A 114238-nucleotide genomic window follows, 5' to 3' on the forward strand; every position below is an offset into this window, starting at 1 on the left:
TGCGCACGTCGAGCAGCTTCGCCCTGGCGTGCGGCATGAGGCTGAAGCGGATGCGCGTCTTGCCTCGGGGCGAGTAGGTGAGCAGCTCGCGGTTGACCAGCTTGGTGGCGAACGAGCCCATGGCGTTGGGCAGCGTGGTGAAGAGCCGCACCATGTCGCGCACGTTGTCACTCAGGGCCGCGTCGGCCGAGCAGTCGCTGTTGCAGCCGATGTCATAGACCCAGTAGCGCGGATCCACGGTGTTGGGCTGCGTCTTGGGCCCGAGCCTGCCCGCGTGGCGGCGGATGGCGGCCGAAATCTGCTCGATGTTGACGAAGACGGTGACGGGGTTGGCGTAGCCCTTGTGGCGCGGCACGTAGCAGTAGGCGCAGCTCATGACGCAGCCGTTGGCGGCCGAGGGCGGGAGGAAGTCGGCGCTGCGGCCGTTCTCCTCGAAGGACATGGCCTTCTTCACGCCCAGCACGAGCGTGCTGCCCTTGATGCGGTTCCACGCCTCGGCGTTGCCCTCGTTGCCGAAGAGGCCGGGGATGTTCCAGTGGGAGCGCACCTCGATGCGCTCGGCGTCGGGGAAGCGCGCGAGGATGTCCCGGCCCCGGGTGAAGCGCTCGATGTCGGGCTCCAGATAGATGCGGGAGACCTTCAGCAGGTGGGCGAGCGGACCGGGTGGGAGCGGCTCCGGGGGAAACAGGTCCAGGTTCGTCACGGTCCAGGTGGGATGCGTCAGGGCGCACCGGGTTCCGTTGCGCGGTGCGGCGAGGAGGCGGGCAGGCGGTACCCTGCTCGGGGGACATCGGTTAGAATGGGCGCATGCCCCCCGATGAGCCAGGACTGGCCCCTGTCATCCGGCTCCCCGTCAAACCTCGACCCTCTCTGTCCGCCGTCCCCGTGGTGGATGCTCGCCGGGAGCCCCTCCATGTCGTCCGGGCGCGTCGGATGAAGTGGGGGGTGCTGCTGACCGGCGTGTTCCTGGTGGGCGTCATGGGGTCGCTGCTGATGATGGCGATCGACTCGGTGGACGAGGCGGGAGGACCTCTGCGTTCGACCCGGGAGGACGCGTCCTCCGACTCCGAGGACACGTCCCCCTTCCTGCCATCATCGGTGGAGAAGCCGGGCCTCGCCGGACCCGCGTGGTTCTCGACCACGGGGTCGGGTCAGGGCAGCTCCTCCAAGTAGCCTAGTACCGCTCATTGTCCGACTTCGGCGCCCAGGGCAGCGGGGGCGCGGAGACGCCGTTCACGGTGAGCCCGCCGTGCATGAAGGTGGGCGAGCCCTGGAGGAAGGCGGCGGGGAAGTTGAGCGTCGGCTGGGAGACCTCGTCGAGCGCGGCCACCTGGGCGGGGGTGAGCTTCACGTCCAGCGCGCCCAGGTTGTCCTCGAGCTGCGCCAGCGTGCGTGCGCCGATGATGGTGGAGGTGACGCCGGGGCGGTTCTGCACCCAGGCGAGCGCCACGTGGGCCGGCGTGTTGCCCTGCTCCTTCGCGACGCGTTGCAGCACGTCGATGATGGTGTAGGCGCGCTCGTTGAGGTTGCTCTCCACCCACGCGCCGCGGCCGGCCTTCACCTTGCCGGCGTTCTCCCGGGTGTACTTGCCGCTGAGCACGCCGCTCTTCAGGGGGGACCAGGGCGTCACGCCCAGCCCCAGCTCCTGGGCCATGGGGATGAGCTCGCCCTCCACGGTGCGCTCCAGCAGCGAGTACTCGATCTGCAGCGCCACCAGGGGCGTCCAGCCGCGGAACTGGGCGATGAGCTGGGCCTGGGCCGTCTTCCACGCCGGGGTGTCGGAGAAGCCGATGTAGCGGACCTTGCCGGCGCGCACGAGGTCATCCAGGGCGCGCATCGTCTCCTCGATGGGAGTGTGGCGGTCCCACGCGTGCATCCACAGCAGGTCGATGTAGTCCGTCTGCAGGCGGCGCAGGGACTCGTGGGTGGAGGCGACGAGGGCCTTGGTGCCAGCGCCGCCGCCGTTGGGGTCCTCGGGGAAGAGGTTGCCGAAGAATTTGGTGGCGATGACGACGCGGTCGCGGCGCGAGGGCGTGCGGCCGATGTGGTCGCCGATGATTTTTTCCGAGTGGCCGCGGGTGTAGGCGTTGGCGGTGTCGATGAAGTTGCCGCCCAGGGCGAGGAAGCGGTCGATGATGGCGTTGGAGTCCTGGATGCTGGAGCCCCAGCCGAGGTCATCGCCGAAGGTCATGGCGCCGAGGCACAGGGGGCTGACGCGCAGGCCGGAGCGGCCGAGGGTGACGTAGTGGTTGAGAGGCATGGTGTGGAGTCTCTCCGGGTGGGAGGGGAGCGCAGTGCTAACGCGCCGGGTGGAGGCACGCCACGGGTGCGCACCCGTCCTCCTTTCGTTGTGCCAGCCACGGAACGTTGGGGGCCCGCGAGGCGTCCTCGGGGGCATGACACGACTGCTTTTCGTGGTGGGACTGCTGGCGGCGCTGACGGCGGGGGCGAGGGACCGGGTGGAGGAGGCGCGGCGGGCGAAGGCGCGCGCCGTGGCCGAGGCCTTCGCGGCGGCGGGAGTCTCCTGGCCGCCGGACGAGCTGTACGTCCGGGCCTTCAAGCAGGAGCGGGAGCTGGAGGTCTGGGCGGGGGCGCGGGGCAAGCCGTTGCGCCGGGTGAAGACGTTCCCCTTCTGCGCGGCCTCGGGGGACGTGGGGCCCAAGCGCCGCGAGGGCGACGCGCAGGTGCCGGAGGGCTTCTACACGCTGGACCAGTTCAACCCGCGCAGCCAGTTCCACCTGTCCATGCGGGTGAGCTACCCGAATGACGCGGACCGTGTCCGGGGCGAGCGTCCCCTGGGAGGCAACATCTATATCCACGGCAACTGCGCGAGCATCGGGTGCATCGCCATCGAGGATGGCCCCATCGAGGAGCTGTACCTGATGGTGCTGGAGGCGCGGGCGAGGATGAAGCGGGACGTGCCCATCCACATCTTCCCGCGCCGGCTGGACGCGGCGGGCCTGGCGGCGCTGGAGAAGCACCCGAGGGCCACGCCGGCGCGGGTGGCCTTCTGGCGCGACCTGGAGCCAGGCTGGAGGCTCTTCGAGGAGACGCGGCGTCCGCCCCGGGTGACGGTGGACGCCCGGACGGGGGCCTACAGCGTGCGGCCCGGGAGGTAGGAGGCCGGGAGGAGCGATGGGGGGCTCGGGGGTTGGCCCACCAGGAAGCGAGTGTGGGCCAGGGAACGGGATGGGGCGGACGGGAGTGCCGGAGGGGTCGGGGCCTGCGAGCCTGGGTGAAGGAGGAGGCACATGGAGAAGCGCGTCTTCGGCCCCACGGGTGTGTCCATACCGGTGCTGGGGCAGGGCACCTGGCAGATGGAGGGGGATGACCGGGAGGAGGCCATCCGCGCGCTCCGGGTGGGGCTGGACCTGGGCCTGACGCACGTGGACACGGCGGAGCTGTACGGCTACGGCGAGGTGGAGGAGCTGGTGGCCGAGGCGCTCGCCGGGCGGCGGGACGAGGTCTTCCTCGTGTCCAAGGTGATGCCCAACAACGCCACCTACGAGGGGACGCTGAAGGCGTGCGAGCGCTCGCTGCGCAAGCTGAAGACGGACCATCTGGACTGCTACCTGCTGCACTGGCCGGGGCCGCACCCGCTGGAGGAGACGCTGCGAGCCTTCGAGGCGCTGCGGACGGACGGAAAGATTCGCGCCTGGGGGGTGAGCAACTTCGACGTGGACGACCTGGAGGAAGTGCTGGCGCTGGTGGGGCCGGGGAAGCTGGCCTGCAACCAGGTGCTCTACCACCTGCGGGAGCGCTCCATCGAGCACCGGGTGCTGCCGTGGTGCGAGCGCAACGGGGTGGCGCTGGTGGGCTACAGCCCCTTTGGCAGCGGAGACTTCCCAGGAAGTGAGAGTGCGGACGGGAGGGTGCTGGGGGAGGTGGCGAGGGCGCACGGGGCGACGCCGAGGCAGGTGGCGTTGAAGTTCCTCACGCGCCGGGCGCCGCTGTTCGCCATCCCCAAGGCGAGCCACGAGGCACACACCCGAGACAACGCGGCGGCGGACGGGCTGAGGCTGACGGGGGCGGAGCTCGCCCGGCTGGAGGCCGCCTTCGCGTTGGGGCCAGTGAAGAGGGAGTTACCGGTGGTGTAGGACCGGCGTGGGTGGGTGTGGACCCTGGAGGGGGGCGGGCGAGCGAATGCCCGGGCCGGGGTGTGCTCGGCGATCTGATACGGTGGCGCGACGGGTGAAGAGGTATCGGTCCTCGGGCCCGTCGTAGCGACATGGACACATCCCCCCGCTCTCTCCAGGCCGAGGAGGCCTACCGCGAGTTCCTGCTGACGCGAGGGCCTGGCCGGCTGCGCCAGCTGTGCGTGCTCGGTGTGGTGGCCACCGCGGTGCTGTTCGCATTGGACGTGCTGAACGTGCTCGTGACGACGGGCGGCGAAGCGAACCTGGGGGAGGTGGCGCTGGCGCGACTGCCCTGGGTGCTGTTGCCGCTGCTGCTGGGGGTACTGCGGGGGGTGCTGGGCCCGGCGGACATACCGGTGGCGGCGTTCCTGGTCACGGGGCTGTTCGCCATCGGCAACGAGTGGACGTTCTACCGGATAGGGACGGCGGGCTCGGGCTACCACGTGGTGCTGGTGTTCCTGAACGCGCTGGTGGGGCCGTCGGTGATGCCGATCGGCCGGTGGGGGAGACTGGGCTTCTACGGGTTGCTGGCGCTGGCGCACCTGGGATTCGACGTGATGCTGTCGGGCGCGCCGTTGGCGAGCGCGCTGGTGCTGGACGTCACGCTGTTGGTGGGGATGGTGGCGGTGGGGGTGCTGCTGGAGGCGTTGCACCGCGGGCACCGGAGACAGTTCTTCCTGCGGCGGGAGATGCAGCAGGCGCTGAAGGAGCTGGAGACGTCGAGGGGGCAGGTGGTGGAGACGGGGAGGACGCTGGCGGGCTCGGCGCAGGTGCTGTCCTCGACGATTTCGGAGATGTCGCAGCAGGCGGCGCACGTGCGGATGGCGGCGTTGAGGATCGCCTCGGCGAGCGAGCAGATGGCGAGCGCGGCGGGGACGCTGTTCCGGCACTCGAGGGCGAGCGCGACGCAGGCGGAGGAGGCGCAGCGGTACACGGGGGAGGTGGACGCGCTGGTGAGCGGGATGGAGAGCAGCATGACGGCGATCGCGCATGCGGTGGGCCGCAGCGCGCTGAGCGTGCAGAAGCTGGAGGAGAGCTCGGATCGGATCCACGGCTTCGTGGAGACGATTCAGGAGATGGCGGCGGCGACGAACATGCTGGCGCTGAACGCGGGAATCGAGGCGGCGAGAGCGGGGGAGCACGGGAGGGGCTTCGCGGTGGTGGCGAAGGAGGTGGGGAAGCTGGCGGAGGAGTCGGGGAGGAGCTCGGCGCAGATTGGGGCGGTGGTGGGAGGGGTGACGAGGCAGATGGCGGAGACGCTGCAGGCGGTGGGGAACATCCGGGAGACGACGGCGCGCTTCACGCCGGTGCTGGAGTCGGCGAGGACGACCCTGAGGTCCATCCGGGAGACGGTGCTGCAGAACCAGCAATTGATGGAGAAGAGCTCTGGGGAGGCGGAGCGTCAGGCGGAGCAGACGACGCACATCTCGCAGGGGTGCGCGAGGCTGTTGGAGTTGGTGGACACGTACGCGCAGATGGGGACGGACGTGACGGCGACGGCGCTGCAGTTGGGGAAGATGGCGGACGAGCTGAAGAAGCTATTGCCAGAGGAACCCAAAGCCCCCTCTCCCTCCGGGAGAGGGAAAGGGTGAGGGTAGCCGTAACCCGGGTTGTACCGGTGTAAGCCCCCTCTCCCTCTGGGAGAGGGCTGGGGTGAGGGTCAGTCGCCGCAGCTCCGTCACTTCGATCCAGAGGAGCGAGCCTGGGACTCGGAGTCCGACGAGGTCTCAACCCGAACCGGCTCATGAACCCGAGTAGCGGTGGAGTTCGGAGCCGCGGGCGTCTGTGAGCGCAGGTCGGCGATCTGCGCGATGGAGCGAGCCTTCTCGCGGAAGCTGGCGATGCCCTTGATGGCGTCATGCCAGAACTTGGCGCCGAAGGCGGTGGCGAAGCCCATCAAGGTGCACCCGAGGGCATCGCGGAGGAGGTTGCCGAGGAGCCTGCCGAAGGGGAGAGCATCGAAGGAGTTGGCCTTGCCCTTCCAGTCGGCGAGGACCTCGCCCCAGGCCATGTAGTGCTCGAAGAAGAGCAGAGTGGGCACACCGTCGCGGGTGACGGTGGTGAACAGCTCGAGCAGGTTGGCGTGGGTGACGAGGGCGAGGCCGACGGCGAACATCATATTGCGGCGATCGAACTGTTCCTCGGACAGCACCTTCCACCGTTTGACGAGCCAGTTGCGCATGAGCTCGAGGACGCGCTCATGTACCGCGGCGAAGGCCGCGATGATGGTGGCGGCCTGGATGATCATCTCCATGGGTGCATTCCTCCCCACGGGGGTGACGGGGTGCGGACGAGGAATGTGACGGAGGCTGCGGAAGGAACAGCGCGCGAAGGGCTCACGGCTGCCCGATGAACTTGTCGAGAAACCCCGAGCGCTGGAGCCACAGCATGAAGGCGAAGTTGAGGGTGTTGAAGGTGGCGTGGGCGAGGATGAGGGAGGGGAGACGGAAGCGGTAGATGAAGACGAGGCCGAACCAGGCGCCGAGGGCGGCGGTCTGAAAGACGGCGAGGGTGCCCTGGTAGAAGTGCCCGAGGCCGAAGAGGGCGGCGGAGACGAAGACGGCGGCGTACCAGTGTCCGAGGACGACGCGGAGCCTGGGGACGAGGAAGCCGCGGAAGGCGATCTCCTCGAAGCCGGTGACGAGCACCATGGCGGCGGCGAAGGCGGGGATACCGAGACCGGTCTCGACGAGAGCGGTGGCGACCTCCTTGCGAGCGAGGGTCTCCTTGCCGGCGAGCTTCAGGAGCGAGGCGAGGACGGCGAGGGGAACGGATGCGGCGATATGGGCGGCGTACGTGCCGAGGGTGACGGGGATGCCGAGGAGGAGCTCGCGACCGAGCCCGTGGCGGACGAGCCCGATCTGATCGGGGCCCTGCCCATCGCGCCAGAGGAGGAGGGCGACGAGGAGGATGGCGCCGAGGGCGCGGAGGCACAGCCAGAGGATGGCGCCGGACCGGAAGAGCCCGGCCTTGCGAGCGGGCCCGAGGTGGACGGTCACCTCACGAGGCGTTCCCTGGCGCTCGATGCTCAAGCGGAGGTCGGCGCTGTCCCCGCCGCCCGCCTCGCGGATGCGCTTCTGGAAATCCAGCTCGGGAGCGGAGGAGGACAGGGGCTGACCGTCCACGGCGAGGACGCGGTCTCCGACCTCCAGGAGCCCGTCGGCGGGAAGGCCGGGCAGCACACGTGTGAGCTCGACGACCTCGCGTGCGGGCTGACCGTCACGTTGCACGGAGACGCTCTGGTGCGTCACGCCGAGCCGGGGAGAGGGCGCGAGTGAGTCACCGGACCACTCACTGGCCGTCAGGGCCGCGAGGGCCACGGCGAAGAGGAGGACGAGGACGAGAGCGCGGCCGACATGGCCCGAGCGCCAGTCCGACCAGGGATGCAGGAGGAGGAGTCCCCAGGCGAACAGGACGCAGGTGACGGCGAGGAGGGGTGCCCATCCGAGCACGGCGAAGTTCGCCGGGAGGAAGACGGAGAAGAGCACGAGGGCCGCTTCGGCGAGCGCCCGCCCGCGAGGAGGAGTGTTGGGGAGGAGCTGGGCGACGATTCGCACGAGGAGGTCCCGGGTTTCCGTGGCACGCTACCGGGAGGAAAGAATGCCTGTCACCCTGCTGTGGGTGTGGCTGGAGGTGCTGGTGCTGCCGGTGTTGCGCCGCACGCTGCCCGAGGTGGGCGGAGTGCAGTGGGGCCGCTTCCTGCGGACGCGGGGCCTGCCGCGCGCCGCGCGTGAGTGGGCACTGGGGGTGCTGGCGGTGTGGCTCGGCGCGGTGACGCACGCGGTGTGGGATGGCTTCACCCACCGTTACCGCTGGCCCGCGAGTGAGCTCTACCCCCAGGCCATGCTCACGGTGGGCCCGTGGGAGCTGCCGCTCGCCATGTGGCTCCAGCACGGCTCCTCGGTGGTGGGCTCGCTGGTGGTGCTCTGGGCCCTGGCGCGCCGCTACCCCCATCTGCCCGAGGAGCGAGGAGGCCGTTGGCGCGACTTCCTCCCGGTGCTGTTGCCCACGGTGGTGCTCGGAGTGGTGCTGCTGGGATTGCGGCTGGCGCGGGCCCCGAGCCAGGGCTCGCTCGAGCTGCAATTGAAATGGGCCGTGTGGCACGGGCTCGATGGAGCACTTGCCGGACTCACCCTGGGCTGCGTGTGGGCCCGGCTCCGCGACAGGGGTCGCACGAGCTGAGAGCTGCTACGCTCGCCCAGCCATGTCCCCAGGCGGTTCGAGTCGGACTTCAATGTCTGCCATCGCAGCCTGGTGGCGAGCGCCGCATCCTCCCGCGCGGGCGATCTCACGCCGCTCCACCTTGTCCTGACGGGGACACCTTCCGGTCTCGCTTTGCCCGAACTGGTCCGACAATCAGACCAGTTGAGCGAACTCGCGCCCGGAGGCCGGCTCTCCCCACTCCGCACGGGAAGTTCGTGGACACGCCACTCGCGGGCCATCACGGAGGGCGCGGGGCGTCCGGCGTTCCGGTAGGGTGGAGTCCCCGAGAGGACGTGCGCCGATGACGATCATCCAGGTGTTGTTCTGCGTGTTCTTCCCGGCGGTGGCCATCTGGGCCGCCGAGCGCTTTCGCGCGGCGCGGTTCCTCGGCCCGGTGACGCTCTGCTACGTGGCGGGCGTGCTCGCGGCGAACGTGCCCGGGGTGAGGCTGTCTGCGGACACGGCGATGAGCGTGAGCGAGGCCGCCGTGCCCCTGGCCATTCCCCTGCTGCTGTTCTCCACGGATGTGCGCGAGTGGCCGAGGCTCGCGCGCTCGCTGCTCATCTCCTTCGCGCTGGCGTGCGTCGCGGCGGTCGTCTCCGCGGGGCTCGTCGGCTGGTTCTTCCGGGACAGGACGGACGAGTGGTGGAAGATCGCCGGCATGCTGGTGGGGGTGTACGTCGGGGGCACCGCCAATATGGCCGCGATCGGGCGGGTGCTGGAGGCGCGGAGCGAGACCTTCATCCTGCTCAACGCGGCGGACCTGGCCGCGGGCGGCGCCTACCTCATCTTCCTGCTCACCTTCGCGCAGCGGTTGCTCCTGCGCTTCATGCGGCCCTTCACCGCCGCGCCGCACCACGAGGCCTTCGAGCACCCCGGGGAGCGGCTCGGTGCCTGGACGCGACACCACCTGCGGGAGATGGGGCTCGGCTTCGCGCTCTCGGCGCTCATCGTGGCGGTGGCCATTGGCATGACGTTGGCCGCGTTCGGAAAGCTGGAGGCCGGCCCGGCCCTGCTCGGCATCACCACGCTGGGCATCGTGGCCTCGCTGTCAAAGCGGATCCGCGCGCTGGCGGGAGTCTACGAGCTGGGGGAGTACGTGTTGCTCGTCTTCTGCGTGGCCATGGGCTCGCTGGCCGATGCGCGGCTGCTGAGTGGGGGCAGTGTGATGCTGGCGCTCTTCGTGGTGCTGGTGATGGGGCTCGCCATCGTCATTCACGTCGCGCTCTCGGCGCTCCTGCGCATCGACGTGGACAGCACGCTCATCTGCTCGACGGCGACCATCTACGGGCCGGCGCAGATAGGTCCGGTGGCGGCGGCGCTGAAGAACCGCAGCATCGTGGGACCCGGCCTCACGCTTGGGCTCGCGGGCATCGCCCTGGGCAACTACCTTGGGCTGGCCACGGCCTGGGGACTGCGCTGGCTCGCGGGCGGCTGAGGTGGGCTTTTTCTGGCGAGTGGCGTTAGCCTCCCGCGCATGCCACTCGATCCGCAGGCCCGGAACTTCCTCTCCATGGTCGCCGACGCGCCTCCACTCGACACGCGCACCGTCGAGGAGAACCGGGCGCAGCTGGCGGCGGTCGTGCCCCTGACCGGGACACCGGCGGAGATGGCGGACGTCACCGACCTCTCATTGCCCGGTCCGGCCGGTGGCGTGCGGGTGCGGGTGTACCGGCCCGACAAGGCGGCCCACCTTCCGGTCGTCGCGTACTTCCACGGTGGCGGATGGATGTTGTGCGACCTGGAGACCCACGACACGACGTGCCGGGACATCGCGCGCCACTCGGGGGCGGTGGTGGTGTCGGTGGACTATCGCCGTTCACCGGAGCACCCCTTCCCCGCGGCCTACGAGGACTGCCTGTCCGTCACGCGCGCCCTGCTGGACGGCAGCGCGGGTCTCGGCACGGACCGCACGCGGGTGGCGGTCGCGGGAGACAGCGCGGGCGGCAACATCGCGGCGGCCGTGGCCCAGGGTCTGCGCGGCAGGTCCCAGGGACTCGTCCATCAGGTGCTCGTCTATCCCCTCACCGACGCTCGCGTGGGCCGGACGCCCAGCTACGCGGAGTTCGGCGAGGGCTACTTCATGACCCGCCGCGACATCGAGTACTTCCTGAAGGCCTACGCGGGCGGGGCGGACCCGGCGGATCCGCGCCTGTCGCCGGCCCGAGCGGAAGACCTTCGCGGCCTGCCGGCGGCGACCGTCATCACCGCCGAGTGCGATCCCCTGCGCGACGATGGCGAGGCCTACGCGGCGGCGCTGCGCGCGGCGGGAGTCCCGGCCGAGTACCGGTGCTTCGCGGGCCAGGTCCATCCGTTCGTCCTGCTGGCCGGTCTCATCGACGCCGCGCACGATGCCCGGAGGCTGATGGGCGAGCGATTGCGAGAGGCATTCGGAGGCTGAGCGGAGCCTTGCATCCTGGTTGCTCCCGGGGGGAGTTGAGTCCGTTCGCGAAGCACTCAGGCGGATGGGTTGCGCCTCGGAGGTGAGCGACCTGCCGCGCCTCCTGACCGCACCTAATCCCCGCTTGCCTGCCCCAGGGGCCCATGTTACGCCGCGTGGAACTCCACTCTGAATTTGCGAACAAGAATCATTATCAATATGTCCTCTCTGATTCGGAACAGGCGCGGACAGCGCTTCCCCGCGCCGGCGTCTATTGCCGGTGTCTCCCTGCTCGTGCTCGCGACGACCGCTGTCGCCCAGGAAGCGGAGGAGGCGAAGCCCATCACGCTGGACGTCGTCCAGGTGCAGGCGGAGCGGGAGCGCGCGACGGGACCCGTGAAGGGCGTCGTCGCAGAGCGCAGCGCGAGCGGCACCAAGACGGACGCCTCCCTCCTGGAGACGCCGCAGGCGGTCTCCGTCGTGGGCCGGGAGCAGATGGACGCCCAGCAGGTGCAGTCCATCGTCGAGGCCACGCGCTACACCCCCGGCGTCCGGGCCGAGTCGTTCGGCGGTGACTCGCGCAACGACTGGTTCCTGGTGCGCGGCTTTCCCTCCCAGGAGGCTGGCTATTACCTCGACGGCCTTCAGCTCTTCTCCAGCTCCTTCGCCACCTGGCGTCTGGAGCCCTTCGGGCTGGAGCGCATCGAAGCGGTGCGAGGCCCCTCGTCGGTTCTCTACGGCGGCACCAATCCCGGCGGTCTGCTCAACCTCGTGAGCAAGCGTCCCCCCACCGAGCCGCTCCGTCGCGTGGAGGCGGGCATCAACGAGTACCTCAACGGCTACGGCGCGGTGGACCTCGGTGGGCCCATCGGCCAGAGCGAGCAGTGGTTCTACCGGGTGTCGGTGCTGGGCCGGGGCGGTAACACCCAGGTTCGCTCCATCGACAACAACCGCCTCTTCATCGCCCCGAGCCTCACCTGGAAGCCGACGGACCGCACGTCCCTGACGCTCCATGGCAGCTACCTGCTCGACCGCACGCGCGGCCAGAACTTCCTGCCCTACGTGGGCACCGTCGTCGACGCGCCCTATGGCCGCATCCCCACGGACCTGTTCACGAGCGATCCCAGCATGGACCGCTTCGCGCGCGACCAGGGGCTCGTCGGCTACGAGTTCGAGCACCGCTTCGACGACACGTGGACGGTGCGTCAGAACCTGCGCTTCGGCCGCCTCGGCATCGACTTCCAGACGCTCTACGGCGTGGGTCATGCCACCACGCCCGAGGACGCGAAGCTCGCCCGCTTCAACTTCGTGACGACGCCACGCTCGAGCCTGTTCACGGTCGACACCCAGGCCCAGGCGCGCTTCACCACCGGCCCGCTGCGCCATGACGTCCTGTTCGGGCTCGACTACAAGCACTACCGCCTCAACGACGCGCAGGGCTTCGAGGCCACGGATGCCCTCGACCTCCTCGCTCCCGTCTACGGCTCCTACGCGCCCACCGGGTCGCGCTACAACCTCAGCAGGACCCGGCAGAACCAGCTCGGCGTCTACCTCCAGGACCAGCTCCAGCTCGTCGAGCGCCTGCGCCTGGTGCTCAGCGGGCGCCATGACTGGGTGGGCGTCCAGCTCACCAACCCGCTCCTGGCGGCCGCGAGCTACGAGGGCCGTGACAGCGCTTTCAGCGGCCGTGCCGGGCTCCTCTACACCTTCGACAGCGGCCTCGCGCCGTACGTCAGCTACTCCCGGTCCTTCAATCCCGTGGCTGGCACCAACGCGGCCGGAGAGCTCTTCGAGCCCGAGCTCGGCGAGCAGCTCGAGGCGGGTCTCAAGTTCCAGCCGGAGGACACGCGGCTCTCGCTGGGCCTCTCCGTCTTCGAGCTGCGCCGCGAGAACTTCCTGACGACGGACACCGCCTTCCAGACGCTCCAGATTGGCGAGGTGCGCTCCCGCGGCCTGGAGCTCGAGGCGAACGCGAACCCGGTCCAGGGCCTCAGCCTCATCGGCTCCGCCTCGTACTACCGCCTGCGCATCACCGAGGGAGCCGACTTCGAGGTCGGCAAGGCGCCCGTGGGCGTGCCGGAGCTGCAAGGCTCGCTGTGGGCCGACTACACCTTGCAGGGCGGGGTGCTCCAGGGATTCGGAGCCGGCGCGGGCGTGCGCTACGTGGGCGCGTCGTTCGCCAACCGGAACAACTCGCTGGAGGTGCCGGGCTTCACGCTCGTGGATGCCGGTGTCCACTACGAGCGGGCCCAGTGGCGGGCGGCCATCCACGCCTCGAACCTGCTGGACCGCACGTACGTGTCGTCCTGCAGTTCCGAGACGGCCTGCTTCTACGGCGACCGGCGCCGGGCCATGCTCAACGTGGGCTACTCCTGGTAGCCCGAGCTCGCCAGGCCAGGTGGGTTGGGTCGTTTCAGGAGGGAGGTCCCGGGCGCGCTCGGGAGCAACTGGTCTGACAGTCGGACCAGTTCGTCCGAAGTGCGCCCGGAGGGTGCCCCGTCCCTTCCCGCGGGAGCGCCCTTGAAAGAACCTGCTTCAGTTGACTTGGACGCCTCTCACGCGGAAACCCGGGAGGGGGAGGGCGCCTCGACCCGCTCGGGCCGCGCCTCCGCCGGACGCTTGCGCTTCAGTCCCCACGCGAGCCCACCGCAGCCCAGGGCGAGCGCGCACAGCAGCAGCTCCGCGAGGAACACGGGTGGCAGTCCTCGCGCGAGCGCCGTGAACAGATTCACCTCCCGGAACGCCACGTCCGAGGCGAGGACTCCCCCGAAGAGGGCGGACGCCGCCCCGCATAGCCCGATGCCCGCGCGCCGGGACGAGACGCCCGGCACCAGAGTCACGAGGACCGCGAGCCCCCAGGCGCCGAGGAACAGGCCGAACTCCCAGTCGCCTCGCCTCGCGGCATCCCACGGCAGCGCGCGGTTGGCGGTGAAGTAGACGGAGGAGGCGAAGGCGAGCCCCGCGGACACGCCCACCGTCAGCCGCTCCAGGAGCCGGTTGCCCCAGTGCGCGCGGTGCGCGTCCCGGCGCTCGAGCCAGATGAGGTTGCCGGTGATGAGGACGGCGCACATGGCGAGCGCGAGCAGCGCGTAGAGCGGCTTGAGCAGCAGGCCCGCGTAATGCGCGGCGTGCAGGTCGAAGAACACGCGCTCGAGGAAGAACGTGGGCGTCGAATATTCGGCGCTCGTCCCGAAGGGCGTGCCGCTCACCGCGTCCATGAAGGCGAAGTGGTCCGCGCCGAGCGGTGCCATCTGGAAGTAGATGCCGGCCCACGCGTTCGCGTCGCCCTGGAGCTGGAGGTCGACGTAGCGCGGAGTGCCCTCGGCCCCAGGGACGGCGGCGCGGGCCCGGGACACGAGCTCATCCAGGGACAGCATGGGCGCCTCGCGCCCGGTGGCGGCGCGGGTCGGTTGGGCATAGCCCCTCAGCTCGGTGACCCGGTTCGGGTTGCCGTCGAACACGGTGGCGGTGAAGCCCTGTCCCGCCAGGGCCGCGAGGCACAGGACGGCTCCCGTCCAACCGAGCATCGCGGTGAAGGGCAGCCCGAAGACGCCGAGCACCTTGTGCGCATCCGAGGACGAGAAGCGCAGCTTCAGCTCGGGGCGGAACCGCCACCACTGCTGCCGCAGGTCCTTGAGATGGATGACGAGCCCGCTCACGAGCACCACGAGCATCGCCACCGACACCACGCCCGTGAGCTCCATGCCCCAGGGCACGCGGTAGAAGAAGTGCATCCAGTAGAGCTCGCTCGACAGCCGGCTTCGCCCGGACAGCACCGTGCCGGTGACGGGGTCGAGCCAGAGCTCCCGCGTCCCCTCCGGCTCGAAGAGATAGGCGGTGACGAACCGTGTCTCCTCGTGGGGCAGGAAGCCCACATGCGAGCCGCGCGGCATCGGGCCGAGCTGCTTCACGCGCGCGAGCAGCGCGTCGAAGGAGGGGGGCTGCCCGTGCGGCGGCGCGACGTGGAGCGCGGGCTCCTGCCACACCTCGAGCTCCTCGCGGAACAGCGCGAAGACGCCGCAGAAGAAGATGACGAAGAGGAAGAGGCTCGCGATGACGCCGGCCCAGGCGTGCACGTCCCACTGGATGCGGAAGGTACGGGGAGAGAGCTTCACCCGAGCCTCCGCGCCACCAGCGTGGCTACCAGGGGCAGCATGAGCGCGGCGCACACGGCCCAGGCCACGCGCCCGTTCCTCAGCAGTGGCAGCCCGCACGCGAGCGCCACCCAGAGGGGCACCACCAGGTGGAAGCCCACCAGGAAGGTCCACCCTCCGGAGACGGGGAGGAGCGCCACCAGTCCGGCCCCGAACGCGAACGCCGCCAGGGGCGCCCCCACCAGGGCCGCGAGGGTCCGCGCGAGGCTGTGATTCGCCGCCTTGCTTCCCACGCCCTCGCTCACCCGTGCACTCCCGCGAGCACCGCTGGCACCAGCCCGAGCAGCCCGCTCACGAGCGCGACCGTCCGCGCGTGCTCGGGCCGGGGCGCCAGCACCAGCACCAGCACCGAGGCCACCGTCATGGCGAGCACGAGCAGCACGAGCAGTCCCCCCACGGCACCCGACCCGGCGACACAGCACGCGGCCGCAGCGAGTCCGGTACAGGCCGCCGCCCAGCGCGTGGGCCCTCGGGTTCCATCGCTCAGCCACGAGACCGCCGAGACGCAAAAGGCGAGTGCCGCGAGGCTCAACACCGCGACGTCCTCCTGGCCCAGGTCCCTCGCTTCATGCGCTTTCGTGAATTGTGAGAATGATTTGCATTTTCAGCGGACACCCCCTGGCTGTCAAGTGAGGACGGCGGCTCCACGGGGGCCGGGTTATAGAGGCGCCACTGGAGTCAGACAGGGAGAGTTCGCATGGCCAAGGGAGCCTTCTTCAATGTGCCCCTCCACGGGCACGTCAACGCCACGCTGCCGGTGGTGCGGGAGCTGGTGGAGCAAGGGGAGCAGATCACGTACTACCTCACCGACTCGTTCCGGTCCCAGGTGGAGCGGACGGGGGCGCGGTTCCACCGCTACGAGAGCACGTTGGAGGGTGGGCCGAAGGGGGGCGCGATAGGGTTTCTCCCGGCCCGCATGCCCGGTGAGGGCCGCCAGGTGCTCGCCCAGCTGTTGGAGGTCGTACGCGCGGAGCGCCCCGACTACCTCGTCTATGACCCGATGTGCCTGTGGGCACGGATGCTGGGGCAGATTCTGCGCATCCCCGCCATCACGTTCCGTCCCACCATGGCCATCGACCCCCGGTCGGGCCAGTTCGCGGCCTTCTTCAAGAGCAGGGCCGCGGCGTTCGCGGGACTGTTCGAGCAGGCCGGCAAGGATCTGGCGGCCCTGATGCGGGAGTACGACCTGCCCCCGACCGACTTCGTCAGCGTGATGAGCCAGGCGGAACCGCTGAACCTGGTCTGCGTGCCGCGCTCGTTCCAGGTGGGCGGCGACACGTTCGATGAGCGCTACGTCTTCGTGGGGCCGTCCATCCGGTCGCGCGGAGACGCGGGGGACTTCCCCCTGGAGCATCTCGCGGGAGGCCCGGCGCTCTACATCTCGCTGGGGACGATCTTCAACAACTGGCCGGAGTTCTACCGGATGTGCTTCGCGGCGTTCGGCGGGACGAAGTGGCGCGTGGTGCTCGCCACGGGGCACGCGGTGAACGCCGCGGAGCTGGGCCCCATCCCCGACAACTTCCTGGTCCGCCCCTCGGTGCCGCAGCTGGAGGTCCTCGAGCGCACGGACGTCTTCCTCACCCACGGCGGCGCCAACAGCCTGATGGAGTCGTTCGCCTATGGCGTGCCGGTGGTCGTGATTCCGCAGATGGCGGAGCAGCCGCTGAACGCCCATCGGGTCGCCGAGCTGGGTCTGGGGCTGGCCCTGGAGAAGGAGACCGTCACCGTGGAGCAGCTCCGGCAGTCGGTGGACCGGGTCTCCCACGAGCCGGAGTTCCGGACGAAGGTGCGGGCCATGCAGCAGGATGTCCGTGGCTCGGGAGGTTACCTCCGCGCCGCCGAGGCCATCCTCGCGTTCCGCGCCCGTCAGGGCTGAGCGGCCCGGTCCTCCCCCTCGGGGCGGTGCTCGGACAGGGGGAGCTCCAGCGTGGCCGTGGCGCCCGTGCCGGGGCCATCGCTCTCCAGCGTGAGGCGCCCTCCCATCATCTGCGCCGCCAGCACGCTGGCGTGCAGGCCGAATCCGTGGCCGTCCTTGCGCGTGGTGAAGCCGTGCGTGAAGAGCCGCTCGCGGAGCTCGGGGGCGATGCCCATCCCGTTGTCCACCACCTGGATGCGCGCCCACCGCCCCTCGGAGGCGAGCCGCACGCGCAGCACCCGCTGGCTCTCCGGGAGCACGTCCAGCGCGTGCTTCGCGTTGCTGATGAGGTTGATGAGGATCTGCAACACCTTGTGCTTGTCCACCATCACCCTGGGCACCGCGGACAGCTCGCGGGTGACGGAGATGCCGTGGCGCTTGAGCGAGGCCAGCTGGATGCGCAGCGCGTCATCGACGAGCTGCGAGAGATCGCACTCCATCGCCAGGACCGACGTCTTGGCGTAGTTCTGCTGCACCTGGACGATGGCGCGGATGTGGTCGATGTACCGGTTCATCGCCTCCACATCGCCCATCAACGTCTCCTGCTCGCGCAGCAGCTCCTCGGACAGCTCGGCGAGGTACTCCGGCAGCTGGCTGCCGCGCGCGTCCCGGGTGAGGAAGTCCGGGAGGGAGTCCCGGTGCTCCAGGAGCAGCGCCGAGGCCTGCTTCACCCGGCCCACGCGCGAGGCGCCCACGTGCCTGCGCATCATCTCCACGTTGATGACGGCACTGGTGAGGACGTTGCCCACGTTGTGCAGCACGTTGGAGGCCACCTCGGCCATGCCCACCTCGCGGGCCGTGTCCACCAGCCGGGCCTGGGCCTCCTTGAGCGCGCGCGTGCGCTCCTCCACCCGCTGCTCCAGCTCGTCGTTGGCCTGGCGCAGGGCCGCCTTGCCCCTGCGGACATCCTCGTACAGCCGCGCGTTCTCGATGGAGATGGCGGCCTGGCTGGCGAGGTGACTGAGCAGGGCCATGCGCTCCGGGTTGAAGGCGTGGGTGGCCAGGTTGTTCTCCAGGTACAGGGCGCCGCGGAACGCCTCCCGCCGCATCAGCGGCAGGCACAGCACCGAGCGCGCCCCGCTGCGCAGCAGGTACTCGTCGGACGAGAAGGGATGGGGCCGGGAGGCGTCGTGGATGAGCACGTGCTCGTGCGTGCGCTTGACGTAGGAGATGAGCGTCCCCGGCAGCTCATGGGCCGTGCCCTCCTCGGCGGGGAGGATGGTGCCGTCCGGCGAGGAGCCGGAGACGGCGGCGACCGAGAGCGTGTCCCCATCCGGCAGCAGCAGGGCACCCCGCTGGGCGCCGGCGTTCTCGATGGCCACCCGCAGCAGGGTGGTCACCAGCTGCTCCAGGACGATCTCCCCGGAGATGGCCTGCTGCGCCTTCACCACGGAGAGCGCGTCGATCTGCGTCGAGTCCGTCGTACTGGTGGTCTCCTCATATGAGGCCTCTCGCGAGGGCGACAGGTCGGGCCACCGCGTCTCCAGGTGCAGGGCCTTGCCGGTGGCGCCCCATTGCCGGTACGCGGCCTGGGCCTCGCGCGCGAAGGAGAGGGCGGCCACGGGCGCCTGCCGCGCCTGCCAGAAGTTCGCCGCGAGCTCGGCCGCGATGCCGACGTTCTGGGTGAAGCCGTTCTCACGGGCCTGGCGCATGGCCTCTTCGTACGCGCGGACCGCGTCATCCAGCCGCCCCTCCAGGCGGGCCAGCTCCGCGAAGACCATCCGCTCCGGAGCGCGGAACGTCTCCGGGCAGCTCTGCGCCCATTCGGCGAGCTGCTGGTGGTGCCGCTGGATGGCCTCGAGCGACTTCGCCCGCGCCTGTGCCTCCTGGCCCTCGCAGCTCGCGGCCAGCGACAGGGCCCGGTAGAGGTGGAAGTCCAGGTTGTTGATGCTCCCCCTCATCACCCAGAGGATTCCAGCCGCCTGCTCCGCGGCGTCGAGCGCCTCCGCGTAGGCGCCGCACATGTAGCGGGACCTGAGCTTGGTGATCCAATAGGTGGCTCGCAGGCTGCTCAGGCGCGCGGACGTCAGGCCGGCCTCGAACGCCTGCTCGTCGAAGCCCTCCCCGCTCAGCGTGCCGAACGAGAGCGTACGCCCGCGCAACTGCTGCACGTAGCGCTGGTGGACGAGGAGGGTGTCCCTGGCGTCCAGGACCCCGGCCTTGCGCGTGAAGTCTCCCCGGACGACCGACTCCTGGTAGACGTCATCCAGGTGGTGCCCCATCACCAGGCGGTTCAGGGTGATGGTCGAGCCGCAGAAGCACGCCGCCTGGAAGTCCCCCGCCTGGACCGCGTAGTGGAAGCCGTCGAGGACGAGCTCCTGCGTCGCGGAGAGGGGTTGGGACCAGTAATAGATGAACTGCAGGCTGAAGAGCACCTTGCCCCGTTGAGAGGACAGGTTGTGACGGTCGAGGAGCGCGCGGGCGAGCATTCCCAGCGCATGGCCTTCCCGGTATTGTTTGAAGTGGACGCCGGCCAGCATTCCCAGCCAGCTGAACCCGGACACGGCGGTCTCCGTGAAGCCGTGACGCAGGGAGAGGGTGACGATCTGGCTCAGGTCGATGATGAGCAGGTGGACATCCGAGAAGAACGCCGTCGCGAAGAGGGCCTCGAGGGCGGCCATCTTCGCCTTCATGTCCGGATCCGTCATGAGGGGAAGGTCGACGAGGCTCTCGATGGGGCCCTCGCGGAGCAACGCCCAGACCTCCTCATAGGCGGCCGCCGCCTCCTGCGGGGTGGGGCGCGCCGGAATCGGCATGCCCAGCCGTGACAGGCACTCCAGGATGTTGGCGCCGGCCTCCCGGTTGCGGCCCGTCGCCACGTAGACGGAGTTCCTCAGGAGGTAGGCGGCCACCATGTCCGTGTTGTTCCTCGCCCGGGGCAGCAGCTCCTCCGCCAGACGTTCCGCCTCGGCGGCATTGCCGCTCGTGAGCTCGCAGCTCGCCCACGCGCGGCGCACCTTGAAGGCCAGCGCGGCGTCCGTCTCCCAGGGGTCTCCGGGAATGAGCGAGAAGGCCATCTTGAAGTAGGCGATGGCGGGCCGGTGCGCGATGGACGCCAGGGCCTTGAGCCCGGCCTCCGCGTTCAGCCTCGCCAGCTGGTGGCGCTCCGCGGGCTCGTGGATCAGCTCCACCCCGGCGTTGAGCTGGCTCACCACGTCGAAGAGCTTCTCGCGCAGCATGTCGGGCGGGAGGCTCGCCAGCAGCGACCGGCCGATGCGCAGGTGGATGGCCTTGCGCTCCTCCTCGGAGCTGAGGGCATGGGCCGCCTGGTGGATGCGGTCATGCAGGAAGCGGTATTGCTCCGGGCCGCCGCGCATCAACAGGCCCTCCTGCAGCGCGGGACAGAGCCCCTGCTCCACCTCCCCCAGGTCCTCCACGTCGAAGAGGGTGCTCAACATCGTGAGGGAGAAGGTGTTGCCCACGCACGCGGCCAGGCTCAGCAGGCGTTGTACCTGCGCGGGCAGCTGGCGCAGCTTGTCCAGCAGGAAGTGGACGACGTCGTCCGAGTAGCCCGTGGTCCAGACGTCCTCGGCGTTCCACTTCCATCCGCCCTCGGGCGTGCGCGTCAGCAGCCCATCGTGGTCGAGCGCCAGCATCAGCTGGCCGAGGAAGAACGGATTGCCGCGCGACTTCTCGTGGAGCCGTGACGACAGCGGAACGATGACCTCCTGCCCCGCCCCTGGCAGCGCATCCGTGACGAGCTGCCGGACCTGCTCCAGGCCCAGCGGCTCGAGCTGGAGGTCCGTCACCCGCGCGCCCGATTTGCGCACCCCCTCCACCATCGACATCACCGGATGGGAGGGGCTGACCTCGTTGTCGCGGTAGGCCCCGAGCAGCAACAGCGGCGGTGTCTCCGGGTGGGTGAGCAGGTTCTGGAGGAGCTGGAGGCTGGCCAGGTCGGCCCACTGCAGGTCGTCCAGGAACAACACGAGCGGGTGCTCCGGCGTGGCGAAGACGCCGAGGAACTTGCGGAGTACCTGGCCGAAGCGGTTGCGCGCGTCGGTGGGCGGCAGCTCCTGGACGGGAGGCTGTCCGCCGACGACGAGCTCCAGCTGGGGAACGAGCTCCACCAGGACCTGGCCATACTCGCCCCAGGCCGCCTGGAGGCGCTCGCGCCACCCGGCCAGCTCCTCGTCCGTTCCCGCCAGCAACTGCTGCACCAGTCCCTGGAGGGCCTGTGCCAGCGTGGAGTAGGGGATGTCGCGGTGGAACTGCTCGAACTTCCCACTCAGGAAGAAGCCACGCCGCTGCACCACCGGCTTGTGCAGCTCCAGCACCACCGAGGACTTGCCGATGCCGGAGTAGCCGCGCACCAGCATGAGCTCCGCCTGTCCTCCGTGGCGGACCCGTTCGAACCCTTGCAGCAGCGTGGCGACCTGGGCCTCGCGCCCGTAGAGGCGCTGCGGGAGCTGGAAATGCTGGGGGACGTCCCGGGCGCCCAGGGGGAACGCCTCGAGCGCCCCCTCGCGGCACTTCTCCAGGTCGGCCCGCAGCCCCTCGGCGCTCTGGTAGCGCTCCTCGGCCGTCTTGGCGAGCAGCTTCATCACCAGCGCCGAGACGGCGGGGGGAATGGTGGGGAGGAGCTCGTGGGGCGGCCTGGGGTGCTGGGCCATGTGCGCGTGGAACCACTCGAGCGCATCACGCCCCTGGAAGGGGCGGCTCCCCGTCAGCAACTCGTAGAACGTCACACCCAGTGAATAGAAGTCGGTGCGGTAGTCGACGAGGCGGTTCATCCGCCCGGTCTGCTCCGGCGACATGTACGCCAGCGTCCCCTCGATGAGGTTGGCCGGTGCGGCGTCCAGGTGCTCCACGCGTTGGAGCGAGGCCACCCCGAAATCCACGAGGCGGGTGCTTCCCTCCGGCTCGGCGATGATGTTGGCGGGCTTGAGGTCCTTGTGGATGACGCCGTGGCGGTGGAGCTCCGCGAGGGTGGACGCCAGGGAGATGGCCAGCTCGAGGAAGCGTGGCACCTCCAGGGGCTGGCCGACGAGCTCGGACAGGGGTTCGCCCCGCAGCCGCTCCATCATGAGGACGGGACGGCCGAGCACGTACGCGTGGGAGTAGGAGCGGACCACGCCGCTCACATCCCGCAGCCGCTGGAGGATGCTGAACTCCCGGCGGTAGCGTTCGCGCTCGCGGGGCCCCGGGGCGCGGATGGAGGGAGTCTTGATGATGACCGGCAGGCCATCGGACTCGCGCACCGCCTGGAGGAGCACGTTCGCGCCCGTCGTGCGGAGCGTACCGAGGAGCTTGTAACCTGGGATGTCGAGCGTCATGGCTCCGCCGGGGCGTTGCTACGTGTTACCAGGGCCAGGGCACCTCGGCCACGTGCATCCTCTCCTCTCCGCCGCTCCTCACCCCAGGCGGCGGAACCGCAGCTGGATGCCGCTCCTGGGCTTGGGGAAGGGGACCAGGATATAGGAGAGATCCTGCCCCGGTACGAGCTCCCACGTGTAGTGCTTGAGCAGCAGCGCCAGCATCACGCTCATCTCCACCATGGCGAAGTGCTGGCCCAGGCAGATGCGCGGTCCGCCGCCGAAGGGGATGAAGGCGCCCTGCTTCCGCTGCTCGGCGCGCTCGGGGCTGAAGCGGTCGGGATCGAACCGGTCCGGTTCCGGCCAGCTCGAGCCCGCGTGCGCGGTCCTGATGCTGACGGGCACCGCCCACCCCTGGGGGATGCGGTAGCCGTTGTAGACCACGTCCCGCGTGGTGACGCGGAAGGCCCCGCCGATGGGCGGAATGACGCGCATCCCCTCGTGGAGGAGCTGGACGAGGTAGGGCGTCGCCCGCAGCCCATCCAGGGTGAGGGGGCCCTCCAGGTGGGCCACCGCCTCGCGGCCACGCTGGAGCACCTCCGGGTGCCGGGCCAGCAGCAGCACGAGGTTGGAGGTGGCGGTGACGGTGGTGTCATGCCCGGCGAAGAGGAGCAGCTGCAGCTCGTCGACGATGGTCTCTCGCGACAGGGGGGGCTCCCCGTCCTCGCGGCGCTGGAGGAGCGAGCCGAGCAGATCCGGCGGCTGCTCGGTGCGCGCCTGCCGCTCGGCGACCACCTTGTCCAGGTAGTCGATCATCGCCTTCTTCGAGGCGAGCGCCTTGCCGAACGTCGTCCAGGGCAGGTTGACCGGGGCGGGTACGAAGAGGCCCGCCGTCCACCTCTGGAAGTGGTGCATGAGGAACGGCACGTCCACGGCGTCCTGGCCGAAGATGAGGGTGAGGGCGATCTCGAAGGCCAGCTCGCGCATGGCGGGCCACAGGGTGAGCTCGCCCGGGAGCGCCGCCCAGCGCTCGAAGTGGCGCGTGACGAGCGACTCGATGACGGGCACGAAGCCGCGCATCGTCGCGTAGCTGAAGTGGGGGGCGAGCAGGCGGCGCCGCTCCAGGTGCTCCTCGCCCTCGAGCAGGGAGAGGCAGCGTGCCCCGAGCAGCCGGCGGACGCCAGGGCTCCAGCGGTTCTTCAGGTACTTGCCCTCGCCCGCGAAGATCCACTGCATGGCCTCGGGGCCGGTGAGGAACACGGTGGGTGAGCCCAGCACGTGGGTGCGGAAGACGGGGCCGTACTGGCGCTGCCGGCGCTCGGAGAAGGCCCGGCTGGAGCGCAGGAACTCCAGGGTCTCTCCGAGCAGCGGGAGGCCAGACCTGCCAGGTGGAAGCGGGAAGTTCTCGGGAGCGGGGGTACTGGCATCCACCTGGGGGGTCATGTCGGTCGTCTCCGGGCCGCTGGGGGGGGAAGAGCCCTCGATCCTTGACGATACAGGAGGTTCAGGCGGGACGTGAGACGCCCCCACCGATGCGACGAGCGGAGACCTGGAGGGCGAGCGGCGGGCTCATACCCGGATTCAAAAGATGCCCTGACCCGGAGTGAGGACATTGTCCGGATCGAACGCGCGCTTGGCGTGCTTGAAGCGCTCCCAGAAGGGCTGGAAGTGCTCGCGCCAGTCGGCGGCGCTCATCTGGACGGAACCGACCGGGTAGCGCTTGCCCCCCACGCAGGTGAGCTGATCGAGGATGGCGTGGTTCTTCGCGACGAGGGCCGCCGCGTGCTCCGGGGTGGGAGGGATGGCGGTGCGCAGCAGGGAGAAGAGGAAGGCATCGCGCCCCGTGGGGACGCGCGCGAAGGGCGCGGTGAGCCGCTCCAGGTGGAAGGGGTAGAGGAGGATGGGCCCCTGTCCCATCTCGGACTCGGGTGTCTGGGCGAGCACCTGCTCCACGAAGGAGGCCGTCGCCGGCTCGGGGACGAAGCTGTCCAGCCACGGGTGGGGGAACTCCCAGACGCCGATGCTCTGGAGGAACTCCACCACGGGGGCGAGCCGGTTGGCGAAGTCGAAGTAGCTGCTGTCCGTCACCTGCAACGTGCCCGGCTCGAAGGACAGGCCGGCGAGCAGCCGCGCATCGTCCGGCTCGGAGCCGGGAGCGAAGTACTTCACCACCTCGAGCTGGTAGGCCCGGCCGCTGTCCGTGGAGACGACGAAGCCCTCGACGTAGTCGAAGCGGCCCTCCGCGATGAGCTTCTTCTGGTCGCTCAGGAAGAGGCGGAGGTCCTGGTACATCGCGTGATACATGCGCGCCCGCGGCGGTACGTCCACCAGCCGGACCCGGGCCCGCACGATGATGCCGAACTGCCCCAGGCCCGCGCGGACGGCGTCGAACAGCGGCCGGTTGCGGAAGCGGGAGCACCGCACGAGCTCCCCACGGCCGGTGACCACGTCCATCTCCAGGACGTTGTCCACCTGCAGGCCCCAGCGGAACGTCTGCCCGCCAATTCCTCCCACCGACAACGTCCCTCCGATGCTCAGGTCGATGTAGTCGGTCAGCGTCGGAGGGCTCTTGCCCAGGGGCAGCGTGGCCTCCAGCAGGTGTTTCCACCGCAGGCCCGCGTCCACCCACGCGCTCGTCGCGTCGATTTCATGGATGGAGGAGAGCGCGGACATGTCGATGACCACGCCGGCCTCCACTTGCGACTGGCCCTGGCTGCTGTGGCTCTCGCCGATGCCGCGCGCGCCGGCCACCTTCAGGCCGTGCCGTCGCGCGAAGCGGACCATCTTCACGATGTCTTGCACCGAACCCGGGACGAGCACGGCCCAGGGGGTCCGGTGGACGATGTGACCGAAGTCCTCCGCGGCCCGTGTGCGCGTCGCCGCGTCCGTCAGGAGTTGTCCGTCCAATGGTGGGAGGCCGATGGCGCCCGGCTCCGGTGTGGAGGCCCAACCGCGACTCACGGGGTTGAACAGGGTGACGGTCGTCACCAGGGCACCCTGAAGGACTGTTCGGCGCGGCAGGACGCGGCTCGACATGGGCTTCTCGCTTTCTCGTTTGAGTCGCACGGATGTTCACGCCCGTGCGGGCCGGCCAGGAGTCCTCTCTGGCAGGCAATCCCTTGTATAGTGTTCGAGGGAATTTCCGCGAGTGCCCTGGTGTCACTCCGGGTTCGACCCGTCCTCCATGCCTCCATCTTCCGGCCCACGAGACCCGCTGGCCCGATCGACGCTCCTCAAGATGGGGGCGCGCATCGCGGTCATCATCGCCCTCTCCACGCTCTTCAGTTACCTCCACATGCGTCATGCCCTGCGCACCGAGTCCCTCGCGCAGTTGAAGGCGCAGGTGTTCGAGCGGGGCCAGCGGGAGGAGGCCATCTTCCTGTTGGCGGAGGACAATCACACCCTCCTCAAGAACACCCTGTTGGAGAGGATCCAGACCCTTCAATCCCAACAGGAGGACGTGGACGCGCGCTTCGCCCACCTGTTCAGGCGGCTGCCCGATGGGACGATCCGCAACAAGACCGAGCTCCTCGATGGCACGCGGATGGTGCAGCTCTTCGTTCCCCGCAAGGCGACCCTCGATGCCGCGTTCCGCATCCGGCTCATGGCCGCCTACGACGTGCTCACCTGGTACGGCCCCGCCTTCTTCATCCGCTTCAAGACGACCTACATCGCCTTTCCGGAGGGAGCGATCGCCGGCTTCTGGCCCACGGCTCCCACCTGGAGCCTGCAACTCGCGTCCGACTTCTCGGTCACCGATTACGAGGACTTCCCCCTCAGCCTGCCGGAGAACAATCCACGGCGGCGGACCATCTGGACGGGCATCTACAAGGAGACCGTCTCCAACATCTGGATGGTCTCGGTCGCCACGCCGGTGGACCTGGACGGCCGCCAGATCGCGACGGTCGGCCATGATCTCTTCCTCGGTGAGTTGATGAACCGCACCATCAACGAGCACAGCCCCGGGGCCTACAACGTGCTCTTCCGCGACGATGGTCTGCTCATCGTCCACCCCGAGCTGAAGCTGGAGAGCACCAACGTCGCCTACAACCTCGTGAGCGATGCCGGGAAGCCCGAGCTCTCGGAGAAGCTCCTCGGCTCGCGGGAGATGGCCGACCACCTGCGGAGCCTCTTCGAGCGGGTGAAGAGCCGCCCATCCGAGCAGCCCATCCTGGAGCTGCCGGAGTACGACGAGTACATCGCGGTGACGCGGCTGAGGGGCCCTGGCTGGAACCTCGCCATGGTGCTGCCCGAGCGTGTGTTGTCCGAGCCCGCCTTCCTGGCGGCGCGCTACGTCCTGCTGCTGGGCATCGTGTCACTGCTGGTGGAGCTCTTCATCATGTACCAGGTGCTCCAGCAGCAGATCACCCGTCCGCTGCTGACCTTGAGCCAGGCCACCGACAAGGTGGCGACCGGTGACTTCAAGGTGGCGCTGGACACCGCACGCGGCGACGAGCTGGGGCAACTGGCCCGTGCCTTCAAGCTCATGGCCGACGAGGTCCAGCGGCGCGAGGAGGCCCTGCGCCAGGCCAACGAGGGGTTGGAGCAGCGTGTCGAGGAGCGCACGCGCGAGCTCAAGGACGTCAACCAGCAGTTGGTGCAGACGGCCCGGCGCGCGGGGATGGCGGAGGTCGCCACCAACGTGTTGCACAACGTGGGCAACGTGCTCAACAGCGTCTACACCTCGGCCCAGGTGGCCAAGGAGCGGGTGCTGGGGATGAAGCTCGAACACGTGGGCCGGGTGGCCCAGATGCTCGAGCAGCACCAGGCGGACCTGTCGACCTTCATCGGGCAGGACGAGCGCGGACGGCACCTGATGCCCTTCCTGAACGGGTTGGGACGCAACCTGCTCGAGGAGCGCACGGAGATCGTCTCCCTGCTCGATGACGTGGGCCGCTACACCGAGCACATTGGCGACATCGTCAAGGTGCAGCAGAACTACGCCCGCACGCCCCGGATGCACGAGCCCGTCGACCTGGCGGATCTGCTGGAGGACGCCTTGCGCATCAACTCGGCCGGGCTCACCCGCCACCAGGTGAAGGTGCAGCGGCAACTGACGTCCCTGCCGCCCGTGATGACCGACAAGCACAAGACGCTGATGATCCTGGTCAACCTGGTCAGCAACGCCAAGTACGCCCTGGACGAGGCGCCCTCGGGCGAGCGGCTGCTGACGGTGAAGCTGGAGCAGGCCCATACCGACCGCTTCCGCATCGTCATCCATGACAACGGCATGGGCATCGCGCCGGAGATGCTCACCCGCATCTTCCAGTATGGCTTCACCACGCGAGAGGAGGGGCACGGCTTCGGCCTGCACTCCAGTGCGCTGGCGGCCCAGGAGCTGGGCGGCTCGTTGAACGTCCACAGCGAGGGGCTCGGACGCGGAGCCACGTTCTCCCTGGAGCTGCCCTACGTTCCGGTCCAGCCGCGGGCCCAGTCGTAGAGGCGTCCAGCCGGGCCCGCGCCGTGGACTCTCCCGCGTCAGCGCGTGTACCGCTCCACCGCGCCATTTCCCACCGCCAGCACCTGGCCCGTCTGCAGCAGCACGGTGGCGAAGTCCCCGCGCACCTGCTGGGCGGGAGCCGCGAGGCGCCACGCGTTCGTCGACGCGTCATACAGCGCGCCCTGTCCGGAGCTGTTGAGCACCAGCACCTCGCCCGAGTAGAGCATCGTCGCGCTGACGTAGGGGCCGGAGATGGGAAGGGACGGGCCCGCGAGCCACTGGTGGCTGTACGGGTTGTACACGTCGGACGAGGTGTCGTTCACGTCCGCCGTGCCACCGGCGACCAGCACGTTGCCCGAGTAGAGCCGGATGGCGACGTGGCCCATGCGCGTCCTCGACATGTTGCCCGCCGGAGTCCACGTCTTCGTGGCCGGCTGGAACAGGTAGGCCGCGCTGCGCGGGTTGCTGAAGGGGTAGCTGAAGCTATCGAAGTGGGTGCCGCCCGTCACCAGGACCTCGCCGGAGTAGAGCTGGGTCGCCGTGTGAACGGAGAGCTCCTCGGGAAGGGCGCCCGCGCCGCTCCACGTGCCCGTGGCGGGGTCGTACAGCTCCGCGAGTGCCGTCTGACCACGCAGGTTGTAGCTGCCACCCACCACCAGTACCAGGCCCGAGTCGAGCAGCGTCGCCGTGTGCTCGACGCGGCCCTGGGCCATGGAACCCGTGGAGCTCCAGCTCTCCGTGGCGGGGTCGAACAGCATTGCCTGATTCTGGTTGCCGGACGACATGGTGCCACCGGCCAGGAGCACCTTGCCCGAGGGCAGCCGGCTCACGGTGCCGCGGATGCGTCCGAAGAGGTACGGGCCCACCAGACCGCGCCATGTGTCCGAGTACGGGTTGTACAGCTCCGTCGAGCCGTCGTGCACCGACAGCACCAGGCCCGAGTCGAGCAGTGTCGCGGTGCGCCAACCCGTGCTCTGCGCCTGGGGGGCATTGGCGCTCCAGGTGCCCACCACGCCCTCGAGCGCGGCCGCGCGGGTCTCCAGTGGAGCGGTGTCGGACGCCGAGGGCTCCTCGGGCTGGCAGCCGACCGCGAAGGACGTGAACCCCGCCACGAGCAAATACAGACAACGCTTCTTGTGCATGAACCTGTTCCTCTCGGGTAGCCGGCACCAGAGCTCCGAACCCGGACCGCTCTGGGGCACACCGGACTACCACCCGAGCCACATCGGTGCTGTGAGCCGCCTCACACCCCGAGAGCGAGGCGGATCACAGCCTTCGTGGATGCCAGGAGGCGCGTGGATGCGGGCTACCAGGTGACTGGCATCTCGTGCACGCCGAGCAGGTTGTCGTTCTGCTTGAAGGGGATGTCCTCGACGGGCACGGCCAGCCGCAGGGTGGGGACGCGCTGGAACAGCGTGCGGAACACCACCTCGAGCTCGATGAGGGCGAGCGCGCGCCCCGTGCACAGGTGGATTCCATGGCCGAGGGCGAGGTTGCGATGCGGTGTGCGGTGGATGTCCAGGCGGTCCGGGTTGGGGAAGACCCTCTCGTCGCGGTTGGCCGAGTCCGTCTGGACGAGGACGCCTTCTCCGGCGCGGATGAGCTGGCCGCCCAGGGTGATGTCCTCCGTGGCGACTCGTTGTCTGCCGCTGTGCGAGACGGTGACGTAGCGCATCAATTCCTGGATGGCCGCGGAGAGCTGGCGGGGCTCATCCGCCACCGCGCGGAACTCGCGGAGCTGGTCCGGGTCGAGCACCAGCGCCATCGTGCCCATGCAGATCATGTACGCGGTGGGGCCGTGCCCGGCGTGGAACAGCATCTGGAACATGGCGGACGCGTCCTGCTTGCTCAGCGCTCCCTTCCGCACGTGCTCGGCCACGATGCGGCCGACGAGGGTGTCACCGGGGTTGCTGACGTTCGCCTCCACCAGACGTTGGAAATAGCCGTCCATCTCCTCCAGGGCCCGTCCGGCCTCGTCCTTCGGCGAGTCGCGGGAGCCGATCGTGCAACTCAGGCCGTGCAGGTACACGTAGTCGTCATAGGGGACGCCGAGCAGCTCACAGATGACGCGAATGGCCACGGGGAGCGCGAAGGCCGCCAGCAGGTCGGTCGGCCTCGGCCCGGCCAGCATCGCGTCGAGCCTCTCGTCGACGATGCTCTGGATTCGCGGTCGCAGGGTCTCCATCCGCCGGGGCGAGAACTCCTGCACGAGCATGGCCCGCTGGACCCGGTACTCCGCATCCTCGCGGAACGGAAACGGAAGAACCCGTTCCACCCGGGCGGCCGATGTGGGCGACGTGTGCGGGAAGCCCGGCAACCTGAAGTCCAGGCTCAGCCGCGGGTCGCCGAGGGCCTCGTATGCATGCTCGTAGCGGGTGATGAGCCACGGCGTGCTGCCGTCCCACACCTGGACGCGAGTCACCGGAGCTTCTTGCCTGAGCCGCTTGTACTCGGCGGGAGGGTCCAGCGGGCAGCGCCAGTTCTTGGGCAGCGGATAGGAATCGCTCATCGTGACGCTCCTGGGTGCTCGAGAAGTGCGGCGGCTCCAGCCACCGTCGGGGTTGCGTACAGGTCGCGCAGCCCGATGTGCCGGTCGAGCTCGGCACGTACCCGGACCACGAGGTCGATCAGCTGCAGGGAATGGCCACCGAGACGGAAGAAGTCGTCATGCGGGCCGACGGACTCGAGACCCAGCACGTCGGCGAAGATCCGGGTGAGGGCCCGCTCGGTCGCGGAGCGCGGGGGCAGCAAGCGAGACACCGGCACACCGGGCGCGGCGGCGCGCAGGACCTTCTCGTAGGCCGACAGCAGGCCGTCGACGAAGCCGGTGTCGAACAGGCTCTCGTCGAACTCGGCCCAGGCGACGCTCGTGCCGCTGGGGGTCTCCTCGACGCGAAGGGTGAGCTCGAACTTGGCGGTGGCGAAGTCCAGCAACTGCTCCGTCACCGAGCAGCCGTGCAGCTCCATCGCGCCGATCGTGCCCACCGGGTGGTGGGCGAAGTTGACCTGCACGAGCGGTGACCGGGTGGGGTCTCTCGGTGGGGCGAGCTCGGCGACGAGCTGCTCGAAGGGCAGATCCTTGTGCTCGTAGGACGCGGCCAGGGACTCGGCTACCCTCACGAGCAGCTCGCGGAAGTCGGGGTCTCCGCTCAGGTCAATCGGGAGCGCGACGGTGTTGACGAAGAACCCGAGCACGCGCTCGATCTCCAGGGGTTCGCGGTTGGCCACGGCCAGGCCGAGCAGCACCTGGGGTCTGCTCGCGAAGTGCCCGAGCACCACTCCCCAGGCGGCGGACAGGACCGTGAACACGGTCTGACGCTCGGCGCTCGCCAACGCGCGCACCCCCGCGACGACCTCCGCGGGCAGAGCGCGATGCATGCGCCGCCCCCGCCCCAGCGCGCGGCGGGGCGGGACGAGGTCCAGCATCAGCGGGAGTCCGGACAGCCGCTGACACCACCAGCGTGACAACTCCGCGCGCCGCGAGTCGGTGAGCTGCTCCCTCTGCCACTCCGCCCAGTCCGTGTACCGCACGGGCAGCTCGGGCAACCCGGCGGGCTCACCGGTGACCGCCGCCCGGTAGGTGAGGGCCAGCTCCTCGAAGAGGATCTGCAGCGAGCATCCATCGGCCACCAGGAGATGCGCCGAGAACACGAGGAAGTGCAGCTCCGGACCCGATCGGAGCACGGTGATCCGCAGCAGCGGCCCGTGCTCGATGTCGAATGGCTGGGAGACGACGGCCTCCGCGTGCCGCGGCGCCTCGGCTTCGTCCGGCACGTCGAGCACCTGCACGTGTCCGCGTCCGTCTGGCAGCACGTGTTGGTGCGTGCCGAGTGGAAAGACGGTCCGCAGCGACTCGTGCCGGGCCACCAGTACGTCCACGGCCGCACGCACGGCGGTGGTGTCCAGCGGGCCCGTCACCCGGAAGCAGCGGGCCGTGCTCTGGGCGAATCCCGAGGGCTCGAGCCAGTGGAGGAAACACAGCCGCTGCTGGGCGAAGGACATCGGGAACGCGTTCGTCATGCGCGCGGCCGTCTCTCGATGGTGGGCCGTGCGGGCGGCAGGGTGGTGAGCGCGTTGGCCAGCTTCGCGACGGTCGGGCCCGCGAGGATGGTGGCGAGACCGACCTCCCGGCCGGTCGCCCTGCTCACCCGTGAGGCGAGCCTCAGGGCCAGCAAGGAATGCATGCCCAGCTCGAACAGGTTGTCGTGGACACCGACCCGGTCCACCTTCAGCAGCTCGGCGGCGAGCGCGGCGATCTGGCTCTCGGTCTCGTTCCTCGGTGCCGTGAACGGCGCGTCCGCGTTCCCTCGCGGTCCTGGCAGGCGGGCCCGGTCGAGCTTGCCATGGGTGGTCAACGGCCACGCGTCGAGGACTACGACGACCCCGGGCACGAGGTGTCCGGGCAACCTGCGCGCCACGTCCTCGCGCACGGCCTGACCGGACACCGCCGACCCCGGGGCGGCCAGGACGTAGCCGATGAGCCGCGGCTCGCTCCCCGTCCGATCGACGAGCGCGACGGCATCGGTCACCCCGGGATGGGCGGCCAGGGCGGTCCGCACTTCGCCCAGCTCCACCCGGAAGCCGCGGATCTTCACCTGTTCATCGCGGCGGCCCAGGAACTCGATCACACCGCCGGGGTGCCACCGGCCCAGGTCCCCGGTGCGGTACAGCCGTTCGTCCGGTGACGATCCGAACGGGTTCGCCACGAACCGCTCGGACGTGAGCTCCGGCATGCCGAGGTATCCCCGCCCGACGACAGCTCCGCCGATGCAGATCTCCCCGACCACGCCCGGCGGCACCACCTGAAGGTGCTCGTCGAGCACGACGAGCTGGGAGTTGGACAGTGCCCGGCCGATCGGCACACTGGCACCCTCGACGTCGTGCCAGTCTTCGAGCCGCTGACCGCTGACCACGATGGTTGCCTCCGTGGGGCCGTAGGCGTTCGTCACCCGCGTGACCCCCCTGCGTCGCAGCGCGCGGAACGCGTCCGGAGAGACGACATCGCCCCCGACCAGGATCCGCTCCAGGTGGTCGAACGCCTCCGGGATCTCCGCCACCAGGGGGTGGAACACGGCGGGCGTGAGCATGCAGTGGGTGACCGCACTGCGGGTGAGGCACCGCGCCAGGCCGTGCAGGTCCCAGCCGGGCGGCAGGAAGTGGATCGCCGCGCCCTTCAGCAGCGGCCCCCAGAGCTCCAGCACCGACACGTCGAAGGTGGGCGACACCATGGCCAGCATCGTCTTGCCCGGACCCAGGTCGACAATGTCCGTTCCGTACAGACGGGCCACGACCGAGCGGTGCTCGATCTGGACGCCCTTGGGCCTGCCGGTCGACCCGGACGTGTAGATGACGTACGCGAGGTCGGTGGGCGCGCCCGAGGGCAGCGGGAGCTCCGGCGCGTCGGGGACGTCGTCCACCAACACGACCGGGATGCCCGTGACCCGATGGGCCAGCTCCGCCGTCGTGACCACGGCGCGTGCCCCGGAGTCCTGGACGAGCCTCTCCAGGTGGGAAGGAGGATGGTGGGGATCCATCGGGAGGTAGGCCGCCCCCGACTTCAGGATGCCCAGTTGTGCCACGACGAGCTCGGCCGAATGCGGGGCGCACACCGCCACCACGTCGCCGCGATCGATCCCCATCCCGCGCAGATGCCGCGCCAGCCGTCCCGCCAGGTGCGTGAGCTCGCGGTAGGACATCGGCGAGGGACCGGACGTCACGGCGGGTGCATCCGGAGTGCGCTCGGCCCAGTGATCGACGAAGCCGGGCAACCATCCCGACGGTGCGTCAACCCTGGGACCCGAGGAGACGAGCGCCCGCCGTTCCGCGTCATCCAGCAGGGCCAGTCTCGACACCGGGGTGTCCGGGGCGGAGGTGATGGCATGCAGCAGCCGCTGGTAGGCGGACAGCATTCCCGTGATGAAGAACTCCTCGAAGAGGTCGGAGTCGAACTCCCAGGCGAGCAGGATGCCTCGCAGGGACGAGCGCGGGCTGGGACGCAAGGGCTCGTCGGACCGGGGGATGTGCACGATGTCCCCAGCCAGTCTGCTGATGTGCCCCGGCTCGGCGTAGCGGGGGACCGCGACGACGGACAGCTCGAACTTGGCCGAGCCGTTGCTGAGTCCTTCGACGATGGAGACCTCGAGCGGGGACGCGCCGAGCGCGCCGGGGGTCGAGTCGTGGAAGCTGAACATGGCCTGGATCAACGGGTTGAACCCGCCATGGTGCCGCGCGGGCGACTCCGCGAAGATCATCTCGTACGGCAACTCCTGGTGGTCGTAGGCCGCCAGGGAGGTCCGCCGCACCCGCGCCAGGAGCTCCTCGAACGAGGGGTCTCCGTGCAACCGGCCGCGCATCACGACGTTGTTGACGAACATCCCCAGCAGGTTCTCGGTGGCCTGCCAGCGCCGGTTGGCGACCGCGGAGCCAACGAGGATGTCCCGTGAGCCGGTATACCTGTGCAGCAGGACGAAGAACGCCGCGAGGAGCGTGTTGAACAGCGACGTGTTGTTCCGGTCGGCCAATGCCTGCAAGCGGCGCGCGAGCTCACCGTCGATCTCCATCCGGGGCGCCATTCCGCGGAACTTCCTCGACCCGGGCTCGATGCGGCGGGGGAGCTGGAGCACGGTCTCGGCGCCTTCCAGCTCCTGGCGCCAGAAGCGGCGCTGCGCCGCCGCGGCCTCGGTGCCGCACCACTCGCGTTGCCAGCGCGCGTAGTCGGAGTACTGCACGGGCAGGTCCGGGTGCCGCACCTGGCCGTGGCGCACGAAGTCGGTGTAACCGTCGATCAGGTCGCGGACGAAGACGAGGAACGACCAGCCGTCGTGCACGATGTGGTGCTCGACATGCACGAAGACGTGCTCGTCCGCGCCGAGCCTGAGCAGCAGCCAGCGGAACGGTCTGCCGTCGGCGAGCGAGAACGGTGTCTGGAGCATCTCGCGGACGGCCGCACCGACGAGGGCCTCCTGCCGGGCTTCGTCCTCGCCGCTGATGTCCCGTAGCGGAACCTCCACCTCCCAGGGTGGATCCACCTCACACCGCAGCTCCCCATCCATCTCGGGGAAGCGTGTGCGCAGCACGCCGTGGCGCCGGACGATGTCGGTGAGGCTGGCGTGAAGCGCCGTGATGTCCAGCTCGCCCGCCAGCCTGAGCACCGCTTGCGTGTGGTAGGCCCCCGCGTCCGGGTTGAGCTTGTGCATCAGCCACACCCGCTGCTGGGCGTACGACGGAGCGAGCTCCGCGCCGGGTTCAGCCACCCGCGGGCCCGACTCCGCGTCGTCGCGCCGGTCACCGAGCCGCGCCGCGATCTCGGCCACCGTGGGGGCCTGGAGAACGGCACTCAGCTCAAGGTGCGCCCCCAGCGCGCCGCGCACCCGGGCGACGAGCTGGGTGGCGAACAGGGAATGGCCCCCCAGCTCGAACAGGTTGTCGTGCACCCCCACCCGTTCCAGCCCGAGCAACTCCGCCGCGATTCCCGCCAGCGCCTCTTCCTCGGGAGTGCGAGGAGGCTGGTCGTCGATGCTGTCCGGCCGTTGTGGCCGGGGCAGGCTGGCGCGGTCGACCTTGCCGCTCGTGGTCAACGGCCACGCGTCGACCGGCACGAGCACATCCGGTACCAGATAGCCGGGCAGGTGATGGCGGAGCTCGGCGCGTACCGCGTCGGCCGACAGCTCCGCTCCGGCGACCGGTATCACGTAGCCCAGGAGACGCTCACCGCGCGCGTCGATGACGGCTACCGCGTCACGCACGTTCGGCAGCGCGAGCAGTGCGGCCTCGACCTGGTCCAGCTCGATGCGCGCGCCACGGACCTTGACCTGGTTGTCGCGCCGGCCGAGGAATTCGATCGTCCCGTTGGCCAGCTGTCTGCCGACATCGCCGCTGCGATACAGTCGGCTTCCCGGCACCGGGCTGAAGGGATCGGGAATGAACCGCTCGGCGGTGAGGCCGGGCTGCCCCAGATACCCTCGCCCGACACCGGCCCCACCGATGCAGATCTCCCCCGGCATCCCGTTGGGAACCGGCCGCAGGTGGTCGTCGAGCAGGACGGCGTGGGAGTGGGAGATGGGACGGCCGATGGGCACCCGCTCGCCGTTCTGGGCTCCCACGGTGTGCAGCGTGCTGGCCACCGTCACCTCCGTCGGGCCGTAGCCGTTGACGAAGCGGTGGAATGCCGCCCATTGCCGAGCGGTCTCCGGGAGGCACACGTCACCGATGCTCAGCACCACCTCGAGGTGGGTGAACCGGCCCGGGTTCAGCGTGCGCACGACAGCCGCGGGCAGCACCGCGTGGGTGATGTGGCGGGTGAGCAGCACGTCGGCCAGCGGCTCACCGGAGATCCGCGTGGCGTCGATGGTCTCCAGACGGCCGCCATGGGCCAGCGCCAGCAGGATGTCGAACAAGGCCCCGTCGAAGGCCGGGTGGGCGAACTGCAGCACCCGTGTGTCTGGCCCCAGCGCCCCCAGGGAGTCCCGCTGGGCGTGGATCAGATTGGCGACCCCCCGATGTTCGATCATGACCAGCTTGGGCTCACCGCTCGAGCCGGACGTGCAGATGATGTACGCCAGATCCTCCGGGGTGAGCGCCGCACCACCCGCCGCGTCCTCGCTCTCTGGCACGGTGCGGGGAGCACCGCCGAGGTCGAGGTAGGGCACGCCCGGGACGGCGCTGTCCGGCGACAGGTCCACCACCAGCGTCGCCCCCGCCTTGCGGATGACCTCCTCGCGCCAGGCCGCCGGGTGCGAGGGAGCCAGCGGGAGATAGGCCGCACCGACCCGCCAGATGGCGATCAGGGTCTCGACGAAGGCGGGTCCGCGGTCCATCACGACGGCGACCACATCCCCGCGCCCGATCCCCCGGGCTCGCATCATCCCGGCGAGGATGCGGCTGCGCTTGCGCAGCTGCGCATAGGTCACCGTGACGGCGGCGTCCGCGATCGCGACGCGGTTGGCATGCAGCCGTGACTGCTCCTCGAGCACGTCCAACACCGAACGCCACGGTCCGGGCTCCGCCCCGCTGTCTCGTACGCGTGCGGCCATCGGCGCACCGTCCACGCCCTCCGGGGGGGCGGTCCCGGCGGGCTCATCTCCTATCGCCCAGGTGCTCTTCAGCCGGAGACTGGACAGCAGTCGTTCGTACTCTGTTCCAGTGACCAGGGTGGACGGGGGCATGGGATTCATGGATTTGCCAGGGACTGTGGCAGGACGATGCGTTGGGTTCGTCACGAGGACGAGTGAGGACTGGCTACCGTCTGGCGGGGGCGGCGAGCTACCTCGGAAGAGGCATGACGCGTCCCGCGGATTGCGGTCTGCTCGTTGGGTTTGACCGCCCTCACGGGGATGTGGGCCCGCCACATCCCGGGTAGGGTCGGGAGAGAACTGCGTATCGCGAGAGGAACGCGGAACGGATGATGGACGCGACGAGCCTTCGCTGGGAGCAGTCGTTGCGCGGTTGGGGCCCGCTGTGCCTCTGCGCGTTCCTGCTGTGTGGCGGGGTCGCTCCCGCGCAAACGAATGGCCGCGACCGCAGCATCGGCCAGTTCTATCACTCGCGCTGGACCATCAAGGACGGCGCACCGGGCCAGATCTCCGCGATCGCGCAGACCCGTGACGGTTTCCTCTGGATGGCCGCCGCGGCGACGCTCTACAGCTTCGACGGCGTCCGCTTCGAACGTTTCGAGCCGCCCAGCGGTGACCCCGTCACCAGCATCCAGACGCTGGTGGCTTCACCCGATGGCGGGTTGTGGATCGGCTTCCAGCATGGCGGCGCGGCCTACCTGAAGGACGGGCAGCTCACCCGCTATGGCGAGGCACAGGGGCTGTCGCCGTACCAGCTGGCGTCATTCGCGTTCGACGCGGACGGAGCCGTCTGGACCGGCAGCAGGCAGGCCGGGCTCCTCCGCCTGCGGGACGGGCGCTGGCATCGCGTGGGCGCGGACTGGAACTTCCCGGGCACGCAGGCCACGGCGCTGTTCGTCGATCGCGACGGGACGTTGTGGGTCTCGGCGGCGGATACGCTCGTGTTCCTTCCGAGGGGGAGTCATTCGTTCCGCGATACCGGGGTGCGCGTGGGGTGGGTGGGGAGGATCGCGCAGGCACCCGATGGGGTGATCTGGATCGCCGAGCTGGATGGCAACGTGCGGCCCGTGGTGCGCGCGAATGGGGAGCCTCTCCCCGCGCCAGCGAGGATCGAGGTGCAGTCGGGTGGGATGGTGTTCGACCGCGAAGGCAGCCTGTGGCTCAGCACGCTCGGCGATGGCATGCGCCGTGTGCCCCATGCCGAACGTCTGGGTGACCGGCGCATCGGACGGTTCGATCCGGCCGCGGAGATCTTCACCGAGAAGGATGGCCTCAGCGCGGACTATGTCTGGCCGCTGATCCAGGACCGGGAAGGGAACATCTGGGTTGGCACCAGCGGGGGGCTCGACTGCTTCCGCCACAGCTCCCTGGTGCTGGCGGAGTTTCCGCGCGGCTCGCACGACTTCGCGCTGGCCGCGGGCGATGACGGGGCCCTCTGGGCGGGCAGCACCAACCGGCCCCTGATGCGGCTGCACGACAAGCAGGTCGAGTTCGCCGCGCTCGATGAGCCGATCCGCTGCGCGTATCGCGATCCGGACGGCATCGTGTGGTTCGGAACCTCGAATGGCATCTGGCGCATCGAGGACGGCCGTCCCGTGCTCGTCGCCACGGTTCCCGTCGAAGCGAACACCCTGCAGGTCCAGGCGATGACGAAGGACGCGGCCGGTGGGTTGTGGGTCGCCATGTCGATGGGCGGGCTGCTGCGCTGGAAGGACGGCGCGTGGACGCGCATGGACGAACAGCTCGGGATGGCCGCGCGGACGCGCATCCTTTCCGCGACGACTGACGCGTGGGGCGGTGTCTGGCTGGGGTTCAATGACGCGGTCGCCAGGGTCGACCAGGGTCTCGTGCGCCGCTACGGCGCCGCGGACGGGCTCCACCTGGGAGTGGTGACCGCGCTGCGCGCCGGGCGGCGGTTGTGGGTGGGGGGGCAGTTCGGTCTCGTTCATTTCGACGGGCAGCGCTTCCACCCCTTCGGCGTGGCCAGCGGCGAGCCCTTGCGCGGTGTCGCTGGCATCCTGGAGATGCCGGATGGTGGCCTGTGGATCCACGCGGTGCCGGGCATCTTCCACTTCAGCGCGGAGGAGGTGGCGCGCGTCGTCGCCGATCCGAGCCAGCTCGCGCGCGGCGAGCGCTTCGACTTCCTCGATGGCCTGCCGGCGCGGCCCACCCTGTTGCGTCCGCTGCCCACCGCGGTGCAGGGCACCGACGGCAGGCTGTGGTTCGCGACCAGCAATGGCGTGGTGTGGATCGACCCGACACGCATCTTCCGCAACCCGTTGCCCCCCCCGGTGCACATCCGCGCGGTGCGCGTGGATGGCCGGCTGCTCGCACCGGGCCCGTCGCTCACGGTGCCGGCGCGGACGATGAACATCGAGATCGATTACACGGCGTTGAGCTTCGCCGTTCCCGAGCGCGTGCGCTTCCGCTACCGCCTCGAAGGCGTGGACGAGGCGTGGCAGGACGTCGGCACGAGGCGCGAGGCGTACTACATGCATCTGGAGCCCGGGCGATACCGCTTCCGTGTCATCGCCGCCAACAACGACGGCGTCTGGAACGAGACGGGCGCGACGCTCGAGCTCATCCTGCCACCGGCGTTCTTCCAGACGTGGTGGTTCCGCGCCTTGTGCATCGCCTCGGCCCTGGCGGGGTTGTGGATGCTGTTCCTGCTGCGGCTGCGCCAGGTGAGGGCGCGCATGCGCGCCCTGTTGGAGGAGCGTCACCGCGAGCGCGAGCGCATCGCTCGGGAGCTGCACGACACGCTGCTGCAGGGCATCCAGGGGTTGATCCTGCGTTTCCAATCCGTGGCGGAGCTGCTCCCGGCGGACGCGCCCGTGCGCGTCGCGATGGAGAAGGCGTTGGATCGTGCCGAAGCTGTCCTGGGCGAGGGGCGCGACCGGGTGAAGGGCCTGCGCGCCGCTTCGGAGAGCACGGGAGAGCTGTCCCAGGCCCTCGCCGGGGTGGGGGAGGATCTCGAGCTGAATCCTCCGGAGGGATTCCACGTGGTGGTGGAGGGGCAGCCCGCGTCGCTGGACCCGCTCGTGCGCGATGAGATTCTGCGCATCGGCCGCGAGGCGTTGGTGAACGCGTGGCAGCATGCCAACGCGCGGCGGATCGAGGTGGAGCTCACCTATGATTACGGCGAGCTGCGCCTGCGCGTCCGAGACGACGGATGCGGCATCGATGAGGAAGTCCTCCAGGCGGGAGGACGGCACGGACACTGGGGCCTGTCGGGCATGCGCGAGCGGGCGCGGAAGATCGGAGCGCGGCTGGACATCTGGTGCCGCAGCGAGTCGGGGACGGAAGTGGAGCTGCGCGTCCCGGCGGCGGTCGTGTATCGCGGAGATCCGAAGCGGACCTGGCGCAACCGGTTGCGGTGCATCGTTGGCGGAGGCCGCTGAGCGGCCCGGGCCCATCGGGCTCAGATGTCGATGATGCCCCGCTTCAGCGCGACCACCACCGCATGCGTCCTGTCCTTGGCGCCGAGCTTGGTCAGGACGTTCTTCATGTGCGTCTTGACCGTCTCCTCGGAGATGCCCATCCGGGCGGCGACCTCCTTGTTGGCGTTCCCGGCGGCGACGTGGGCCAGGACGTCGCGCTCGCGTGCCGTCAGCTCGTCGTCCGCCATGTGCTCGGCCATCTCGGAGGCGATGTCCGCGGAGATGCGGCGACGTCCCGCGTGCACGCTGCGGATCGTCTCCACCAGCTCCTTGCGCAGCATGCTCTTGAGCAGATAACCGGACGCACCGGCCTTGATGGCGCGCAGCGCCTGTGCGTCGCCCTCGTAGGTCGTCAGGACGATGATCCGGGCCGTGGGGAACTCGGTGCGGATCGCGGTGATTGCATCGATGCCGCCCATGGTGGGCATCCGCACATCCATCAGCGTGATGTCGGGCCGATGGTGGCGGAAGGCTTGCAAGGCCTGCTCGCCATTCTCCGCTTCGGCGACCAGCGCCATGTCCGATTGCCCGGAGATCATGGCACTGAGCCCTTCGCGCAGCAGGGGATGGTCGTCGACGACCAGGATGCGAATGATCGGGCCCGTGGAAGTCATCGGCGTATGAACAAGATACTCGTGGTCACCCTTGTCGGGATCCCTCGAAAGAGGGAGGATGGACTCGCTTATCCCAGGTTCTGTCGCGTTCCACCAGCGGGTAGCCTGCGCTGGTGCAACGTCTCTTCTCCATGTTTCCGGACGGTGGCCCTGGGGTCGGCCTGCTGTTGTTGCGGCTGGCGGTGACTCTGCCCCTGCTGTTTCAGCCATCCCGCGGAGCGCTGGGGCAAGCGCTGCTCGCACTCCTGGTCCTGGGTCTCTGGCTGGGGCTCCTGACACCTGTCTTCGCGGTCACGTGTTGTCTGCTCGAGCTCTACGCGCTCCTGGTGTCGGGGGGCACGAGCCTTCCCGAGGCAGGCATCCAGTTGCTGGCCGCGGCGGCGGTGGTGCTGCTCGGACCCGGCGCGTATTCGCTGGATGCCCGGTTGTTCGGAAGACGTGTCATCACCCTGCTTCCGCGTGGACGGAACCAGGAGGAATGAACCGATGGGCGGGCCGGTGCCCGTGAGCCAGGCGAGCCGAGTGGACCTTCGGATACGCAACGCTCCTCCGGTCATCCGCGGGGGGAGGGCTGTCGTGAAGGCAGCACACGGTATCGCCCTCCGGGGCTGGATGGGGAGATGGCTCCTGGCTGTCAGGCTTTGGCGCCCTATCCTCCACGTCGGAGGCTCAGTCCGCCATGTCCAGCAGATCGCTCCACGGCTCACGCCTCGCCCTGGCCGTTGGGCTCATCCTCATGCCAGTCCTCGTCCTGGCTCAGGCTCCCGAGAGCTCGAAGCAGTTCGAGCTGACTCCCGACCTGGTCTTGTGGATGTACGGCATGGGCATCGCCGCCATCTCCATCGCGTGGGTGCTCATTGCCTGGCTGTTCGCCCGGAATAAAGCCCTGGGTGATCTCGTCGACCTCGTGAAGCGGGGGCCGCTCATCAAGTTCGTCACGGTGACGTACATCATCATCGTCATCGTCACCCTGAGCCTGGTGGGGCAACTGGAGAGCTCGCATGTCTCGACGTTGCTCGGGGCCATCGCCGGGTACGTGCTGGGAGATCGCGGGCGGGAGGACAGGGTCGTCGAGAATCGCTGCCCCGAGCCACAGCCCTCCCGAGCCGGAGCGCCTCCCCCACCGTCAGCTCCGACGCAGGCCTCGGAGGGGCAGCACCCGCCCTCGGAGTTCCACTCATGAGCCGTCCCTTGCGGTTGTCACTGGCCCCCGTGCACCGCGACCAGGGCACGTGGCGGGCCGTCCTCCAGTGGCTCATCCGGAACAAGCTCCACGTGGCCGCCTGCTCGCTCGCGGCGACCTGGGCCTGGAGTCGCATGATGGGCACTCCCCTCCTGGGGGTGGACCTGTTCGTGGTTCCGGTGCTGGTGCTCAGCATCTATCAGTGGAACAGGCTCAACGATGTCCTCGAGGACGCGGTGAACTGTCCAGACGAGCTCGCCGCGGCCGAACAGGCGCAGGGGCTCATCCGGGTGTCCTGCCTTCTCGGGTCGATCCTCGCTCTCGGGGGCGCCCTGCTCGTGGGGCGCGCGGCCGGTGTGCTCGTGGTGTTGATGGGACTGCTGCTCGGCTGGTTCTATGGTTTCCGCTCGGGCGTGGAGACCTTCGGCCTGAAGCGTCTGTTCGGCATCAAGAACGTGAGCAGCGCATTCGGATGGACGCTCATGACCGTCCTCTACCCCGGCCTGCACTCCGGCGCCGGCCTCGGAGTGGCATTCTGGGTCGCCGCCGCCTGCATGTTCCTGGCGGTCTGGACGGTGGAGGTCCTCTGGGACATCCGAGATGTGCGTGGAGATGCCGTGGCGGGCATTCCCTCGTTGCCGGTCGTGCTGGGAGTACCGGCCGCGAGACGTCTCGTCCACGTGGGCAATCTGCTGATCGTGGCGCTCGTTGGGACAGCCGTCCTGACCCGGACGCTGCCTGGCATCTGGGCCCTCATCCTCATCAACCCGCTGCTCACCTTCGTGTGGCTGCGGTTCGACATCGAGACCGGACGCGGTTGGTCCCACCTCCTCGTGCTCATGCAGACGCTGCTCCTCTTCGGGCTTGGCGTGCTCTCGGGCTGAGCGCTTTCGTCAACCACTAGTGGAGTGTCCACGAAGTTCGTGGACCTGGTCGTGTTGCGCATGCTCCCTCTCCCAGAGGGAGAGGGGACATCCACGGGCTCTCGGACCATGTCCAAGGACTTCGTGGACACTCCACTAGCGCCCGCCCAGGCCTCGCGTGTCGTGGGCTGTCCCCTCGAGCTCGCGGTAGAACCCCTTCACCGCCTCGACGATCTGCTCGGGCTGGTCGAGCGGGGCGGCGTGGCCGGAGTCCTTCAGCTCCTGGAGACGGGCGTTCCCGAGCAGGTCGACATACGCCTTCTTCACGGACAGCGGTGTGTAGTCACGATCCGAGGCGAGGACCAGGACAGGACACGTGATGTCCTTCAGCCGCTCCAGGACGGTCCAGCCAGCGAGCCCGCGGGTCGCGCGCCGATAGGCGTCCGGCTCGTTGGCCCCGAGCGACTCCACGACCCGGCGCCGTAGCTCCGCCTGCTCCGGCTTGGGAAAGAGCTTCGGAGCGATCACCCTGGCCAGGGTCCTCGGTCCGAGGAGCTTCAGGATCGCCATCCGCAGCGCGAACGAGAGCTTCAGGCGCAGCGTTCGCGCAACCATGTCCGGCCCGCTGTTGATGACGACCAGGCTGCGCACGAGCTCCGGGCGATCCACCGCGAGCTGGAAGCCGATCATCCCTCCCATCGAGAGGCCGACGACATCCACGCGGGCCAGGCCCAGCCGGTCGCAGAAGGCCGCGATGTCCCGGGCGAAGAGCGGCACCCCATAGGGCCCCGCCGGCTTGTCGCTGCGCCCGTGGCCCCGGATGTCGGGAACGATGACGCGGCGGTGGGCGGCGAGCCGGGGCGCCACGAGCTCCCAATCCTGTCCCGAGGAGCCGAGTCCATGGAGGAGCAGGACGGGCGCGCCCGCGCCGGACTCCTCGAAGTGAAGGGATGAGCCATCGAGCTGGAGCCTGGGCATGGTGGGTCCTCGAGTCCGGCCAGCACCTGAACGAGCGTTCGCTCATGCGAGCGATTGAACAGGGCCGTTAGTTCATGTTATGGAGTCTAGCCGAACGAACGTTCGTTCAGCAAGGCGGGTCATGCGTCCCCTTCCACGGTCACGTCTGCAGGTCCAGAAGGAGCCCCTTCCGCGGACGGTGCCCGAGGGCACCCGACGACGGATTCTCGAGGCGGCCCTGAGGCTCTTCGCGAGCCAGGGGTTTCACGGCACGTCGATCCGGGATGTCGCGAAGGAGCTGGAGCTACAGCCCAGCGCGCTGTACTCGCACTTCCCCTCCAAGGAGCACATCCTCGCCGCGCTGGTCCAGGTCGGCCATGAGGCGCATCACGAGGCGCTCCGCACGGCGATGCTGGACGCGGGCAACGCGCCAGAGGCGCAGGTGCGAGCGCTCATCCGGGCCCATACCGTCACGCATGCGACCCATCCGCTCTTGGCGGTCGTGGTGAACGAGGAGGTCAACGCACTGCCACCCGAGCTCGCCGCACCAGCGCTGGTGCTGCGCCAGCAGTCCGCCGCCCTGCTGCTCCAGGTCATCGAGCGCGGCGTGGCACTGGGCCGGTTCTCCCCTCCCCACCCGGTCGCGACCGCGGCGGCGATCTCCGCGATGGGTGTGCGCATCCCGTATTGGTACGAGCCGGGCGGGGCACTCGATATCGACTCCCTCGCCAACATCCATGCCGAGCTGGCGCTCCGCATGCTGGGAGCTCGCGGATGAAGTGCCCACGCTGAAGCAGGTAGCAAGGAGAGGACCATGAAGCGGAGTGATGGCGTTTTCGCGCGCATCGGTGTGTTGCTGCTCGTGCTCGTCGCGCTGTCTGGAGCCCCGGCCCATGCCGGCTCGTGGGTTCATGGCAACTACACGAGTGTCTGGGGCTCCCGAGGTTTCCAGCTCTGGGTCCCGACTGGTTATCAGCCGGGACAGGCGCTCCCGCTGGTGGTGGCGCTGCACGGCTGCTTCCAGAATCCAGATCAATTCGCCGGCCTCTCGCGGCTGAATCAGAAAGCGGACGCGGAGAAGTTCCTGGTGCTCTACCCGAACCAGGCGACGATCACCAATGGCACACAATGTTGGAATTTCATGATCGCCACCAACCAGGAGCGTGGCATCGGTGAGCCTTCCCTCATCGTGGGCATGGTGGGCTGGGTGAAGAGCCGTTACACGGTGGACAACCACCGTGTCTATGTCGGGGGAGTCTCCGCGGGCGCGGTCATGAGCAGCATCCTGCTCGCCTGTTATTCGGATGTATTCGCCGCCGGCATGGTGGGGGCCGGGGCGATGTACAAGGCGGCGACCACCGCCTCCGGCAGCGCCTATGCCATGGTCTTCGGCAGCATCTACAACCCCGATGACCGCGGCCGTGACGCCTGGGAGTGCTCGGGCAGGCCTCGCTGGCAGGTGCCCGTGCTCGTCCTCCACGGCACCGAGGATACCGTCGTCAACCCGATCAACGGCGAGCAGGTGGTGCGGCAGTTCCTGCAGACCAACGATTACGGTGATGACGGTGCCAACAACGACAGCGTGCCCTACGCGCCCACCCGCGTCTGGTATGGCAGCGCGCCCGGCGGTCGCGCCTACACCGTCAAGGATTACCAGTACGCCGGCCGTCTACTGGTCCAGAAGTACGAGCTCCACGGCATGGATCACGCCTGGCCCGGTGGAGATCCCTCCTACCTGTTCTCGGACCCCTCCGGTCCCGATGCCACCTCCATCATGTGGGACTTCCTGAAACAGCATTCGCGTTAGGCCACTCTCCGAGCAAGGGCGCAGCGGGCTCGGGGTTGATCCGGTCCCACCGGGTTCGTACGATTTCCTGGCGTCGTGGCGTTGCCGGCTCGCGCGCGTCGGCCATTCCATGGCCGATGGGGGGCCGCAATGGCCATGACGACGAACACCGCCTCTGCCTACACCATTGTCGAGACCCTCCAGGCAGGCAGTGGCACGCGTCTGCTTCGCGCCTTCCGGAATTCAGATCACCAACCGGTCATCCTCAAGGTCATCGACTCGAAGCGCGGCCGTCCCCAGGACCTCGAGCGCTTGAAGCATGAGCTGGAGATTGGCAAGACACTGGACGTCCGGAGCGTCATCAGTCCACTCGCCCTCGGGACGTACGAGGGCCTCCCGGTCCTCATCCTGGAGGATTTCGGCGGCGAACCGCTCGATCACCTCCTCGGCTCACCGATGGACACCGGGCGTTTCCTCGCGCTTGCTCTGCGCATCACGGCGGCGGTCGCGGACGTCCATCGGCGCAGCGTCGTCCACAAGAACCTCAAGCCCCAGAACATCCTCGTCAGGGCCTCCACGGGTGAGGTGAAGCTGACGGACTTCAGTATCGCCTCGCGTCTCCCTCGCGAGCACACGTCCCCGCGCAGTCCGCGTCATATCGAGGGCTCCCTGCCCTATATGTCTCCCGAGCAGACCGGACGGACGAACCGGGCGATCGACAGCCGCTCCGATCTCTACTCGCTCGGCGTCACGTACTACCAGATGCTCACGGGCAGGCTTCCGTTCGACGCGAGAGATCCCCTGGAGTGGGTCCATTCCCACATCGCCCGCCTGCCTCCCTCGCCCTCCGAGGTCGTCCCGGGGGTGCCCGAGACGCTCTCGCGCATCGTGATGAAGCTCCTGGCCAAGACGGCGGACGAGCGCTACCAGAGCGCACACGGCCTCGCCCATGACCTGGAAAGGTGCCTGGCGCAATGGCGCGAGCACGGCGCCCTCGAGCCGTTCCCCCTGGGAGAGCGGGACGTCTCCGGCCTCCTGCGGATTCCCCAGAAGCTCTACGGACGCGAGGCCGAGCTGGCCCACCTGCGCGACGCCCTCGGCCGCGTGGTGACCCGGGGGACGCCAGAGCTCGTGCTCGTGGGCGGAAACTCCGGCATCGGCAAGTCCTCCCTCGTGCGCGAGCTCCACGAAACCGTCGTCCGGGCCGGAGGGAAGTTCCTGTCGGGCAAGTTCGAGCCGTACGCGAGGAACGTTCCGTATGCCACCGTGGCCCAGGCCTTCAAGGCGCTCGTGCTCGACCTGCTGGCCGAGGACGAGGAGCGGCTGCGCGCCACGAAGCAGGCGCTCTGGGAGGCGCTCGGTTCGAACGGCAAGCTGATCCTCGACCTGCTCCCCCCGCTCGAGCACCTCCTCGGAAGATTGCCGCCCGTTCCCGAGCTACCGCCCACCGAGGCGGAGCGGCGATTCCGCGGCGTCTTCCGGAAGTTCCTGGGGGTATTCGCCACACGCGAACACCCCCTCGTCCTCTTCCTCGATGATCTTCAATGGGTCGACTCGAGCAGCCTCGGCCTCATCGAGGATCTCCTCGTCGCGCCCGGGACGCGCCACCTGCTCCTCATCGGGACCTGGCGTGACAACGAGGTCTCCGCCTCGCACCCGCTCACGATGGCCCTCGAGCGGATACGGAAGACCTCCGCGCGGGTGAGTGGGCTCGTCCTCGAGCCGCTCCGGTTGGAGCACGTGGTCCAGCTCGTGGCGGACACCGTGCGCGCGGTGGACCGGGAGCATGTCCGCCCTCTGGCCACCCTGGTCTACGAGAAGACGGCGGGCACCCCCTTCTTCATCCTCCAGTTCCTGACGACCCTGTATGAGGAGCGACTGCTCGAGTTCGACGAGTCCTCCGCGACCTGGCGCTGGGACATCGAGCGGATCCGCCAGAAGGGCTACACGGACAACGTCGTCGACTTCCTGCTCGGGAAGCTCGTGGGGCTGCCCGCCACCGTGCAGGACGTCCTCGAAACCGCGGCCTGCATCGGCAGCAAGGGAAAGATAGCCCTGCTCGCGCTGGCGGGAGGGAGGTCCGAGGAGGAAACCCGCCAGGACCTGTGTGGTGCGATCCGCGAGGGGCTCGTCCTCTCCTCGCGAGATGCCTACGCCTTCGCGCACGACCGCGTGCAACTGGCCGCCTACTCGCTCCTGTCCGAGGGACACAGGGATGAGCTGCACCTGCGGATCGGCCGTCTGCTCATGGCTCGTACCCCGCCGGACGAGCTCGAGGAGCGGCTCTTCGACGTCGTGACGCAGCTCGATCTGGGCGCGGCCATGGTGACGGAGCCGGGGGAACGAACCCGTATCGCGGAGCTGAACCTGCGCGCCGCGCGCAAGGCCAAGGCCTCCGCGGCCTACCGGATCGCCACCAGCTACCTCGCCACGGGAATGGAGATGCTCGACAGGGACTCCTGGGAGCACCAGTACAGACTCACCTACGAGTCGTTCCTGGAACGGGCGCATTGCGAGTTCCTGAGCGGAAACTCCGACGAGGCCGGGCGGCTCTTCCCCGTGCTCCTGCGGCACGCCCGGACTCGCGTCGACAAGGCCGCCGTCATCTGCATCCAGATCAACACCCACCTCACCCGGGGTGAGCTCCGCGAGTGCATCGAGACCGCGCTCGCGGGGCTTCGGATGTTTGGGATCGAGATGTCGCCGAATCCCTCGGCGAGCGAGGTGGAGCAGGTCTACCGCTCGGTCTGGAACCATCTCGGCAACCGGCCTATCGAGGAGCTCCTCGCGCAGCCCCCCATGACGGACCCCGACGTGCAGGCCGCCATGAACATCCTGACCAATCTGCGCGTGCCCGCGTTCTCCTCGGACCTCCACCTCCTCAGCCTCTCCCTCTGCCACGCGATGCTCCTCAGCCTTCGCCACGGCAATGCCGCCACCTCGCCGCCCAACTACGCCTGGTTCGGCATGGTCCTGTGCCACGCGTATCACCGGTACGAGGAGGGATACCGGTTCGCCAGGCTCGCCCTCGAGTTGTCCGGGAGGTCCGAGCTCATCGCCTACAAGGCGAAGATGTACTCGTGCCTGGGGGTCGTCTCGTTCTGGAGCCGCCCCATCGACACGGGCCTGGAGTTCCTGCGCACCGCCATCAGGGTCGGCGAAGAGGACGGAGACGTGCTGGCGAGCTGTTACGCCTGGCACCACATCGTCAGCCAGATGTTCGTGCGGGGCGATACCCTGGCCGACGTCCATCGCGAATCAGGGCGGGGCCTCGACTTCATCCAACGGGCCAGATTCCAGGATGCCCTCGATACCACTCTCATCGTGGATCGCCTCGTCCAGGCCCTGCGGGGGGAGACCCGGCACCTCTCGAGCTTCGACGACGAGCGCTTCAGCGAGGCGGAGCTCGAGTCCCGGTTGCTCGGGGGGCAGAACAAGACGGTGATGTGCCTGTACCATTTGATGCGGCTCGCGGCGCTGTTCATGGCGGGTGACTACGCGGAGGCCCTCGCCGCGGGCAGGCGGGGCAAGGCACTGCTGGGGTCCTGCCTCGCCCTGGTCCACGTCTATCTCTTCCATTTCCATGACGCCCTGGCGCTGGCGGCCGTCTACTCCGAGCTCCCATCCGAACAGCGGCGAGAAGCCCTGGATGACCTCTCCGCGCACCACGAGCAGCTCCGGGAATGGGCGGAGCTCTACCCGCCGACCTTCCAGAGCGCTCATCTCCTCGTCTCCGCGGAGCTCGCCCGCCTGTCGGGCAGGGGTGAGGAGGCCATGCGGCTCTACGAGGAGTCCATCCGGTCGGCCCGGACGAACGGCCTCGTGCAGCACGAGGGGCTCGCCTACGAGTTCGCGTCGCGGTTCTACCGGACACGTGGGCTCGAGCTGATCGCCGACACCTACCTGCGCGAGGCCCGCGCCTGCTATGTGCGCTGGGGAGCCGAAGGCAAGGTGAAGTGGCTCGACCAGCGTCATCCCCACCTCGTGGAGAGACAGCCCCTCGAGCCCCTGGTCACCATCTCCGCCCGGACCGAGCAGCTGGATCTGCTCTCGGTATTCAAGGCGTCGCAGAGCATCTCGGGGGAGATCATCCTCGACAAACTCCTGCGCAAGCTGCTCGAGGTCGTGCTCGAGCAGGGCGGAGCGCAGAAGGGCTGCCTGCTCCTCTCCAGGGGGGGTGCCCTGTCGATCGAGGCCGAGGCGACACTCGTCGAGGGAAGAGGGGTGGTGACACAGGTCCTGCAGTCACAGCCCCTCTCGTCGTCGACGCTCGTCCCCGTCTCGATCGTCCATTACGTGGTGCGGACGAAGGAGCGCGTCATCCTCGACGACGCCGCCACGGCCGTGAAATACGCCTCGGACGCGTACATGGCCCACGCCCGGCCCAGGTCGCTCCTGTGTCTGCCCATCCTCCGGCAGGCCGAGGTGGTCGGTCTGCTGTATCTGGAGAACGACCTCGTCCCCGGCGCGTTCACGCCCGAGCGGCTCGCCGCGCTCGAGCTGCTCGCCTCCCAGGCCGCCATCTCCCTGGAGAACGCGCTGCTGCTCTCCAGGGAGCAATCGGCCCGGTCGATGGCCGAGCTCGCGGAGCGCCGCTCGAGGTTCCTCGCCGAGGCGGGAGAGCTCCTCTCGGAGTCACTCCAGTACGAGGCGACACTCACGCGGCTCAGCCGGCTGTGTGTCCGCTCGATGGCCGACTGGTGTGTGATCGACCTCGTGGAGGATGGGGCGCTCCGCCGCCTGGCCGGTGCGCACGCCGATCCCGCGAAGGAAACCCTGCTCCGCAAGCTCCAACTGCGTCATCCGCCTACCCAGGGTTCGGCTCATGGGGCGACCCGGGTGCAGCGCAGCCACCAGCCACTCGTCCTGCCGGAGCTGTCCGACGACATCATCCGGCGTATGACCGACGACGAGGAGCATCGGCAGCTCATCCATGCACTGGGGAGCCGCTCGGCGCTGGTCGTGCCCATCATGACACGTGGAGAGTTGCTCGGGGCGATCAGCCTCGTTTCGGGCGAGCCGGGGTTTCGCTACGGGAGCGCCGAGCTCGAGCTGGCACAAGAGGTGGCTCGCCGCGCCGCGACCGCCATCGATAATGCGCGGCTCTACAGGAAGACCCAGGAGGCCATCCGTGTGCGGGACGAATTCCTGTCCGTCGCCTCGCATGAGTTCAATACGCCGCTGACCTCCCTCACGCTCTCACTTCAAGCCCTGCTCAGGTCCATCCAGGTGGGACGGCGTGTCGAGCCACAGGAGCTGAAGAGGCAGCTCGAGCGCGCGCTGCTGCAGGGAGCACGCCTCGGCAGACTGAACCGCGCCCTCCTCGACGTCTCACTGCTGCACTCGGGGCGCCTTCCCCTGGAGCTCATGGATGTCGAGCTCGGGGCCGTCGTCCGCGAGACGCTCGAGCACTTCGCACCCGAGTTGGCACGGGCCCGGTGTCCCATCTCGGTCCAGGAAGACGCCCGGGCCGTGGGCTCGTGGGATCGCACCCGCCTCGGGCAGGTCGTCGCCAACCTCCTGTCCAATGCCATCAAGTTCGGAGCGGGTCGGCCCATCGAGCTCCACATCGGGATGCGGGACGGAAGAGCACGCTTGAGCGTCACGGACCATGGAATCGGCATCGAGCCGAGCCAGCGTGCCCGGATCTTCGGCCGCTTCGAGCGCGCCGTCTCGGAGAGGCACTACGGCGGATTGGGCCTCGGCCTGTACATCAGCCGAGGGATCGCCGAGGCGCATGGGGGGACGCTCCAGGTCGAGAGCCAACCGGGAGAGGGGGCGACCTTCACGGTCGAGCTTCCGTGTGCGGGCCCGACCGCTCAAGAGGGCAGGGTGAATCGGTAGACGACCTCCGGGTCGCCCCGGCTGAAGCCCTTGAGCACCTCGTGCGAAATCTCCATGCCACTCAGGTAGGCGATTCCGCCGGACGCGAAGCCCATCACCGACAGCTCGAAGTAGATGTGCGGCCGGGGCACGCCGGTGATGCGCAGCTCCGCCACGTTGCCGTTGATCTGCGCCGTCAGGTCTCCCGCGGTGAAGTAGCCCTTCCAGATGCCCGGAGTAAACAGCGCGAAGCGCCGGTGCTCCCCCTTGCTGAAGATGGCCTTGAGCTGACCCAGACTCAGCGCGTACTCGGCGGACTTCACGCCGTACTTCCAGTAGGCCTGCGGATCCCCCGCGTAGAACTGCCGGGTCAGGGCGTCATTGAGCCGCAGGAAGGCATCCGCCGGGATGCGCGTCACCGGCAGCACCGGCTGGGCGAAGAGGGGGTCCCGCTTCGCCTGCTCGGCGAGGAACGCGCGCCACCGCTCCACTCCGAAGGTCTGCTCCGCCTGGGCCTGTCGTGCCAGGAACGCAACGCCTTTGACATCCATTCGTGTGTCTCCGCTGCCGTCCGGCCTCGTATTCTGCGCGGTTTCGCGCCCGTGTGCGATACGCAGCGCGACAATCCGGCGGCGGCATCTGCCTTCAGGACCTGATGGGCACGGGACGTCGAGCGTGGCCGCGTGTGCGGGGGCGGTTTTGCTTCGACATTTTTCGTACCCGAAATTACAGAATGGAGACTCGGGTCCCGAGCCGACAACTGGAGATGAAGAAGAACATGTCCCGAATCCCTCGCCTGCTTTTGTTCATGCTCTTGCCCGTGCTTGGCGCCGCGTGCGCCGGGGCGAGGTCACCCGCCGCCGGCGCGCCGGGCTCCACCGCCGAGGATGCACCTGCGATTCGTCTCTACGTGCTCGACTGCGGCCGGATCGAAATCAATGACATGGGCTTCTTCTCGGGCAGCGGCGCGCCCACGGGTCAGGCCGGCACGCTCACCGTCCCGTGCTTCTTGATCCGGCATCCCCAGGGCGTGTTCTTGTGGGACACGGGGCTGAGTGACTCCCTTGCCCAGGCGCCCGGGGCCGACCCGGTGGGGAACCGGACCTACGTCGATACTCCGCTGAGCGCTCAATTGAGGCAGCTCGGTCTCGAGCACGCGGATGTGCGCTACGTCGCCCTTTCACATCTGCATGCCGACCATGCCGGCAATGCCAACGCGTTCACCTCGTCCACGTGGATCCTCCAGAGGCGCGAGCTCGAGTGGGCGACCCAGACCCCGACGCCACTGGGTGTGGATGCGACGGTGTTCTCCGCGTATCGCACGGCGAAGCTGCAGCTCCTCGACGGCGATGCCGACGTCTTCGGCGACGGCAGCGTGCGCATCGTCCAGACGCCCGGGCATACCCCCGGACATCAGTCGCTCGTCGTCCGGCTTCCGCGGGCGGGCACGTTCGTCCTGTCGGGCGACCTCTGCCATACGCGCGAGAACTGGCGGAACCATGTCGTGCCGCACTTCAGCTTCAGCCGTCCGCAGATGATCGAGTCCCTCGACCGGGCCGAGGCGCTCGTCAAGGACTCCCACGGGCGCTTCGTGGTGCAGCATGCGCCGGAGGACGTGCGCGCACTGCCGAAGTTCCCGGCCTATCTGGAGTGAGGGAGCGGAATTCGCACGGGCCGTTGAGCGCAACCCGGCGGGATGGGGGAGACTGCCTTCATGACGACCCCCGCCGCCGTGGAAATCGACCACCGGGACCGCGCACTGCAAGCCGCCTTCTGTGACTACGTGCCTCAGGTCTTCCGCACCGTGGACTTCCGGCGCTGGTGCGCGTGGGGCGAATGGAACGACGACTACCGCGCCTTCGTGGTGCTCGACGAGGGGCGCGTGGTGGCCAACGCGTCGGTGATGCGGATGCGGCTGCGTGTCGAGGGCCGCGAGGTCATCGGCTACCAGCTCGGCGCGGTCGGCTGCGTGCCCTCCCACCGTGGCCAGGGGTTGTCGCGGGTGGTGATGCAGGCGGCGCTCGAGCATTGCGGCGACGCGCCCGTGCTGTTGTTCGCCAACAAGAACGTGCTCGGCTTCTATCCGCGCTTCGGGTTCACGCCTCGGGAGCAGGCGCTGTTCGGTGCCGCGTTCCACGCGGAGCCGGGAGGCGAGCCCGCGCCGGTGCTCGAGCTGGCCGAGGCCGACGTCCGCGCGGGACTGGTCTCGCTGTGCGACGAGGGGCTCGCGGTGACCGAGCGGTTCGGCGCGCGCGGCCATGCGAGAATCGCGAGCTGGTATGCGGCGACTGCCTTCTCACGACCGCTGCGCCAGCTGCGCGCCGATGCCTGGGTGTTCGCCAGCGTCGAGGACGGCACGCTGTATATCGACGACATCTTCGCGCGCGAGCTCTTCGACCTGCGCCCCCACATCCCGCGATTGATTGACCAGCCCATCACCGCGGTCCACTTCGGCTTCACGCCCGAGCGCTGGTGGCCCCAGGCAGGTGTCGTTGGCGAGGACACGGAGGCCTACCTCTTCGTGCGCAACCTGGCGCTGCCGCCTGGGCCCCATCGGTTTCCGGTGATGGCACGAACCTGACGTGAGGGAGGCCGGTTGACACACCCTGGCTTCCCTCCCCTCCAGCGAACCTGGCGCTCACTTGCTCGGAGGCTGTTCGAGCGCGACCACGGCCTTGATCGCCCCCGCCGCGTCGAGCACGAGCAGGCGGGCAGACGCGGCGTGCCCCTTTCGCGCCGGATTCAGCACGAGTCGCAGCGCGGGCTCACCGTCGCTCTGCGGCTTGAGTGCGAACAGCCTCCTGCCGTCGCGCTCCTCGAGAAGCGAGAGCTTCGCCTCGAACACGCGAATGGCGATCCTCGTGCAGGCGGTGGTGTCGCCGAAGGCATCGAGCTGGCAGATGTTCGGATCCAGCGACACCTGCACCGCGTCCCCGTTGGCGGAGATCGCGATGCGGTGGACCGCCTGCCCGTTGGAGAGCGGAAGGGACGTCACCTGGTACGGCGTCTCGAACTCCAGACGGAGCTGCTTCATGGTGTCCTCCTTTCCGGTAGAGAGGCGTCGGCGGAAAAGTGACACGCGGCCCGCGGCGCCTGTTTGTAAAGACCCTCGCCCCTTTGGTGCTGGCTGTCCCGGGTGCGACCTCTGCTAGGGTGAACCGCAGAGGTCACCCATTTTGGCACTACCATCGACCCTTCACCTCCTGGTCCTCCTCACCCTGTCCCCGGCGACGCCCTCGGCAGCCGAGCCCTCCACCCGAGAGCGCCAAGAGCGGCAGATCGTCATTCCCTCCAGCCCGGACGAGCCGGTGCCGGAGGTGCGGGTGGCGGCCAACACCCTCACCCTCTTCCGCTTCGACGCCCCCATCGATCGGGCCTCGGTGGAAGTGGAGGGGCGGACAACGCGCTTCCGGGTGGTGGACGTGGGCGACCGGACCCTCATCCTCGAGCCCGCGGTGGAGCCGGGCTCCGGAGAGAAGCTGGGTGTACGGGTGCGCTACCGCGACGGCGCCACCCCGGCGTACGCCACCTTCTCCCTCGTCTCCCACTCCACGCAGGTGGACAAGGAGGTGGAGGTGGTGCGCCGTCCACGCTCCGTGGAGGCGCTGGAAGCAATGCTGGCGGAGAAGGAGGCGGCGCTCGCCGCGTTGCAGGGCGCGAGTGGGCCCGCCGGGCTCGTCTTCTTCGGGCGGCTCGACCTCAAGGGCGTACAGGCCCAGCGTATAGAGGTACCCCTGGGTACACAGGGGGGACTGAACGTGGTGACGGGGGAGGCGTATCGCGCCGGCACCTGGGCGCTCGCCGTCGTTCGCGTGCTCAATCTTCCGGGGCAGAAGCCCTGGGAGCCAGGGGCGGCTCGCCTCACCCGGCCAGACGGTACCCCGGTGAAGGTGCGCTCCGTGGACATGGACAGGGCGCTGCTCGGGCCAGGCGAGGAGGGCCTCGTGGCTGTAGAGACGGAGTCCCCTTTCTGGAAGGTGAGCGAGGCCCTTCGCCTGGAGCTGCTCGACAAGAGTGGCAGCCGGCGTCTCCTCATCTCCGAAGTGAAGCTATAGGAGCGTCGGCCCATGACAGTGGAAGCTCTGCATCCGGACCATCTCCAACCCGGCCACATGGTGGGGCCCTGGCGCATCGTCCAGGTACTGGGCCGTGGCGGCTCCTCCCGCGTCTTCTTGGTGGAGCGGGACAGCAAGCCCTACTCCCTGAAGATGGGATTGCTCCCGCTCTCCGAGGCCCAGGAAGGGCTCTCGGAAGAGGAGTACGTGGAGGAGAAGAGCGCCTACCGGAGGCTGGCGCGCGAGGCGGCGACGCTCTTCACCTACGCCTCCCACCCCAACCTGCTGCGCCTGTACGCGGTGGACTGCTGGCCCAACCCCAGTATGGGCTACCCCTTCCTCGTCACCGACTACCTGGACGGGGACAACTGGCACCAGTGGCGCTGGCGCAACCCTCCTCACGCCGCCAGGCTGGTGGACACCTTCAGCGACGTGGTGCGCACCGTGGGCGTGCTGCACCAGCGCGGCGTGTACCACCGGGACTTGAAGGCGGAGAACCTTCTCATCCGCCGCGAGGACGGCAGGCCCTTCCTCATCGACTTCGGCACCGTGCGTCTGCCGGGAGCCCTCACCAGAACCCTGGGACTGCCCGAGGGCGTCATGCACCTGCTGCCGCCCGAGCTCCTGGCCTACACGCGCACCGAGGCATGGAAGAAGGGGGTGCCCTTCAACGGGGGCGCAGCCGCGGACCTGTATGCCTTGGGGGCGTTGCTCTTCCAGTCTCTCGCGGACCTGCACCCCTTCAACCCCGAGCTGCCTGACGAGCAGCTGGTGGCCGCCATCGCCACCGTGTCCCCAACAGCGCCCCACCTGCTCAACCCCCTGGCGCCGCGCTCCCTCAGCGACATCGCCATGAGGTTGCTGGAGAAGAAGCCCGAGGACCGGTACCCCAGCACTGGGGCGCTGCTGCAAGCGCTGGAGGAGGCAGCCGAGCGGGAGAGGGAGTCCCCCGCCTGGAAGGTGCCTCTCTTCGAGGCCGAGCAGGGGCCAGGGGAGCCACCGCCCAAGGACGAGGTAACTCCGCTGGCCCTGTCTCCGGAAACGGCGCGCGAGGTTCCACCGGAGGCTCAGCCATCCAAGGAGCAGGAGCGCCAGATACCGGAGCCACAGGAGGCCCTTGCGGCTCCTGGTTGCCTCCGGCGCGCGAGGTGGCCCCTGGTCCTCCTCGCGAGCCTGACTGTACTCGGCCTTGTCTTGTGGCTGGCACGCTCCACACTCGCGCCCCCACCCGAGGCGCTGCCGCCTGGGTCTGAACGTTCCGAGAAAGGAAGCCCGCCCGTGTCCACCACTCCCCCCTCCACCTCCTCGAGTTTCCTCGCCGCCTGGCTGTGCGCCGTCGTCGGCATCGGCTGTCCTGGTGTCCAGGTGAGGCCTCCGGAGTCCGAGGACTGCCCGAAGGAGGCGGCAGAGGCCATGACTCAGGAACTGAAGATTGACTGGGGCAGCCCTCTTCGGGCCGTCGTGGACATCAACCAGCCCGGCGCTCAGAGCGACACGGGCGTCTACCAGGATGGGCCTATCATCGGGCGTGTCGTGGAGGGCGACGGCAACCTGCCCGAGGGGACGCTGCTCCACGGCCGCCTCTGGACGGGCCCCGGCATCTACGACATCGCGGGGGATGTGGAGCGCCCGGCTGTCCTGGGCCGCTACACGCTGGCCGTGCTGCCCGATGGGCGGAAGTACCCTGTCTGCATCGTGCTGGGAGACAGGGACGGGCGTGTGCCCAAGTCGGAGGGCTCCAAGCCCGGCGCCGCCGTGCTGGCGCGCGCGCTGCCGGTGAGCCCCGTCTGGCGCTGGCCGTGAGGCCCAATGTCCCGAAGCGTTGGCTCCGAGCCCGGGCCTCTCGCTCGACGTCGAGCGACTACGGCCCGGGCAGGGGGTCAGACGATACGTAGGGCCTTCACTGCATCTTCTCTCGCAGGTAGGTCTCGAGCTCGGAGATGGCGACGCGCTCCTGCGCCATGCTGTCGCGGTGGCGCACGGTGACCGTGTCCTTGAGCGCCGTGTCCTTCCCCTCACCGAGCGTGTCGAAGTCCACCGTGATGCAGAACGGTGTGCCGATCTCGTCCTGGCGCCGGTAGAGCTTTCCGATGGCTCCGGTGTCGTCGTAGACGATGCGCATCGCTCCGGTGGACTGGAGCTTCCTGCGGATGCTCTTCGCCGTGCTGACGATCTCCGGGTTGTTCTTCTTGAGCGGAAGCACCGCCACCTTGATGGGCGCCAGGTGCGGCTTGAAGTGCAGCACCGTCCGGTAGAACTCGTCGACCACCGGGTCCACCTGGCCGCGCAGCTTCTTGGCCACCTCGATGCTCTCCGCGCCGGGCATCGACAGGAGCCCCGTGACGGATGGCAGCCGCTCGCCGAGCGCCTGGGAGATGCGCTCGCCCTCGGCGAGGAGCGCCTCCTTCGCCTGGGCCGGAATCTTGTCGTTGCGGCTCACCGACTTGAGGAACGTGCCGAGCGCCTCTTCCACCGGCTTCAGGCGGTCCGCCGGAGCGGGCTTCACCTGCTCCTCCGCGTAGGCCTCGCTCAGGAGCGCGAGCACGCCGCGGTCCACGCCGGCCGACGGCTCGATGACGAAGGGCACCACGTGCTGCTTCGTCTCCGGGTCGAAGTACGTGAGCTTGTCGGTGCTGTGCGAGTTGGGGCTGACGCGCGCCCTGAGCCCGAGCGAGCCCTGGTCCTTGCTGTGCGAGCCCAGGTCGTAGTCGGTGCGGTTGGCGATGCCCTCCAGCTCCTCCAGCCCGTGCGGGAAGCGGTAGAGCAGGTCCACCGTCGCCTTGGCGTAGTGGGCGAGCTCCTCGGGCTTCTGGTGGTACGGCTCGAGGTTCTGCCGGGACAGTCCCACCGACAGCCACCAGTTGATGCGATCCTCCACCCACTTCTTGTGCCACCCCTCGTCCTCGCCCGGGCGGACGAAGAACTCGATCTCCATCTGCTCGAACTCGCGGACGCGGAAGATGAAGTTGCGCGGGGTGATCTCGTTGCGGAACGCCTTGCCGATCTGCGCGATGCCGAACGGGAGCTTGCGCGACGTGGAGTCGAGCACGTGCTTGAAGTTGACGAAGATGCCCTGCGCCGTCTCGGGCCTCAGGTACGAGAAGGACTCGGGGTCCGGCACCGGGCCGATCTGCGTCTTGAACATCAGGTTGAACGGACGCGGCTCGGTGAGCTCCGTGGACGCGCAGTTGGGGCACTTGCCGGAGATCTGATCCGCGCGCCAGCGCATCTTGCACTGCTTGCAGTCGACCATCGGGTCCACGAACGTCTCTTCGTGGCCGGAGTAGCGCCAGGTCAGCTTGTTCATGAGGATCGCCGCGTCGATCCCCTCCATGTCCTCGCGCTCCCAGACGTTGGCGCGCCACCAGGCCAGCTTGAGGTTGTTCTTCAGCTCGACGCCGAGCGGACCGTAGTCGTAGGTGCCCTGAAGACCGCCGTAGACCGCCGAGCCAGGAAAGATGAATCCCCGGCGTTTACACAGGGAAACCAACTGCTCCATCGTCTGCGCGGGCATCGGTGTATCGCTCCTTCACATGCCAGATTGGCGAAGGGTGGCAGCCTACACCGGCTGGTACGGAAGACGAGGGCGAGTGGGGGGGCGGGGGCCAGCCCATCGGCGAGCGCGTGCCCTGGCCCCCTGCCTGCGGGCTACCGCTTCCGGACGGCGCGCACTTCGATGTTCGCCGGGTTGGCCGGCGTGGACTCCCCGAGGCGCGCACACACGGAGCCCGTGAAGCGGATGGTATCGCCCGACATGGTCCAGGTGTCCGGACCCTGATCCACACGCTCGCCGTTCAGGTACACCACCACCAGGTCATCGGTGCTCGGAAGCTCCTCGGGATCGAAGGTCAGCAGGCACGGATCCGAACCGATCTTCTTGGTGATCTCCTTCAGCGCATTCACCAGCTCGGTCCTGTTGGCCGCCTGATAGAAGCCGCGGTTGCACACCCCCGCCGCCTTGTCGCACGTGTCGCCCGTGCCACAGTCCAGGTCCACCTTGCACGTGCGCGCGAAGCCACCCGCCCTGGCCATGGCGTTGAGGGTCACCGCGCCCTGGCGCCCCGACTCATTGTTGGCGTTGAAGTCCGCGCCGAAGCCGATGACGATGGTCTGGATGTTCTTGGCGCGCAGCTTCTCCACCGCCACCACCGAGGCATCCTTGTCGAGGCAGCCGTCCTCCGGCGCGTACTCGCAACCACCTTCCAGCGTGCAGAAGCACGCGGAGTTCGGGTACGGCTTGGGGAACTGAGCGTTGCAGTTGGGCAGTCCGTCCGTCAGCACCACCACGAAGTCGGAGCGTTCCTCCGTCTGCAGCTCCGGAAGCTTGCCCACGTACTCGAGGCTCAGACCCGTGGGCGTACCCCCCTCCGGAACCCTGTCGTCCGACGCCGTCCTGTAGGTCTTGATGCTCTGGATCTCCGCCAACACACTCTTGGCGTTGGCATCGAGCGTGACATCGTCTTCCTTGTCCGCGGTGGGCAACGGAATCGCCACCGAGCCCGTGGAGCCGCAGTAGTCATCCGACGGGTAGGTGGTGAGGCCGATGCGGGCAATCGTCCCGCTGCTGCCCAGGAAGTCCCCCATCGCCTTCTGCAGCGCGCTCCAGCGCGTGTCGCAGCCGCTCGAGATGGGACACTGGAACGTTTCGTCGCCGCAGACCACGTTGTTCCTCTTGCAGGCGGCGAGGCTCGGGTCCGCCGGCGCCGTCATCGAGCCGGACGTGTCCACCAGCAGCATCAGGTTCGGCTTGCGCTCACGCGCCTCTATCCGCCGCGTCTCCGTCGTCTGGGTGATGGCCAATGGCTCCACCGGCTCGAAGTCATAGGTCTGGCAGCCCGTGGCGAGCATTCCACCCAGGGTGCCCAACACCAGGGCGCTCGGAAGATTCAGCTTGGCGCGCATAGATTGAAGTCGCTCCTCGATCATCAGGCGGCGAGGGTACCCTCTCGCCCGCGCGCTCGGCCAGCATTCACCGCCGGGCGGAGCGGACCCGCCGCTCGATGTCTTCCGCGAAAGTGGGAATGGCGAGGGGCGGCTCCGGCGGCGGGAGAATATTGCGTCAGCGGTGGCTACCGGGCGCTCGGGGCGGACACGGGGGCCCTGTCGTCGCGGTACACGACGCCCTCCTTCATGACGAAGAAGACCTGCTGGGTCCGGCGGATGTCCTGGAGCGGGTCCCCGGGCACGGCCACCACGTCGGCCAGCTTCCCCGCCTCCAGCGTGCCCAGGGTGTCCTGCACCCCGAGCAGCTCGGCGCCGTGCACGGTGGCGGAGCGCAGGGCCTCGGCGGGCTTCATCCCCGCCCCCACCAGCAGCGCGAACTCCTCGGCGTTGCGCCCGTGGGCGTACACCCCGGAGTCCGTGCCGAAGGCCATCCGCACGCCGCTCGCGATGGCCTTGCGCATCGCCTGCCGATGCGCCGCCCCGGCCTCGCGCGCCTTGCGGGCGACCTCCGGCGGCAGCATCCCCTTGTCGGCGCGCTCCAGCACAGTCTGCAGCGCGAGCGCCGTGGGCACGAACCAGGTGCCCTGCTTCTTCATCAGCGCCAGCGCCTCGTCGTCCAGGAACGAGCCGTGCTCGATGGAGTCCACGCCCGCGCGGATGGCGCGCTTGGCTCCCTCCGCCCCGTGCGCGTGCGCGGCCACCTTGCGCTTGTGGGCATGGGCCTCGTCGATGAGCGCATCCAGCTCGGCCTGGGTGAGCTGGGGCGAGCCCACGTCGTCATTGAAGCTGAGCACGCCGCCGGTGGCGCACACCTTGATGAGGTCCGCCCCGTACTTGATGTTCTCGCGCACCTTGACGCGGAAGGCCTCGGGGCCGTCGGCGACGCCGCGCGAGGCCTCCTCCACGAGCAGGCCCTTGCGGAACGAGTTGCCGTCGTCGCAGTGACCGCCGGTGGTGCCCAGCCCCGCGGTGGCGGTGAGGATGCGCGGGCCCACGGCGACGCCGCGGCGGATGCCATTGCGCAGGCCCACGTCGATGAAGTCCGGGCCTCCCAGGTTGCGCACCGTGGTGAAGCCCGCCATCAGCGTGGCCCGCGCGAAGGGCAGCGCGTCGAGCGTCTGCTCGGCGATGGTGCGCTGGAAGGAGTCGAGCACGTCCTGGCGCCAGTCCTCACCCGGTTGGGTGGTGAGGTGCGTGTGCGCGTCCAGGAAACCGGGCAGCAGCGTGGCGTCGCCCAGCTCCAGCACCTCGGCGCCCGCGGGCACGGGGGCGGTGGGGCCCACCGCGGAGATCCTCCCCCCCACCACGACGACCTGGCCGGGGGTGACGAGCTTCCCGCTCTTCGCGTCGAAGAGGCGGGCGGCCTTGAGGACGAGGGCGCGGGGTGGAGCGGGCTCGGCGGCGGAGGCGGGCAGCGCGAGGAGGGCGGCGAGCAGGAGCACGTGTCTCATGCGAGCCATTCCCTTCCGCGCCCGCCTTCCGAGTCAAGGCATTCGCCGGGCACGGGGCCCGCTCACGGCGTGTGCGTCTGGGCCCAGTAGGAGATGACGGCCTCGTCGTCGACGATGCGCGAGTGGAAGTGGTCCCACATGTCGGTGACGGCCACCGCGTGGCCCTTGGACAGCTTGGGCGTGAGGTAGAGGGCGTAGTACTCGGCGCCGCTGCCGTCGTCGGCGGGGCCCAGCTTGTCCAGCGGGCGCTTCGTCACCGGACACATCAGCGTGCAGCGTGTGCCCGGGGCGATGTCGATGAAGCCCACCTTCCGCTTGTCCCCGTGGATGGGGGAGAGGTGGACGATGCCCTCGCGCCCATCCGGGGTGCGCACCAGCAGACTGACGGCGGGGTAGTTGTTGAACTTCACGTCCGAGTAGCCGACCAGGTTGTGCCCACCGGGGCCAAAGGCCTGCGTCACCACCAACGTCACCTTCTCGTCGATGGGCTGGATGCTCGCGTGCTTCTCGGGGATGTCGTTCTGGGGGTCGACGTGGTTCTTGGGCATGGGCGGGGGCCTCCCTTTGGGGAGCAGCAAGATAGCGACGCTGGCTCCTGGCGAACACCCTGGGTCGTCTCCTACCCGATGTGGGGTGGGGGAGGACCGACTCCGCGAGTCACGTGGGAAACCGGCGGGCGGGACGCGCGGCCATACCTCCAAAGGGGGGAAGAGTCGGCGCAACCCCTCGTGTTGGTAGTGGGCATTGACAGGACGTATCAAGTTCGTAAGGTAGGGACACTCGCTGGATGCCTTCCGTCCGCTCTGGAGACCCCTGCCATGTCCCGGCTCCCCGACCGTGTTGAACATCCGTTGTCGATGTCCCTTGGAGCGGCGGTCCTGGCCGCCCGGCTGCGCGCGGCGCTCACGCCGTCCGAGGTGGCGCGCCGGGTGGGCGTGCCGCTCGACATGTATGGCCGTATCGAGCGGGGCGAGACGTTCCCCAGCGTCCTCACGCTGCGGCGGCTGTGCCTGGCGCTGGAGATTCCCTCGGACGAGCTGCTGGGGCTGGATGCTCCCGAGTCCCTGGACATGAACCGCCTGGTGAGCGCCGCGCGCGGGTTGAAGGTCTCGCAACTGCGGCTGCTGCACCGGCTGGCCGAGTCGCTCCTCCCTTCCCAGCGGGGGTGAAGCGTCCCGAGAGTCGCTGCTCGCCCGACAGGGCGTGGATAGAGTCCCTTCCGAGGACCCTCCGTCCATGAGAGAAGGGGCTGGCCCAACCATGGAGCAGCCGAGCGTGCGAGAGCTACAACCCATCATCGACGCGGTCCGACTCGCGTGTGAGCTATGCCGCCGGGTCCAGTCTTCCGAGGCGGGTGTCACCCGAAAGAGCGACGCCAGTCCCGTCACCATCGCGGATTACGGCTCGCAGGCCCTGCTGTGCCGGGCCATCCGCCGCCACTTCCCCGATGACGGCGTCATTGCCGAGGAGGGCGGTGAGGCCTTCCTCTCCGTGCCCCAGCCCGAGCGGGAGCAGGCCCTGCGCCTGGTGGGCAGGTTGCTCGGGGAGCAGGTGGGCGAGGAGGACTTCGTCCGTTGGCTGGACCATGGGCGCGGTGTGCGCTCGGACCGGATCTGGGTCATCGACCCCGTGGACGGCACCGAGGGCTTCGTCCACGGGCGCGCGTATGCCGTGTGCGTGGGGACGCTGGTGGAGGGCGAGCCCCGGGATGGCGTCATCGGCGCGCCGGTGTCGCCGCTGGACGAGGGGGGCACGCTCTTCTACACGGACGGCGGCGGCGCCTGGTCCGAGCTGCTCGCGGGCGGCGAGCCGCGCCCCCTGCACGTGTCAGACCGCGCGGATCCTCCGAGCCTGCGCATCGTGGAGAGCTACGTGATGGGTCGGCGCTCGCGGGAGATCGCGGACCGGGTGTACGCGGAGGCGGGGCTCGATGCGCGGCGCATCAAGCGCTACGACGGCATGGTGAAGTACGCGCTGCTGGCGGCGGGGGCGGCGGACCTGTACGTGCGAGGGCCTCGGGACTCGCGGAAGAATCCGCACAAGCTCTGGGACCACGTGGCGGGCACGGCGCTGGTGCGCGCGGCGGGCGGCCAGGTCACGGGGCTGGATGGCCGGGCGGTGGACTTCTCGCAGGGCACGGAGCTGCGCACCCCGGGGCTGCTCGTGAGCAACGGGCGCATCCACATGCGCCTCGTCGAGGCCATGGAGCGCGTGGCCGGCGAGGAGTGGGGCTTCCTGTCTCACTCCCACTGACGCGGCGCGGGGCGCTTCCACAGGTCCCGCGTCCACCCCAACCACCAGGCGCCGTAGGCGAGTGACAGCCCGGCCAGCCCCCAGGAGGCCTGGGTCAGGCCCACGGTCTCGGCGGCGGCCCCCGCGGCCAGGGAGGACACGCCGACGGTGAGCGTGGCCAGTCCGAAGTCGATGGCGAGCACGCGCCCGCGCATCCCATCCGGCGTGGACATCTGGAGGCCATAGGTGGAGAGGACCCATTGCGCGCCGCCGCCCAGGTGCGCCAGCAGCACGCACAGGGCGGCCAGCGGCAGCGAGGGGGCCCAGGGCAGCAGCAGGTAGGCGAGCCCGTACGTCAGCATCGAGCCGCCGCACACCAGGAGCAGGCGCCGCCCGTCGTCACGGGCCCAGCCCTGGCCGAGGAAGGGGCCCAGCAGCGCGCCCAGCCCGCGCGCGGCCAGCAGCATGCCCACGCCCGCGTCCCCCGAGGCGAAGCGGGTGGTGGCGAAGGCGGGCAGCAGCCCGACGATGCCATTGCCCAGCCCCACGCCGAGCTTGGTGAGGAGCAGCGAGCGGGTGAGTCGGCTCTGGCGGGTGAGCGTCCACACCTCGCCCAGCTGGCGCCACATGCCGTGGGCGGAGGGGGGGCCGTGGTGCTGGAGGGGGCGGCGGATGCCCCACACGAGCAGGGCGGAGACGAGGAAGGTGGCGGCGTTGAAGAGGATGCTGACCTCGCGGCCGAAGGCGAGGGTGGTGAGGCCTCCCACGGCGGCGCCGATGAAGAGCATGGTGCCCCAGACGCCGCCCATGGCCGCCTGGGCGAGGGAGAGCTCCTCGGGGGCGACGACGTTGGGGACGGAGGCCTCGGCGACGGGGTCGAAGAAGGAGGAGAGCGCGGCGAGCAGGGCCACGCAGGCGATGGCGAGCCCGGGGGAGTGCCAGCGCAGGGCGGCGAGCAGGCCGAGCGCGGGCAGCACGCGCAGCAGATCCACGGCGACCATGAGGCGCTTGCGATCCACGCGGTCCGCGATGAGGCCGGCCAGGGGAGAGAGGAGGAAGGCGGGCAGGACGCTGGCGGCGTGCACGGCGGCGGCCGAGCCGGGGCGGCCGGTGGACTCGGTGACGAAGCCGCTGATGGCCACGAAGGCGAACCAGTCGCCGAGCAGGGAGACGACGGTGGCGCAGAAGAGGCGTCGGTAGTCCGGGTTGCGCCGCAGCAGCGGCAGCACGTTCCAGACGGAGGCGGGGGAGGCCATGGGGAGGGCGGGAGACTAGCCGTGGCGTGCTACGCTGCGCGTCCAGAATGTCATCGTCCCCTGTGAAGGTCTCCCTCACCGAGCGTGCGGCTCCGGTGCGCGTGCTGGTGTCCCGGCTGGCCGACAACCTGGAGCGAGTCATCCGCGGCAAGCGCGAGGCGCTGGAGCTGGTGCTGTGCGCGGTGGCCGCCGGAGGGCACGTGCTGCTGGAGGACGTACCGGGCACGGGGAAGACGACGCTGGCGAAGGCGCTGGCGCTGAGCATCGGCGGCAGCTTCAAGCGGGTGCAGTTCACGCCGGACCTGCTGCCCACGGACATCGTCGGCGCGTCCATCTTCAATCCGCAGGAGGGCACGTTCCGCTTCCGGGAGGGGCCGCTGTTCGCCAACGTGTTGATCGCCGATGAGATCAACCGGGCCTCGCCACGTACGCAGTCGGCGCTGCTGGAGGCGCTGAGCGAGGGGCAGGTGACGGTGGATGGGCAGTCGCACGTGCTGGCGCCGCCGTTCCTGTGCATCGCGACGCAGAACCCGGTGGAGTTCCACGGCACGTATCCGCTGCCCGAGGCGTCGCTGGATCGGTTCGCGGTGCAGCTGTCGCTGGGGTACCTGCCGGAGGACGAGGAGCGGACGCTGCTGATGACGCGCTCGGGGCCGCCGCCGCTGGAGGGGATGAAGCCGGTGTGCACGGTGTCGGAGGTGACGGAGCTGCAGAGGCAGGTGCAGGAGGTGAAGCTGGAGGAGTCGGTGGCGGACTACCTGCTGCGAATCGTGCAGGCGACGCGAGGGCACCCGAGCATCCGGCTGGGGGTGTCGACGCGCGGGGCGCTCGTGTACGGGCGGATGGCGAGGGCGCGGGCGTTGATGCAGGGGCGGGACTACGTGCTGCCAGAGGACCTGAAGGCGCTGGGAGTGCCGGTGCTGGCGCACAGGCTGGTGCTGGATACGCGGGCGCGCTACGCGGGAGCGGACAAGCGAGCGCTCACGAAGGAGCTCGTCGGCTCCGTGCCTGTGCCCCGGTGACTCAACTCCCCCTCTCCCTCTGGGAGAGGGACGGGGTGAGGGTATAAGTGTCCGTGTTCTGCACCCGAGTCAGGGAAATGGCTCGCGTCAGACGCCGAGAAGTTCCTCGAGCATGGCGACCGAGACGGCCAGACCCTGCTCGCGCAGGCGCTCCAGCACCTCTGCGAGCGTCTTCGGTGGGTTCTTCAAGGAATTGGCTTGTGCCCGGACCACCTGGGCCACCGTGGCCTCGTCGAGATCGATGAGGCCTCGCACGAAGTCGTCCGGGTGCTGCGCCTCCATCCCATGGCGTGCCAGCACCCGCTCGGGGAAGTCCTTGAGGTTGAAGGTCACGATGACCTGGGCACCGCAGCGAATGGCCGCCGCGACGACATGACGGTCATCGGGGTCTGGCAGTCCGCTGATGCCGTCGATGAGACCTTCATGGTCACTCACCTGCACATCCAGGATGGCCTGCTCCAGCAGCTCACGGTTTCGGAGAAGCCGTTCGGGCCGTAGATCGGGTCGTTGCGCCGCGATGCTTCGGAAGCATTCGTCCAGGATCTGCCGGGTCCACTTCACCTGGCAAAGACCGGTGCGGCCCAGTCGGACGAGGAGGTCCCTGAGCGGAGCCGGATAGAGGACGCAGGCGTCGTAGACCACGACGAATGGCATGCGACAGCAGCATACTCCAGGTAGGTATGCCGGGTCTACCTTTCAGGTTATGTAACACCTCGCCTTCCGTCACGGCAGCGACAGGCGGAGACAGAGCACGACGGGGTTGCGCCCGTTTCGAATATTGCGAATATTGCCATTGTTGACATAGGGGGCTGGATCGCCCCTTTGAGTAGAATCAGGCAGGGAGTGAACACATGGCCGCCACGCTGGACCTCGATGAGGTCGTACCGCCGAACGAGGCCGAGGCCGAGGCCGCCGCACAGGCTGCCCGGGCACTGGCCCGATACCTCAAGCCCGCCAGACGTCGGGCCCGTTACGTCGCCCTCCGCCCGGAAGGAGCACCCGCCGAGCAGGAGTCCATCTCCGTGCCGCGAGAGGCGTTCGAGCTCTTCGTGAAGATCCTGGAGCAGATGGCCCAGGGCCATGCGGTGACCGTCGTTCCCATCCATGCCGAGCTGACCACCCAGGAGGCAGCCAACCTCCTGAACGTCTCACGCCCGTTCCTCATCGGACTGCTCGACCAGGGAAAGATTCCGTTCCACAAGGTGGGGACCCATCGCCGCATCCGCTTCGAGGAGCTGCTCGCCTACAAACGTCGGGAGGAGCAGCGTCAGGAGCAGGTCCTGAGCGAGCTGGCCGCTGAAGCCCAGGAGCTCGATCTCGGCTACTGAGGTTGTGTTGAGCGGACAAGCGAGCGCTCACGAAGGAGCTCGTCGGCTCCGTGCCGGTGCCCCGGTAGGCCAGGGCGCGGTGACACGATATGCTCGGGAGCGGATGGCTCGGAGCCCGGACGACGGCTCGCCATCCTCCGGGGGACGACCGTGTCGAAAGAAGTGAAGGCGGATTACGCGGCGCTGAGACAGAAGCTGCTCTACGAGTGCGAGAGCATGGTGGAGTTCGTCGCCACCTCCGGACGCACCATTCCCCAGGAGGCGGTGCGGCGGTTGCAGACGGCGCTCGCGGCGGACGGCCAGGCGATGGACCTCACGGACATCGCGGCCATGCACGAGCAGCTCGCCAAGTGCGTCTCACCCGCCACGCCCCGGGGCATCTCGGTCATTCGCGAGTCGGCGAATGACCGGTTCCGCTTCCTGGGCTCGGTTCCGCTCGTCCGGCGGCTGATGCAGACGGGCATCCTGTGCCTGGTGGCGTTCATCTCCATCAGTCTGTCCCCCCATATCGGCTCCTCCGATGAGTCGCTCGCGGTCACGCCGCAGGTCAATGCGACCCATGCCCCGGAGGCACATGCGGAGGGAGCCCAGACCCAGGAGGAGCAGACGGGGGTGGCCCAGCAGGCCCAGGCCCAGGAAGGACAGAAGGGGGGAGCCCAGCTCTCGGCGCGACGGCCCAGGGATCTCCTCGACGGCGAAGGGGTGGGCCTGCTCATCAATGAGCTCTTCCTCCTGGCCGCCGCGGGGCTGGGCGCATGCTTCGCCGCCCTCTTCGAGGTCGAGAGCCGCATCGTCCAGCGCAACTTCGATCCGGACAGCGAGGGCTCCTATTGGATCCGCTTCCTCCTCGGGGTGATCTCCGGCTTCATCCTCGTCACGCTGGTCCCCATCCCCCAGGATGCGGCCTTCAGCTTCGGCCGGCCCTTGATGGCGATGCTGGGCGGATTCTCCGGTTCCGCCGTCCACCGCATCCTGCTCCGGTTGGTGGAGACCATCGAATCCCTGGTGAAGGGCAGCACCCAGGAAGTCATCACCGCGCAGGAGCATGCGATCAAGGCCCGGGCCGCAGGGGAGCTGTTGCAGCAACGCACGAAGCTCGCCATGTCGATCATGCGCTTTCGCAAGGATGTCTCGGGTGAGGCGACTGCGGAGCAGGTGGACGCGCTGCTCGATCAACTCCTGGGCTCGCTGGTGGAGCCGGAGGGTGCCGAGGCCCGCGGTTCCACCCGGCCCGCGCGAAATGTGTCCCGCGTCCTGGCGAACAACCTGGTGAACGCGCCAGCACCGGAAGCGTCCGAGCCCGCGCCGGGAGTGGAGTCGACGCCGGGCGGGGAGGCGCCGGCACGGAAGTCTCCGACGGAGACAGGGGTCCCCGGCTGAACGGCCTTCCGTTCCTCGTGCGGTCTGCTCCAATGTGAGCTGACCTCCATGGAAGCTCCATTTGTTTGAACCGCCTTGAGTTGGAGGCCGCTCCGTGATTTCGCGTTCGAGCCTTGCGACGCTGCTGCTCCTGCTGTGCGCCTGTAGCTCCACGCGCGTCGTGCGCCTCGACATCGGTCAGGGGGAGTCCCTGGAGTACAGGCCGTCCACCTGGAACAAGTCAGTGGCGGTGGATGCGAACTCGTTCGAGGTGGCGCTGACGCGGCTGGTGCTCGAAGCGCCCCTGACCCTCCGCTCTTATCGGCGGTGATGCTGATCTACCTGGGGGTGGATGTCTTCCTGGACGTGGTGAAGGCGAGCTTCGAACTGAAGCGCTCCACCGACAGGGCCACCACCTTCGAGGAGTTGCAGGAGGCCAGCCAGCGTTTCGGGCGCGTGGTGGGACCCGGGGTCGCGCGCGTCTTCGTCCTCGCGGTGACGGTGGTGGTGAGTCAAGGCATGGTCGGGGGCGGCGCGTGGTTGGCCTCACGGCTGTCGATGCTGCCCCATTTCCCGGAAGCAGCGGCGGTGGGGGCCTCTCAGTTGGGCATTCGACTGGGAGCCGTGGGGCAGGTGAGCGCAGTGGCAGTGATTGAAGACAGTCTCGTCATCGCCCTGGAGCAGCGGGCAAGGGCAAGCACTGGCACCACATCGTGGAGCAGACGGAGAGCAATATCCAGCGGTTCGGCCCCCATGCGGTTCACAACACCGAGAACGTCATCCAGTTGGAAGAGGCGCTGCACACCCGTCTGAGTGCTTTCTACTCGAGAAAGAACTTGTCGGTTACCGGCTCGACGGACCTTACCGTGCGGCAGTGGTTGAGCACGCAGTCCTACGAGGCCCAGCGCAAGTTCGGGCTGTTGGCCATCGAGAGAGTTCAAAAGGGAGTCTGGTGATGGAGCTCGAAAAGCTCGTCGAGGAGTTCGCCCGGCATGTGGAGGCTGGGACCGACGCGGTCTGGAGGGGAGACTCCAAGGCCGGTAGCACGCATGCCGACCGGTACATCGCGGCTTTCAAGAAGCTGCGTGCCCAGGGAGATGCGGGGCGAGATGCACTTGCCGTTCTTCTCCAGCACCCACGTATGGACGTCCGGGTCACGGCGGCTGCTTGCCTGCTTCGCTATCGCACGAGGGAGGCCAAGGCGGTTCTGGAAGAGGCCGCCAGGGGAGAAGGGATGGTTTCCTTCGAGGCACAGCAAGCCTTGCAGCGGTGGGAGGACGGCACCTGGGCCTTGGACCTGGCATAGCTCGGGGTCCCTGGAATGGATCGGTGCGGTCTGCTCCAATGTGAGCCGACCTCTGTCCGCCCACCTCTTCCTGGTTCTCGAGGAAAACGCCGCGCATGGCCCGACGTCACCGCTGGTCCTTCTTCATGCCGGCCGAGGAGCATGGGTTCATCCGCTTCCTCCAGGACCGGTACAACGGCCTGCTCACTCCCGTGGGACGCGTGGTGCTGTGGGCGGCGCTGGCCGCGGCGTTGCTGCTGCTCGGCGGGCTCGTCACGCCGCTCATCCTCTTCTTCTCCTTCTCCGTCTCCGCGCTGGTGGCCGCCGCCGTGGTGGGCGCGCCCTTCCGGCCCCGCGTCTCCCTCACGCGCCTGCTCCCGCCTCCCGTCTCCGCGGGTGACACGCTCACCTACCGCGTGCGCGTGGAGAACACCGGCCGGCGCACCGTGCGCCACATCGCCGTGGAGGAGCGAGACCTGCCCCCCGAGCTGCGCGCCGTGGGCGAGCCCCCCGTCATCGACTCGCTCGCGCCCGGTGAGCGCGCAGAGGTCACCCTGCGCCTGCGCTGCTCCACCCGGGGCGTCTACCAGGTGGGCGCGCTCCAGGCCGCGAGTCTCTTCCCCTCGGCGCTGGTGAAGTGGCCGAGGCGCTCGTCCGCGAAGGACCGGCTGCTCGTGTACCCGCGCTTCACCCCGCTCGAGTCGCTCGAGGTGCCGCACGGGCGCAACTACCAGCCCGGCGGCATCGCCGTGGCCTCGCAGGTGGGCGACTCCACCGAGTTCTTCGGCACCCGTGACTGGCACGAGGGGGACCGCACGCGGGACATCCACTGGCCCTCCTTCGCGCGCACCGGCCGGCTGGTGGTGAAGGAGTTCCAGGAGGAGTTCTTCGTCCGGCTGGCCCTGGTGCTCGACGTGCAGTCGCGCTCGGCGAAGGAGGACGTGCTGCTGGAGCAGGCGCTCTCGCTGGCGGCGGGCATGGCGGACGTGCTCGCGCGGCAGGAGTACATCATCGACCTGTTCGCCGCCGGGCCCCAGGTGTTCCACTTCCAGGCGGGCCGCGCGCTGGCGCACTTCGAGCACATCCTGGAAATCCTCGCCGCGCTGGAGCCGGGGGACCAGCTGGACATGGAGGCGCTGGAGGCGGCGCTGCTGCCCGAGTCCAGCCAGCTGTCCGCCGTCATCTTCGTGGTGATGGACTGGGAGCCCTCGCGCGCGGCGCTGGTGGAGAAGCTCAAGGCGCACGGGGTGGCGGTGCGGGTGCTCTCGGTGAGGCCGGACCGCAAGCCCGTGGGACTGGCCCCCGAAGAGGTGGTGGAGCTGTCATGAGTGAGCCTCACGGTCACATCTCCCGGGGTGCGCGGCTCATCGAGCTGCTGCCGGTGTTCGCGGCGCTCGTGCTGCACGCGGTGGCACACGGCCGGTGGCTCGTGTGCGCGCCCGCGATGGTGGTAATGCTGTGGGCGGTGCTGGCGGGCGTGCGGCTCGACTACACCCCGGCGCGCCTGCTGCTCGCCGGCGCCCTGGGCTTCGCGGTGGGCGTGGTGATGCTCGGGGTGAGCGTGCCGCCGACGGCACCCTTCCCGCCCTCCATCTTCGGTCCGGTGTGCGGGGCCCTGGTGGGGCTGTGCGTGCTGTGCGGGCTGGGCCGCAACCGCTACTACGCCTGGACGTACGCGTGCCTCTTGGTGGCGCTCAGCATGCGGGTGCGAGCCCTTCCGGGCATGGCGTGGGTGCTGGGCGCGGTGGTGCTGAGCGTGCTGCTGGTCGCCTTCGTCGAGGGCGGTTTCCTCCGCACGGGTCTCCGGGGCGCGGTGGGCTTCGGCGTCTTCACCGTGCTGCTGGTGGGGCTGGCGCTGTTGCTGGCGCGCACGGTGGCGGCCAGCGAGGGCCTGTTGATGGACGCGGTGTACCGGATGACGAGCGGCACGGGCTCCGGGGGCGGCGCGGAGTTCCAGTCGCAGGTGGACATCCGCTCCATCTCCCGCATCCCCCGAGGCTCCGAGCGGGCGCTGCTGGTGGTGTCCGGCGCGAGGCCCGAGCGGTTGCGCATGCGGGTGTTCGACGCGTTCGATGGCGAGCGGTGGACGACCTCGGCGGCGCTGGCGAAGGAGCGGCTGACGCTGCCCTCGGGCGGGGCGGGGGAGGAGCGGTTGTTGGCGCTGACGGTGCTGGCGCCCCTGGGGGCGTGGTTGCCGGCACCCGCGGGGATGCGCGGGGTGGATGGCGCCCGGCCCGAGGTCCAGGGCGGCTGGGTGATGAAGGGGGAGGGACTGGAGGGAACCGCGCTCGTGCTGCACGCGAGCCCGGAGGAGCGCCTGCCGCCGGAGGCCGCGCCGGGGGAGTCGCTCACCACGCTTCCGGAGGAGCTGAAGGCGGAGCTGCGCCCGCTGGCGGAGGCGCTCACCGGGAAGGCGCTCACGGCGCGCGAGAAGGCGGAGGCCTTGGAGACGTACTTCCACCACCATTTCGAGTACTCGCTGGACGTGAACCTGAAGGGAGAGGGCAGCCCGCTGGCGGTGCTGGTGCGGGAGAAGCGGGCGGCGTACTGCACGTACTTCGCGAGCGCGATGGCGGCGCTGCTGCGCACCCAGGGCGTGCCGACGCGGGTGGTGGGGGGCTTCGCGCCCGAGGAGCGCAACACGCTCACCGGGGCCACGCTGGTGCGTGAGCGGGATGCGCACGCCTGGGTGGAGGTGTACCTCGCGGACGAGGGGCGCTTCGTGGCCTTCGACCCGACGCCGTGGCGCAGCCGGGACGAGGCGCTCGGGCTGACGCAGGGGCCACCGGGGTTGCTCGGGAATGTCGTGGGCGCGGTGGGGACGTTCTTCCGGAAGCTGGGTGCGGCGCTGCGCTACCACCCGATGGACCAGCTTCGCGCGGTGGGAAGCTCGCCGGTGTTCTGGGCGCTCCTCACGGCGGGGGCGCTGTGGCGGTGGTGGCGGGGACGGCGGACGGGCGGCCGGGTGAAGGCGGGGCGCGGAGCCCTGGACACCCGGGACGCGAAGCTCGCGGCGGCCTACGCGCGCTACCTGAGGACGCTGAAGCGGAGGGCGGGCCTGGTGCCAGCGCCCTCGGAGACGGACGACGAGCTGCTGTCGCGGCTGCGCGCGGCGCGAGGGGACGCGGTGGCGGACGTGGCGGCCGAGTTCCTCGCGCACTACCGCGAGGCGCGCTATCGGGGTGGGCCCGCCGGTCCGGCGCGGTGGACCGAGCTGGTGGAGCGGCTCGAGGCCGTGCTGCGCCTTCCCGTTACTGATAGGCGCTCTTCTGGTCCAACCCCGTCGCCTGCTTCCACCGGGTCAGGTCCCGGGTCTCCACGCGCTGATCGGCCTTGAGCAGGCCTCCCGCGCGGTAGCGGTTGTCATCCATGTCGAGCCGGGGGCGCTTGGGGCCCACGCGGACGAGCATGCCCGTGCGGATGTCGTTGTTCCTGACGATCAGATCCTCGCTGGGGTCTTTGTTGGCACCCACTCCCACCATCACCCCGTAGCTGTCCGTGTTCTCGATGACGTTTTGGAGGAGCTGGACCTTCCGGGCGTTCTCGACGCGGATGCCGGTGCCGTGTCCGTCCGAGGCGATGTCACGGATGCGGTTGCCGCGCACCATCACGTTGAGGGGATTGGGGCCCTCCTTGACGCCTCCGATCGAGATGCCCCGGCCCGCCTGGGCGATGTCGTTGTCCTCGATGCGCACGTCGCTGGCGGAGTAGTGCACGACGACCGCCTCGCCTTTGGATGTCTTTGACAGCTTGAAGCCGTGCATGCGGTTGCCGCGGATGACCACGTCGCGGCAGGTCTTGATGTCCACGGCGTTCTCGCCGTTCTCATGGAGGTGGTTGCGTTCGATGAGCACGCCCCGGGCGGGCTCCTGGCTGGCATTGTCCGGCTTGAGGCACTGCACCGAGTCGCCCGAGTTGCCATGGATGTCATTGTCCCGGATGACGATGTCGCGGGAGGTGGCCTGGACGACCACGCCATGGGAGTCGTCCGGGTCCCTGCGGAAGCCATGGATGTGGTTGCGCTCGATGGTCACCCCTCGCGCGCCTCCATGGGTGGTGACCCCGCCCCCGAGCTTCCCGTCGTGCAGGTGGGAGTGGGCCAGGGAGGAGCCCTCGGTGTTGCCCGCGAAGAGGACGGCGAAGCGGGGTTGTCTCCGGACATCCACCTCGAAGCCCTCGATGCGCCAGTGGGGTTTGCGGACCTGCACCAGCGCTCCGGAGGCCTTGCCCGGGACGAGTCTCGGCATGCGCTCGCCCTTCAGGAGGATGGGAGCCTTCGCCGTTCCCGCCCGGACGTTGCCATCGATGACGACGCTCTCCGCGTACTCGCCCGCCTGGACCCGGATGAGCTCTCCGGGGCTCACGGCCTTGACGGCCCGGCTGATGGTCCGAAAGGGCGCGTCGCGTGAACCCGCCGCGCTGTCCGAGCCCGAGGGGCTCACGTACCACTCACGGGAATAGGTGTTCGATGGCGCCTTGCTTTGGGGACCGACGGTGTCTTCCACCGGGGGAACCTCTTCGGGTTTCACCCACTCCTTCAACGAGTCAGTGGGTTCTGGGAGGGGTTGCTCCGCTGGCTGCTCTTCCGTCGCGGGCGTCTCCTCTTCCGTGAACACTTTGCCCTGGAATGTGCCGTTGATCTCCTTCACACCGGTCGTGACGTCGCTCAATCCGTCGGCGATTCCCTCGAGCTTGTCGTTGACCTTCTCCACATGGCTGCATCCGCCCAGGGTGGCCAGCAAAGCAGTCAGCCCTACCCAGGTCCAAGCCCTCTTCATCATGTGACACCTCCAGGGGAAATCACTCCCCAATGAAGGCGGACAACCTCCCTGATTTTGTGAGGGAGAGAGCCGACACGTGGTTTTCGTGCCCGTCCGCCGCTCGGACGGAGGCGCATCCGCACTGCTCGTTCCCAGCCCGCGGATGACTTCCTTTCCAGCCCCGGCTCTGGAATGCCGATAGAATCCACCCCGCTGACGGATGACCTCGGAGAGAGGGATTCATGCGCTCCAGGACGAAGGTGCTCTTGTTCGGCCTGCTGGCCGGGCTGTGGATGATCGCGACGGGCTGTGCTCCCAAGAAGTCCACCGGTTCGGTGCAGGTATGGGGGACGGTCCAGGCGAGCCTGGCCTCGCCGAGCAGTGTCGCCCGGGTGTCGCTGACGGTGAGCGCACCGGGCAATGACTCGCGCACCGTGAACCTCGGCCGCAGGGGCGGTCAGTGGACCGGTGTCGTCGCGGAGCTGCCCACCGGTGCCGTCCATACCTTCTCGGCGGAGGCCTTCGATTCCGCGGGCACCCGGCTCCAGGTCGGAGAGGCCACGGGCATCACGCTCGCCGACGAGCAGGTCACCGTGGTCTCCCTCTCCCTTCGCGAGATGAGTCCCCCGGAGCCCCCGGTGAACGTGGCCCCTGTCCTCACGTCGCTCGTGGCCGGTCCCGGCTCCGTGGCTCCGGGAGGCACGCTCTCCCTGGCGGCTACGGCCTGGGATGCCAATCCGGGCGACACCCTCACCTATGCCTGGACGGCCTCGGCGGGCTCCTTCTCCTCCACTTCGAGCGGCTCCACCACCTGGACGGCGCCACCGGACACGGGCCGCGCCACCCTCACGCTCACGGTGACGGACTCACAGGGCGCCCTGGCGGGCCTCAGCCTCGTCCTTCCCGTGAGCGAGAGCACCGGAAGCAGCGCCGCGGGCTTCTCCCTCAACACCTGGCGCTCGGTGACGGGACGAATACCGAGCGGAAGACCCCTGTCCAGGTGCATGGGCTCACCGGGGCGCTGGCCGTGGCCGCCGGGTATGGGTCCTCCCTGGCGATGAAGAGGGACGGGACCGTCTGGGGATGGGGCGACAACCTGTATGGCCAACTCGGGAATGGGAGGCCGATCGGCAGTGTCACGCCCGTGCGGGTCTCCGACCTCTCGGGGGTGCAGGCCCTCTCCGCGTCGAACTCCTACGTATTGGCACTGAAGACGGACGGCACCGTCTGGGGCTGGGGCGCCAACAGATTCGCTCAGCTAGGCGACGGGACGACCACCACTCGCGCCAGGCCCGTGCAGGTGGCGGGACTCGGCGGAGTCGTGGCCACCCGAGCAGGAGATGATTTCTCGCTGGCGGTGAAGTCGGACGGGAACGTCTGGGCCTGGGGTCTCGATATCCACAACGGGCCGTCGTTGAGCTTCCTGACGTCCCCCGTGCAGGTGACGGATCTCAGCGGAGTGGCGGCCGTCTCCGCGGGCTTGCGCCATGCGTTGGCGCTGAAGACGGATGGCACTGTGTGGGCCTGGGGCAACAACGACTCCGGACAGGCCGGAGACGGGACGACGACCTTCCACCCGACTCCCGTGCGAGTCGACGGCCTCACGGAGGTGACGGCCATCTCCGCGGGGAGATACTTCGGATTGGCGCTGAAGAAGGATGGCACCGTGTGGGCCTGGGGTGAGAACGGCAACGGCCAGCTCGGCGACGGGACGACGACCGTCCGCACCAGACCCGTCCAGGTGCAGGGGCTCACCTCGGTGGTGGCCATTTCCGCCGGAGATCTCTCCTCGCTGGCCTTGAAGTCGGACGGCACCGTGTGGGCCTGGGGTGAGAACGGCAACGGCCAGCTCGGCGACGGGACGACGACCCAGCGGACGACCCCCGTCCGGGTGACAGGACTCACCGGCATCATTGCCCTCCCGGGGGATGGGGTCTCGCTGGCGGAGAAGTCGGACGGCACTTTCTGGAGCTGGGGCGGCAAGGTGCCCGGTGGAGGCCTGGAGGACTACCGCACGACGCCCGAGCAGGTGACCGTCATCCCCAGGACTCGCACCGTGGCCTTCGCCGCGAAGTACACCGTGGTGATGAAGACGGATGGCACCGTCTGGACCTGGGGCTTCGGTGAGGAAGGGCAGCTCGGTGATGGCACCCTCGCCTTCGCGCTGACGCCTGGCCCGGCCGTGCTGACCGCATACACCGACGGATAGACGCGCCCGGCTCAGCGAGCCTCCAGCTCCTGGAACACCACCCCGTCCAGCTCCAGCCGCGTCACCGTCTCCACCAGGTGCTCGCTGGCGATGATGAGCGTGGACCAATCAGCCAGCCGGAATACGTCCAGATCCTCGGGCAGTGACGAGGCGGCGAGGATGGGCGGCTGCGGGAGTTTGTAGCCCTTGTCGAGGCCACACGAGGGGCACGGAGGCTCGCGATTCCGAGGCAGGCAGTCGGGATGGAACTGGCCGCGTAGCTCGAGCTGCAGGTCCATCAGCTCCGGATGGTTCTTCTGCCGGAAGCGCACGTTGAGCGGGCAACCGTGAAGGCCGCGTACCCCGGCGGCTCGCAGTTTCTCCAGCGCCTCGCGGCGCACGTAGAGAGACCAGGGGTTTTGCATGAACAGCTGGCCGAAGTACCCGGAGGCCGTTCCCGTCAGCGGGCCGAACTCCGCCCCGGACTCCAGTGCGGCACCCGGGGGAGCCAGTGGGCGCACCAGCTCTCGCAGTCGGGAGAACTCCTCGTATGGCACGGGCTGCGGGTCGGACAGCTTCTTCTGCTCCTCCTCCGGCAGGTGGGACAAGTCCACGCAGGGATACTGCGCCGCCGTCATCTTTCCGCCGAGGTTACAGACAGGGCAAATGAACTCGATGCCGGGCAGCCCCCATTTGTGCGCGGCGTTCAAGTTGCCCGTGTACCGCGGCGCTTCATCTTGCCGAATCCGATAGAACTTCATGGAGTCCTTCCGCCTTGCTCGCTCCTCATGGGACGAATATCTGGGGACCGGGTGGGACGAGCGTGTGACCGTAAGGCACGATGGGCCCGACGATGTCGAAGCGGTAGGCCAGCTCGAAGGCCTTGGCCAGGAGCTCCGCCGGCGGCACCTTGCGTGTGGCATTGGCATTCCGGAACTCGCGCCAGGCCTCATTCCACGCGCCGCCGCGTCCTCCGCCCCTGTGGATGCGCAGGTGTGCGTGCTCCGGGATGACCATCGTCCACTCGTGAGGATTGATGCCATTCCGCACGAACCACGCCGCGAGGTCCTGCGCTTGGGGGAAGAGGTGGTGTTTGACCAGCTTGCCTTCGAGTCTCGGGAAGGCGGGGAGGTAGCCATCGCGGTAGCGGAAGTGGAACGTCAGCCGTGGTCGAACACCATCCCGCAGTCCAGTGCGCCTCCAGTTGCGAGTGGGTCCTGGACCGCGAAAGGGAGGGCGGTAGTACGCGCCTCCCCGCGCCAACTCCGCGCCGTGTGCCAGGGACGCGCGCGTCACCGCCTCCGGGTCCACGTCCTCGCAACGGAAGATGCCGCACTCGCCTTGCTCGCCGTCGCACGCAAGGACGACGCACTGGTCCGCGCCCGGGTCCTCACATGCAAGGGGGTCGTCCTGGGTTGCTTCCACCCAGGCGCGTGAGATGGGAGACGTCGTACCGCACCCGGACAACGACAGGGCGGCGAGGGACAGCCAGAGCGAGAACAGGGGCAAGAAGGGTCTTTTCATGCGGGCGTCCCCGTACGGTCACACCACCAGGTCCCTGTCCCCGAGTGGCGAGAAGCACGCCTCCACGTCCGCTTCACGCACCTCGGCCAGGGTGGGCGGGTTCCACTTCGGGCGGTTGTCCTTGTCCACGAGCACGGCGCGGATGCCTTCGCGGAAGTCCGGCAGTGCGGTGCAGTGCTGGCTCAGCCGGTACTCCACGGTGACGACCTCGTCGTAGGGCCTGCTCCGGCACAGCCGCACCTGGCGCCGTGTCACCTTCAGGCTCGAGGGCGACATGCGCCCCAGCGTGGCCCGCGTCTCCTCGGCCCACGGCGTGCGCTCGGCCTCCAGCGTCACGAGGATGTCCTCCACCCGGTCCTTCGAGAAGCACCGGTCGATGGCCTCGCGGTGCTCACTCAGCGGCGAGGGCCCTGGCTCGGTGGCGAAGCCGGACAGAACTCGCGTGGCCACGTCGCGTGCGGCCCATAATTTCAGTCAACCAGACATCAGCAGTGGTCTACTTTGATAGGAAGTATTTGAGCAGCAGAACCGCTATTGAGCCACCAGTGGTAATTGCGGCCACGATGATCTTCGTCTTGTGCTTGGGCAGCCAGTGGCTCAAAGAACTCGCCGTGACCGATCGACCCTTTACACCTTCGACGATGGATTCATCCTCGGAGTGGACGCGAACGCTCATTCCGTCCGACTCAATGTTCTTTGCTGTACTCTTCTTTACGGCGGTGACGTTGATGCCCTCGCTAGGTATTTGGTCGCGCTTTGGATCGTTAGTCATAAACCCCTCCGGCCCCGCATTATTTATGTTGATACCCTGCATCCCGCTTCCCTCTGAAGCCATGATGAGGGTACCCCTGTTTTCGATGTGATTGTAAACGATTCGTGCTGCATCCTGCCCCACCTTGTGGGACACCACATCGGGGTCTGGGAGCTTCAAAGGCGGAACGTTGGAGTTTTTTTTTGAGACTTGTCGAGTTGAGCCCGCCACGAGGGGGCGAGTTCGAACTCGAGCTCCATGTTCTCGCATTCCTCAGGCGCTGTCTCATCGCAATAGGGACATGTTCGTCCCGCTTGCTTCGGCAGGATCTCATACGGACCACGCCAGAAGTCATGCCCTTCGTCGCAGAACAGGGTGACCTTAACGATCAGGAACTGTGCTTCGCTCAGTCCCATGAGCGTCTTGACGATCTGCTCCTCAGTCCCGAGTTGAGCAGCCGTGAATTGGCTTGGGTAGAACCGAGTCCAGCGCCGCTCAAGATACCCCAGCGTCAGCTGCTCCAGAATCTCGCCCGGAACGAACTGTGAGCTCGTGGTTTCCATGAACCCACTCTAACGGCTGCGTCTGACACCGCTCGTTGCTGCAATGGCCGGTTTCGCAGCGGCCACGCGACCAGTCGCTTGATCGTACACCGCTTCGATGATTTTCTCCATGGCGGGGATGCTAAGGCGCCGAGGAAAAGTCAAGTGCTGGTGCTTGCCCCGAAGCGAAAATCCCACCTGAGCGATCTCCATGTACCCATCGTCATGGTCAAAGCGGAAGTTGAAGAAGCCCTTGTGGACGTTGCCCCTGCGCTGGCGCTGGGCGAGTTCATCGTCCGCTTCGAAGGGGACGTACTGATCCAGCTCCATCCGGGACACGAGCGTCATGCTGGTGTACCTGCCCTCGTTATCTGGCGCGGTGATGCTGAAGTTCTCTAGGCTGAGGCGCCGCTCAAGCAGCAGCATTTGCTCCTTAGTGAAGGTGATCGGCTCGACGTACGCGAGATGGTCCCCCCGCTTCTTGCCCAGAGCTTTGCCGGTCAGCCAGCCGATGAAAGTAATGACTGCAGTGCGACTGTCGCTTGCAGCAGCGAAGGATTTCAGCAGTGGCACCTGCGCGTTCACATTGAGGACGAGGGTAACCAAGGTACTACTGAGCCGCTTCTCAGGTTGACCCTCAGGGTCGGTGAACTTGTGCGGCTTGACGATACGAACCTCAAGGGTCAACTGGCCATCGTTCACGCGGATGCGCTCTACCCATGAGTCGCCAGCTTTCGGCCTCTTCTTCTTGGGGAATGTCACCCACGTCGTGCCAAGGTCCCTAGGCGCGAACCCCTCATCCACACTTCGCCGGATTGCCGCTACGAGCGCCTCACGCAGTTCCTTTTCGCCATCGAGTTCGCCCATGATGAGGAGCTTCCAGAGGAAGACCGCCTTACGTCCCTGGAAGTTGCTCCAGATGCCCAAGAGGCGGTCCCTGCATCCCTCTTGATACTGCTGCTCAAGTAGCTCGAGCACCTCGTTGCGATGGCTGTCCTGCAGCGAGCGAGCGAGTTCCGTGTAGCGCTGAAGCTCATCTTCCGAGACTGCCACCTTGCTGAGCAGAAAGAGGATGTGCCCCGGGTCGATGAGGGAGAGCATGTAGGTCCGTGGTGAGTTTCTAGGGCTCGCGATTAACGCCCGAGTCACAATTTCTCGTCAAGCTGTAGGGAAGGAGAGGTAGGAGCGTCGGCTTGCGCAGATGCTGCCCTGCTATCAAGCCAACCCTCTTGGCTAGTTGGGCCTCACACAGAGTCGAAACAGGCGCGGGCTGGCGTACTCGCCCGGCAGGCACTCAAGCACGGCTTAGCTGCCCTCTCTGGGCGTTGAGGACTGCCATAATGCCGCTCTTCGCTACTGAACAGGGAGATGGCTGGGGTGAGGGTCGTTCATCACTATCAGTGTGGCACGACCAGGTCCCTGTCCCCGAGTGGCGAGAAGCACGCCTCCACGTCCGCTTCACGCACCTCGGCCAGGGTGGGCGGGTTCCACCTGGGGCGGTTGTCCTTGTCCACGAGCACGGCGCGGATGCCCTCGCGGAAGTCCGGCAGCGCGGTGCAGTGCTGGCTCAGCCGGTACTCCACGGTGACGACCTCGTCGTAGGGCCTGCTCCGGCACAGCCGCAACTGGCGCAGCGTCACCTTCAGGCTCGAGGGCGACATGCGCCCCAGCGTGGCCCGCGTCTCCTCGGCCCACGGCGTGCGCTCGGCCTCCAGCGCCGCGAGGATGTCCTCCACCCGGTTCTTCGAGAAGCACCGGTCGATGGTCTCGCGGTGCGCGCTCAGCGGCGAAGGCCCGGGCTCGGTGGTGAAGCCGGACAGCACCCGTGTGGCCACGTCGCGCGCTGCCCCCACGCTCCAATCCGTGGCGGCGAGCGCGTCCACCACTGCGTCCAGCGTGTCGTGCGTCACGTGCTGTGTTCCATACCCGAGCCACATCGCATCCGCGGTGTTGCACCGGGTGCCCGTGAGCCCGAGGTACGTGCCGGCCTCGCCCGGAAAGCGCGGGAGGAACCACCCACCGCCCACGTCGGGGAACAATCCAATCGCCGTCTCGGGCATGGCGAGCACGAGCCGCTCGGTGACGACGCGGTGCGAGCCGTGCACGGACAGCCCGAGCCCTCCGCCCATGCTGATGCCATCCACGAGCGCGATGTACGGCTTGGGGTAGTGGTGGATGAGGTGGTTGAGCCGGTACTCCTCGCGGAAGAAGGAGCGGGAGAGGGGCTCCTGTCCCTCGGGTGCGGGCGAGCCCAGCGAGACGGCCACGGCGCGCACGTCACCGCCGGCACAGAACGCGCGGCCGCCAGCGCCGCGAATCACCACGGCCTTCACCGAGGGCTCCTTCGCCCAGGCCGCCAGCGCCGGGTGCAGCGCGCGAATCATCCCCAGGTCGAGCGCGTTGAGCGCCTTCGGGCGGTTGAGCGTCACCAGGCCCACGGGCCCCCGCGTCTCCAGCAGCACGTCCGTGTTCATGCCGCCGGGCATACCACCTCCCGGGCGCGCTCTTCACGAACTGGTCTGACAGTCAGACCAGTTGCTCGCGAGCGCGCCCGGCGGGCCTCCCTCGGCTCAGCGCTTCCGGGCCAGTACCGCCAGCGTCACCGTGGCCTTCGAGACGAGCTTCTCCTGGCCCCGGGCCACGGCGTGGACCTCCGACTCGACGACGGAGAGGGTCCGCCCGGCGCGCAGCACCTGGGCGCGGCACCGCAGCTCCTCGCCCACGGCCGCCTGGAGCAGGTTCATGGTGAAGCCCGTGGTGAGGACCAGCTGGTCCGCGGCGATCAGCGAGCCCGCCGCCGCGCCCGCGGTGTGGTCCGCCATCGTCGCCTGCACGCCCATGTGGATGACTTCGTCCTGCTGCAGGTGCCGGGGCTGGACCGTCAGCCGCGTCTCCACCCGCCCGGGAGAGATGGCGACCAGCTCGTAGCCCACGTCCATGACGAACGCCGCCTTGCGGAAGAGCTCCTCCACGTCGCGTGCGTAATCGGGATTCCTCGGTTCCATCGGGAGACCTCGTGAGGGGAGTCTCTACCGCGTACCTCGGGCAGGACCCGGAGAGACTCTCGCCGCCCCGGGCCCGGGAGTATCACGCACTACTTGATGAGCGTCATCCAGCCGTGGCGGTCGGGCTGCGTGCCGTACTGGATGCCCGTGACGGTGTCGTAGAGGCGCTTCGACAGCTCGCCCACCTTGCCGTCACCGATGACGAGCTGGCCCTCCTGGAAGCCCAGCGCGCCCACCGGGGAGATGACCGCCGCGGTGCCCGTGCCGAACACCTCGCGCAGCTCGCCCTTCTTGTGCGCCTCGCGCAGCTCGTCGATGGACAGCTTGCGCTCGCTCACCTTCGTGCCCCAGTCGCGCAGCAGCGTCAGCACGCTCTCGCGGGTGATGCCCGGCAGGAAGGTGCCGTCCAGCGGCGGGGTGATGAGCTCGTCGCCAATGCGCACGAAGAGGTTCATCGTGCCCACCTCCTCGATGTAGCGGTGCTCGAGCGCGTCCAGCCACAGCACCTGCGCGTACCCGCGCTTCTTGGCCTCCACCGAGGCCTGCAGGCCCGCCGCGTAGTTGGCCGCCGCCTTCGCGCCACCCAGTCCACCCGGCGCCGCGCGCGTGTGCTGCTGCTCCACCCAGATGCGCACCGGCTCCGCACCGCCGGAGAAGTAGCTGCCCACCGGGCTGAGGATGATGAAGAAGATGTACTTGTCCGCCGGGCGCACCCCGAGGAAGGCCTCCGAGGCCATCACCACCGGCCGCACGTACAGCGACGTGCCCGGGGCGCTCGGCACCCAGTCCGCGTCCACCTTCACCAGCGCCTCGATGGCCTCGCGCGCCACCTCGGGCGGCACCGGCGGCATCGCCAGCCGCTCGGCGCTCGCCGCCAGCCGCTTGCTGTGGTCCAGCACCCGGAAGGCGCGCAGCTGCCCGTCCTTGCCGCGGAACACCTTCGAGCCGTCGAACACCGCCTGCGCGTAGTGGAACACCGCCGCGCCCGGGTCCAACCCCAACGGCCCGTGCGGCAGGATCCGCGCCTGGTGCCAGCCCCGCTCCGGCGAGTAGTCCATCCGGAACATGTGGTCGGTGAAGTACTTGCCGAAGCCGAGCCCCTCGGGGGCGGGCCGGGTCTTCGGGGTGGCGGAGCGCTGGACCTCGATGGGCAACATGCTTCGGCTCCTCGTGAAGAGGGGACGGGGTGATTCCCGTCCGGGGCCCGGGCATGCCCCAGTGGCTCGCGCTTCTCCCGAAACATGGGTGACAATTCCGGGTAGAATCGAGACAATCAGTTACGTTGGCAGCGGTATTCCGTCAAGTGTATCGATTGTCACTATGACAAGTTGGACGCCGGAGCTCCGGGGACGCAGCGGGCCGCTCTACAGGGCCATCGCGGATGCGCTCGCCGAGGACATTGACGCGGGGCGTCTGACCCCGGGCACCCGGCTGCCCACACACCGGGAGCTGGCGGAGCGGGTGGGGGTCACCGTGGGGACGGTGACGCGCGCCTACGCCGAGGCCGACAAGCGCGGGCTGGTGAGCGGTGAGGTGGGACGCGGCACCTTCGTGAGGGACCGCGAGGTGCCCGCGTACATGCCCAAGCCGGTGGACCTGGAGGATGACGCCTCGCCGGTGGAGCTGGGCATCAACGCGCCCGCGACGCCCGAGGGGGACCCGGCGAGCCAGGCGCTCCGCCGCTCGCTGGAGGAGCTGGGCCGGACGTCGCGGCTGGCGGATCTGCTGGCGTACCAGCCGGCCGCGGGCACCACGGCGCACCGCGTCGCGGGAGCGGCGTGGGCCTCGCGCTTCGGGCTGCAGGTGAAGCCGGAGCAGGTGGTGGTGTGCGCGGGCGGACAGCACGCCATGGAGGTGGCGCTGGCGGCGCTCACGAAGCCGGGGGACACGCTGGCCACCGAGGCGCTCACGTACCCGGGGGTGAAGGTGCTGGCGCGGCGCTTCCAGTTGCGGCTGCAGGGGGTGGCCATGGACGCGCAGGGGCTGGTGCCCGACGCCTTCGAGGCGGCGTGCCGTGGCGGCACCGTGCGGCTGCTCTACACCCAGCCCACGTGTCACAACCCCACGGGGGCGCTGCTGACGGAGGAGCGGCGCAAGCGCATCGCCGAGGTGGCGCGCAAGCACGGGGTGCTGGTGCTGGAGGACGATGCGTACGGGCTGCTGCCGGAGCAGCGTCCGCCGCCGCTGGCCTCGTTCCTGCCGGAGGCGAGCTACTTCATCGCCGGGGTGTCGAAGCTGCTGACGCCGGGGCTGCGCATCGGCTACCTGGTGGCGCCGGCGAGGGCGCGGGGCGAGCGGCTGGCGGAGGAGGTGGGGCTGGCCTCGCTGATGACGACGCCGCTGATGGCGGAGGTGCTGGCGCGCTGGGTGGAGGACGGCACGGCGGACGAGCTGGTGGTGCGCCAGCGGCAGGAGGTGCGGGAGCGGATGGAGCTGACGCGCGCGCTGCTGGGGAGCGAGGTGCTGCGCGGGTCGCCGATGCCGCTGTACCACCTGTGGCTGGGGCTGCCGGAGGGGCGCAGGAGCGAGGAGTTCGTGGCGCAGGCGAGGCGCAACGGGGTGTCGGTGACGTCGGCGGACCTGTTCACCGCGGGGCAGGGGCCGGTGCCGGCGGCGGTGCGGGTGTGCATCGGAACGCCGCGCACGCGCGCGCAGCTGGAGCGAGGCCTGCGGCGGCTGCGCGAGGTACTCGAGACAGGATTGGAGCCGCTGGCCGCCATCGTGTGACTTCTTCCGCTCTTCACTACCTGGGATGTCAGATGGCCCGGTAGACTGGAGGAGTCAGGAAGGGGTTCCACTCTTCCTGTGTTGGAAGAACCAGGAGGCGGGGCATGGCGAAGGGGAAGAAGCCGGCGACCTACGAGGACATCGAGGCGCTGCCGGTCGGGTGGGTGGGGGAGATTGTCGAGGACGAGCTGGTGGCCTCACCGAGGCCGGTCATGGGACATGCCCATGTCTCCTACGCCCTGAGTGTCATGCTGGGAGCGCCCTTCGCATTCGGGAACGGAGGGCCCGGTGGGTGGTGGCTCCTGTCCGAGCCAGAGCTTCACCTGGGCCGGGCCATCCTCGTGCCGGACCTCGCGGGATGGCGTCGCGAGCGTCTGCCCCGGCTGCCGTCTTCCGAGGAGCCCTTCATGACACTCGCGCCGGACTGGGTGTGCGAGGTGCTCTCGCCCTCCACCGCCACCGTGGACCGGATGCGCAAGCTGCCCATCTACCACCGCGAAGGCGTGGCGTACGCGTGGCTCATCGACCCGCTCGCGCGCACCCTGGAGGTCTTCCGGCGTGAGCCGTCCGGCTGGCTCCTCACCGCGACGCACGCGGGAGAGGACGTGGTGCGCGCCGAGCCCTTCGACGCGGTGCCGCTCGGGCTGGGGGCGCTCTGGTTGGAGCGCGCCCAGCCGAGCCGGTGAGGCTTTCAGCGCGGCTTGACGAACTTCAGCGCGAAGCGATCGCTGGTGCCACGGCGCTCGCCGGCCGCGCCCGGGCTGGAGTTCCAGTCGCGGGCGTCCTCGGGGTTGCGCCAGACATCGCTCTCGCCAGCGAGCTGGAAGCCCGCGGCGAGCACCTCGTCACGCACGAGCTGCTCTTCGATGCGGTGCAGCGTCTGCGCGTCGTTCACGCCCGTGCCGGGCTTCGCGCTCGAGTCGAGGACGACGTAGACGCCGCCGGGCTCGAGTGCCCGGAAGATGGCCGCGTTCATCTTCGCGCGGTCGGCCTTCAGCCACACGGTGTCGTGGTAGATGATGTTGCTCACCACGGCGTCCAGGTCGGTGACTTCGGGAGGCAGGGGCTCGTCGAACTCGCGGTCCACGCGCACCACCCGCTGGTTGACGGGTTTGGCGAGCCGCTCGCTCCAGGGCTTCTCGGCGAAGCGCTCGAGGACGAACTTCGGATTGTGCCCGTAGACGGTGCCCGTGGGGCCCACCGCGCGGGCGAGCAGCTCGGTGGTGTAGCCGCCACCGGCCATCAGCTCGGCGACCTTCATGCCGGGCTGGACGCCCACGAACTCGAGCAGGGCGGCGGGGTGACGTCCCGCGTCGAGGGCCCGATCGGCCTCGGTCCGGTCCGGAGCCTCGACGACGGCGCGGGCGATGGACGCGGGGGTCGTGGCGGCGGGAGTGGAGGACCCGGCGGGCGGCGCGGTATGGGCGCAGCCGGCCAGGGCGAGACACGCGACGGTGAGGAAGGAGCGCATGGCTCCTTTCATAACGGCCCTCACCGTCATCCCGAATGGGTTTTCGTGGCTACTTCAACGCGGCCAGGAGCCGGGTGCCGGCCATCGCGACGAGCGCGTCCTCCAGCAGGCCCGCGACGATATTGGGGACGTGGAGCCGCTGCGTGGCGAAACGGCGGAGCGCGGAGAACGCGAAGGAGGAGGCCACCGCGGCGGCCGCGCCGAGCAGTACCGGGCCGAGCACGGGCTGTTTGTCCCGCCGGGCCAGGGCCGCGCCCACGAGGGCGCCGGAGAGGATGCGGCCCGCGAGCGCGGGGGGCGCGGTGCGCGCGGGGATGTTGGGCAGCTTGTCTCCGACGAGCTCGCCGAGGGCCAGCATCGAGAGCGTCCGCCCACCCACCTTCGAGGACAGGGCCTGTTCGATGCGGCCCTGGACGGATCCGCCATCCCGGGCCAGAAGAATGCTCAAGATGGCGGGAGCACTGAAGGACCGCATCCCCGCCACCGCTCCCAGTCCCGCCGCTGCCAGCACACCGCTTCGTTCCATGTGCACACCCTCCTCCATCAGGCCAACCGCTGGACAGGATGGGCAGGGAGCGAAGGTGTGGACAGGGCTGGCGGTACCCGCGGTGGTACGCCTGGATGCCTGCTCGCCGGCGAACCAACAAGGCAGCCATCCGCTGGCCAGGCCAGGGGCGGCGCTATCCGGTGGAGGCCACCCGGGACGCGGCCTCGCCGTCCAGGTACTCCAGGAGCGGCTCGAGGAACGGGGTGAGCCGCTTGTAGGCCCGCGTTTCCGGCGGCACGGTGCGCAGTACGTTGGCCAGGCGGCGGCGGCGCTCGGGGTCCACCACCTCGGTGGCCACGGGGGCGCGGTACGTGTGGATGGTGAAGAGGATTCCGCCTGTCTCCGGCAGCAGCGTGAGTGTCTGCCGCTCCAGCCGCAGGAAGCACCGCTCCCCCGCGTCGCGCGCGGTGATGCCGTCGAACAGGTGCTGCCACTCGGGCAGGCTCCGAGGCTCCAGGTCCAGCCGGTCCGTGACGGTGAAGGCCCAGTTGCAGCGCGTCACCGACCGTCCGGGCTTGAGCCCCTCCAGCAACCGCTGGGTGGAGGCCCCCAACCGCGCGTTGAGGTTCGGCACCGGCGCGTGCACCTCCATCATCGAGCGCCCCATCTTCTCGTCGAGGCTCCACATCGAGGGGAAGCAGAGCTGCCCGGCGACCAGCGGCAGTCCCTCGCGCCCTCCATCCAACACCAGCAGATCCTCCTGCACCTGCCGGCCGAGCCAGTCGAGCGGGGCGTGGGGAAGATCGTCCCCGCCCGGGGTGAAGGCCGTCTCCGTACCGAGCAGGTGGTTGCGCCAGTGCCAGCGCCCGCCTTCCACCGCCAGCGCGAAGTGCTGGGGGTGCTGGAGCGCCATCACCCGCAGCAGCACCGTCACCGTCTCCCATTGGAGCGCCTCCGTGCCGGGCCCGGCCTGGAAGCGGGCCCGCGGGTCCTCGGCCAACAGGGCCGCCTTGAGCGCGAGCTCGTCGCGGTAGTGCGGCTCGTCCACCTCGATGAGGGACTCGTCGGGGCTCAACGCGCGCACCCCGAGCGTCATCGCGTAGCTGTCTTGTGTGAACGGGAAGTAGGGCAGCACGGCGTCGGCTCCTCGCAGTCCCAAGAGTCTACGCCTCGGGTCCTTCTCGCGAACAGCGAAGCCCGGCGGCAACGTTCACCCGTGGCCCTCCCGGAGAGGTAGACCCGTCTCCTCGCTCAGTGTCCGGCGGACGATGCCCGCGCGGCGGAGAGGCGGCCGAGCGGAGGAGCCCTCCGATGGCGGACCCTGGTCCAGTGCGGGCTGCCGGGCGCCAGTGTCCCCGGGGTCACCCCCTCCACCCCGGTGCCTAGCTTTCGACGGTGCCGGGGCTCGGCCTGGTTCGAGGACACGTGACATGAGCGGAACCGTCAGTGACTACATGCTCCACCGCCTCACCCAGTGGGGCGTCCGGCGTCTCTATGGCTACCCGGGAGACGGCATCAACGGCATCCTCGGCGCGCTCGGGCGCACCTCCGAGTTCCAGTTCATCCAGGCGCGGCACGAGGAGATGGCGGCCTTCATGGCCTGCGCCCACGCCAAGTTCACCGGCGAGCCGGGCGTGTGTCTGGCCACCTCCGGCCCCGGCGCCATCCACCTGCTCAACGGCCTCTATGACGCGAAGCTGGACCACCAGCCCGTGGTGGCCATCGTGGGCCAGCAGAAGAGCATGGGGCTCGGGGGCCACTACCAGCAGGAGGTGGACCTGCCGGTGCTCTTCAAGGACGTGGCGAGCGAGTACACCGTCATGGTGTCCCATCCCTCGGCCATCCGCCACGCGGTGGACCGGGCCCTGCGCATCGCCCGGGCCGAGCGCACGGTGACGTGCATCATCATCCCCAACGACGTCCAGGAGCAGCCCTACCAGCCTCCTCCTCGCGCGCACGGCTCCATCCACTCCAGCGTGGGCTACTGCGAGCCGCGCGTGGTGCCCCAGGAGAGGGATTTGCGCCGCGCCGCGGATGTCCTCAACGCCGGCAAGAAGGTGGCCATGCTCGTGGGTGCCGGCGCCCTGCGCGCGGCGGACGAAGTCATCGAGGTGGCGGAGCTGCTGGGCGCGGGCGTGGCCAAGGCGCTGCTGGGCAAGGCGGTGCTGCCCGACTCGCTGCCCTTCGTCACCGGCGCCATCGGCCTGCTGGGGACGAAGCCGAGCTGGGACATGATGATGGCGTGCGACACCCTCCTCATGGTGGGCAGCAGCTTCCCCTACTCGGAGTTCCTCCCTCCCGAGGGCCAGGCGCGCGGCGTGCAGATCGACCTCGACGGCCGCATGCTCGCCATCCGCTACCCCATGGAGGTGCCGCTCACGGGCGACTCCCAGGAGACGCTGCGCGCGCTCATCCCGTTGCTCAAGCGCAAGGAGGACCGGAGCTGGCGTGACTCGCTGGAGAAGGGCATCCGCCAGTGGTGGAAGGTGTTGGAGGGCCGGGCGATGAACGAAGCCAACCCCATCAACCCCCAGCGCGTCTTCCACGAGCTGTCACCGAGGATTCCGGACGGGGCCATCCTCGCGGCGGACTCGGGCTCGGCGGCCAACTGGTTCGCGCGCGACATCAAGATTCGCGAGGGGATGATGGCGTCGCTGTCGGGCAATCTGGCCACCATGGGCTGCGGTGTGCCGTATGCCATTGGCGCCAAGTTCGCCTACCCGGACCGGCCCGTCATCGCCCTGGTGGGCGACGGCGCCATGCAGATGAACGGCAACGCCGAGCTCGTCACCATCGCCAGGTACTGGAAGGAGTGGAAGGACCCGCGGCTCGTCGTCCTGGTGCTCAACAACCGGGACCTCAACCAGGTGACGTGGGAGCAGCGCGTGCTCTCGGGGGACCCGAAGTACGCGGCCTCGCAGGACCTGCCGGACTTCCCATATGCCCGCTACGCCGAGTCCATCGGCCTGCGCGGCCTGCGCGTGGACAGGCCGGACCAGATTGCCCACGCGTGGGAGCAGGCGTTCGCCTCGGACCGGCCGGTGGTGCTCGAGGCCTACGTCGACCCGGATGTGCCGCCGCTGCCGCCGCACATCACCCTGGAACAGGCCAGACACTTCGCCGCGTCCCTCTTCAAGGGCGACGAGAAGGCGGGCGGCATCATCGCCCAGTCCATCAAGGGCATGGTGGAGCAGCTCAAGCCGCACAAGAGCTAGCAGTCAAATCCAAAGGGGGAGTGGCAATGCAGGCCATGGTGTACGAAGGGCCCTACCGCGTGAAGGTGGGGACGAAGCCGGATCCAATCATCGAGCACCCCAACGACGCCATCGTGCGGGTGACGCGCTCGGCCATCTGCGGTTCCGACCTGCACCTGCTGCACGGGCTGGTGACGGACACGCGGGTGGGCTGCACCTTCGGCCACGAGTTCGTCGGCGTGGTGGAGGAGGTGGGCTCCTCGGTGCGCACGCTCAAGCCGGGGGACCGGGTGGCGGTGCCCTTCAACATCTCGTGCGGCAGTTGCTTCTATTGCAAGCGCGGGCTGTTCGCCAATTGCGAGAGCACCAACCCCAACAGTGACCTGGCCTCGGGCGTGTATGGGTATTCGCACACCACGGGGGGCTACGAGGGCGGACAGGCCCAGTACGTGCGCGTGCCCTTCGCGGACGTGGGCCCCATGAAGATTCCCGACGACATGGAGGACGAGGAGGTCCTCTTCCTCACGGACATCCTGCCCACGGGCTACCAGGGGGCGGAGATGGGGAACATCCAGCCGGGGGACACGGTGGTGGTGTTCGGCTGCGGGCCGGTGGGCCTCTTCGCGATGAAGTCCGCGTGGCTGCTGGGGGCCGGCCGCGTCATCGCCGTGGACCACCTCGACTACCGGCTGGCGTTCGCGCGCAAGTACGCGCGGGTGGAGACGCTCAACTTCAAGGACGTGGACATCATCCCCACCCTGAAGGAGCTGACGGAGGGGCGCGGGCCGGACGTGTGCATCGACGCGGTGGGCATGGAGGCCGAGGGCTCCAAGCTGCACAGCGTCCTGGGCGTGAAGCTGAAGATGGAGGCGGGCTCGCCCACGGCGCTCAACTGGTGCATCCAGGCGGCGCGCAAGGGGGGCACCATCTCCATCATCGGCGTGTACGGGCCGCCGTGGAACCTGGTGCCGATCGGCACGGCGATGAACAAGGGCCTGACGTTCCGGATGAACCAGTGCAACGTGAAGCGCTACATGCCGCACCTGCTGGAGCACATCCGCGCGGGGCGCATCGACGCCAAGGGCATCATCACGCACCGCTTCCCGCTGGCGGAGCTGCCGCGTGCCTACGAGCTCTTCGAGAAGAAACTGGACGGTTGCATCAAGTGCGTGCTGCTGCCGCACGGGCATGCGTGAGGAGAGCGGAGATGGCCGAACAAATGACATCCGAGCAGGTGCATCGACAGATTCCCGGATGGGGCGTGGACGGTGACCCGAAGAAGCGGCCCGGGGTGCCCATGTTGTTGAAGCCGGAGGTACGCGAGGGCGCGCACTGGGAGGCGCCGGAGCGCCAGCGGCTACCGGACGTGCCGGTGCTGAAGCGGGCGGAGCTGAAGGAGCTGACGGCGACGTTCAGCACGGCGGTGCCGCCGAGGGGCCTGAGCGGGGTGCTGCGGCGCGTGGCCTACGGCATCCCCGAGCACCTGGTGCGGCACGTGATGCTGCTGTTGGTGGCGGACCGGGTGGACGTGGTGGAGTCGAGGCTGCGCCGCGGCCCCATCCAATCGCTGAGCGCGGTGCTGGGCGTGGTGGGCGGAGGCTGGCTGTTGAGCCGCCTGCGAGCATGAACATGAACACCCACCCCTCTCCCTCTGGGAGAGGGACGGGGTGAGGGTATAGGGGGTGCCACATGGAGGACATTTCCCACACGCGCGCATTTGCCCTCCGACCCCTTCTCCCCCGAAAACACACCGCGCACGACATGACCCGAGGGTCATGTCCTCACGCGCGAGGGGGAAGACGATGGGGATTCCTCTGAAAAACCTGGGGGTCTTCCTGTTCACGGGGGGGCCGATGTGGGCCCTGGCCCAGGACGAGCGATTCCGCGCCTTTGCCCTGGCCGAGCCGCGAGAAGCAGCCTGGGGGACAGGCGGCCACGAGGAAGCGGGGGTCGAATCGTCGCCCGTGAATGCGCGGGGCGGTACGCTCGTCTCCTCGCATGATGCTTCGCAAGCTCCTGCTCCCATTGGTGCTCGGAGTGCTCGGTACGGCTCCGGCCGTCGCGGCACCTCGTGCGCCGGTGAAGGCCGCGGCGAAGTCGAAGAAGGCCGCCGCGCCCGCCGGTGAGGTCCAACGCTCGCGTGGCACGCGGGCCATCGCCAAGGCCACGCCCTCCAAGAAGAAGCGCCCGGCGGTCCGGCTCACCCGGGGGCGGCGCGTGGCCCGGCGCGCGAGCACCCTGGTGGGGCACTCGCTGGGCACGTACTCGCCCCGAGTCCCCGACGACTGCTCCGGCCTGGTGCGGCTGGCCTATCGGGCCGCGGGCATCGAGCTGCTGTCGCACGGCACGCTGCCCGGAGAGAACGCGGTGACCGCCATCTACCGACGCGCGCAGCGCTCGGGGGCGCTGCACCGGCGGGCCCCGAAGCCGGGCGACATCGTCTTCTTCCGCGAGACGTATGACCGCAACCGCGACGGCCTGCGCAACGACGGGCTGACGCACGTGGGCGTCATCGAGTCCGTGGAGCGCGATGGCACCGTCGTCTTCGTGCACCGTGGGGGCAGTGGCGTGAAGCGCGCGCGGATGAACCTGCGCTTCCCCTCGCTGCGCCAGCAGGGGGGGCGCGTCCTCAACGACTACATCCGCCGGGCCGAGGGCGGCGAGCGCGCGCGGCTCACCAGCGAGCTCTTCGGCGGCTACGCCTCGGCTTCCCGCCTGTAGGCCCGCGTGCCGGGCATGCTCCTGGCGCCGCTCGCCACCGACACTCCTCTGGATGCCCTACCCCGTGGGGCTGGAGGAATGAAGGGAGGGGGCGGTGTTGAACGTTTGGACAGACTTCCGGCCAGGGGGACCGGTTGAACGAAACGCGGGAGCAGATGGGGCCATCCGTGGAGCGGTTGCTGCGACTCCAGCGGGTGACGAGTGAGCTGTCGCGGGCCCTCACGCCCTCCGAGGTGGCCAGCGTCATCGTCCTGCTCGCGGGTCCCACGTTGGGGGCGGCCGAGTGCTGCATCTATCTGCTGGAGCAGCCTGGAGTGCTGAGGCTCGTCGAGATGGACGGGGTGCCGCGCGTGGAGCTCGACCCCTGGCGCACCCTGCTGCTGGACGCGCCGCTCCCCATCACCGAGGCGGGGCGTACGAACGAGCCGGTCTGGGTCGAGTCGCTGGAGGCCCTCCGGCGCCGCTACCCGGTCGCGGACGGTGTGCCGCTGAGCCGGCGGCGGGCATGGGCCTGCCTGCCGCTTGGCGTGCCGGCGCGGGTACTGGGGGTGCTGGCGCTCGGCTTCGAGCACGAGCAGGGCTTCACGCGGGAGGACCAGGACTTCGCCTGCCTCGTGTCGAAGCAGTGCGCCTCGGCGGTCGAGCGCGCCCACCTCTATGAGCGCGAGCGCGAGCTGCGCGAGCAGGCCGAGCGGGCCCGGGCCGAGGCCGAGGAGCACCGCCGCCAGCTGGAACAGGAGCACCGGCGTCTCAAGGCCGTGCTCCAGCAGTTGCCCCAGGGCGTCCTCCTCGCCGAGGCGCCGAGCGGGCGGATCCTGATGGCCAATGAGCAGATGGAGCGGATCCATCGGCGTCCCGTGCCTCCCGACTGGGGACCCGAGCAGTACACGGCCTTCACCGGCTTCCATCCGGACGGGCGGCCCTACCTCCCGGACGAGTGGCCCCTGGTGCGTGCCCTCACCCGAGGAGAGGTGGTGCGGGGCGAGGTGCTGGACGTGTTGCGCGAGGACGGCTCCCGGCTCACCCTGGAGGTGAGCGCCGGGCCGGTGCGCGACGCCGAGGGCCGGGTGACGGCCGCCGTGGCCGTCCTCGAGGACATCTCCGAGCGCCTGCGCCTGGAGCGGGCCGTGCACGAGGGCGAGGCCGTGTTCCGCCGCATCATGGCGTCCGACATGATGGGGCTGGCCTTCTCGGGCGAGGAAGGCCTCATCCAGGAGGCCAATGACGCCTTCCTGTCGCTCGTGGGCCATGACCGGGAGGAGGTGCGGCGGGGCGAGCTGTGCTGGCGGGAGCTGGTGCCGCCCGAGGGCCGGGAAGCCGAGGAGCGCGTGTTGCACGAGCTGGAGACGCACGGGGTGGCCGCCACCTTCGAGGCGGAGCTGCTGCGCGCGGATGGCAGCCGCGTCCCGGTGTTGACGGGCTCGGCGCGGGTGGAGGAGCAGGACCGCGTCCTCACCTTCGTGATGGACCTGTCGGACCTCAAGCGCGCGGAAGGGGCGCTGCGCTTCCTGGCCATGACGGGCTACATCCTGGCCCAGACCCTGGAGGTCACCGACGCCATCCTCCAGCACGTGGCCTGTCTGGCGAGCCTCTCGGTGGCCTCCTGGTGCGTCATCGACCTGGCCACGCCCGAGGGCCCGCTGCGCCGCGCGGCCGTGGCCCACCACGACCCCGAGCTGGAGGAGCGGCTGCGGAGGGCGTGGCCGGTGCCCTCGCCGCGAGACGCCGGGAGCCCGCCGTGGGAGGCGATGCACTCGGGTGAGCCGCTGCTCTTCGCGGACTTCGGCGCGGAGTCGTGGCGGCACCTGAGCCGGGGCGTGGTGCCCGCCGAGGCCATGGAGGACTGGGAGCGGTGCTCGGTGCTGATGGTGCCGCTGCGCTCGCGCGAGCGGGTGCTGGGCCTCATCACCCTGGGCTCCTGCGTCCCCAGGCGGCGCCATGGGCCGGAGGACATCGCCATGGGCCAGGAGCTGGCGCACCGCGTGACGGCCACGCTGGAGCGCTCGCAGCTCTTCCAGGACTCACAGCGGGCCGTGCGGCTGCGCGACGAGTTCCTCGCGGTGGCCTCGCACGAGCTGAAGACGCCGCTGACGCCCCTGCGGCTGCAACTGCAGGGATTGCGGCGGGTGGTGGAGACGCGGGCGGGGCAACCCGTGGCGCCCGAGCGCGTCCTCCGGGCCGTCCAGGGCTGCGAGGCCCAGGTGCGCAATCTGGCGGGGCTGGTGAATGACTTGTTGGACGTGTCGAGGCTGGCGCAGGGCCGGCTCCCGCTGCACCTGGAGGAGGTGGACCTGGTGGCCGTCACGCGGGACGTCCTGGAGCAGTTCTCCTCCGAGGCCACGCGCGCGGGTTGCCGGGTGGAGCTCGCGGCCGGAGCGCCGGTGGTGGGCCTGTGGGACCGGCTGCGGCTGGAGCAGGTGGTGACGAACCTGCTGACCAACGCCCTCAAGTACGGAGCGGGCCGGCCCATCCTCCTGCGCGTCTGGTCGGAGGAGGGAAGGGCGAGGCTGGGCGTGCGCGACGAGGGCATCGGCATCGCGCCGGAGCACCGCGGCCGCATCTTCGGCAAGTTCGAGCGCGCCGTGTCCGAGCGCCACTACGGCGGGCTGGGCCTGGGGCTCCACATCACGCGGCAGATCGTCCAGGCGTTCGGGGGCACCATCCGCGTGGAGAGCGAGCTGGGCCAGGGCTCCACCTTCACCGTGGAGCTGCCGCTCGGCGCCGAGGCCGCGCGGGGAGCGGGGCTCGATGGCATCCGGTAGGACAGGCCGCGGGGCCTCTTCGCGGACCTGGTGGGAGCGGATGCGGAGGGCGTGGCGCTGGTGCCGCCGCACCTCTACAACACGGCGGCGGACGTGGACCGGCTGTTGGAGGAGCTCACCCCGCTCGTGTGAGCGTGGCCAGCACGCCGTTGCGAGGACGGTGGGTGGAGCCGGACATGGGGACGAGCCGGTAGTCCGGTGCCAGGCGCAGCTCGTAGCGCGGCAGCAGCGTGGCGAGGGCGACCGTGAGGAGCGTCAGCGTGTAGCCGTTGCCGACGCACTGCCGCTGGCCCGCGCCGAAGGGCAGGTAGGCGTAGCGGTGCCGGCCCTCCTTCTGTCCGGGGAGGAAGCGCTCGGGGAGGAAGCGCTCGGGCTCCTTCCAGAAGTCGGGATGGCGGTGCAGGAGGTAGGGGGAGACCACCATCAGGGTCCTCGGCTGGACGGTCCAACCGGCGAGCTGATCCTCCCGCTCCGCCCGGCGCACGAGCTGCCACGCGGGAGGGTGGACGCGGAGGGTCTCGTCCACCACCGCGCGCGTGTACGGCAGGTTCTGGAGGCTCTCGAAGGTGGGCGGCTGCCCTCCCAGGACGGTGGTCAGCTCGTCACGCACGCGCCGTTGCACGTCGGGGTTGAGCGCCAGCTCATACGCCGTCCAGGTGAGCGCCACCGCCGTGGACTCGTGCCCGCCGACATAGAGGGACACCAGCTCGTCGCGCACCTCGGTGTCCGTCAGCGCCACGCCCTGCGTGTCCCGGGCCTCCAGCAGCATCGCCAGGATGTCGTCCTTGCCAGCGGGGGCCTGACGGCGCTCGGCGATGAGGCCGTAGAAGATGGTGTTCACCTGCTCGACGGCCGCCAGGAAGCGCTTGCTGCGCGAGCCACGAATGGGCATGCCCAGGATGGAGGTGAGGATCTCCGCCAGGAGCATCGCCACCGAGTCGTGCGGGCCGTGGATGTCCTGGGTGAAGTAGTCGAGCGCGGCGCGGAGCGTGGCATTGCTCTCGTACATGTTGCTCGAGAAGACGGAGGTGCCCAGCATGCCGACGACCAGCCGGCGCATCTCGGACAGCAACTCCACCGGCTCGCCGGTGCCAACGTGGGAGGCCCAGCGCTCGGCCATCACCTGGACGTCCCCCGCCATGCCCTCCACCATCCGGGCCAACCGGGGACGGTGGAAGACGGGCTGCACCAGGCGCCGCTGACGCAGCCAGGAGTCACCATGCGGGGCGGCGAAGAGTCCCTTGCCCAGCAGGGGATTGGGCCGGGTGCCCGCCAGGGAGATGTAGTTGGTGGCGTTGTCCGCCAGCACGTGCTGCGCATGGTCCGGATGCGTCAGCAGCCAGGCGGGAGCCCGGGGGTTGGGGAAGTAGACGATGTCGCCGTGCCGCTGCTTCTCCCGGATGAGCCGCCCCAGGGGATTCGTCAACTGCTCGATGCCGAGCCATTCACGCTTGGGCCCGGGGGGATGGGCGGAGTTTCCTGGAGAGGTCATGTCGTGTTCCTACCATTTCCAGGTACTCCAATCAGCCGGGCCGCGCCACCCCCCTCCCTATACGGTGGCGGCCCGCCCCGCCTCGTAGACGGGGGCCGATGCCACGGGCTGCTGCTGGGCCGCGGCCTTGCGCCGCATGTCCTCGGTGGTCTCGCCGTTGCCATCCGGCCGCCAGCCGGGCGGATTGACGAAGTAGCCCCACACCTCGCGCAGGCTGCGAGCGCTCCACACATCGCGCAGGAACGGGCCGAACTGGTGGAAGACGATCTTGAAGGGGTTGTTCGTCTTCAGCGGGTGAACCAGGCCGTACTGGCAGGGAAGATCGTCACGCTCGGGGATATAGGTGCCGAAGAGCCGATCGAAGATGACGAGCACGCCCCCGTAGTTGGCATCCAGGTAGTCGAGGTTGGCGGCGTGGTGGACGCGGTGCGCCGAGGGGGTGTTGAGGATGCCCTCGAGCCAGCCCAGCTTCGGTGCCCAGTCCGCGTGAATCCAGAACTGGTAGGTCAGGTTCAGGGCGTACCCGGCGAGGATGGTCGCGGGGGTGAAGCCCAGGAGGGCCAGCGGGGTGAAGATGACGTAGGCGCCCGTTATCTGCGACGTCCAGGCGAGCCGGCCCGCGGCGATGAAGTTGATCTCATTCGTCGAGTGGTGCACCGCGTGCGAGAGCCAGAACCACCGGACGCGATGACCGAGCCGGTGGTACCAGTAGTAGAAGAACTCGATGCCGAAGAACAGGACGACCCACGACCAGACGCCATGGGACGAGGCGTCGAAGAGCCGGTGCTCATAGAGCCACTGCGCGCCCGGGAGCGTGATGGCCAGCGGGACGACCTTGGTGATCTGCCGTCCCACACTCACGAGGAAGGAGGCCACGGCGGAGCGCCAGACGTACGGGCGCTTGAAGATGAACCTGTAGGCCAGCACTTCCAGGACGATCGCTCCCAGGGAAGCGCTGAGCAGGATGATGCCCAATGGGCCCATTTCTTTCATGAGGAGCCTCGCGCGGTGGTCGATGTGTGCTCACGCACGCAGTTGTGAACGCGAGGCGCTTATAGCACAATCAGGGCTGGCCGTCACGGGCGTCGGTCAGCGGGCCAACGCGCTCGGATTGCCTCGGTGTTTCTCGAATCCTTCGCAGTGACCGGCTTGCAGGGTAACCCCGTGCCATTTCCACTGACCGCCCTGCCTCAGCGCCAGGATGTCCGGCTCGGAGAACCGCAGGCAGAAATGCGCCTCCAACGGCTTCTTCGTCGTGGTGCGGTGCGCGGTGAGCGTCGCCTCGTAATCCCCTGGCTCGAATTGCAGGCGCTCCGCGATGAACAGTCCTATCGGTGACTGCGGTTGGCTCTGGCTGACGATGAGCGGGGTGGGGTCCGCCAGGAACTTCCACGTCAGGTCCTGGTCCTCCGGGTCGTAGACCCACTCGCCCGTCTCGTTCCAGACGAACACCTTCCACTGCTCCGGAGGCATGCCCACACGCCCGACCTTCAGTTCCATCCCGGAAATGACCTCGAGCTGCTCCGTCTTGCTGGTGATGGTGAAGGTGGGCTGCAGGTAGAGCCACACCTCCCTCGGACCCTGGGCGATGCGCACCAGGTGGGGAAGGGACAGGCGTACGGGCGGTCGCCGGTGCAGTGTGAAGAGGTTGTGGAGCGACAGGATGAGCGCCGCCACGGCTCCGACGGTCTGGATCCACTGGTGCGGCCCCTTGCGCGAGCGCTCTGGCGTGGGGGCGGAGGCCGGGGGCTCCTGAGGCGGGCCGGCCGGCTTCGCCTTGCTCGGGGTGAAGAGGTGGTGGAGCGACAGGAGGAGCGCCACCGCGGCTCCGACGAGTTGGGGCCACCGGTGCCGCCCCCGGCGCGAGCGCTCCAGCGTGGAGGCGGGCGTGTCATCGGTGGAGGCCATGGACACATGTCAAGCTAACGGCCCTCGGGGTAGAGGACATATGCCCGCCGGCCGTGGAGGTGTGTCCCTTCCCCGACGTGCAGCCAATCCCTACCGGGCCCAGGCCTGGCCTACGTGCCCATCCGGCCGGAGCAGGAGGGCGCTCAGCTCCCGGAGCTCCTCGCGGTCGTCTCCCACGCGCGCCTGGACGACGTTCGTCCAGCGCATCCATCCCCGGTCGAGCTGGACGGGGGCTCCGTTGCCCTCACGCAGCCGCAACAACAGCCACTTCCCGTCCCTCATGAAGGAATAGAGGCGCCTCGTGGCTCCATCGGGCAGCCTCAGCTCCAGGTCGGGGAGCCGCTTGCCGGTCAGGGTCTTCACGGGCTCGCCCTCGCGGCGCGGGGCCGGCAGCTCCAGCTCCGGATAGCGCACATCCATGCCCGTGATGCGCTCCGCCAGCGAGCGATTCAGGTCCGGGTTCTTCAGGATGTCCGACATCAGGTCGCGCAAGGCGAGGCCGGACGGAGTGAAGGAGATGAGCGCCGTCTGGGCCTCCGTGTTGTGCAGCAGCGTGTGGCCCACCGGGTGCCGCTCCCGGTGATAGCTCTCGAGCAGCGACGGCGGCGCCTGGTCCCGCAGCACACCGGCGAGCTTCCAGCCGAGGTTCATGGCGTCGTGGAGGCCGACATTGAGGCCCTGTCCACCCGCGGGGAAGTGGATGTGCGCCGCATCCCCGGCGAGCAGGACCCGGCCGGCCATGTAGTTCTCCGCGAGCCGGGTCTCGTTGCCGAACCGTGACAGCCATTGCGGCTCCCTCATCCCGAAGTCGGTGCCAGCGATCTTCGTGACGCTTCGCCTCAGCTCGTCGAGCGTGACGCTCTCCTTGACGGGGGCCTGCATGCGTTCGGGGTCGACGACGAGCACCCGGTGGATGCCAGGAGAGCGCGGGACCAGCATCAGGCCGCCCCGGAGGTGGGCAACGGAGAGGACTGGTGTCGCCGGAGGCTCCGCGAGCACCACGTCCCCCAGCATGGCGGTGATCGTGGTGTCCGTTCCCACGAACGCGATACCGGCGAGCTGCCGGACGATGCTGCGCGCGCCATCCGCGCCCACCACATAGCGTGCGCGGCAGCGGAAGGACTCACCCCCGGCCGTGCCGGCGAGCTCCACGCCATCCGCATCCTGCCGCAGCTCTCGCACCTCGCATCCGCGCCGCACGTCCACGCCGAGCTGTCGGGCTCGCTCCTCGAGCAGTTGCTCGGTGACGGTCTGTGAGATGAACAGGGTGAACTTGAAGGTCGTGTCGAGCGCCGAGAGGTCGAGCCGCGTGTCGAGCATGGCGAAATGAGCGGTCGGCAGGGGCCTGCCTCGCTCCAGGAAGGGCCCCTCCCAGCCACGCAGCGCCAGAACCTCGAGGGAGCGCGGATGGAGTGTCAACGCCCGCGCCTGCTGGACTGGCTCGACGCGGCGCTCAAGCACCCTCACGGAGATGCCCGCCAGGGCCAGCTCGCACGCGAGCATCAATCCGGTCGGGCCACCGCCAACGACCGCGACATCAATCACATCCATCATGATGGGAACTCCAGGGCAATGATTGTTCGACCATCACCCTAGGGGGACACGCGTCTGGCGTGGTAACGTCATCCGGCCAGAAAATAACGAGAATCCGCCAACATGCCGCGAGAGATTCCCATCGCCATCATCGAGCGCCCGGACGAGCCGGTGCTCATCGCCATCCCCATCCATTCGGGCAAGGAGCCCGAGACGGCCCGGCACCGCCATGCGCGGGGACAGCTGTTCTCCGTCGGCAGCGGGCTGATGGTGGTGCATACCGAGCGCGGCAACTGGCTCATGCCGCCGGGAATGGCCGGCTGGATTCCTCCCGGCATCTGGCACTCGGCGCACTGGCACGGTCCGACGAGTGGCTGGAGCGTCTATGTCGCGGCCCCAGCCTGTGAAGGGCTGCCCAGGGAGGCCCGGGTCGTGAGGATGTCCCGGGTGTTGGAGGCCATTGTCGAGCGCGCCACGGAGTGGGAGCCCGGCGCGCCGCTCGGCCCGGCCGAGGCCCGGCTGGCGGCGGTGGTGCTCGACGAGCTCCAGGTGGCGGAGGAGGAGCTGTCGCTGCGCCTGCCCATGCCGAGGGAGCGGCGGCTCGTCGCCATCGCCCGGGCGCTGCTCGCCGAGCCGGCCGATGCGCGAGGCGTGGGGGAGCTGGCCTCCTGGGCGGGCATCAGCGAGCGCTCCCTGACTCGCCACTTCAAGCAGGAGACGGGGATGACGTTCGTGCAGTGGCGGCAGCAGGCGAAGGTGGCGCGTGCCCTGGAGCTGCTGTCGGAGGGAGGGTCGGTCGGGGACGTGGCCTTCTCCCTGGGCTACGAGAGCGTGAGCGCGTTCATCGCCATGTTCAAGCGGTTCCTCGGCACGACCCCGGCCCAGTGCCTGGCGGGGCGGCGTGAACCAGAGGCGAGGGCCCGCCGCTTTTAGTAGAAACACCGCATGAGCACGCCCGCCACGCCCGCCTTCACGAATCCTCCCTACCTCCTCCGCACGCCCCGGCTCCTGCTGCGCTGCATGGGTCCGGACGACGCCGCGCGCCGCAAGGAATCGGTGGACTCCAGCGGGGAGCACCTGGAGCGCTTCTTCTCGCGCACTCCCGAGGAGCCCCTGTCGTTGGAGGCCCATGCCGCGCATATCCGGAAGCTCCGCGCGGGGTTCGATCTGGATCAGGACCGGGGCTACGGGGTCTTCGAGCCGGAGACCGAGAGGTTCCTGGGAGAGGTCAGTCTTCTCCGGCGCGCCGGCATCGACGCGCTCGAGATTGGCTACTGGCTCCGCCGCGACGCGGTCGGCCAGGGCTTCGCCACGGAGATGGCCTCGGCGGCGGTGAAGACCGCCTTCGAGCTCGACCGGGTGAAGCGCATGGACCTGATGTGCAAGCCGGAGAACGAGCGGAGCGCGGCGGTAGCGCGCCGGCTGGGCTTCACGTTCGAGGGGCGGCTGCGAGACAGACAGCTCGCGCCGCACCACCAGCGGGGTGACCTGCTGTGCTTCACCCTCCTGTCCACCGAATACCCGACGTCTCCAGCGAGCCGGCTCCCGCTCGAGGCGTTCGACTTCCTCGGACGGCGGCTCGCCTGAGTCCAGCTTCGTGTTCCTACCGCGCCGGGTCAGGCACAGCTCGGGCCGGAGGCGCCGTAGCTGGCGGTGGCGGCGATGCCCCCGAAGACCCAGCCGATAGAAGACGTCGCCCTGGAAGAGCTGGAAGGTGGGCTGGTTGCGGTGCAGGTCCACCGTCAGCTTCAGCGCGATGCCCTGGCCGCACGCCGCCCGGAAGGCCTCGTAGACGGGGGAGCCATTTCCGTCGAGCCACCGCGGGCCGTGGTTCCGGTCACGGTGCGGGCCGCGGTGGCCCACGCTCCGACGGCGCCCCACGAGCTGCGCGCGTTCGCGATGAAATAGCTCAGCTCATGAGAGGGCTCGCTCAGACAGGATGGGAGACGAACTGGAACGGCGGCGCGCAGTTCTTCTTGGTTTCAGGGTCGATGTGTTGAATCAGCCGGATGGCCAGCAGCCGCATCTCGTACATGATGCCGATGGTGCTGTTCAGCGCGTCCGGCTTGCCATTGAAGGTGTTGTCGAGCGCCTGCAACAGGCTGGAGTAGCTGCGGTTGAAGAGCTCCGCGTCGGTACGGGGCTGGGTGCCGGGAGCCCATCGTTCGGCCTTGGCGTTGGGCACCAGGTCCCAGACTCCGAACGGGTCGAGCGGCACCGGTGCTCCGGCATAGGCATAGCCCTGGGTCGAGCCCGGCGTGGCGATCAGCCTGCGCCCGTAGAAGATCTCCGCGAAACGGTAGTAGTGCGCCAGCTGCTCGTGCTGGGCCTTGGGCAGGCTCTGGGGAGTGTCCTTGCCCCTGCCACGAGCCCAGATGACCTCGAGCACTTCCTTGCCGCCGGAATCGAACGGATCCTGGCGCGTGCCTTCACCCTGGACCCGGATGATCTCGAGCGCGGCGCATGCCTGCTCCGGGTTGGTCACGGCGAAGAGCACGGTCTCCGGGAACCACTGGGGATTGACCACCTGGGGAGAGCTCTTGACGAAGAGCTGCTTGCCCAGACGCGCGATCGCCTGGATCAACGCCTCGTAGAACTGGCCGATCGTGGCGAACTCCGGCGTGAAGGGCTCCGGTGCGACACCCTCCGGCGTGACGAGCTTCCGTGCGAAGGGCTTCACCGGGAAGTCATCGGGTGTCTCGGGCTCCTCGATCTTCATGAACACATTGCCGACCGTGTCGCGGGACAGCTTGTTCAGGCCGACCACGAGGCCGTCGCCGATGTTCATCGGCAGCGTGGTGGGGTAGTCCGGCACGAACTTCGGGTCGGCGATCCGCGGGTGTCCGCCAATGGCGTTCAACACGTTGGCCGCGATGGCCATGTGGAGCATTTCCTGGATGGCGACCGAGCGGATGAGAGCCGCCACTTCCTGGTTCTGGCCGGGCCGGATCGAATAGAGCGCGGTCAGATAGGGAGGAATGGTGGCGTGCTCCAGCTCGATCGCCCGCTGCAGCAAGACGTGTAACTGCTCGGCGGTGGTGGCCTCGTTTGCCTTCTGGATGTAGCTCGGATCGATTCTCAGCATCCCTGTCCCCCGTTCGGCTGATGCGTTAAAGGGTTTGGCGCTCCTGGATGTGCTAGGGAATTCCCTTGATGCCCAGACTGCGAGCGAAGCGTGTCTTGCCTCCCTCGGGCTCGACGTCCGGCGCCTGGGGGGCGCTGGCTGGCGCGGTCACCCGGCGCGGTGGTCCGCCGAGGCGCTCGCACTCGGCGAGGGCCTCCTGGAAGGTCGGATCGTTCTTGAGGGGCTGTTCGTCCTCGAGCCCGTTCAGCCAGGCCACGATGGTCTTCCGCTTGGCCTCCGACAGGTCTCGCGTGACCGGCATGTAGTTGGCGTCCTCGATGTTCAACGAGAACGCCAGCTTCAGGATGTTGCGGTGGCGGAACACGTCCAGTGGATTGGCCAGGTCCACCAGGCGGCGGCTCATGATGGGATAGAGGTTGCCGAACTGCACGAAGATGGGCCGGATGTGCTCGCTCCAGCGTGGCTTCTCGGGCACCGGGTAGGCATCGCGCACGTGCACCGTCAGCAGGTCGAACGGAGCACGGCTGGGGGCAGGCAACCCGGTGGGCACGAAATTCACCTGATAGAGCTGTCCGTCCAGGTACCCGCGCGGTGTGGACAGCTTGCCGGCGACCAGGTCGACGGTGGCTCGGCCCTGATCGTTGGTCGTCGCGCTCGGCGCTACTTGCAGTCCATCCTCGGGCGTGCCGATGTCGGGAATCGCCGCCCGGGGCTGGAGCGGAGCGGTGGGCGAGCCGCCGCCCTGGTAGGGGTTGGCCCCTGTCTGTTTCAGGGTCAGTGTCTCTCCCGCCACGGGCCGGCCGTACTGCGCGACGAAGAAGGTGGTCCGCGTGGTCTCTCCGGCATCCAGGCGACGGGTCAGTGGCTCGACGGCGGTGTAGACGCCTTGCGTGGTTTCGGCGATGGCCAGGCGCGGCGGGTCGAAGGAGTCCGCGCGATAGACCGCCAGCGCCAGTTGGGTCCTGGCGGCCCGTTCGGCCTGCTCCGCGGACAACGGGATGGTGGCGATGCCCCCCGTGTCGAGCAGCCAGTCCTGATCCCAATAGGGGATGAAGCCCAACGGTTCGAACTCCCTGGGTGTCAGTCCCCCGGTCTCCGCCACGTTCGGGTCGTTCAACAGGCCGACCTGCAAATCACCGAGATTCTGCAACTCCCCCCGCGATTTCTCTCCCTTCGGCTTGGACAGGGGCAATGCGTTCGAGAGGTCCAGGAGCAGTGACGGCGTGGGTCCCGTCTGGTCCAGCAGGCCGGTGAAGTACCCGATGCCGAACGCGGACGCGAACCCCGGGGACTGGGGTGCGAAACGGCGGCCGAGCACGAAGGACTCCGGCTCGTCATCCAGGTACGGGCCGATGACGCCCGACACCACGCCCAGGGTGTAGGTTCCGCGGCTGGCGTTGCCGCTATAGCCGAAGGTGGTCAGGCGGATGGACAGACGCTTGTTCCTGGCGAGCTCACCCAGCTCCGACAGGAAACGGCTCTCGGGCAGCTGACTGGCCCATTCGATGCCCTCGAGCACGGACTGGAAGACCGCCGAGGCCGCGGCATCGTTGCTCACGCCACTCATGCGCCCGAAGAACAAGTCCCGGAAGGGATTCGGCTTGTACCGGCCGCCCACCACCGGGACCTTCCTGTCATCGACCAGGTGCACCTGCATGCCCCAGATCTCCGAGGCCGTCTGCCACTGGGGATCCAGATCCACCAGCTTGCCGGCCACGCGGTCATCCGCGCTGCCAATCCGCATGCCGACCACCGGATCCGTCCGCGGATTGCGGGTCGACGAGCCGTCCTTGTAGTGCACGGACGTGACCTTGCAATCCATCAACCGGAAGGCACCCGAGCCCGTGGGGTTCCACCAACCGTTCTCGACACCGGTCTCGCTGTCCTGCATCTGCTGGAAGCGCGGCTCGAAGGTGGCATTGTCGTAATGCCGCACGTCGTTGTTGACCGTCGAGACATCCGCCTGGAACGTCCCCGAGAAGACCAACCGCACCGGGTGCAGGTAACTCATCGTGACTCCCCCATGAACGAGCCGACAGCTCAAAAACACGACAGGGACGGATGCAACGTGAAGAGAGCGCAATCTCTATCACCTGGAGCAGGACCCGCCTCGCGGTGAGCCCATGCGCTCCGCTCCATACCGTCTCGTTTCAGACAGCAGGTTGTGTTCACCCGCGCGGCTCCAGGCACGTCGAGGAGGGCCGGGGTGTCGTCGGGCGTATGGTAGGCCTCGTGTGCTCCGGTGAAGAGGTGGAGCACCGGCACGCCCGCCGTGTGGAAGCTCATTCCAGGTTGAGCGACACGGTGCCACGCACCCACGTGCCGGTCGTGCCGCGGGAGCGGGGCGTCAGATCCCGATCCACGGCGTCCTGAAAGGCCCGCGGGCGGGCAGACACCCCACTCCCGCGGCCAGGAACATCCTCTTCCCACGTGCTTCCATCTTCACTCGAACTTGTAGCCCTTGGGCACCACGACGATGCCGTTGTCGGTGATGATGAAGCCGCGGGCCTTGTCGGCCGCCAGGTCGTAGCCAACCTTCGCGTTGGGCGGCACGCGCACGTCCTTGTCGATGATGGCGTTGCGCACCTGGGCGTGCCGGCCGATGTCCACCTCGTCCAGCAGCACCGAGCGCTCCACCAGCGAGTACGAGTTCACCCGCACGCGGCGGAAGAGGATGCTCTCGCGCACCGTGCCGCCCGAGATGATGCAGCCTCCGGCCACCATGGAGTTGAGGGCCCGGCCCATGCGCTCGCCCGCCTCGTGGACGAACTTGGCCGGCGGGCTGTACTCGACGGCGCTGCGCAGAGGCCACTCCGGGTTGAAGACGTCGAACTCCGGGTTGACGGAGACCAGGTCCATCGAGGCCTCGTGGTACGCATCCAGTGTCCCCACGTCCCGCCAGTAGGTGTTGGCGCGCGTCTGGCCGGGGATGGGGTTGGAGTGAAAGTCATACGCCTGGATGTGGTAGCCATCGCGCAGCGCGCGCGGCAGCACGTCCTTTCCGAAGTCGTGCTGCGAGCCCTCGGTGCGCGCGTCCACCTCCAAGAGCTCGCTGAGCACGCGGCGCTTGAAGATGTAGTTGCCCATGCTGCACAGGGCCATGCCCGGCTTGCCCGGCATCGACTTGGGGTCCTTGGGCTTCTCATGGAACTCGACGACGCGGCCACGCTCGTCCACCTGCATCACGCCGAAGCGCGAGGCCTCCGCCACCGGCGTGGGGTAGGCCGCGATGGTGATGTCGGCGCGCTGGTCCTCGTGCTGCTCCAGCATGTGCGCCACGTTCATCTTGTAGATGTGGTCACCCGAGAAGATGGCCACGTTGTCGGCGCGGTGGTTCTCCACCAGGTGGAGGTTCTGGTAGATGGCGTCGGCGGTGCCCCGGTACCAGACGGGCCCCAGCTCCTCGAAGCGGTACATCTGCGCCGGCACGAGGGTGATGAAGTAGTCGGCCAGCAGGCCCGAGCCGAAGCGCCAGCCGCGCTGGATGTGCTCGGTGAGCGACTGCGCCTTGAACTGCGTCAGGACGTAGATGGAGTAGACGCCCGAGTTGAGGAAGTTGCTCAGGGCGAAGTCGATGATGCGGAACTTCGACCCGAACGGCACGGCGGGCTTGGAGCGCTTGGACGTCAGCGGAGCCAGGCGCGTGCCCTGGCCCCCCGCGAGAATCATTCCGAGGATGCGCTTGCTGCTGGTCATTTGGAGAACCCCCACATGAATTCAGTATAGGGGGCATTCCATGAAAGGCGCGGTTTTGAACGAGTGGGGGATGACTTGTTGAGTACTGAACCCTCAGGCCTCGATGAACCGCGTGCCGGTGAGGGCCTCGCGCTCCAGGGCCTCCTTGAGTTCCTCGGAGACGATGAGGGCCACACGCCACCCCCAGGGACGGAAGATGTGGGCGTCACCCACGCGGGCGGGGTCCACCTTGAGGCCATGGACGGCCCGGTACTCGCCCACCTTGTCCGGACGGCCGTCCTCGGGCTTCCAGTACCGCACCTCCTCGCACCGGGCGTCGTCGATGCAGGGGATGATACGCAGCGCGTTAAGAATGAAGTAGGGCCCCGGGTGGCCCTCGACCTGGGCGGGGATGAACTGCACTTCCTGGAGGAGGCTCAGCCGCTCGAAGACCTGGACGAAGCGGGCGTGGACCACGGGGATGCTGAGGCCGGCCCAGGTGAAGTCCAGGGGCGGGCCTGGAATCTGGAGGGGAAAGCGGGGCACGCAGCCCAACTCGAGCCATTTTCCCTTCTCGAACTGCCAGGGATTGAGCTCCCGTCCCCGCTCGTCCTGGATGAGTCCCAGATGCCAGCGTGGGCGGGCGCTCCTGTCGTCCACCAGATCAAAAAACCTGCTCATGGTCTTCACCCTGGGCTCCACCCTATTGCTTCGTCGCCAACCGGTGCAGCAGGGACCCGGGGGTACAAATCTCGCTTGCGACCTTCTTGAGCTCCGCCGCCAGCTGGCCTCGGCATTCCATCGGGGTTCGACAGTCCTCGAGAGCGGCCTTGAGCCTCCGGTAGATCTCCCTGTGATACTCCTCCGGGTGGGGACCGATGTGGCCATGGAGGTAGACGACGTTCTCCACTGCGTCCAGGCCCATTCCCGCTTGCGCGAAGAGAATCTTGAACAAGGGGGTCCAGGGTCCACCGTGGAGGGTCGAGGTGTCGTTCTTGTCGGTGGCGAGGTGATGCCACTGATATCCCTCTTTTTTCTCGGAGCCATCGGTGCATGCGCTGCCGAGGGCAGCGGTCGCCGTCCCCACCGCCGCCCCGGTCACGACAAGGGTGCCATCCGCCACGATGTGGACCGTCGTCGCGCCCTCCATCGTCAGCCCGCCAGCCACGGCGTACCGAGGTGAGCCCAGCCCCAGCAGACTCCAGAGGCCTCCCTGGGGCACCTGGGGCAGCCCCTTGCCCACCCCCATGCTCGCTACCAGCACCAGCACGCGCAGTGCCGTGCCACCCATCGTCCTGCCAAAGTGCTCCGCCGCTGCCTCCAACTCCGCCGCTGTTCTCGCCGCGGCGGCTTCCTGGTAGAGCCGGAGGCAGGCCCATGCCACACGGCCGAGCTCCAGCAGCCCCACCGCCAGCGCCAGCCGCACCGTCAATGCCGCCGCGAAGGCCTTGGAGAAGACGGGCTCGGGCAGCAGCCATGCCGAGAAATACAGTGCCACCGAGAGGGCAACACCGGCCAGGAAGGCGGGCGAGCTGAACAACTCCTGGGCCGCCTCGCGGGCACCCGCGCCCATGTAGCGAGGGGAGAGCTTCAACGCCAGGAAGAGGGAGCTCTCCTCCAACGAGTCCGGTAGGGGAAGCAGTGGCGGGCCATACCGGGACAGGTACTCCTGCCTCAGTTGTCGCTCCCATCCGGCGGGCCTGTGCTCCTTCCCGCCCTCGGACGTCGATGCCAGGAGGAGCTGGAACCGGGGCTTCGCCTCGGGTGGGAGGGCCCCATGGAAGGCCTCGAGCACCGCGCGGACCTTCTCCACTTCGAGCACTTCCAGGGATGGGTCCCGTGCCCCTGGTTCGAAGGACAGCCTCAGCTGGCCTCCGGGCAGCTTGCTCACCTTCACTCCCTGGGGGGCCATTCGCGAGCGTACGCCGTCGGACACTTCCTTTCGGGATGTGACGCATGAGGTGGGGAGGACGAGGCTCAGGGCCACGATGACTCGCAGCAACGCAAGGGGAGTTCTTCTCATGTTCAGGGACTCAACCCGCCTCGGCCTGCTGGCGGGTCACCCCGAAGCGATGCTGGACGCGCCTGGCGACCTCCGGATGGCCCAGGTCCTCCAGCTTGCACGCCGCCCACGCCGCCGCATGGTCCAGGCGGTTGAAGACGATGTACGGGTAGCTCGGCCGACTCTGGTGCATCACGATGCTGAGCGTCAGCCGCGTGAGGGCCGAGTCGAGCGCGTGGACCGCTCCAATCATCCTCTCGCGCCGCAGCTCCTCGTACCGGGCCATCCACTCCAGCTGCCGCTCGCGGTGCGGCAGCGGCAGCATTCCACTGTGCATCCCATCCACGAGCAGCAAGTGGGGCCCTCGCTCGAGGCACTTCACCCGCTTCTCCAGGTGCGCCTCGAAGTCCGCCAGCCGGGACGTGCCCACCGACCGGATGACGACCAGGGGCCATAGCGAGTCATCCACGGTGATGGCGGCGGGGGGCGGCGGAAGCATGTTCCTGGGAAAAATTCAAATACACGGAATAGCAGAAGAACAGGAGAGTTGCGAGGGAATGATCGGGTCATCGGGACGAGGCTGACGGCGGGCCCGTGGGGATGGTTTGACGCCGAAGCGACACCCGTTGACGGACAACCGCCCTCGCGGGGCCACCTCGAAGAGCCGCCAGCCAGGGGGGCGCTCCCTGCCGAGTGGGACCCTGCTGACCACGTTCCCGGCCAGCAACGACAGACCTTGGAGCAGTCGAGGTCCTTATCACTCGAAACAGGGAGACACACTCATGACCCGGACGAAACTGATTCTGGCTGGTCTCATCGCGGGCGCGATGGCCTTCGGCACCGCGTGCAAGTCGGACAAGTCGGCCGAGCGCGCCGAGCCCACCGAGTCGACGATGGGCACCACCACCGACGAGAGTGGCACCACCAATCAGGGGGGCACCACGCCCGGCAGCACCAACCCGGGGGGCACCGGTGGCGCCGGTGACATGGACTCCGATATCGGTTCCCCGGACACGACTGGGGACGACCTGGGTGGCTCGGGCATCTCTCCCGATGACAACCTCGGAGGGTCGGGCACCCTGAACCCGGAGAACCAGGGCACCGGTGGCACCGGCGACACGGGCCTGGATGGCGACATCCCCCAGGACAGCGGCAATGAGGGTGTGCTCGTCCCGGACAGCGGCGCGGGTGGCTCCGGCACGACGGACACCGGCACCACCACGACGACCCCGGACAAGACCACCCAGGGCAAGAAGTCCAAGGACAAGAGCAAGAGCACCGGCACCACGGACGGCACCGGCGGCTCCGGCTACGAGGAGGATGACTCCCGTTTCAAGCAGGACCAGGAGCTCGGGGGCGACAAGTTCCCGTCCGATGATGTCGTGCCCCAGCAGTAGGACCCGAGGGGCGTAAACGAGGCGACACATCCTCGAAAACGGGAGCACTCACCCGGGGGCGCGCGGCGGTAGATTCGCCGCGTGCCCCATCCTCTTGCTGGCAAGCCCCCTCCCGAGTCCATCCTCATCAACCCCGACACGCTGCGCTCGCAGTACTACTCGGAGCGCCCGGACGTGCGCGAACCCGAGCAGCGCGTGGCCTTCGGTACCTCCGGCCACCGGGGCTCCGCCGCCCGCCGCAGCTTCAACGAGGCGCACATCCTCGCGGTGACGCAGGCCACCTGCGAGTACCGCAAGAAGGAAGGCATCGACGGCCCGCTCTTCCTCGGCATGGACACCCATGCGCTGTCCGAGCCGGCCCAGCGCTCGGCGCTCGAGGTGCTCGCCGCCAACGGCGTGCAGGTGCGCTTCACCGACCAGGCCACGCCCACCCCCGTCATCTCGCACGCCATCCTCATCTACAACCGCGGGCGCAAGCAGGGGCTGGCCGATGGCATCGTCATCACCCCCTCGCACAACCCGCCCGAGGACGGTGGCATCAAGTACAACCCGCCCAACGGCGGCCCCGCCGACACCGGCATCACGGCGTGGATAGAGAAGCGCGCCAACGAGCTGCTCGGCGCGGGCAACGCGGGTGTCCAGCGCATGCCCTACGAGAAGGCTCGCACCGCCTCTCACGTGAAGACCCATGACTTCATCACCCCGTACGTCGAGGACCTCGGCAACGTGGTGGACCTGGAGGCCGTGCGCGGGGCGAAGCTGTCCATCGGCGCCGACCCGCTGGGCGGCTCGAACATCGCCTACTGGGAGCCCATCGCCGCGCGCTACGGCCTGTCCATCCAGGTGGTGAACAAGACGGTGGACCCGACCTTCCGCTTCATGCGCGTGGACCACGACGGCAAGATTCGCATGGACTGCTCGTCGCCCTACGCCATGGCCGGCCTGGTCGAGCTCAAGGACCGCTACGACATCGCCTTCGGCAACGACACGGACTCGGACCGGCACGGCATCGTCACCCGCAGCGTGGGGCTGATGAACCCCAACCACTACCTGTCCGTCGCCATCCACTACCTCTACCAGAACCGCCCCGGCTGGAAGCCCGGCATCGGCGTGGGCAAGACGCTGGTGAGCAGCAGCATGATCGACCGCGTGGCGAAGGCGATCGGCCGGCGCGTGGTCGAGGTGCCCGTGGGCTTCAAGTGGTTCGTGGACGGGCTGCTGGATGGCTCGCTCGGCTTCGGCGGCGAGGAGAGCGCGGGCGCCTCGTTCCTGCGCCGCGATGGCACCGTCTGGTCCACCGACAAGGACGGCATCATCCTCGACCTGCTCGCGGTCGAAATCCTGGCGGTCACGGGGAAGGACCCGGGCGTGCACTACCAGGAGCTGGCGAAGCAGTTCGGCGCGCCGCTGTACACGCGCATCGACCAGGCGGCGACCCCGGCGCAGAAGTCGGCGCTCAAGAAGCTGTCGCCCGAGGCGGTGCGCGCCACCACGCTCGCGGGCGAGCCCATCACCCAGCGCCTCACGCGCGCCCCCGGCAACAACGCGGAGATCGGCGGGCTCAAGGTGGTGGCGGAGAATGGCTGGTTCGCCGCGCGGCCCTCGGGGACCGAGGACGTCTACAAAATCTACGCGGAGAGCTTCCGCGACGCGAAGCACCTGGAGGCCATCGTGGACGAGGCGCGGCAGATCGTCAGCGACGCCTTCTCGCGCGGCTGAGGGCCCCCGGGCGGAGGGATTCACGGGGGGCGGCTGGACCTGGAGGGCCCGCCCTTCGTAGCCTCGGGGAGACCATGCCGCTTCCTCCCCTCATGGGCAGACAACTGCCCGTCATCGGCCACTTCCCCTACATCCACGGGATTGGCGTCGACTCGTTCGCCTTCTTCCTGGAGGGCTATCGCCAGCACGGCCGTATCTTCGCGGTGCGGGACACGTTCAACACGTTCGCGGTGTTGCTCGGGCCCGAGGCCAACCGCTTCGTGCTGGAGCGCGAGACGCCGCACCTGTCGTGGGGCGCGGCCTACGGCGCGGAGGGCTCGCGCGTCATGGGCCCCACGGCGCTGGCCCTGCAGGATGGCGAGGAGCACCGGCGCCGGCGCACGCCGATGATGTCCTCGTTCCGGCACCAGAACATCGCGGCGTTCTCCGACACCATGGTGGAGCTGGTGCGCTCGCAGACCGAGACGTGGAAGGAAGGCCAGCCGTTCGACTTCGTCGGCGAGGTGAGCGAGCTGACGTTCCGGGTGGCCTGCGCGTTCCTGCTCGGCGTGCAGGTGGGGGAGGACTACCCGCGCTTCCGGGACATCTACAAGAAGATGTTCCGCCCGGTGGGGCTGGCGTTGCAGGCGGCGGGGCTGCCGTACATGCAGCGCTACCGCGACCAGCTGGGGCGGCTGTCCGCGAGCTGGATCGCCGACCGGCGTGCCCGCCCGCGCGAGGACATCATCAGCCGGCTGCTGGAGGCGGGGCTGGATGACAAGGACGTGATGGCGCAGGTGCTGATGCTGATGTTCGCCGGGCATGACACGACGAAGCTGTCGCTGTCGTGGACGGTGGCGACGCTGCATCAGCATCCGGAGTACCTGAAGCGGGTGCTGGCCGAGCAGGATGCGGTGCTGGGAGACGGTCCCATCACGGCGGAGGCGATGAAGAGTCTGCCGGTGCTGGAGCGGGCCATCCGCGAGGCCAACCGGCTCTACCCGCCGGTGTCTTTGGCTCGGCGCGGGGTGCTGGAGGAGTTCGAGCTGGGGGGCTACACGGTGCCCAAGGGCTGGATGGTGATGTACCTGCCGAGGGTGTCGCACCATCTGCCGGACGTGTTCAACGAGCCGGAGCGGTACGATCCGGACCGGTTCGCGGCGC

The 114238-nt window shown here is 68.8% G+C and carries 92 protein-coding genes and 1 pseudogene (2 of these 93 cut by a window edge); 45 read left to right on the forward strand and 48 right to left on the reverse strand.

Annotation, left to right across the window (positions count from 1 at the left end; genetic code table 11):
* Positions 1-703, reverse strand: partial view of a spore photoproduct lyase family protein gene (locus tag JRI60_RS01255; RefSeq protein WP_204223972.1) — the 5' portion only. 404 nt of this gene lie to the left of the window's left edge; the window shows 703 of its 1107 coding nt (coding positions 1-703); the start codon lies at positions 701-703; its stop codon lies off the left edge, out of view.
* A 104-nt stretch (positions 704-807) separates the two neighbouring features.
* On the opposite strand from JRI60_RS01255, the gene JRI60_RS01260 reads away from it, so the two are divergent.
* Positions 808-1173, forward strand: coding sequence for a hypothetical protein (locus tag JRI60_RS01260; protein WP_204223973.1), 366 nt, complete (start codon positions 808-810; stop codon positions 1171-1173).
* A gap of 1 nt (position 1174) precedes the next feature.
* Here JRI60_RS01260 and JRI60_RS01265 read toward each other — a convergent pair whose 3' ends face one another.
* Positions 1175-2260: an aldo/keto reductase gene (locus JRI60_RS01265; RefSeq protein WP_204223974.1), complete on the reverse strand. Its 1086-nt coding sequence runs from the start codon at positions 2258-2260 to the stop codon at positions 1175-1177.
* A gap of 136 nt (positions 2261-2396) precedes the next feature.
* On the opposite strand from JRI60_RS01265, the gene JRI60_RS01270 reads away from it, so the two are divergent.
* From JRI60_RS01270 to JRI60_RS01280, 3 genes are all read left to right on the forward strand, one after another.
* On the forward strand, positions 2397-3119 hold the full coding sequence (locus JRI60_RS01270; RefSeq protein ID WP_204223975.1) for a L,D-transpeptidase family protein: 723 nt from the start codon (positions 2397-2399) through the stop codon (positions 3117-3119).
* A gap of 132 nt (positions 3120-3251) precedes the next feature.
* On the forward strand, positions 3252-4097 hold the full coding sequence (locus tag JRI60_RS01275) for an aldo/keto reductase (protein WP_204223976.1): 846 nt from the start codon (positions 3252-3254) through the stop codon (positions 4095-4097).
* Between the two features lie 131 nt (positions 4098-4228).
* Positions 4229-5728, forward strand: a complete 1500-nt coding sequence (locus JRI60_RS01280) for a methyl-accepting chemotaxis protein (protein WP_204223977.1) — start codon at positions 4229-4231, stop codon at positions 5726-5728.
* A gap of 86 nt (positions 5729-5814) precedes the next feature.
* Here JRI60_RS01280 and JRI60_RS01285 read toward each other — a convergent pair whose 3' ends face one another.
* The gene (locus tag JRI60_RS01285) at positions 5815-6390 is read right to left on the reverse strand and encodes a hypothetical protein (RefSeq protein WP_204223978.1); all 576 of its coding nucleotides are present in this window, start codon (positions 6388-6390) and stop codon (positions 5815-5817) included.
* Between the two features lie 82 nt (positions 6391-6472).
* A complete protein-coding gene (locus tag JRI60_RS01290) occupies positions 6473-7693 on the reverse strand; it encodes a CPBP family glutamic-type intramembrane protease (RefSeq protein WP_239470278.1) in 1221 nt (406 codons plus the stop codon).
* 43 nt (positions 7694-7736) lie between these two features.
* Here JRI60_RS01290 and JRI60_RS01295 point away from each other — a divergent pair, with 43 nt between their 5' ends.
* The 4 genes from JRI60_RS01295 (at position 7737) to JRI60_RS01310 (ending at position 13098) form a co-directional block, all read left to right on the forward strand.
* Positions 7737-8318: a DUF4184 family protein gene (locus tag JRI60_RS01295; protein WP_204223979.1), complete on the forward strand. Its 582-nt coding sequence runs from the start codon at positions 7737-7739 to the stop codon at positions 8316-8318.
* A gap of 322 nt (positions 8319-8640) precedes the next feature.
* Positions 8641-9777 (forward strand): DUF819 family protein, encoded by a 1137-nt coding sequence (locus JRI60_RS01300; RefSeq protein WP_204223980.1) that lies wholly within the window; start codon positions 8641-8643, stop codon positions 9775-9777.
* A 39-nt stretch (positions 9778-9816) separates the two neighbouring features.
* Positions 9817-10740, forward strand: coding sequence for an alpha/beta hydrolase (locus JRI60_RS01305; RefSeq protein ID WP_204223981.1), 924 nt, complete (start codon positions 9817-9819; stop codon positions 10738-10740).
* 198 nt (positions 10741-10938) lie between these two features.
* The gene (locus JRI60_RS01310; protein WP_204223982.1) at positions 10939-13098 is read left to right on the forward strand and encodes a TonB-dependent siderophore receptor; all 2160 of its coding nucleotides are present in this window, start codon (positions 10939-10941) and stop codon (positions 13096-13098) included.
* 176 nt (positions 13099-13274) lie between these two features.
* On the opposite strand, the gene JRI60_RS01315 is transcribed toward JRI60_RS01310, so the two are convergent.
* Genes JRI60_RS01315 through JRI60_RS01325 form a run of 3 tightly spaced genes read right to left on the reverse strand, consistent with a single transcriptional unit; the run spans position 13275 to position 15408 of the window.
* On the reverse strand, positions 13275-14834 hold the full coding sequence (locus JRI60_RS01315) for a PepSY-associated TM helix domain-containing protein (RefSeq protein ID WP_204223983.1): 1560 nt from the start codon (positions 14832-14834) through the stop codon (positions 13275-13277).
* Positions 14831-15118 (reverse strand): hypothetical protein, encoded by a 288-nt coding sequence (locus JRI60_RS01320; RefSeq protein WP_204223984.1) that lies wholly within the window; start codon positions 15116-15118, stop codon positions 14831-14833. The genes JRI60_RS01315 and JRI60_RS01320 overlap by 4 nt, the downstream gene beginning before the upstream one ends.
* Positions 15115-15408: a hypothetical protein gene (locus tag JRI60_RS01325; protein ID WP_204223985.1), complete on the reverse strand. Its 294-nt coding sequence runs from the start codon at positions 15406-15408 to the stop codon at positions 15115-15117. The genes JRI60_RS01320 and JRI60_RS01325 overlap by 4 nt, the downstream gene beginning before the upstream one ends.
* Positions 15409-15570: 162 nt before the next feature.
* Between JRI60_RS01325 and JRI60_RS01330 the strand changes: the two genes are divergently transcribed.
* Positions 15571-16749 carry a macrolide family glycosyltransferase gene (locus tag JRI60_RS01330; RefSeq protein WP_204223986.1) on the forward strand — a complete coding sequence of 393 codons (1179 nt, stop codon included), beginning with the start codon at positions 15571-15573 and terminating at the stop codon, positions 16747-16749.
* Here JRI60_RS01330 and JRI60_RS01335 read toward each other — a convergent pair.
* The 3 genes from JRI60_RS01335 to JRI60_RS01345 form a co-directional block, all read right to left on the reverse strand.
* Entirely contained in the window at positions 16740-22064 is a 5325-nt protein-coding gene (locus JRI60_RS01335; protein ID WP_204223987.1) for a trifunctional serine/threonine-protein kinase/ATP-binding protein/sensor histidine kinase, read from the reverse strand. The two genes, JRI60_RS01330 and JRI60_RS01335, sit on opposite strands and share 10 nt — an antisense overlap.
* 78 nt (positions 22065-22142) lie before the next feature.
* Entirely contained in the window at positions 22143-23486 is a 1344-nt protein-coding gene (locus JRI60_RS01340; protein ID WP_204223988.1) for a cytochrome P450, read from the reverse strand.
* Positions 23487-23624: 138 nt separating this feature from the next.
* Positions 23625-25079: an FAD-binding protein gene (locus tag JRI60_RS01345; RefSeq protein ID WP_204223989.1), complete on the reverse strand. Its 1455-nt coding sequence runs from the start codon at positions 25077-25079 to the stop codon at positions 23625-23627.
* 148 nt (positions 25080-25227) lie between these two features.
* Between JRI60_RS01345 and JRI60_RS01350 the strand changes: the two genes are divergently transcribed.
* Positions 25228-27483: an ATP-binding protein gene (locus tag JRI60_RS01350; RefSeq protein ID WP_430384364.1), complete on the forward strand. Its 2256-nt coding sequence runs from the start codon at positions 25228-25230 to the stop codon at positions 27481-27483.
* A gap of 38 nt (positions 27484-27521) precedes the next feature.
* Here JRI60_RS01350 and JRI60_RS01355 read toward each other — a convergent pair whose 3' ends face one another.
* The 4 genes from JRI60_RS01355 to JRI60_RS01370 form a co-directional block, all read right to left on the reverse strand.
* Positions 27522-28625 (reverse strand): Kelch repeat-containing protein, encoded by a 1104-nt coding sequence (locus JRI60_RS01355; protein ID WP_204223990.1) that lies wholly within the window; start codon positions 28623-28625, stop codon positions 27522-27524.
* A 164-nt stretch (positions 28626-28789) separates the two neighbouring features.
* Positions 28790-29992, reverse strand: coding sequence for a cytochrome P450 (locus JRI60_RS01360; RefSeq protein ID WP_204223991.1), 1203 nt, complete (start codon positions 29990-29992; stop codon positions 28790-28792).
* Positions 29989-31503, reverse strand: coding sequence for a condensation domain-containing protein (locus JRI60_RS01365; RefSeq protein ID WP_204223992.1), 1515 nt, complete (start codon positions 31501-31503; stop codon positions 29989-29991). Before JRI60_RS01365 ends, JRI60_RS01360 begins: the two co-directional genes overlap by 4 nt.
* Complete coding sequence (locus JRI60_RS01370; protein ID WP_239470279.1) at positions 31500-36647, reverse strand: non-ribosomal peptide synthetase; 5148 nt, start codon at positions 36645-36647, stop codon at positions 31500-31502. Before JRI60_RS01370 ends, JRI60_RS01365 begins: the two co-directional genes overlap by 4 nt.
* 236 nt (positions 36648-36883) lie before the next feature.
* On the opposite strand from JRI60_RS01370, the gene JRI60_RS01375 reads away from it, so the two are divergent.
* Positions 36884-39955, forward strand: coding sequence for a sensor histidine kinase (locus JRI60_RS01375; protein ID WP_204223994.1), 3072 nt, complete (start codon positions 36884-36886; stop codon positions 39953-39955).
* Between the two features lie 20 nt (positions 39956-39975).
* On the opposite strand, the gene JRI60_RS01380 is transcribed toward JRI60_RS01375, so the two are convergent.
* Positions 39976-40608, reverse strand: a complete 633-nt coding sequence (locus JRI60_RS01380; protein ID WP_204223995.1) for a response regulator — start codon at positions 40606-40608, stop codon at positions 39976-39978.
* A 113-nt stretch (positions 40609-40721) separates the two neighbouring features.
* Between JRI60_RS01380 and JRI60_RS01385 the strand changes: the two genes are divergently transcribed.
* The 3 genes from JRI60_RS01385 (at position 40722) to JRI60_RS01395 (ending at position 42675) form a co-directional block, all read left to right on the forward strand.
* On the forward strand, positions 40722-41090 hold the full coding sequence (locus JRI60_RS01385; protein ID WP_204223996.1) for a hypothetical protein: 369 nt from the start codon (positions 40722-40724) through the stop codon (positions 41088-41090).
* Between the two features lie 197 nt (positions 41091-41287).
* Complete coding sequence (locus JRI60_RS01390) at positions 41288-41791, forward strand: hypothetical protein (RefSeq protein WP_204223997.1); 504 nt, start codon at positions 41288-41290, stop codon at positions 41789-41791.
* On the forward strand, positions 41788-42675 hold the full coding sequence (locus tag JRI60_RS01395; protein ID WP_204223998.1) for a UbiA family prenyltransferase: 888 nt from the start codon (positions 41788-41790) through the stop codon (positions 42673-42675). The genes JRI60_RS01390 and JRI60_RS01395 overlap by 4 nt, the downstream gene beginning before the upstream one ends.
* A gap of 135 nt (positions 42676-42810) precedes the next feature.
* Here JRI60_RS01395 and JRI60_RS01400 read toward each other — a convergent pair whose 3' ends face one another.
* Entirely contained in the window at positions 42811-43632 is an 822-nt protein-coding gene (locus tag JRI60_RS01400; RefSeq protein WP_204223999.1) for an alpha/beta fold hydrolase, read from the reverse strand.
* A gap of 178 nt (positions 43633-43810) precedes the next feature.
* Here JRI60_RS01400 and JRI60_RS01405 point away from each other — a divergent pair, with 178 nt between their 5' ends.
* The 3 genes from JRI60_RS01405 (at position 43811) to JRI60_RS01415 (ending at position 51241) form a co-directional block, all read left to right on the forward strand.
* On the forward strand, positions 43811-44389 hold the full coding sequence (locus JRI60_RS01405; RefSeq protein ID WP_239470280.1) for a TetR/AcrR family transcriptional regulator: 579 nt from the start codon (positions 43811-43813) through the stop codon (positions 44387-44389).
* A 36-nt stretch (positions 44390-44425) separates the two neighbouring features.
* The gene (locus JRI60_RS01410) at positions 44426-45418 is read left to right on the forward strand and encodes an extracellular catalytic domain type 1 short-chain-length polyhydroxyalkanoate depolymerase (RefSeq protein ID WP_204224001.1); all 993 of its coding nucleotides are present in this window, start codon (positions 44426-44428) and stop codon (positions 45416-45418) included.
* 135 nt (positions 45419-45553) lie between these two features.
* Positions 45554-51241, forward strand: coding sequence for a sensor histidine kinase (locus JRI60_RS01415; protein WP_239470281.1), 5688 nt, complete (start codon positions 45554-45556; stop codon positions 51239-51241).
* Here the strand turns inward: JRI60_RS01415 and JRI60_RS01420 are convergent.
* The gene (locus JRI60_RS01420) at positions 51217-51771 is read right to left on the reverse strand and encodes a hypothetical protein (protein ID WP_204224003.1); all 555 of its coding nucleotides are present in this window, start codon (positions 51769-51771) and stop codon (positions 51217-51219) included. The two genes, JRI60_RS01415 and JRI60_RS01420, sit on opposite strands and share 25 nt — an antisense overlap.
* Positions 51772-51986: 215 nt before the next feature.
* Between JRI60_RS01420 and JRI60_RS01425 the strand changes: the two genes are divergently transcribed.
* Entirely contained in the window at positions 51987-52874 is an 888-nt protein-coding gene (locus tag JRI60_RS01425) for an N-acyl homoserine lactonase family protein (protein ID WP_239470282.1), read from the forward strand.
* A 60-nt stretch (positions 52875-52934) separates the two neighbouring features.
* Complete coding sequence (locus JRI60_RS01430; RefSeq protein ID WP_204224004.1) at positions 52935-53801, forward strand: GNAT family N-acetyltransferase; 867 nt, start codon at positions 52935-52937, stop codon at positions 53799-53801.
* A 57-nt stretch (positions 53802-53858) separates the two neighbouring features.
* On the opposite strand, the gene JRI60_RS01435 is transcribed toward JRI60_RS01430, so the two are convergent.
* Entirely contained in the window at positions 53859-54254 is a 396-nt protein-coding gene (locus JRI60_RS01435; RefSeq protein ID WP_204224005.1) for a hypothetical protein, read from the reverse strand.
* Between the two features lie 142 nt (positions 54255-54396).
* On the opposite strand from JRI60_RS01435, the gene JRI60_RS01440 reads away from it, so the two are divergent.
* Both JRI60_RS01440 and JRI60_RS01445 read left to right on the forward strand, forming a co-directional pair.
* Entirely contained in the window at positions 54397-55275 is an 879-nt protein-coding gene (locus JRI60_RS01440; RefSeq protein ID WP_343213388.1) for a DUF2381 family protein, read from the forward strand.
* 12 nt (positions 55276-55287) lie between these two features.
* Entirely contained in the window at positions 55288-57078 is a 1791-nt protein-coding gene (locus tag JRI60_RS01445) for a serine/threonine protein kinase (RefSeq protein WP_204224006.1), read from the forward strand.
* A gap of 97 nt (positions 57079-57175) precedes the next feature.
* Here JRI60_RS01445 and JRI60_RS01450 read toward each other — a convergent pair whose 3' ends face one another.
* The 4 genes from JRI60_RS01450 to JRI60_RS01465 all read right to left on the reverse strand — a co-directional run bounded on the left by JRI60_RS01450 (position 57176) and on the right by JRI60_RS01465 (position 62218).
* Positions 57176-58789, reverse strand: coding sequence for a glycine--tRNA ligase (locus JRI60_RS01450; RefSeq protein WP_204224007.1), 1614 nt, complete (start codon positions 58787-58789; stop codon positions 57176-57178).
* 134 nt (positions 58790-58923) lie between these two features.
* Positions 58924-60177 (reverse strand): adventurous gliding motility lipoprotein CglB, encoded by a 1254-nt coding sequence (gene cglB, locus JRI60_RS01455; RefSeq protein ID WP_204224008.1) that lies wholly within the window; start codon positions 60175-60177, stop codon positions 58924-58926.
* A 167-nt stretch (positions 60178-60344) separates the two neighbouring features.
* Positions 60345-61670 carry a metal-dependent hydrolase family protein gene (locus JRI60_RS01460; RefSeq protein WP_204224009.1) on the reverse strand — a complete coding sequence of 442 codons (1326 nt, stop codon included), beginning with the start codon at positions 61668-61670 and terminating at the stop codon, positions 60345-60347.
* Between the two features lie 62 nt (positions 61671-61732).
* Positions 61733-62218: a hypothetical protein gene (locus JRI60_RS01465; RefSeq protein ID WP_204224010.1), complete on the reverse strand. Its 486-nt coding sequence runs from the start codon at positions 62216-62218 to the stop codon at positions 61733-61735.
* Positions 62219-62488: 270 nt separating this feature from the next.
* Between JRI60_RS01465 and JRI60_RS01470 the strand changes: the two genes are divergently transcribed.
* Positions 62489-62839, forward strand: a complete 351-nt coding sequence (locus JRI60_RS01470) for a helix-turn-helix domain-containing protein (protein ID WP_204224011.1) — start codon at positions 62489-62491, stop codon at positions 62837-62839.
* Positions 62840-62945: 106 nt separating this feature from the next.
* Complete coding sequence (locus tag JRI60_RS01475) at positions 62946-63923, forward strand: inositol monophosphatase family protein (RefSeq protein WP_204224012.1); 978 nt, start codon at positions 62946-62948, stop codon at positions 63921-63923.
* On the opposite strand, the gene JRI60_RS01480 is transcribed toward JRI60_RS01475, so the two are convergent.
* On the reverse strand, positions 63911-65158 hold the full coding sequence (locus JRI60_RS01480) for an MFS transporter (protein WP_204224013.1): 1248 nt from the start codon (positions 65156-65158) through the stop codon (positions 63911-63913). The two genes, JRI60_RS01475 and JRI60_RS01480, sit on opposite strands and share 13 nt — an antisense overlap.
* A 47-nt stretch (positions 65159-65205) precedes the next feature.
* Between JRI60_RS01480 and JRI60_RS01485 the strand changes: the two genes are divergently transcribed.
* Positions 65206-66180 (forward strand): AAA family ATPase, encoded by a 975-nt coding sequence (locus tag JRI60_RS01485; RefSeq protein ID WP_204224014.1) that lies wholly within the window; start codon positions 65206-65208, stop codon positions 66178-66180.
* An 87-nt stretch (positions 66181-66267) separates the two neighbouring features.
* On the opposite strand, the gene JRI60_RS01490 is transcribed toward JRI60_RS01485, so the two are convergent.
* On the reverse strand, positions 66268-66834 hold the full coding sequence (locus tag JRI60_RS01490; protein ID WP_204224015.1) for a PIN domain-containing protein: 567 nt from the start codon (positions 66832-66834) through the stop codon (positions 66268-66270).
* Between the two features lie 197 nt (positions 66835-67031).
* Here JRI60_RS01490 and JRI60_RS01495 point away from each other — a divergent pair, with 197 nt between their 5' ends.
* The 6 genes and pseudogenes from JRI60_RS01495 to JRI60_RS01520 all read left to right on the forward strand — a co-directional run bounded on the left by JRI60_RS01495 (position 67032) and on the right by JRI60_RS01520 (position 73489).
* On the forward strand, positions 67032-67508 hold the full coding sequence (locus JRI60_RS01495; RefSeq protein ID WP_204224016.1) for a helix-turn-helix domain-containing protein: 477 nt from the start codon (positions 67032-67034) through the stop codon (positions 67506-67508).
* A gap of 150 nt (positions 67509-67658) precedes the next feature.
* On the forward strand, positions 67659-68888 hold the full coding sequence (locus JRI60_RS01500) for a hypothetical protein (RefSeq protein ID WP_204224017.1): 1230 nt from the start codon (positions 67659-67661) through the stop codon (positions 68886-68888).
* Between the two features lie 94 nt (positions 68889-68982).
* Positions 68983-69823, forward strand: a pseudogene (locus tag JRI60_RS55025) (hypothetical protein).
* Positions 69823-70173: a DUF2019 domain-containing protein gene (locus tag JRI60_RS01510; protein WP_204224018.1), complete on the forward strand. Its 351-nt coding sequence runs from the start codon at positions 69823-69825 to the stop codon at positions 70171-70173. The pseudogene JRI60_RS55025 and the gene JRI60_RS01510 overlap by 1 nt, the downstream one beginning before the upstream one ends.
* A 95-nt stretch (positions 70174-70268) precedes the next feature.
* Complete coding sequence (locus JRI60_RS01515) at positions 70269-71480, forward strand: DUF58 domain-containing protein (RefSeq protein WP_204224019.1); 1212 nt, start codon at positions 70269-70271, stop codon at positions 71478-71480.
* On the forward strand, positions 71477-73489 hold the full coding sequence (locus JRI60_RS01520; protein WP_204224020.1) for a transglutaminase TgpA family protein: 2013 nt from the start codon (positions 71477-71479) through the stop codon (positions 73487-73489). The genes JRI60_RS01515 and JRI60_RS01520 overlap by 4 nt, the downstream gene beginning before the upstream one ends.
* Here the strand turns inward: JRI60_RS01520 and JRI60_RS01525 are convergent.
* Positions 73404-74933 (reverse strand): right-handed parallel beta-helix repeat-containing protein, encoded by a 1530-nt coding sequence (locus JRI60_RS01525; RefSeq protein WP_204224021.1) that lies wholly within the window; start codon positions 74931-74933, stop codon positions 73404-73406. The genes JRI60_RS01520 and JRI60_RS01525 overlap by 86 nt on opposite strands.
* A gap of 221 nt (positions 74934-75154) precedes the next feature.
* On the opposite strand from JRI60_RS01525, the gene JRI60_RS01530 reads away from it, so the two are divergent.
* Both JRI60_RS01530 and JRI60_RS01535 read left to right on the forward strand, forming a co-directional pair.
* Positions 75155-75973 carry an Ig-like domain-containing protein gene (locus tag JRI60_RS01530; RefSeq protein WP_204224022.1) on the forward strand — a complete coding sequence of 273 codons (819 nt, stop codon included), beginning with the start codon at positions 75155-75157 and terminating at the stop codon, positions 75971-75973.
* Positions 75913-77121, forward strand: coding sequence for an RCC1 domain-containing protein (locus tag JRI60_RS01535; RefSeq protein WP_204224023.1), 1209 nt, complete (start codon positions 75913-75915; stop codon positions 77119-77121). Before JRI60_RS01530 ends, JRI60_RS01535 begins: the two co-directional genes overlap by 61 nt.
* Positions 77122-77132: 11 nt before the next feature.
* On the opposite strand, the gene sitI6 is transcribed toward JRI60_RS01535, so the two are convergent.
* The 9 genes from sitI6 to JRI60_RS01580 form a co-directional block, all read right to left on the reverse strand.
* The gene (gene sitI6, locus JRI60_RS01540) at positions 77133-77861 is read right to left on the reverse strand and encodes a SitI6 family double-CXXCG motif immunity protein (RefSeq protein WP_204224024.1); all 729 of its coding nucleotides are present in this window, start codon (positions 77859-77861) and stop codon (positions 77133-77135) included.
* A gap of 25 nt (positions 77862-77886) precedes the next feature.
* The gene (sitA6, locus tag JRI60_RS01545) at positions 77887-78624 is read right to left on the reverse strand and encodes a SitA6 family polymorphic toxin lipoprotein (RefSeq protein WP_204224025.1); all 738 of its coding nucleotides are present in this window, start codon (positions 78622-78624) and stop codon (positions 77887-77889) included.
* 18 nt (positions 78625-78642) lie between these two features.
* Positions 78643-79074 (reverse strand): enoyl-CoA hydratase/isomerase family protein, encoded by a 432-nt coding sequence (locus tag JRI60_RS01550; protein ID WP_239470285.1) that lies wholly within the window; start codon positions 79072-79074, stop codon positions 78643-78645.
* 46 nt (positions 79075-79120) lie between these two features.
* Positions 79121-79555: a hypothetical protein gene (locus JRI60_RS01555; protein WP_204224026.1), complete on the reverse strand. Its 435-nt coding sequence runs from the start codon at positions 79553-79555 to the stop codon at positions 79121-79123.
* Entirely contained in the window at positions 79552-79938 is a 387-nt protein-coding gene (locus JRI60_RS01560) for a hypothetical protein (protein WP_204224027.1), read from the reverse strand. Before JRI60_RS01560 ends, JRI60_RS01555 begins: the two co-directional genes overlap by 4 nt.
* A gap of 9 nt (positions 79939-79947) precedes the next feature.
* On the reverse strand, positions 79948-81018 hold the full coding sequence (locus tag JRI60_RS01565; RefSeq protein ID WP_204224028.1) for a hypothetical protein: 1071 nt from the start codon (positions 81016-81018) through the stop codon (positions 79948-79950).
* A 296-nt stretch (positions 81019-81314) separates the two neighbouring features.
* Positions 81315-82391 (reverse strand): enoyl-CoA hydratase/isomerase family protein, encoded by a 1077-nt coding sequence (locus JRI60_RS01570; RefSeq protein ID WP_204228688.1) that lies wholly within the window; start codon positions 82389-82391, stop codon positions 81315-81317.
* Positions 82392-82487: 96 nt separating this feature from the next.
* Complete coding sequence (locus JRI60_RS01575) at positions 82488-82922, reverse strand: PaaI family thioesterase (RefSeq protein ID WP_204224029.1); 435 nt, start codon at positions 82920-82922, stop codon at positions 82488-82490.
* Positions 82923-83011: 89 nt separating this feature from the next.
* The gene (locus tag JRI60_RS01580; RefSeq protein WP_204224030.1) at positions 83012-84079 is read right to left on the reverse strand and encodes a branched-chain amino acid aminotransferase; all 1068 of its coding nucleotides are present in this window, start codon (positions 84077-84079) and stop codon (positions 83012-83014) included.
* Positions 84080-84242: 163 nt separating this feature from the next.
* On the opposite strand from JRI60_RS01580, the gene JRI60_RS01585 reads away from it, so the two are divergent.
* A complete protein-coding gene (locus JRI60_RS01585) occupies positions 84243-85649 on the forward strand; it encodes a PLP-dependent aminotransferase family protein (protein WP_204224031.1) in 1407 nt (468 codons plus the stop codon).
* A gap of 104 nt (positions 85650-85753) precedes the next feature.
* Complete coding sequence (locus JRI60_RS01590) at positions 85754-86335, forward strand: Uma2 family endonuclease (protein WP_204224032.1); 582 nt, start codon at positions 85754-85756, stop codon at positions 86333-86335.
* A gap of 5 nt (positions 86336-86340) precedes the next feature.
* Here JRI60_RS01590 and JRI60_RS01595 read toward each other — a convergent pair whose 3' ends face one another.
* The 3 genes from JRI60_RS01595 to JRI60_RS01605 form a co-directional block, all read right to left on the reverse strand.
* Positions 86341-87120, reverse strand: coding sequence for a class I SAM-dependent methyltransferase (locus JRI60_RS01595; RefSeq protein WP_204224033.1), 780 nt, complete (start codon positions 87118-87120; stop codon positions 86341-86343).
* 49 nt (positions 87121-87169) lie between these two features.
* Positions 87170-87646: a DUF4126 family protein gene (locus JRI60_RS01600; RefSeq protein WP_204224034.1), complete on the reverse strand. Its 477-nt coding sequence runs from the start codon at positions 87644-87646 to the stop codon at positions 87170-87172.
* A 154-nt stretch (positions 87647-87800) separates the two neighbouring features.
* Positions 87801-88742: a heme-dependent oxidative N-demethylase family protein gene (locus tag JRI60_RS01605; protein WP_204224035.1), complete on the reverse strand. Its 942-nt coding sequence runs from the start codon at positions 88740-88742 to the stop codon at positions 87801-87803.
* 295 nt (positions 88743-89037) lie between these two features.
* Between JRI60_RS01605 and JRI60_RS01610 the strand changes: the two genes are divergently transcribed.
* The 5 genes from JRI60_RS01610 (at position 89038) to JRI60_RS01630 (ending at position 96284) form a co-directional block, all read left to right on the forward strand.
* The gene (locus tag JRI60_RS01610; protein ID WP_204224036.1) at positions 89038-90822 is read left to right on the forward strand and encodes a thiamine pyrophosphate-requiring protein; all 1785 of its coding nucleotides are present in this window, start codon (positions 89038-89040) and stop codon (positions 90820-90822) included.
* Positions 90823-90848: 26 nt separating this feature from the next.
* Complete coding sequence (locus JRI60_RS01615) at positions 90849-91997, forward strand: zinc-dependent alcohol dehydrogenase (protein ID WP_204224037.1); 1149 nt, start codon at positions 90849-90851, stop codon at positions 91995-91997.
* A gap of 11 nt (positions 91998-92008) precedes the next feature.
* The gene (locus JRI60_RS01620) at positions 92009-92428 is read left to right on the forward strand and encodes a hypothetical protein (RefSeq protein WP_204224038.1); all 420 of its coding nucleotides are present in this window, start codon (positions 92009-92011) and stop codon (positions 92426-92428) included.
* A 371-nt stretch (positions 92429-92799) separates the two neighbouring features.
* Entirely contained in the window at positions 92800-93522 is a 723-nt protein-coding gene (locus tag JRI60_RS01625) for a CHAP domain-containing protein (protein ID WP_239470286.1), read from the forward strand.
* 134 nt (positions 93523-93656) lie between these two features.
* The gene (locus tag JRI60_RS01630; protein ID WP_204224040.1) at positions 93657-96284 is read left to right on the forward strand and encodes an ATP-binding protein; all 2628 of its coding nucleotides are present in this window, start codon (positions 93657-93659) and stop codon (positions 96282-96284) included.
* A 115-nt stretch (positions 96285-96399) separates the two neighbouring features.
* On the opposite strand, the gene JRI60_RS01635 is transcribed toward JRI60_RS01630, so the two are convergent.
* The 4 genes from JRI60_RS01635 to JRI60_RS01650 all read right to left on the reverse strand — a co-directional run bounded on the left by JRI60_RS01635 (position 96400) and on the right by JRI60_RS01650 (position 101238).
* Positions 96400-97776 (reverse strand): cytochrome P450, encoded by a 1377-nt coding sequence (locus tag JRI60_RS01635; protein WP_204224041.1) that lies wholly within the window; start codon positions 97774-97776, stop codon positions 96400-96402.
* A gap of 57 nt (positions 97777-97833) precedes the next feature.
* The gene (locus JRI60_RS01640) at positions 97834-98769 is read right to left on the reverse strand and encodes a sterol desaturase family protein (RefSeq protein WP_204224042.1); all 936 of its coding nucleotides are present in this window, start codon (positions 98767-98769) and stop codon (positions 97834-97836) included.
* A 96-nt stretch (positions 98770-98865) separates the two neighbouring features.
* The gene (locus JRI60_RS01645) at positions 98866-99684 is read right to left on the reverse strand and encodes a hypothetical protein (RefSeq protein WP_204224043.1); all 819 of its coding nucleotides are present in this window, start codon (positions 99682-99684) and stop codon (positions 98866-98868) included.
* Between the two features lie 90 nt (positions 99685-99774).
* Positions 99775-101238 (reverse strand): FAD-dependent monooxygenase, encoded by a 1464-nt coding sequence (locus tag JRI60_RS01650; RefSeq protein ID WP_239470287.1) that lies wholly within the window; start codon positions 101236-101238, stop codon positions 99775-99777.
* Between the two features lie 102 nt (positions 101239-101340).
* On the opposite strand from JRI60_RS01650, the gene JRI60_RS01655 reads away from it, so the two are divergent.
* The 3 genes from JRI60_RS01655 to JRI60_RS01665 all read left to right on the forward strand — a co-directional run bounded on the left by JRI60_RS01655 (position 101341) and on the right by JRI60_RS01665 (position 103125).
* Positions 101341-102150 carry an AraC family transcriptional regulator gene (locus tag JRI60_RS01655; RefSeq protein ID WP_204224044.1) on the forward strand — a complete coding sequence of 270 codons (810 nt, stop codon included), beginning with the start codon at positions 101341-101343 and terminating at the stop codon, positions 102148-102150.
* Between the two features lie 12 nt (positions 102151-102162).
* A complete protein-coding gene (locus tag JRI60_RS01660; protein ID WP_204224045.1) occupies positions 102163-102804 on the forward strand; it encodes a GNAT family N-acetyltransferase in 642 nt (213 codons plus the stop codon).
* Between the two features lie 75 nt (positions 102805-102879).
* A complete protein-coding gene (locus JRI60_RS01665; RefSeq protein WP_204224046.1) occupies positions 102880-103125 on the forward strand; it encodes a hypothetical protein in 246 nt (81 codons plus the stop codon).
* Between the two features lie 22 nt (positions 103126-103147).
* Here JRI60_RS01665 and JRI60_RS01670 read toward each other — a convergent pair whose 3' ends face one another.
* The 7 genes from JRI60_RS01670 to JRI60_RS01700 form a co-directional block, all read right to left on the reverse strand.
* Positions 103148-104302: a ferritin-like domain-containing protein gene (locus JRI60_RS01670; protein ID WP_204224047.1), complete on the reverse strand. Its 1155-nt coding sequence runs from the start codon at positions 104300-104302 to the stop codon at positions 103148-103150.
* Positions 104303-104354: 52 nt separating this feature from the next.
* Positions 104355-106313, reverse strand: coding sequence for a hypothetical protein (locus JRI60_RS01675; RefSeq protein ID WP_204224048.1), 1959 nt, complete (start codon positions 106311-106313; stop codon positions 104355-104357).
* Positions 106314-106342: 29 nt separating this feature from the next.
* Complete coding sequence (locus JRI60_RS55030) at positions 106343-106588, reverse strand: M28 family peptidase (protein ID WP_204224049.1); 246 nt, start codon at positions 106586-106588, stop codon at positions 106343-106345.
* A 156-nt stretch (positions 106589-106744) separates the two neighbouring features.
* Positions 106745-107998: a glucose-1-phosphate adenylyltransferase gene (glgC, locus tag JRI60_RS01685; protein WP_204224050.1), complete on the reverse strand. Its 1254-nt coding sequence runs from the start codon at positions 107996-107998 to the stop codon at positions 106745-106747.
* A gap of 93 nt (positions 107999-108091) precedes the next feature.
* Entirely contained in the window at positions 108092-108658 is a 567-nt protein-coding gene (locus tag JRI60_RS01690) for an imm11 family protein (protein WP_204228690.1), read from the reverse strand.
* Positions 108659-108680: 22 nt separating this feature from the next.
* Positions 108681-110000, reverse strand: a complete 1320-nt coding sequence (locus tag JRI60_RS01695) for an AHH domain-containing protein (RefSeq protein WP_204224051.1) — start codon at positions 109998-110000, stop codon at positions 108681-108683.
* 10 nt (positions 110001-110010) lie between these two features.
* A complete protein-coding gene (locus JRI60_RS01700) occupies positions 110011-110478 on the reverse strand; it encodes a hypothetical protein (RefSeq protein ID WP_204224052.1) in 468 nt (155 codons plus the stop codon).
* Between the two features lie 283 nt (positions 110479-110761).
* Between JRI60_RS01700 and JRI60_RS01705 the strand changes: the two genes are divergently transcribed.
* The 3 genes from JRI60_RS01705 to JRI60_RS01715 form a co-directional block, all read left to right on the forward strand.
* The gene (locus JRI60_RS01705; protein ID WP_204224053.1) at positions 110762-111376 is read left to right on the forward strand and encodes a hypothetical protein; all 615 of its coding nucleotides are present in this window, start codon (positions 110762-110764) and stop codon (positions 111374-111376) included.
* An 81-nt stretch (positions 111377-111457) separates the two neighbouring features.
* On the forward strand, positions 111458-113095 hold the full coding sequence (gene pgm, locus JRI60_RS01710; RefSeq protein ID WP_204224054.1) for a phosphoglucomutase (alpha-D-glucose-1,6-bisphosphate-dependent): 1638 nt from the start codon (positions 111458-111460) through the stop codon (positions 113093-113095).
* Between the two features lie 92 nt (positions 113096-113187).
* Positions 113188-114238, forward strand: partial view of a cytochrome P450 gene (locus JRI60_RS01715; protein WP_204224055.1) — the 5' portion only. It continues 254 nt past the right edge of the window; 1051 of the gene's 1305 nt are visible here — the first part of the coding sequence; its start codon is at positions 113188-113190; its stop codon lies beyond the right edge, outside the window.

The organism is Archangium violaceum, assembly GCF_016887565.1.
GTDB classification, from domain to species: domain Bacteria; phylum Myxococcota; class Myxococcia; order Myxococcales; family Myxococcaceae; genus Archangium; species Archangium violaceum_B.

What these genes read in the sequence shown, in the direction of transcription:
- JRI60_RS01260 (WP_204223973.1), top strand. Translation starts at nt 808, where the DNA reads ATGCCCCCCGATGAGCCAGGACTGGCCCCTGTCATCCGGCTCCCCGTC.
- JRI60_RS01265 (WP_204223974.1), bottom strand. Translation starts at nt 2,260, where the DNA reads ATGCCTCTCAACCACTACGTCACCCTCGGCCGCTCCGGCCTGCGCGTC.
- JRI60_RS01270 (WP_204223975.1), top strand. Translation starts at nt 2,397, where the DNA reads ATGACACGACTGCTTTTCGTGGTGGGACTGCTGGCGGCGCTGACGGCG.
- JRI60_RS01275 (WP_204223976.1), top strand. Translation starts at nt 3,252, where the DNA reads ATGGAGAAGCGCGTCTTCGGCCCCACGGGTGTGTCCATACCGGTGCTG.
- JRI60_RS01280 (WP_204223977.1), top strand. Translation starts at nt 4,229, where the DNA reads ATGGACACATCCCCCCGCTCTCTCCAGGCCGAGGAGGCCTACCGCGAG.
- JRI60_RS01285 (WP_204223978.1), bottom strand. Translation starts at nt 6,390, where the DNA reads ATGGAGATGATCATCCAGGCCGCCACCATCATCGCGGCCTTCGCCGCG.
- JRI60_RS01295 (WP_204223979.1), top strand. Translation starts at nt 7,737, where the DNA reads ATGCCTGTCACCCTGCTGTGGGTGTGGCTGGAGGTGCTGGTGCTGCCG.
- JRI60_RS01300 (WP_204223980.1), top strand. Translation starts at nt 8,641, where the DNA reads ATGACGATCATCCAGGTGTTGTTCTGCGTGTTCTTCCCGGCGGTGGCC.
- JRI60_RS01305 (WP_204223981.1), top strand. Translation starts at nt 9,817, where the DNA reads ATGCCACTCGATCCGCAGGCCCGGAACTTCCTCTCCATGGTCGCCGAC.
- JRI60_RS01310 (WP_204223982.1), top strand. Translation starts at nt 10,939, where the DNA reads ATGTCCTCTCTGATTCGGAACAGGCGCGGACAGCGCTTCCCCGCGCCG.
- JRI60_RS01330 (WP_204223986.1), top strand. Translation starts at nt 15,571, where the DNA reads ATGGCCAAGGGAGCCTTCTTCAATGTGCCCCTCCACGGGCACGTCAAC.
- JRI60_RS01335 (WP_204223987.1), bottom strand. Translation starts at nt 22,064, where the DNA reads ATGACGCTCGACATCCCAGGTTACAAGCTCCTCGGTACGCTCCGCACG.
- JRI60_RS01340 (WP_204223988.1), bottom strand. Translation starts at nt 23,486, where the DNA reads ATGACCCCCCAGGTGGATGCCAGTACCCCCGCTCCCGAGAACTTCCCG.
- JRI60_RS01345 (WP_204223989.1), bottom strand. Translation starts at nt 25,079, where the DNA reads ATGTCGAGCCGCGTCCTGCCGCGCCGAACAGTCCTTCAGGGTGCCCTG.
- JRI60_RS01350 (WP_430384364.1), top strand. Translation starts at nt 25,228, where the DNA reads ATGCCTCCATCTTCCGGCCCACGAGACCCGCTGGCCCGATCGACGCTC.
- JRI60_RS01355 (WP_204223990.1), bottom strand. Translation starts at nt 28,625, where the DNA reads ATGCACAAGAAGCGTTGTCTGTATTTGCTCGTGGCGGGGTTCACGTCC.
- JRI60_RS01360 (WP_204223991.1), bottom strand. Translation starts at nt 29,992, where the DNA reads ATGAGCGATTCCTATCCGCTGCCCAAGAACTGGCGCTGCCCGCTGGAC.
- JRI60_RS01365 (WP_204223992.1), bottom strand. Translation starts at nt 31,503, where the DNA reads ATGACGAACGCGTTCCCGATGTCCTTCGCCCAGCAGCGGCTGTGTTTC.
- JRI60_RS01370 (WP_239470279.1), bottom strand. Translation starts at nt 36,647, where the DNA reads ATGCCCCCGTCCACCCTGGTCACTGGAACAGAGTACGAACGACTGCTG.
- JRI60_RS01375 (WP_204223994.1), top strand. Translation starts at nt 36,884, where the DNA reads ATGATGGACGCGACGAGCCTTCGCTGGGAGCAGTCGTTGCGCGGTTGG.
- JRI60_RS01380 (WP_204223995.1), bottom strand. Translation starts at nt 40,608, where the DNA reads ATGACTTCCACGGGCCCGATCATTCGCATCCTGGTCGTCGACGACCAT.
- JRI60_RS01390 (WP_204223997.1), top strand. Translation starts at nt 41,288, where the DNA reads ATGTCCAGCAGATCGCTCCACGGCTCACGCCTCGCCCTGGCCGTTGGG.
- JRI60_RS01395 (WP_204223998.1), top strand. Translation starts at nt 41,788, where the DNA reads ATGAGCCGTCCCTTGCGGTTGTCACTGGCCCCCGTGCACCGCGACCAG.
- JRI60_RS01400 (WP_204223999.1), bottom strand. Translation starts at nt 43,632, where the DNA reads ATGCCCAGGCTCCAGCTCGATGGCTCATCCCTTCACTTCGAGGAGTCC.
- JRI60_RS01410 (WP_204224001.1), top strand. Translation starts at nt 44,426, where the DNA reads ATGAAGCGGAGTGATGGCGTTTTCGCGCGCATCGGTGTGTTGCTGCTC.
- JRI60_RS01415 (WP_239470281.1), top strand. Translation starts at nt 45,554, where the DNA reads ATGACGACGAACACCGCCTCTGCCTACACCATTGTCGAGACCCTCCAG.
- JRI60_RS01420 (WP_204224003.1), bottom strand. Translation starts at nt 51,771, where the DNA reads ATGGATGTCAAAGGCGTTGCGTTCCTGGCACGACAGGCCCAGGCGGAG.
- JRI60_RS01425 (WP_239470282.1), top strand. Translation starts at nt 51,987, where the DNA reads ATGAAGAAGAACATGTCCCGAATCCCTCGCCTGCTTTTGTTCATGCTC.
- JRI60_RS01430 (WP_204224004.1), top strand. Translation starts at nt 52,935, where the DNA reads ATGACGACCCCCGCCGCCGTGGAAATCGACCACCGGGACCGCGCACTG.
- JRI60_RS01435 (WP_204224005.1), bottom strand. Translation starts at nt 54,254, where the DNA reads ATGAAGCAGCTCCGTCTGGAGTTCGAGACGCCGTACCAGGTGACGTCC.
- JRI60_RS01445 (WP_204224006.1), top strand. Translation starts at nt 55,288, where the DNA reads ATGACAGTGGAAGCTCTGCATCCGGACCATCTCCAACCCGGCCACATG.
- JRI60_RS01450 (WP_204224007.1), bottom strand. Translation starts at nt 58,789, where the DNA reads ATGCCCGCGCAGACGATGGAGCAGTTGGTTTCCCTGTGTAAACGCCGG.
- cglB (WP_204224008.1), bottom strand. Translation starts at nt 60,177, where the DNA reads ATGCGCGCCAAGCTGAATCTTCCGAGCGCCCTGGTGTTGGGCACCCTG.
- JRI60_RS01460 (WP_204224009.1), bottom strand. Translation starts at nt 61,670, where the DNA reads ATGAGACACGTGCTCCTGCTCGCCGCCCTCCTCGCGCTGCCCGCCTCC.
- JRI60_RS01465 (WP_204224010.1), bottom strand. Translation starts at nt 62,218, where the DNA reads ATGCCCAAGAACCACGTCGACCCCCAGAACGACATCCCCGAGAAGCAC.
- JRI60_RS01470 (WP_204224011.1), top strand. Translation starts at nt 62,489, where the DNA reads ATGTCCCGGCTCCCCGACCGTGTTGAACATCCGTTGTCGATGTCCCTT.
- JRI60_RS01480 (WP_204224013.1), bottom strand. Translation starts at nt 65,158, where the DNA reads ATGGCCTCCCCCGCCTCCGTCTGGAACGTGCTGCCGCTGCTGCGGCGC.
- JRI60_RS01485 (WP_204224014.1), top strand. Translation starts at nt 65,206, where the DNA reads ATGTCATCGTCCCCTGTGAAGGTCTCCCTCACCGAGCGTGCGGCTCCG.
- JRI60_RS01490 (WP_204224015.1), bottom strand. Translation starts at nt 66,834, where the DNA reads ATGCCATTCGTCGTGGTCTACGACGCCTGCGTCCTCTATCCGGCTCCG.
- JRI60_RS01495 (WP_204224016.1), top strand. Translation starts at nt 67,032, where the DNA reads ATGGCCGCCACGCTGGACCTCGATGAGGTCGTACCGCCGAACGAGGCC.
- JRI60_RS01510 (WP_204224018.1), top strand. Translation starts at nt 69,823, where the DNA reads ATGGAGCTCGAAAAGCTCGTCGAGGAGTTCGCCCGGCATGTGGAGGCT.
- JRI60_RS01515 (WP_204224019.1), top strand. Translation starts at nt 70,269, where the DNA reads ATGGCCCGACGTCACCGCTGGTCCTTCTTCATGCCGGCCGAGGAGCAT.
- JRI60_RS01520 (WP_204224020.1), top strand. Translation starts at nt 71,477, where the DNA reads ATGAGTGAGCCTCACGGTCACATCTCCCGGGGTGCGCGGCTCATCGAG.
- JRI60_RS01525 (WP_204224021.1), bottom strand. Translation starts at nt 74,933, where the DNA reads ATGATGAAGAGGGCTTGGACCTGGGTAGGGCTGACTGCTTTGCTGGCC.
- JRI60_RS01530 (WP_204224022.1), top strand. Translation starts at nt 75,155, where the DNA reads ATGCGCTCCAGGACGAAGGTGCTCTTGTTCGGCCTGCTGGCCGGGCTG.
- sitI6 (WP_204224024.1), bottom strand. Translation starts at nt 77,861, where the DNA reads ATGAAGTTCTATCGGATTCGGCAAGATGAAGCGCCGCGGTACACGGGC.
- sitA6 (WP_204224025.1), bottom strand. Translation starts at nt 78,624, where the DNA reads ATGAAAAGACCCTTCTTGCCCCTGTTCTCGCTCTGGCTGTCCCTCGCC.
- JRI60_RS01560 (WP_204224027.1), bottom strand. Translation starts at nt 79,938, where the DNA reads ATGGAAACCACGAGCTCACAGTTCGTTCCGGGCGAGATTCTGGAGCAG.
- JRI60_RS01565 (WP_204224028.1), bottom strand. Translation starts at nt 81,018, where the DNA reads ATGCTCTCCCTCATCGACCCGGGGCACATCCTCTTTCTGCTCAGCAAG.
- JRI60_RS01570 (WP_204228688.1), bottom strand. Translation starts at nt 82,391, where the DNA reads ATGAACACGGACGTGCTGCTGGAGACGCGGGGGCCCGTGGGCCTGGTG.
- JRI60_RS01575 (WP_204224029.1), bottom strand. Translation starts at nt 82,922, where the DNA reads ATGGAACCGAGGAATCCCGATTACGCACGCGACGTGGAGGAGCTCTTC.
- JRI60_RS01580 (WP_204224030.1), bottom strand. Translation starts at nt 84,079, where the DNA reads ATGTTGCCCATCGAGGTCCAGCGCTCCGCCACCCCGAAGACCCGGCCC.
- JRI60_RS01585 (WP_204224031.1), top strand. Translation starts at nt 84,243, where the DNA reads ATGACAAGTTGGACGCCGGAGCTCCGGGGACGCAGCGGGCCGCTCTAC.
- JRI60_RS01590 (WP_204224032.1), top strand. Translation starts at nt 85,754, where the DNA reads ATGGCGAAGGGGAAGAAGCCGGCGACCTACGAGGACATCGAGGCGCTG.
- JRI60_RS01595 (WP_204224033.1), bottom strand. Translation starts at nt 87,120, where the DNA reads ATGCGCTCCTTCCTCACCGTCGCGTGTCTCGCCCTGGCCGGCTGCGCC.
- JRI60_RS01600 (WP_204224034.1), bottom strand. Translation starts at nt 87,646, where the DNA reads ATGGAACGAAGCGGTGTGCTGGCAGCGGCGGGACTGGGAGCGGTGGCG.
- JRI60_RS01610 (WP_204224036.1), top strand. Translation starts at nt 89,038, where the DNA reads ATGAGCGGAACCGTCAGTGACTACATGCTCCACCGCCTCACCCAGTGG.
- JRI60_RS01615 (WP_204224037.1), top strand. Translation starts at nt 90,849, where the DNA reads ATGCAGGCCATGGTGTACGAAGGGCCCTACCGCGTGAAGGTGGGGACG.
- JRI60_RS01620 (WP_204224038.1), top strand. Translation starts at nt 92,009, where the DNA reads ATGGCCGAACAAATGACATCCGAGCAGGTGCATCGACAGATTCCCGGA.
- JRI60_RS01625 (WP_239470286.1), top strand. Translation starts at nt 92,800, where the DNA reads ATGATGCTTCGCAAGCTCCTGCTCCCATTGGTGCTCGGAGTGCTCGGT.
- JRI60_RS01635 (WP_204224041.1), bottom strand. Translation starts at nt 97,776, where the DNA reads ATGACCTCTCCAGGAAACTCCGCCCATCCCCCCGGGCCCAAGCGTGAA.
- JRI60_RS01640 (WP_204224042.1), bottom strand. Translation starts at nt 98,769, where the DNA reads ATGAAAGAAATGGGCCCATTGGGCATCATCCTGCTCAGCGCTTCCCTG.
- JRI60_RS01645 (WP_204224043.1), bottom strand. Translation starts at nt 99,684, where the DNA reads ATGGCCTCCACCGATGACACGCCCGCCTCCACGCTGGAGCGCTCGCGC.
- JRI60_RS01650 (WP_239470287.1), bottom strand. Translation starts at nt 101,238, where the DNA reads ATGATGGATGTGATTGATGTCGCGGTCGTTGGCGGTGGCCCGACCGGA.
- JRI60_RS01655 (WP_204224044.1), top strand. Translation starts at nt 101,341, where the DNA reads ATGCCGCGAGAGATTCCCATCGCCATCATCGAGCGCCCGGACGAGCCG.
- JRI60_RS01660 (WP_204224045.1), top strand. Translation starts at nt 102,163, where the DNA reads ATGAGCACGCCCGCCACGCCCGCCTTCACGAATCCTCCCTACCTCCTC.
- JRI60_RS01665 (WP_204224046.1), top strand. Translation starts at nt 102,880, where the DNA reads ATGCCCCCGAAGACCCAGCCGATAGAAGACGTCGCCCTGGAAGAGCTG.
- JRI60_RS01670 (WP_204224047.1), bottom strand. Translation starts at nt 104,302, where the DNA reads ATGCTGAGAATCGATCCGAGCTACATCCAGAAGGCAAACGAGGCCACC.
- JRI60_RS01675 (WP_204224048.1), bottom strand. Translation starts at nt 106,313, where the DNA reads ATGAGTTACCTGCACCCGGTGCGGTTGGTCTTCTCGGGGACGTTCCAG.
- JRI60_RS55030 (WP_204224049.1), bottom strand. Translation starts at nt 106,588, where the DNA reads ATGAGCTTCCACACGGCGGGCGTGCCGGTGCTCCACCTCTTCACCGGA.
- glgC (WP_204224050.1), bottom strand. Translation starts at nt 107,998, where the DNA reads ATGACCAGCAGCAAGCGCATCCTCGGAATGATTCTCGCGGGGGGCCAG.
- JRI60_RS01690 (WP_204228690.1), bottom strand. Translation starts at nt 108,658, where the DNA reads ATGAGCAGGTTTTTTGATCTGGTGGACGACAGGAGCGCCCGCCCACGC.
- JRI60_RS01695 (WP_204224051.1), bottom strand. Translation starts at nt 110,000, where the DNA reads ATGAGAAGAACTCCCCTTGCGTTGCTGCGAGTCATCGTGGCCCTGAGC.
- JRI60_RS01700 (WP_204224052.1), bottom strand. Translation starts at nt 110,478, where the DNA reads ATGCTTCCGCCGCCCCCCGCCGCCATCACCGTGGATGACTCGCTATGG.
- JRI60_RS01705 (WP_204224053.1), top strand. Translation starts at nt 110,762, where the DNA reads ATGACCCGGACGAAACTGATTCTGGCTGGTCTCATCGCGGGCGCGATG.